Consider the following 115,343-nt stretch of genomic DNA (forward strand, 5'->3'; position numbering starts at 1 on the left):
TGCGAACGTGACCTGTGCGGGATCCAGAACCGCGGTGTTGAACGTGTCGTTGCCAAGCACGTTCAGCAGGTTGGTCGCCCCCTGCCCCGCCGGCAGCGGACCCGCCGTGTCGTCCACCGCCAGCAGCGCACCCACCGGTCCCTGCACCAGCACGGTGATGATCGCCGTCGAGCAGTTGCCCGGCACACCGTTCTCGCACAATTGGTAACTCAACTGCACCTGGCCCGGCTGCACGCCAGGCGCCACCATCAGCTGGCCCTGGTTGTTCATCGTATAGCCCGGCGTGGCGCCGACCAGGGTGGCGGTGACACTGCCCACCGGCGGCGGCGCTGCGCCGTTCCAGGTGTCGTTCTCCAGGACCGAGCGGGCGATGGTGCCACCCACCGACGGATCCACCGGCGTGCTGCTGAAGTCATCGTTGACCGCCAGCACCACATTGCTGGCCACCGTCATGCTGGCCGTCGCCGTGCCGCAGACCGTCCCGTGGGGTGCGGGCAGGCAGACCTGGTACGTGAAGCCAACCGTTCCGGACGTGCCCGGCGGCGGGGTGTAGCTGAAGCTGCCATCGGCGTTGAACAACAGACCGGGCGGTGCGGCACCGACGAGGCTGAAGCTGGAGCCCGGCGGCACATTGTCGTTGTTGCCGACATTGCCGCTGGCGGTCTGCCCTGCGGCGGCAGACACGCTGTCGGCCGCCGGTGCGGGAACCAGCAGCAGCGACACCGTGGCCGAATCACAGTTGCCCGGCGCCGCGGCTTCGCACACCTGATAAGTCAACGTGACCGGACCGGACAAGGTACCGGTCGGGAGGGTGATCGTGCCGTCCGCCGCGATCACATACCCCGCCGGTGCGCCTACCAGGCTCAGCACCACCGCAGCGGATGCCGGCGGGGTGGTCCCGTTGAGGGTGTCGTTGCCCAGTACGCTGGGGGTGCTGCTGCCCGGCGTCAGCGGGGCGCCGGTGAAATCATCAGCCTGTGCGGACAGCGTGCCGGTGTTAAGGTTCAACGTCACCGCCGCGGTACCGCACACGGCGGCATTCGGTGCGGGCAGGCACACCTGGTAGGTGAAGCCGACCTGCCCGGTGGTACCTGCCGGCGGTGTATAGGTGAAGCTGCCGTCGGCGTTGAACACCAGGCCCGGCGGCGTGGCGCCGGGAATCGAATACGTGGCGCCCGGCGGCATGCTGTCGTTGCTGCCGACGTTGCCGCTGACCGGCTGGCCGGCGGGGGTGGATACCACGTCGGGCAGCGGCACCGGCGTCACCACCAGGCGGATGATCGCGCTGGCACAGTTGCCGGACGCAGCCGCCTCACAGACCTGATAGCTCAGGGTGGTGGCACCGGCGAGCGCGGCCACTGGCACGGTCACGGTGCCATCGGGGTTGATCACGAAGCCCGCAGGCGCACCCACCAGGCTCAGCTGCACGCTGGCCGGAGCCGGCGGCGCCACCCCGTTCAACGCGTCGTTGGCCAGCACGCTGGCGGTGACAGCGCCCGGCAGCAGTGGGCTGGCACTGAAGTCATCGTCCGCGGCCAGCAGGGTGCCGGTGTTGACGTTGATCGTCACCGTGGCGATGCCGCAGGTGGCCGCATACGGTGCAGGCAGGCAGACCTGGTAACTGAAGCCGACCGGGCCACTGCTGCCAGCGGGCGGGGTGTAGCTGAAGCTGCCATCGCCATTCAGCACCAGCCCCGGCGGCGTGGCACCCACGATGCTGAAGCTGGAGCCCGGCGGCACGTTGTCATTGCTGCCGACGTTGCCGGTGACCGGCTGGCCGACCAGCGTGGATACCACGTCGGCCACCGGCACCGGGGTGAGCACCAGCACGACGTTGGCGGTCGCGCAGTTTGCCGGTGCGGCGGCTTCGCATACCCGATAGGTCAGCGACACCGCGCCGGACGGCGCGGCGAGCGGCGTGCCGATCATGCCGTCCGCACTGATCACGTAGCCGGCCGGCGCGCCGACCAGGCTCAGCACCACGCTGCTGGCGGGCGGCGGGGTGACACCGTTCAGTGCATCGTTGAGCAGCACGCTGGGCGTGCTGCCGCCAGGCACGAAAGACGCGCTGCTGAAGTCGTCGTTACCGGCAACAAAGGTGCCGACGCCGACCGTGATGGTCACCGTCGCCGTGCCGCAGACACTCCCGTTCGGCGCGGGCAGGCAGACCTGATACGTGAAGCCGACCGGGCCCGTGGTGCCGGCTGGCGGCGTGTAGCTGTAACTGCCGTCGGCGTTGAGTGCCAGGCCGGCCGGCAGCGTGCCGACCACGCTGAACAGCGATCCCGCCGGCACGTTGTCGTTGCTGCCGACGTTGCCGCTGGTGGTCTGGCCTGCGGCCACCGAGACGCTGTCCGCTGCGGGCGCCGGGGTGAGCAGCAGCGACACCGTCGCGGTATCGCAGTTACTCGGCGCAGCCACCTCGCAGACCTGGTAGGTCAAGGTCACCCGCCCGGACACCGTGCCGCTCGGCGTGACCAGGGTGCCGTCCGGATTGATCGCATAACCGGCCGGCGCGCCGACCAGCGACATCGTGACCGTAGCGGCCGCAGGCGGCGAGACGCCGTTCAAGGTGTCGTTGGCCAGCACGCTGGCGGCGGTGGTCGCACCGGGCAGCAGCGGCGTACCGCTGAAGTCATCTGCCTGTGCCGCCAGCGCGCCGTTGTTGACGTTGATCACCAGGATCGCGTTGCCGCAGACGGCCCCGTTGGGCGCCGGCAGGCACACCTGGTAACTGATGCTGACCGGCCCGGTGGTGCCGGCCGGCGGACTGTAGCTGAAGCTGCCGTCGGGGTTGAACACCAGCCCCGCAGGCGCACTGCCGGTGACCGAGAACACCGCACCCACCGGCACGTTGTCGTTGCTGCCGACATTGCTCACCATCGGCTGGCCGGCGGGCGTGGATACCACATCATTGGCCGGATCCGGCGTGACCAGCAGGCTGATCTGCGCACTGTCACAGTTGCCGGGCGCTGCTGCTTCGCACAGCTGATAGGTCAAGGTGACCGGTCCCGACAACGTGCCTGCGGGCACGCCGACGGTGCCATCGGCGTTGATGACATAGCCAGCCGGTGCGCCGACCAGACTCAGCAGCACCGAGGCAGCCGCAGGCGGCGTGACCCCGTTGAGCGTGTCGTTGCCGAGCACGCTGGGTGTACTCCCACCCGGCAGCACGGCCACGGCACTGAAATCATCGGCCAGCGCATCCAACGCGCCGTTGTTGACATTGATGGTGACCGACGCGATACCGCAGGTGGTTGCGTTCGGTGCGGGCAGGCACACCTGGTAGCTGAAGCTGACCGGGCCGGTGATCCCTGCGGGCGGGGTGTAAGTGAAACTGCCATCTGTGTTGAACAGCAACCCCGTAGGCGGCGTGCCGACCACGCTGAACAACGAGCCAGCGGGCGCGTTGTCGTTGTCGCCAACGCTGCCGCTCACGGCCTGGCCAGCCAACGTGGAGACGAGGTCGGCCACCGGCACGGGCGTCAGCAGCAGCGACGCGGTGGCCGTATCGCAGTTGGCCGGCGCCGCGGCTTCGCAGATCTGATAAGTCAGGGTAACGGCGCCGGCCGGCGTACCGCCCTGGGTGGCGATCGTGCCATCCGCATTGATCGCGTAACCGGCCGGTGCACCGACCAGGCTCAGCAGGACATCGCTGGCCAGCGGCGGACTGACACCGTTCAACGCGTCGTTGGCCAGCACGCTGGCCGTGCTGCCGCCAGGCACCAGCGGCGTGCCGCTGAAGTCATCGTTCGCCGCCGCCAGCGTGCCTGTATTGACGTTGATGGTCACCGATGCAGTGCCGCACACCGCGGCATACGGCGCGGGCAGGCAGACCTGATAGGTGAAGCCGACCGGACTGACCACGCCCACCGGCGGTGTGTAGGTGTAGCTGCCATCGGCGTTGAACACCAGCCCGGCCGGCGTGATGCCGGTGACGCTGAACTGAGCGCCCGCCGGCACGTTGTCATTGCTGCCGACATTGCCGCTGGTGGACTGACCAGCAGCCACCGATACCGTATCGGCGGCAGGCGCAGGCGCGAGCACCAGCGTGACCAGGGCGGTGTCGCAGTTGGCCGGCGCGGCGGCTTCGCACAGCTGGTAGGTCAGGTTGACCGCACCGGGTGTCGCGCCAACCGGTGTGCTGATGAAGCCGGCCGCATTGATCGCATAGCCGGCCGGCGCACCCACCAGGCTCAGGATCACCGTACCGGCCGCAGGGGGACTCACCCCGTTCAAGGTGTCATTGACCAGCACGCTGGTGGAGGTGCTGGCACCGGGCAGCAACGCAGTGGCGGTGAAGTCGTCGACGGCGGCGTCCAGGGCCCCGTTGTTGACGTTGATGCTGACCGACGCAGTGCCACACACCGCACCGTTCGGCGCAGGCAGGCACACCCGGTAATCGAACGTGACCGGACTGGCCACGCCGGTCGGCGGATTGAAGAGGAGGCTGCCATCGGCGTTGAACACCAGTCCGGCAGGGGGGGCACCTACCACGCTGAATACCGAGTCGGCGGGCACGTTGTCGTTGCTGCCGACACTGCCGGCCACGGCCTGCCCTGCCGACGTCGACACCACATCGTTGGACGGCACCGGGGTCAGCAGCAGGCTGACATCGGTGCTGTCGCAGTTGGTCGGCGCCGCGGCTTCGCACACCTGGTAGGTCAAAGCCACCGGCCCGGACAGCGCGCCGCTGGGCACGCTGAGAGTGCCATCGGCGTTGATGGCATAGCCCGCCGGTGCGCCGACCAGGCTCAGCACGACCGATGCGGCCGCCGGTGGCGTGACCCCGTTGAGCGTGTCATTGGCCAGCACGCTCGGCGTGCTGCCACCGGGCAGGATCGCTGTGCCGCTGAAGTCGTCCGCCACTGCATCCAGCGCGCCGTTGTTGACATTGATCGTGACCGACGCGGTGCCGCACACGGTGCCGTTCGGCGCGGGCAAGCAGACCTGGTACGTGAAGCTCACCGGGCTGGCAACGCCGAGGGGTGGGGTATAGGTGAAGCTGCCATCGGCGTTGAACAGCAGGCCGTCCGGCGCAGTGCCCGGCACGGTGAACACGGCATTGGCCGGAACGGTGTCGTTGCCGCCGACGTTGCCGGTCACCGCCTGCCCGGCCAGCGTGGACACCACATCGGCCACCGGGGCCGGCACCACCACCACTGCGACGCTGGCGGTCTGGCAATTGCTCGGCGCGGCGGCTTCGCACAGCTCGTAGTCCAGGCTGACGGCACCGGACGGCGCGGCCAGTGTGATCGCTATCGTGCCGTCGGCGTTGATGGCGAAGCCCGCCGGTGCACCGATCAGGCGCAGGGTGACCTCGTTGGCCGGCGCGGGGCTGACGCCGTTCAAGGCATCGTTGGCCAGCACGCTGGCGGCGCTGGTAGCGCCCGGCAGCAACGGGGCGGCACTGAAGTCATCGCTGGCGGCCAGCAGCGCACCGCTGTTGATCGTCAGGGTCACCGTGGACGTGCCGCATACAGCGGAATCCGGTGCCGGCAGGCACACGCGGTAATCGAAGCTCACTACGCCCGACGTGCCGATCGGCGGTGCGTAGCTGAAGCTGCCATCGGCGTTGAACAGCAGACCGGCCGGGGCGGTGCCGACGACGCTGAAGACCGCGCCGGGCGGCACGTTGTCATTGCTGCCCGCGTTGCCCAGCACGGTCTGCCCGGCCAGCACGGTCAGAGCGTCGGGCGTGGGTACCGGGGTCAGCAGCAGGCCGACCTGTGCGGTGTCACAGTTGGTCGGCGCGGCGGCCTCGCACACCTGGTACGTCAGGTTCACCACACCGGATACCGCGCCGGTCGGCGTGCTGATCGTGCCGTTGGCGTTGATCGCGTACCCCGCCGGTGCACCGACCAGGCTCAGCACCACAGCGGCAGCCGCAGGCGGCGTGGCACCGTTCAAGGTGTCGTTGGCCAGCACGCTGGTGGCGGTGCTGTCACCGGGCAGCAGCGGGGTGCCACGGAAGTCGTCTGCCACCGCCGACAGCGCGCCGTTGTTGACATTGATCGTCACCGTGGCCGCGCCGCACACCGTTGCATCCGGCGCGGCCAAGCACACCTGGTAGTCGAAGGTGACCGGGCTCACCACGCCAACCGGCGGGGTGAAGGTGAAGCTGCCATCGGCATTGAACACCAGCCCGGCCGGGGCGGCGCCGACGACGGCGTACGCCGCGCCAGCGGGCACGTTGTCGTTGCTGCCAACGGTGCCGCTGACGGCCTGGCCCACCGGCGTGGACACCACGTCATCCACCGGCTGCGGGGTCAGCAGCAGTGATACCTGGGCGGTATCGCAGTTGGTCGGCGCGGCGGCTTCGCACACCTGGTACGTCAACAGCACGCGGCCGCTGGCCGTACCGGCGGGAATCCCGATCGTGCCGTCGGCATTGATCACATAGCCGGCCGGCGCGCCGACCAGGGACAGCAGCACGTCAGCCGATGCGGGCGGGGTCACCGCGTTGAGCGTGTCATTGGCCAGCACGCTGCCGGTACTGCTGCCCGGCAGCAGCGCGCTGCCGCTGAAGTCGTCGTCCGCTGCGGACAGCGCACCGTCGTTGACGTTGAGGGTGACCGTGGCGCCGGAGCACAGTGCGGCATCCGGTGCCGGCAGGCAGACCTGATAGCCGAACGTGACCGGGCTGACCACGCCGGTCGGCGGGGTGAACACGAAGCTGCCATCCGCGTTGAACACCAGGCCAGCCGGGTTGGCCGTGGTCAGCACGAACTGCGCGTTTGCTGGACTGTTGTCGTTGGCCCCCACGTTGCCGCTGACCGCCTGCCCGACCTGGGTCGATACCGCGTCGGCCACCGCCTGCGGCGACACGACCAAGCGGATGCTGGCGGTATCGCAGTTGGACGGCAACGCCGCTTCGCACAGCTGGTAGGTAACGGTCAGCGCGCCGGCCGGCGTACCGGCCGCCACGGTCAGCACGCCGTCATTACCGATGCTGACACCGGCCGGGGCGGCAGGCAGCGTCACCACCACGCTGGCGGGGTCCGGTGGGCTGACACCGTCCAGGCTGTCGTTGACCAGCACCGAGGCGGTGTTGCCGCCCAGGGTGGGATTGATCGGCGTGGCGCTGAAGTCGTCATCCGCCGCTACCAGCGTGCCTGCATTGATGTTGATGCTGACGTTGGCGCTGGAACACAGCGTGGCGTACGGCGCCGGCAGGCACACTTCGTAACTGAAGGACACCGGGCTGGCCACGCCCACCGGCGGGGCATAGGTGAAGGTGCCATTGCCGTTGAACAGCAGCCCGTCCGGCGCGACGCCGGTCACGCGGAACTGCGAACCCGCCGGCGCGTTGTCATTGTCACCGACGCTTCCATTGAGCAATCGGCCGGCCTGCGTGGACAGCGCATCGTCGCTGGCTTGCGGCGTCACGACCACGGTGATCTGTGCACTGGCGCAGTTGGCCGGCGCAGCCGCTTCGCACAGTTGGTAGGTGAGAACGTTGACGCCGGCGGTGGCCGCTGCCGGCACCTGCAGCAGACCGTCGGTGGTCAGCGCGTAGCCGGCAGGCGCGCCGACCAGTTGCAGCGTCACCGAAGCGGCCGCCGGTGGCGATACGCCGTTCAAGCTGTCATTGGCGAGCACGCTCTGCGCGGTGTTGCCACCGGGCGGCAACGGCGTGGCAGTGAAGTCATCGCCCAGCGCAGCCAGGTTGCCGGCATTGACGCTGATCGTGGCCGACGCCGTGCTGCATCGGGTGCTGTCCGGCGCAGGCAGGCAGACCTGGTAATCGAAGTTCACCGCCCCGGTGAAGTTGACCGGCGGATTGAACAGGAAGCTGCCATCCGGGCTGAACGACAGGCCGGTGGGTTCGATGCCGGTGACGCTGTAGACCGAGCCGACCGGTGCGTTGTCATTGCTGCCGACCGTGCCCGCGAGCAGCTGCCCGACCGGAGTGGAGAACGCATCGGCCAGCGCCTGCGGCGACACCACCAGCGAGATCTGGGCGGTATCGCAGTTGCTGGGCAATGCGGCTTCGCACAGCTGGTAGGTGAGCGTCACGGCACCGGCCACCACACCGGCGGCGACGTTGACGGTGCCATCGGCGGCCAGCGTGTAACCGGCCGGCGCATTGAGCAGCGCAAGCTGCACGGCGCTGGACGCCGGCGGCGTTGCGGTGTCCAGGCTGTCGTTGACCAGCACGCTGGCGGTGCTGCCGCCCAGCGCAGGATCCACCGGTGTCGCGCGGAAGTCATCGTCGTTGGCGACCAGCGTGCCCGCGTTGACGTTCAGGGTGACCGTCGCGGTGGTGCAGACGGTGGTGTTGGGAGCAGGCAGGCAGACCTGGTAGGCGAATGTCACGGCCCCCTGCGTGCCCGGCGGTGGTGTGTAGATGAAGCTGCCATCGGCATTGAACACCAGCCCTGCCGGTGCGGTGCCGCTGACGTCGTAGGCACTGCCGGCGGGAACGTTGTCGTTGGCGGCAACACTGTTGTTCAGCGCTATCCCCGCCTGGGTGCTGAAGTTGTCGTTGTTCGCAACCGGGCTCAACAGCAGCAGCACGTTGGCCGAGCTGCAGTTGGACGGCAGCGCGACTTCGCACACCTGGTACCCGAAGGTGACCTGGCCTGCCGCAGCGCCCCCGGGCACGGTGACGGTGCCGTTGCTGTTCACCACGTATCCGGCCGGCTCGCCCACCAGGGTCAGCTGCACTTCCGACGGATCCGGCGGAATCGCGCCGTTGTGGGTGTCATTGGCCAGCAGGCTGTTGGTTGTACCGCCGGTGTTGGCATCCAGGATCAACGAGCGGAAATCATCGTCGTTGGCCTGCAGCGTGCCGGCATTGACGTTGACGGTCACCGTTGCCGTCGCGCAGACCGTGGACTGCGGTGCCGGCAGGCAGACCTGGTAATCGAACGTGGTCGGGCCGGTGAACAGTGCCGGCGGTGTGTACGTGAAGCTGCCATCGGCCGCGAACACCAGGCCTGCAGGCGCCGGGGCGACCACGTTGAACTGCGAGCCGGCCGGTGCATTGTCGTTGATCGCCACGTTGCCGCTGACGGGACGACCTGCATTGGTCGACAGCACGTCGTCCACTGCATCGGGCGTAATGAGCACCGTGATGGTGGCGGTATCGCAGTTGGTAGTGCCGGGCTCGCACACTTGGTAGGTGAGGTTGACGATGCCCGCTTGGGCGCCCGCCGGCACGCTCAGCTCGCCGGTAGGCTGCAGGGTGAACCCCACCGGTGCAGCACCGGTCAGCGCGAACGCCGCCTGTGCGGGCACCACCGGCGCGGCGTTGATGGTGTCGTTGGTCAGGACGCTGGCGGTCAGTCCGCCTGCCGCCGTCAGCGGCGAGCTCGAGAAGTCGTCATCGTTGGCGGCGATGACGGCAGCCGTCACGACGAAGCTTGCCGTGGCAGTGGCACATATCGCGCTGTTGGGCGCGGGCAGGCACACCTGGTACTGGAAGCTGTCCGTACCGCTGTAGGCCGGCAATGCGGTGTAACTGAAGCTGCCATCGGGGGCCACTGTCGCGGTGCCGTCCGTCGGCCCGGACAGCAGGTTGTATACCGCGCCGGTTGCGGGGTTGTCGTTGCCGCTCAGCACACCGGGGAATGCAACGCCGGCGGTGGCGCTGAAGTTCTCGCCCGCGGCCGACGGCGCCACCACAAGCTGCACGGTGGCCGTATCGCAATTGCTCGGCGTGGCCACTTCGCACAGTCGGTAGGTGAGCGTCTGTGCGCCAGCCGCTGCGTCTGCGGCGACGACGACCTGGCCGGCTGCGTTCACGCTGTAGTCCGCTGGCGCACCCTGCAGGGCCACCGTGACCTGTGCCGGCGCGACCCCCACACCGTTCAGCAGATCGTTGGCCAGCACGCTGGTCGTCGTGCCACCGCTGGCAGCCACCAGGATAGTGATCACGTCGTCCACCGCATCGATGGCATTCGCCGCGACCTGCACGTTGACCGTGGCGGTATCGCACACCAACGCGTTCGGTGCGGGCAGGCAGATCTGGTAAACGAATTGGTCGGGACCGGTGTTGCCATTGCCGGGGGTGTAGGTGAATACACCGAAGGCATCCATCACCACCGTGCCGCGCGTCGGCGGCGTGGTCACCGTAAACGCAGAACCGGCCGCGACGTTGTCGTTGTCCGCCACGTTGCCGCTCACTGGCAGGCCGGCGCCCGGCGTGGCCACGCTGTCATCCACTGCATCCGGACTGATGATCAGGGAGACGTCGGCGGTATCGCAGTTGTTCGGTACGGCGGCTTCGCACAGGCGATACGTCAGCGTGGTGACGCCCGCAGCTGCCGTGGCCGGCACGGTGATTTCGCCGGTCGGCGCGATGCTGAAGCCCGCCGGCGGCGTGGCCAGCGTCAGTACGACCAGCGCCGGTGCAAAGGGGGCCCCGTTGAGCGTGTCGTTGCCCAGTACAGACGGGGTAGTGCCGCCCGCGCCGGCAGCGAACGGCGCGGGGAACGCATCGTCGACGGCAAGCAGCTGGTTGGCATCCACCAGCACGCCGGCACCGGCGAAAGCGCAGACCGCCGCATCGGGTGCAGGCAGGCACACGCGGTATTCGAAGGACACGGGCGACAGGATTCCGCCCGTCGGGGCCAGGGTGAAGCTGCCATCCGCGTTGAACACCAGACCCGCCGGCAGTGCGCTCGTGGCGGTATACACCGCATTCGGCGGGGCATTGTCATTGGTGACCACGGTACCGCTGAACGACGGCGTGCCGGATGCCACGTTGTAGCTGTCGGACAGCGTCGACGGGGCGACCACGAAGGTGGCGCTGGCGGTGGCGCAGTTGCTCGGCGATACCCGTTCGCAGATCTGGTAATCCAGCGACGTGCGGCCGGCAGGCGCGCCACCGGGCACGGTGATCCGGCCGTCGCTGTCGATGCTGAATCCTGTCGGCGCCGCCGGCAGCGTGACGATCAGGTCCGCTGCCACGACCGCCGCCCCTCCCAGGGTGTCGTTGACCAGCACGCTGGAGGTGGTGCCGCCGGTGCTGGCGATCACGCCGGGAAATACGTCGGCGACGGCCACGATCGCGGCCGGCTGCACACTGATCACCGGCGTGGTGGCGCTGTTGTCGCCCGGCGTTGGATCGGTGGTGCCCGGCGGCAGGATCAGCGAGGCGGTGTTCGCCGGCACGGTTGCCGGGGTGGCAGAAGGCGCCGTGCCACTGACCACCAGCGTCACCGCGTCGCCGACGCCGATGTTCACCTGCACGCTGATGCTGTTGCCGGTGCCGCTGGCGAGCGCGCATGACGAGGCCGGCGAGGCCGCCGTGCAGGTCCAGCTGACGTTGGTCAGCAGGACCGGCACCGCATCGACCACGGTCACGCCCAGCGCGCTGGACGGGCCCTGGTTGTTGACCTGGATCTGGTACTGCACCGGCGCGCCCGCGGTCACGCTGGTCGGGCCGAGGATGCTCTTCGACAGGCTCAGCTGCGCCTGCAGAGCAAGCACGTTGCTGTCGGTGGCACTGTTGTTGCCCGGCACCAGATCGCCGATGTCGGCAGGCGGCGCCACGTTGGCGGTGTTGCTGAGCGGGCTCGGGTAGGACTGGGCGAACAACGTGGCCGGCAGCAGCATGGCGAGCAGGCACGCACCCCACCCTTTACGGGCAAGCGGTACGGCGCGTTGCATGCGGTGCTCGACTGCCTTGGACATGCCCTGTTCCTCGCCTGCTGCGGGTCGCATCACGGCGATGCATTCCCGTCGTTCCGTCGTCAGTGCCGGCAACACGCGATGGGCTGCGCGCCGGTCGGGGTAAGGCACCCGCGCGTCAGTACGCGGCGGGGTTGCTGCTGAAGATCACCGGGACGTTGATCGTGGCCTGCCCGCCATCGATCAGATCGACACCGACGCTGATGCTGTTGTCGCCCACTGCCCCGCCACTGGCCACGGCGCAGGCGCTGCCCGCACTGGCGCTGCAGGTCCAGGCGGCGCTCAAGGTCGCTCCGTTGGGCAGGGTGTCGTTGACCACCGCAGCGGTCACTGCGTCGGGGCCGCCGTTGGTCACCACAAGGGTGTACGTCGCGGTGCCACCAGGCGTGTACGTGCCACTGCCGTCGGTCTTGGTGATCGATAGATCCGCTCGGCGCGTGCGGTTGACGATGCGGCATACCAGCGCGACGGGCACGGCGCTCACGGCCGGCGCCTGCAGGGTGAAGCTGTTGCCGGTGCCCGAGCTGACGACCGTGCCGTCCTGGTTGGCGCACTGCCACGTGCTGGCATAGCGCTCCAGGGTGGTGCCCGCCGCTGCGGTTTCCGCCATTGCGTAGGTGCCGCCCGGCACGGTCACCACGGCAGCGGTGGCCCCGTTGTTACCGACGTCGTTCGCCGTGCCTACCGTGCCGCCGTTGTAGGTGATGGCCAAGTTGAAGCGGCCGGTGTCACTGGTGGGCTGCAGTTCCTTCACCAGCTGCAGCGTGGCGGCGCAAGCCTGCGTCACCCCTTCCACGGTGAACACGGCCTGGCCGATGCGGATACCGAGCAGGCCCAGCAGGTTGTCGACCAGTCCACCCAGCAGGGTCGTCAACACCGGCGTGACCAGCGTGTTCACCGCCGTGCGGATCGGCTGCAGCAGGGTGCTGACCAGCGTGCTGACCAGGTCGTTGATCGGCAACGGCAACGGCAGCGCACCCAGTAATGTCACCACCGGGGTGCCGCTGGTGACCTGGATGTTGAGCGAGTTGACCAGGGTGGACACCATCGTTGCCGCGCTGACGGTACCGGCGGCGAGCGTGCGCGTCTGTGGGTAGGGGCCGGTGAAACTCGCCGCCTGCAGGCCGGGCGTGGCCGTGGCGAAGCCGCGGATGCTGACGGCCAGCGGCACCGATACGTCGGCGACGGGAATGTTGAGCAGCGTGGTGATGCGCACGGTGACATTGAGTGAGGTAAGCGTCGCTGGCGTCAGCGCGCTTTCGGTCAGCACGGTCGACCGGTTGAAGAACGTGGCATCGCTGATCTGTCCGACGTACAGGTTCACCAGTCCCGGGCGCGCCTGCAGGGTCACCGCATTGGCCACCAGGTTGACCGCTGAGATGCTGCCCTCGGCGCGGGCGATGTCCGCGTATACCTGCAGGTGCAGCACGCTGGCACTGATGTTGGCGTTGGATACTTTGACCAGGCCCAGCACGTTGAGGTTGTTGAGCAGCCCCGTCAGCGCCGCCGTGTTCAGACCCTGCGCCAGGTCGAGGTCCAGCTTCACCCGGATCGCCGCACTGTGGAACGCGCTGCCCAGTGGCCCGCAGGTATAGACCGGGCGCTCCACCACCTGCAGCCACAGGCGCACGTTGGCCAGGCCGGTGAGCCCCAGCGCCGCGGTGTTCACCGTGATCGGCGTCGGCGTGGTCAACACGTTGCGGAAGTTGTACAGCTGCACGCTGCCGGTGAGCAGGTCGAGCACGTTGAGCCTGACCGTGGTCAGCGAACCGGTGGGGAGTGCGATCTCCAGCAGATCCCCCAGCCGGATCGTGCCGGTGGCACCGGCTACGCCGAGTGGCAACGCGTTGAGGATATTGGCGGCCAGCGCCTGATTGTCGGCCTGCAGCACGGCCACCATCGCGGCGCGCAACGTACCGAGGCTGATCGCGGTGTTCAGCACCTGGCTGGGGTCGCTGACGACCACGCCGCCGTTGAGCTGGGTGATCAGCGCATTGAGGTTGATGTTGGCACCGGCCAGGCTGTTCCAGTCGGCGGCAGTCAGGTTGAGGGTGGTGCCCGGCAGCAGCGCGCCGAACAGCAGGTTGAGGATCGGGCTCTGGGTGGAATCCACCGATGCCAACCGCGGGCCGGCGCTGACGCAGGCACCGGCGGTACAGGCCGTGGTCGCTTGGGCATGGGCGCGGCCCAGGCAACCCAGCACCATCAACACCGTCAGCAACACCAGCGCGGGCAAGCGTAATGACGGTAGTTTCACGGCCTTCACATTAACCATTCCCTTGCCCCCCACATTGCTTCAGGCAGTACCTGATCGCGGCGGCGGAATTACTCCGTCACCTGAACTGATGCACTGCTGTCCGGTTTTTCCCCGGGATTACGTTTAGGCCCGGTTCGGAGTGATTAATGCGGGACGCGGCGAAACCGTCAAATGGGAGGATGTGAAAGTAGAGGGCAGTAACGCTGACCTGCAGTCCAAGGGAAGGTCGGCACGGTTGCTACATAAGCGCCCGACAGCGTTTCTGTACCGCCGAAAAAAGAATCACTTCCCGGTAAGCTGTGCTTACCACGACATGGAGAGGTGGGAATGAAGGAGATGTGCGACAGGATCCGGCGCTCACGACTTACTGCCGGCTTATCCCAATCACAGCTGGCGCAGGAAACCGGCGTCCGCCGGAGCGCCGTTGCGCAGTGGGAACGTGAGGGCGGAACGTGCCCAAGTGTGACCCATTTGGCACAAATTGCAATTGTGACGCAGGTCCATTTTGAGTGGTTGGCAACGGGGCGAGGACCGGGTAGACCACAGGATGGAAACGATCTGCCGATACCGGAGATAACACCCGCCGAGCGCGTTCCTCACGAGGCCGAGATTCTCTGCCTGTTGCGGAAAATGACGCCGCGAAAACGTAAAGTGGCGCGCGCGATAATCGAAATGCTGGAGGACTGATCGACCGCGTGACGACTCACGGTCATCACTCACCTTCATCCGCCAACGGCTGCACTCATCGCGCTGGCCGGTGGCAGCGACCAGTCGATCGGCGCCTGCCCCCGGCGCTGCAGATAGTCGTTGGCGGCGGAAAAATGCCCGCAGCCGATGAAGCCGCGGTGCGCCGACAGCGGCGAGGGATGCGGGGCTTTCAGGACGCGGTGACGGGCGGTGTCGATGACCTTGCCTTTCTGCTGCGCATAGGCGCCCCAGAGCATGAACACCAGACCGTCGCGCTCCCGGTTCAAGGTCTCCACCACATGGTCGGTAAAACCTTCCCAGCCGCGCTTCTGATGCGCACCGGCACTGCCCTCTTCCACCGTCAACACCGCATTGAGCAGCAGCACGCCCTGACGGGCCCACGGCAGCAGGCAGCCATGGTCCGGCCGCGGCAGTTCCAGGTCGCGCTCGATCTCTTTGTAGATGTTGAGCAGCGAGGGCGGCACCGGCACGCCGGGCTGCACCGAGAAGCTCAGGCCATGCGCCTGGCCACGGCCGTGGTACGGGTCCTGGCCGAGGATCACCACCTTGGTCGCATCGAATGGCGTGGCGTCGAAGGCGGCAAAGATCTGCGGGCCCGGCGGAAAGACTGCGGCGCCTGCCGCCTTGCGCTGGCGCAGGAAGGCGGACAGTTCGCGCATCTGCGGCTGCAGCAACCAATCGCCCACGTGCGCTTTCCAGCTCGCTTCCAGCTGGATGGAGGGGAGTACGACGTCGTTCATTACATTACCGATCGGGGGTTCAGTCGGGACAGCCGCAACTGGAACAATACCTTCGTCACCAGCAGGCGTTCTTCGATGGGCTTAAGCACCAGGTCGTTCGCACCAGCCTGCAACAGCACGCTCTGGTTGAGTGGATTGCCATCCCCGGTCATCACCAGCACCGGCAGCCGGCGCTTGCTGTAACCGAAATCCACGCGCACGCGCTCCACCAGGTCGCGGCCACTGAGCTCGCCCTTCAAGGTGACATCGGTCAGCACCAGATCGATCCGGTGCTGGTTGCGGCCGAGGGATTCGGCGGTCAGCAGGGTGACCGCTTCTTCGGCGGTCATCACGTGCAGCACGTTGAGCTGCTGCCTTTCCAGCATGCGCTTGGTGGCCTCGGCCACGACCCGGCTGTCTTCCACGTACAACAGCGTGGCGCCGGGAATGATCGCCGGTTGCACATAGCCGCGGATGAAGGCGGCCAGCGCCTCGTGGCCCAGCGACTTGTCGAAATAATCGGTGATGTAGTCGGTGAAACGGCGCTGCTCCAGGTGTACCTGTGCTTCGCCGGAGACCACGATCACCGGCACGTACGCCTGGCCGGCGGATTCGCGCACCATCTTCGCCAGCGCCAGGCCATCGCCATCGGGCAGCGACAAGGACGTGGTGACCAGGTTGACCGGTCCCTCCAGCAGGGCCCGGCGGGCGTCTTCGATGCCGGCACAGCCCACCACCTGCACGCCGGGCAGGTCGCGCTGCAGCACGTCACCGATCAGCTTGCGGACCAGCCGCGATCCGTCGACCACCATGACCCGGGTGGCATCGTCGTGCAGGTGTTTGAGGGCGTGCTTGAGCATGCCGGTCTCAGGTTTCAGTGGGGCGCGTCTGGCGCAGGAAATGTCCGGTGACCAGCCATGCCCCCAGCCAGCCGACCAGCACGATGGCCAGCAGCACCACCGAGGAATGCAGCAGGTCCAGCCCCTTCAGCGCGAACGGACTGGCATAACTCTGCGACAGCTGGGACAGCGGGCCGGACAGTGCCGCGCCGGCACCGGCGATCAGGCCCAGCGCGACCAGACCCGCCCCCAACCCGTACCAGGCCCCCAGATACAGGAAGGGGCGGCGGATGAAGCCATCGCTGGCGCCGAGCAGCTGCAGCACGCCGATCTCCTCGCGCCGCGCCTGGATATCCAACCGCACCGTGTTGCCGACCACCAGCACCGCACCAAGTCCGAGCACCAGGGACAACACCTGCACCAGCCGCGCGCCGAAGGCCAGCCAGGCATCCAGGCGCGTGCGCCAGAGCGCGTCATGCTGCACCAGGTCGGCCTGCGGCAGCGTGCCCAACGCACGCGCCAGGCGGGCATCGTCCGTCGCCGCTGCCGGCGTCACCACCAGCAGGCTGGGCAAGGGATTGGACTGCAGCGCATCGATCGCTTCGCCGAGCCCGGCGTTCTCGCGCAGTTCTTCCAGCCCCTCGTCAGGGGTACGCAACTGCACCGCCTGCACGTCATCGCGGGCACGCAGTTCCGTGGCCAGCGCCTCGGCCGTCGCACCGTCCAGCTCGGCTTTCAGGAACAGATTGATGTCGCGCGATTGCTGCACGCTGCCGGTGAAGTGCTTGAGGTTGTCCAGGGCGATGGACAGGCCGAGCGGCAGGGCCAGCGCCAGCGCCATCACCATTACGGTGAGCAGCGTCGACCACGGCTTGCGGAAGGCGCGGCCCAGGCTGAAGACGATGCTGTGCATGTGGTGCTGCCACCAGATGCCGACGCGCGAGGGAGCGGCCGCCGGCGCATTGGCCTTGCGCTCGGTCGAGGGGGATGTATCGGTGCTCATTCGGCCAGGTCCTGCGGCGAGATGTCGTCGACCAGCCTGCCGTGGTCCAGGATCAGCACACGCTTGCGCATACGCCGCAGCAGGGCCAGGTCATGGCTGACCACCAGCACACTGGTGCCCCGCGAGGGCAGCTCGGCGAACAGCGCCATGATCTCTGCCGCCAGCGTCGGGTCCAGGTTGCCGGTGGGCTCGTCGGCCACCAACAGGCGCGGCTCACCGACGATGGCACGGGCGATGCCCACGCGCTGCTGTTCGCCTGCCGACAGCTGCGACGGCAGGGCTTTTTCACGATGGCCCAGGCCCATCCGCTCCAGCACCGAGCGCACGCGCTTGCCGATGTCGGCACGGCGCGTACCGCGCAGGATCAGCGGCAGGGCGACATTCTCGGAAATGCTGCGGTCCATCAGCAGCCGGTGGTCCTGGTAGACCGCGCCGACCTCACGACGGTGCCGGGGCACGTCGCCACCGCGCACCTTCAGCAGGTTGCGCTCGTTGAACACCACCGCGCCACGGCTGGGCCGTTCGTCCAGGTGGATCAACTTCAACAGGGTGCTCTTGCCGGCACCGGAATGGCCGGTGACGAACACCATCTCGCCCGGCGCCACGTCGAAGCTGACATCCGTCAGCGCCTCGTGCCCACCGGCGTACTGTTTGCTTACATTGTCAAAACGCAGGACGCTCATCCCCTGATTATGCAGGACAGGCGCCACGGCGTGGAGACATCGCGTCAGGGCCTGTGCCCGCGGCGGGGCAGACCGGAGAGACCGCTGCCCCCTGAGCCTGGGGCAGCGCCGCAGGCCCGGGGGTGTAGGTGCTGTTGAAACACGGCCCGCGATTCGCCCAGCGGACCGCGAGCGCGACAGCGCGAACGCGATGCCGCTTAGGTGCCCGCCAGCATGCGGCGGATCTTGCGGCCGATGCGGGTAAGGAACGAGTCGCTGGGATCGACGCCACGGACCGGCTTGGCCATCACCTGCACCGGCGATACCGGCGTGGTCGACGTACTGCTCTCGGTGCCGGCCTCGGCGCCTTCGACCGGACGGCCGTTGCGACGACGACGACGCTTGCGCGGCTTGCGCTCGCCATCGGCCAGGGCGGGATCCTGCGCGGCATCTTCGGCCTGCGGCGGGCGCGGGGCCTGCACGCTGTCCAGCGCAGCCGGCGCAACGGCGCCTTCCACAGCACTGGCGGCGACGGCGGTTTCTGCACCGGCCACGACCTCACCTTCCACCCGCGGCTTGCGCGGCGGACGCGGACGGCGCTCACCGCTGCGTTCGCCAGTGCGTTCGCCACGACCCGCCGACGGCTTGCCGCCACGGCCGCCACCACGACGCTCCTCTTCGGCAGCACGTGCTTCGCGTGCTTCACGGAAGATCTGGCTGACGCTCTCGTTCTCGTCGCCTTCTTCGCCCGGCGCAGCCGGTGCGCGTTCCGGACGCGGCAACGAGGTCAGCAGCTCGGCGGTCACTGCTTCAACCGGGATCTTCTGATCAATGTAGGCCTCGATATCCGGAAGGCCCATCGCATAGCGTTCGCAGGCGAAGCTGATCGCATCGCCTTCCTCGCCCAGGCGGGCGGTGCGGCCGATACGATGCACGTAATCTTCGGCGTCGAACGGCAGGTCGTAGTTGTAGACGTACTTGATGCCGTCGATGTGCAGGCCACGGGCAGCCACGTCGGTGACCACCAGGATCTCCAGCTGGCCCTTCTGGAAGCGGTTGAGCAGGCTCTCGCGCTTCTTCTGCGGCACGTCGCCGGACAGCACGCCGACACGGTAGCCGGCACGTTCCAGCGAACGCGCCACGCGCTCGACGAACACCTTGGTGTTGACGAACACCATCGTGCGCGCGCCTTCGCTGCGTGACAGCAGGCCCAGCAGCAGCGGGATCTTCTCTTCGTCGGCCGGGAAGTACATGCGCTGGCGCACGCGTGCGGCGGTGATGGATTCGCTCTCCACCACCATCTTCTGCGGCTCGTTCATGTGGTCATACGCCAGCTCCAGCACGCGATGGCTGAGCGTGGCGCTGAACAGCAGGGTCTGCCGCGTGGTGCGCTCGGGCATGCGGCGCAGCAGGAAGCGGATGTCCTTGATGAAGCCGAGATCGAACATGCGATCGGCTTCGTCCAGCACGCAGATCTCGCAGGCATGCAGCGACACCACTTTGTGCTGCTTGACGTAGTCGATCAGGCGGCCCGGGGTGGCGATGATCACGTCCACGCCCTGCTGCAGCAGTTCACGCTGCTTGTCGTAGTCCACCCCGCCATAGACCAGCGCGAAGCGCAGGCCCAGGTCCGAACCCAGCTTCACCGCGTCCTTGTGGATCTGGATGGCAAGCTCGCGGGTCGGTGCGAGGATCAGCGCGCGCGGGTCTTCCGGCTTGCGGTCAGCCAACGCCGGGCGGGTAAGCAGGCGATTCACCACGGCCACCAGGAAGGCCAGCGTCTTGCCGGTGCCGGTCTGTGCCTGGCCTGCGACATCGCCACCGGCGAGTGCGACTGGCAGCGTCAGCGCCTGGATCGGGGTGCAGCGGGTGAATCCGGCTCCTTCAAGACCGGCGTGCAACGCCGGATGCAGATCGAAGGAGGAAAAGGTCAAATCGGTCAGCGGTTTGTCGCTCATGTGTCCGTCTTGGTCTGGCCGCCACCTGCAATCGGGCGGCTCGGCATCATCTGGGGGCTCCGTCGCAAACTGCGGCCCCTGCGGCGGGTCGGCGGGCGCTGGACCTGTCGGGTCCCTTGCCGCTCAACGGTGAAGTTTAGCGTACTCGAGGCGCCAAACCGGGCCCAAGCGTCTCATAGCTATTAGAGACGACTCGTTTCGCCGTCTTCATCTGCCGCTCCACGGCCTGAATCCAGCCCCTTCTGCCTCTTGTGGCACTTGGCTCGCGCCCCTAGGTGATAGGTAGTGACAGTGGAATCCGGCACATTTCCCGGATGCCTTCGATCACGATACGCTGGGTTCCAGCCGGCCTCTGTCCCCTCGCGCGGATAGGCGTAAACTGCCGGCCGTGAGCGTCCAGGCATCCGCCCAACGCACCGTGGGCACGCTCCACGAGGCAACGACACGGTTCGCGCCACACTGGCGTGGCCCAGTTCACCCACCTCCGGCCACCGCCGGGTGCATCACCAGACGAGAGACCAAGATGAGCGACAAGGTTGTACACGTCAGCACCGCTGACTTCGAAAGCACTGTGTTGGGTTCCAAGGAACCGGTGCTGGTCGATTTCTGGGCCGAATGGTGTGGCCCGTGCAAGATGATCGCCCCCGCCCTCGATGAGCTGGCCGATGCCTTCCAGGGACGCGCGAAGATCGTCAAGGTCAATGTCGACCAGGAACGCGATCTGGCCGTGAAGTATCACGTGCGCTCGATTCCGTACCTGGTCGTCTTCAAGGATGGCGAAAAGGTAGCGGAGCAGATCGGTGCGGTGGGCAAGGCCCAGCTGGCCGGCCTGCTGGACAAGGCCCTCGCCTGACCCTGCAGGTACTGGCAGCCGGTGATCCCGGCTGCCGCAGGGCCTGCTCTGCATGAACGTCTGCCACAAGCGGCCCTTGCAAGCCGCTGCACGCCGGTGATAGTGTCGGCACATCCGGCCCGCGTTCGCGTGCCGCACCCTCTGGACGCAGTTCACTCCAGACCCCTTTCCCTTCGTTCGCCGCCCCAGCCGGGCGCTCGCACCTTCAAGCGAGGAATAACGCTCTTGTCCGATACCACTTCCGAAACCGGCAGCGCTGATGCGCCCGCCGAAAAGCGTGTGCGCAAGCCCCGCGTCAGCAAGGCCGTTGCACCGTCCGGTGCCGAGACCAGCGCACCGGCGGCCCATCAGCCGGCGTTGCCGTTGACGCAAGCACCGCAACCGTCGTCGGCACCCGCCGCGGCTACGCCTCCCTCTTCTCCTGCAGCGCCGAGCGCGCCGGCTTCCGAATCGTCCGCTTCCAGCGGCGGTGACGGTGGCGAAGGCCGCGAATCCGGCCAGCCGCGCCAGCAGAACAACGCCGGTGGCCAGAACCAGGGCCCTTACCAGGGCAACAATGCGCAGGGCAACGCGCAGGGCAACCAGCAGGGCCAGGGCAACCGCCGCGATCGCTTCCGCAATCGCCGTGACCGTCCTGCCCGTGGTGGCCGCGACGATGGCCTGCCGCAGGACAACAACGAACAGCAGCAGCCGTTCGTGCGTACCCAGCAGCCCAACGTGCCGGAGGGTTTCCCGGTCTATTCGCTGAGCGATCTCAAGCGCATGCCGGCGCAGAAGCTGCTGGAAATCGCCGAGCAGCTGCAGATTTCCGAAGGCGTGGCCCGTGCCCGCAAGCAGGACGTGATCTTCGCCCTGCTGAAGGTGCTGACCCGCCATGGCGACGGCGTTGCAGCCGACGGCGTGCTGGAAATCCTGCCGGACGGCTTCGGCTTCCTGCGCGCTGCAGAAGCCAGCTACCTGGCCGGTCCGGACGATACGTACATCTCGCCCAGCCAGATCCGCCGCTTCAACCTGCGCACCGGCGACCACCTGTCTGGTCGCATCCGCTTCCCGAAGGATGGCGAGCGCTACTTCGCGCTGTCCATCGTGGACACCATCAACGGTGAGCCGCTGGAAGCGTCCAAGAACAAGGTGCTGTTCGAGAACCTGACCGCCCTGTTCCCGCGCAAGCGCTTCACCCTGGAACGCGGCAACGGCTCGTCCGAAGACATCACCGGCCGCATCCTCGATCTGATGGCACCGCAGGGCAAGGGTCAGCGTTCGCTGATCGTGTCCCAGCCCAAGGCCGGCAAGACGATGATGATGCAGCAGGTGGCCACGGCCATCACCACCAATCATCCTGACGTGCACCTGATCGTGCTGCTGATCGATGAGCGTCCGGAAGAAGTGACCGAAATGCAGCGCACTGTGCGCGGCGAGGTCATCAGCTCGACGTTCGATGAGCCGGCCGCGCGCCACGTGCAGGTCGCGGAAATGGTGATCGAGCGGGCCAAGCGCCTGGTCGAGCACAAGAAGGACGTGGTGATCCTGCTCGACTCGATCACCCGCCTGGCCCGTGCCTACAACAACGTGGTGCCGAGCTCGGGCAAGGTGCTGACCGGTGGTGTGGATGCCAACGCGCTGCACCGTCCGAAGCGCTTCTTCGGTGCGGCCCGCAACGTGGAAGAAGGCGGCAGCCTGACCATCATCGCCACCGCGCTGGTCGACACCGGCAGCAAGATGGACGAGGTGATCTACGAAGAGTTCAAGGGCACCGGCAACAGCGAAGTGCACCTGAGCCGCCGTATCTCCGAAAAGCGTGTGTTCCCGGCGATCGACATCAACCGCTCGGGCACCCGTCGCGAAGACCTGTTGATCGAGCCGGAACTGCTGCAGAAGATCTGGATCCTGCGCAAGCTGCTGCATCCGATGGATGAAATGGCCGCGATGGAGTTCCTGCTCGACAAGATGAAGAACACCAAGTCCAACGACGAGTTCTTCGGTTCCATGAAGCGCTGATTTTCCGGCGCTGATGGAAGTACGACGAGGCCCCGCACTGCGGGGCCTTTGTCGTTTACGGGGTGCGAACATCCGCCAGGGGCTCCCTCCACCAGACGGGCCACTGTCATCGGTAGCGCCGACCCATGGTCGGCGAGCCCAGCGGCGCCGGGATCCGCAGGCACCGGCAACAGGCATCCACCGGCCGTCCGTGCTGCGCCGCACCGTGGCAATATCAGGCCGACGTAGCACCATCGCCGGGCGCGCCTCGCGCGCCGCTGCCCCACGGAGGAAGGTCTGCACCATGGCTGGACGAATCGAGGATGTCGCTGCGGCGGCCGGGGTGTCGATCAAGACCGTGTCGCGGGTGCTCAACAACGAGCCCAATGTGCGCCAGCAAACCCAGCAGCGCGTGCGCGATGCCGTGGCGAAGCTCGGTTACAAGCCCAACCCGTCGGCACGCAGCCTGGCCGGCCAGCGTTCGTATGCGCTGGCACTGGCCTACAACAATCCATCACGCAACTACCTGATGGAAATACAGAGCGGCATGCTCGATGCGTGCCACGGCAACCACTACAACCTGCTTCTGGGTCCGGTGGGCATCGGGCAGCACGCGCTGCCTGACCTGCGTGCCCTGTTTGAGAACTCACGGCCGGATGGCGTGGTGCTGATCCCGCCCCTCACCGATGATCCGGTGGTGCTGTCTTACCTCCACACGCACGGCATTCCGTTTGCCAGCATTGCCCCGCGCGACCCGTCGACGGGTATCGGCGTGCGCATGGATGAAACCACGGCGGTGGTCGAGCTGATGCGGCACCTCCTTGCGCTTGGCCATCGGCGCATCGGGCATATCAAGGGACCTCGCACCCACGGTGCCTGCCAGTGGCGCCATGCCGGCTACCGCGCGGCCTTGCGCGAGGCGGGGATCGCCTACGACCCGTCGCTGGTGGTGAGCGGGCAGTTTTCTTTCGAGTCCGGCCTCCCCGCCGCGCATCGGCTGCTGGACCTCGCCGACCCGCCCACGGCCATCTTCGCAGCCAACGACGACATGGCGGCCGCGGTGTACCGCGTCGCCGGCGGCCGCGGCCTGCGCATACCGCACGACCTGTCCGTCTGCGGCTTTGATGACACCCCGCTCGCCAGCCACATCTTCCCGGCGCTGACTACCGTGCGGCAGCCGACCGCTGACATGGGCCGGCTGGCCAGCCAACAGTTGATCGACCGCATCCGCGCCCCTGCCGCCGGCGCCATGATCACCCTGGAGCACACCGTGCTGGTGCGCGAGTCGACCGCCGCACCGGGGCGGCGCGCCGGCGCGTAGCGCAGAGCCACGCTCGGCGGGATCCTCCCGCCCACGGCCCGCTGCGCTCGCCGACCATGGGTCGGCGCTACCTATCTCGGACGGAATCATCCCGCGGCCCGTTGCACATGCTCTGGTAGCGCCGAGCCACGCTCGGCGGAATCCTGCCGCCTACGGCCCGCTGCGCTCGCCGACCATGGGTCGGCGCTACCTATCTCGGACGGAATCATCCGCGGCCCGTTGCACATGCTCTGGTAACGCCGAGCCACGCTCGGCGGAATCCTGCCGCTCACGGCCCGCTGCGCTCGCCGACCATGGGTCGGCGCTACCTATCTCGGACGGAATCATCCGCGGCCCGTTGCACATGCTCTGGTAGCGCCGAGCCACGCTCGGCGGAATCCTGCCGCTCACGGCCCGCTGCGCTCGCCGACCATGGGTCGGCGCTACCTATCTCGGACGCTCGGCGGAATCCTGCCGCCTACGGACCGCTGCGCTCGCCGACCATGGGTCAGCGCTACCGACGGCGCGCCAGGCTTGCTTGGCCGGGAGGTGAAGCGCTTGCGGGCGAATTGTCGAGCGCTGTCAGTCGGCGGTGATTTATCTGCGCAGAACTGTTGCGCAACGCAGCACGCCGCTGAGCAGGGCACGTGCGCTTCCACCGATGCGTCCTGCGCGCGTGGACACAGGCAGGACAACACTTTGCCGTATGTGGCCTCCCATCGTCATGCCATTCAGCTGGCAGCAGGCCGCGCTGCCTGCGGGGGCGGTCCATGTCAGTTTGTTGACAACGCTGTCAACGCAACCCCAAATCGCTCCCGTCAAGCAGTTGCCGCGTTTCAGCCGAACTTAAACCCGCTGTTTCCGCACTCCCTGGGGAGGGATCGCAATGAGGATGTACAAGGCCGTACCCCGCAAGACGATGCTCGCTTCCGCCCTGATGCTTGCCGTGGCTGCGCCCGGCTGGGCACAGGCACCCGTTGATCGCCCGTCCGCTACTACGCCGTCGCCGGATGTGGATCCTTCCACGTTGGACACCGTGCAGGTCACCGGTATCCGCGGCAGTCTGACATCGTCGATGAACCTCAAACGCGACAGTCAGGGCGTGGTGGATGGCATCGTCGCCGAGGACATCGGCAAGTTCCCCGATACCAACCTCGCCGAGTCACTGCAGCGCATCAGCGGCGTCTCGATCGACCGCACCTCCAGCGGCGAAGGCTCCAAGGTCACCGTGCGCGGCATCGGCCCGGACTACAACCTGGTGCTGCTGAACGGCCGTCAGATGCCGGCCTCCAACCTGGGCAACGGCGGCGGTGGACTGTCCGGTTCGCGCTCGTTCGATTTCGCCAACATCGCCTCCGAGTCGATCTCCGCAGTGGAGGTCTACAAGACCACCCGCGCCGACAACCCGACCGGTGGCATCGGTGCGACGATCAACATCAAGACGCTGCGCCCGCTCGAAGCCGCACCGGTGGTCAGCCTGGGCATGAAGGCGGTGCACGACACCTCCAACGACAACGTGCCGCGCACGCTGCAGGGATCCAATGTCACCGGCGAACTGTCCGGCATCTTCAGCCAGGTCTACGCCGATGGACGCTTCGGCGTGGCGCTGAGTGCCAGCCACCAGGAACGTGACTCGGGCTTCAACCAGGCCACCGTGGCGGAAGGCTGGGCAACACTGCGCGGCGACGATACCAGCGACTGGCGCGCACTGCCGCAGCCGGGCACCGGCTATTCGGACCGCATCACCAACCGTCCCGGTGCGGAGGACATCTACGGCCGCCCGCAGAACACCGCGTACAACGTCAACGCCGTGCAGCGCCAGCGCACCAACGGCCAGGCCACGCTGCAGTGGAAGCCGCTGGACAACGTCACCACCACGCTGGACTACACTTATGTCGAGAACAAGGTGCAGCAGCAGCGCAGCGAACTGTCGGTGTGGTTCAACTACGGCCCCGGTGACAGCACCTGGACCGATGGTCCGATCGCCGCACCCATCGTGTACAGCGAGGACGTGGTCAACGGAGACGTGGCCATGGGCGGCATGAAGCTCGCCACGAAAAACAGCATGGAATCGCTGGGGTTCAACGTCGAGTGGGAAGTCAACGACGCGCTCGACATGTCGTTCGATTACCACCGTGCCAGCGCCGAATCGCAGCCGGATGGCCCCTATGGATCGGCCGGCGTGCTCGGCGTGGCGGCCTATGTGCGCGGCACGACCACCGTGGATTACAGCGGCGACCTGCCGATCATCAACATCGCACTGCCGCCGGGCGGCGTGCAGGCCGCCGATGCACTGGTCACCGGTTCGGTGTTCCAGAACAGTTACAACAAATCCGAAGTGGAGCAGTTGCAGGCCAAGGGCGTGTTCCGTTTCGCCGACTACTCGGCGCTCGATTTCGGCGTGGGCCACACCCAGGTGGACAACCGGTCCGCAGCGGCGATCCAGCAACGTGACAGCTGGGGCGGCGTCGGCACGCCGGCCGACTACGATGACAGTATCTGGTACGCCGATGACATGGGCAAATACTTCAAGGCGTTCTCCGGCCATGACGATCCGCGCCTGACGGGTCAGTTCCTAGTGTTCGATTTCGATCGCCTGCGTGACCGTGCGGCGCAGGTGGCCAACGGCGCCGAGCCCGCGTGCCCGACGTGCTATCTCGCCCCGACCGAGTACTCCGAAGACATCCGTACCAGCGAAAAATCCAAGAGCGCCTACCTGCAGTACCGCACCACCTTTGACTGGAACATGCCACTGCACATCGCAGCCGGCGTGCGCTATGAACAGACCGAAGTGGAATCGTTGGCGCTGGTCCGGGTGCCCACCTCGATCAGCTGGAACTCACTCAACGAGTTCAACATCACCTATGCCGACGACGGCGCGTTCATCGGCGGCCAGGGCAAGTACGATTACGTGCTGCCCAACGTCGACCTCAAGCTGGACATCAACGAGTCGCTGGCGCTGCGCGGCAGCTACAGCCGCAGCCTGGGCCGTCCAGGCTGGACGCAGATCGAAAGCGGGCAGCGCCTGGACAACATCGTGCGCACGCAGGGGGGCACCGGTTCGCGCGGCAACCCGGCGCTGGAGCCGCTGCTGTCGGACAACTTCGACCTTTCGCTGGAGTGGTACTACGGCGACGCCAGCTACGCCTCGGTCGGGTTCTTCCGCAAGAACATCAAGAACTTCATCAGCAACACCATCGCCCGCGAAGATGCCGGCAGCCTGCACACGCCGGTCGGCGGGGCGTACTGGAACGAAGCGCTGGCGTCGGGCTGCGTCACCACCGACACGGTGTGCATCCGTAATTACATCTTCACCAACCACGCCGGTGACCCGGGCGTTGTGTCTACCGGCGTCAACTCGGCCGGCCAGCAGACCGGCAGCATCGTCGGCCAGCCGGGTGACCCGATCGCAGGGTTCGACATCACCCTGCCAGCCAACCAGCGTTCGGATCATCTGCAAGGCTGGGAGGTGGCGGTGCAGCACCTGTTCGGCGAGTCCGGCTTCGGCGTGGCGGCGAACTACACCAAGGTGAAATCCGGACTGACGTTCGACAACCTGAGCCTGGGCGATCAGTATCCGATGGTCGGCCTGAGCGATTCGGCCAATGCGGTACTGTTCTATGACAAGCACGCCTGGCAGATCCGCGCGGCCTACAACTGGCGCGACAAGTTCCTCAACGGCATCGGTGGCCAAGGGCCAAACCCGAACTACACCGAAGCGTATGGCCAGCTCGATCTGAACATCAGCTACGCGGTGACCGAGCAGCTGACGCTGAGCGTGGAAGCGATCAACCTGACCGACGAAACGATGCGCACCTACGCCCGCCACAGCAACATGCTGCGCTATGCCACCCAGACCGGCCCTCGCTACATGTTCGGCGTGCGCTACAAGTTCTGAGCGGCGATGAACCTGCCCCCGCCCCGCCCGATCGAAGAAGTCCCGCTCGCGGATCCTGCGGCACTGCCTGCCGCACTACTGAGCTGGACCACACCGAAGGTGGTGCGGGGGCTTGCCGGCGCGTGGCCGCTGGTCCAGGCGGGGCAGCGCTCCGACGCGGCGGCGGCGGACTACCTCAAGCGCTTCGACCACGGTGGCATGCCGGTCACCGCCACCACCGCGGCGCCCAGCGCGAAGGGCCGGGTGTTCTACAACGAAGACCTGAGTGGTTTCAATTTCCGCCGTGAACAGGTGCCGCTGCGCGTGGTGCTGGACACCCTGCTCAAGTACCGCAGCGATCCGGACGCACCGACCATCTATGTGGCATCCACTACGCTGGATACCTACCTGCCCGGACTGCGGGAGGAGAATCCACTGGCGCTGGGACAGGCCGATGCACTGGCCAGCATCTGGATCGGCAACCGCTCGCGGATCGCGGCGCACTACGACGCACCGGACAACCTGGCCTGCGTGGCGGCCGGGCGTCGACGCGTCACGCTGTTCCCACCGGAGCAGGTAGGTAACCTCTACGTGGGTCCGCTCGACTTCACCCCCGCCGGTCAGGCGATCAGCCTGGTCGACTTCGCCGCACCGGACCTGCAGCGTTTTCCGCGATTTGCCGAGGCGATGGCGCATGCGCAGGTGGCTGAGCTGGAGCCTGGCGATGCGGTGTTCATTCCCTCGCTGTGGTGGCACCACATGGAAGGGCTGGCCCCCTTCAATGTGCTGGTGAACTACTGGTGGCGCCCGGTGCCGGCATGGGCCGATTCGCCGATGAACGCCATGATGCTGTCTCTGCTGGCGATACGCGAACTGCCGGCAACCCAGCGCGCAGCGTGGAAGGCGATGTTCGATCACTACGTGTTCGAGGCCGGCGACCACACCGCCGCCCACATCCCGGCACCCGTACGGGGGGTGCTGGGGGCGTTGGATGAAACATCGGCCGCCACCCTGCGCACCACCCTGCGGCAGCGGCTGGACCGCTGACGCGGTGCCCTGTGCGGCGGACCATCGCCGCCCGCAGTGCGCCCACCTGTAGCGCCGAGCCATGCTCGGCGGAGTGTGCCCGGCACCGCCACGCCTGACCTGCGCCGCGCACCCCGCTCGCCGTAGCGCCGAGCCATGCTCGGCGGAATGTGTCCGGCACCGCCACGCCTGACACAGGCCGCGCTGCGCGCTCGCCGAGCATGGCTCGGCGCTACCCCCATCGCCTTGTCGCTTTCGGCGATAATGGCACCGCCATCCCCATCGAACCGTGCGCAGCCTGATGCGTGCGGGCGTTGTCCCTCGCTGTCGCTCAACCCGTTCCCATCGGTTGGCCCAGCATCAGACAGGCCCGACCTGCCCGCATGCGCATCATGTCAAAACGCCTGAACCTGGGCTCGCTCATTCTTGCCCTGGCCCTGCTCAGCGCAGTGGTCGCGCTGGCCAATACCCTGATGGCCAGCTACCGCGTGCAGCGTGACCAGCTGATCAGCAATACCTTGGAAGCCAACCGGGTATACGCCAACAAACTGGCCGAGACCACGCAGAATTTCATCCTCTCCTCGCAGCAGCAGCTGGCGTATACGGCCATGCTGCTCGGCCGGGCCGACATGGAGGCCCACCGTGCACAGGATGAGGCCAGTCGCCTGCAGCTGCAGACCAACAGCTTCAACTCGGTACTGATCGTCAACGAAACCGGACTGGTGCTGGCAACCTCACCGCAGACGCTGCACCTGAAGGGCGACACCCTGCACAGCGTGGGCAACCAGATAGCCCTGGAGCGGCGCCAGCCGATGGTCAGTGATCCTTACGACTCCACCACCGGAAAGCTGCTGGTGGCGATGTCGCATCCGGTGTTCGATGCGCGGGGCACGTACAAAGGCTATGTCAGCGGCACGATCTACCTGCGCCAGCGCAGCATCCTGCAGAGCCTGCTGGGCACTCATTACTACCGTGACGGCTCCTACCTCTACGTGGTCGACCGTACCGGCCGCCTGCTGTATCACATCGACCCCGAACGCGTCGGCACTTACGCCCCCGGCAATCCGGTCATCGAAGCGGTATCGCGCGGGCAACGCGGTGCGGCGCAGATCCGCAACAGCCGGGGCGTGTCGATGCTGGCCGGCTATGCGCCGGTACCCGCCACCGGTTGGGGCGTGGTCGCGCAGCGTCCAACGGCAGCGACGTTGCAGCCGCTGTCACAGCTGATGTCGGCAGTGATCTGGCGCGCCATCCCGCTGGGAGTACTTTCGCTGCTGGTGACCTGGTGGTTCGCGCGGCGCATCTCGCTGCCCCTGTGGCAACTGGCGCGCAATGTGCAGGAAGGCGATACGCGCCTTGCCATCAGCGACGTCGGCAGCATCCGCGCGTGGTACTTCGAAGTGGCTCAGTTGAAGCAGGCCGTGCTGTACAGCATCAACACGCTGCAGGACCGCATCGGCACGCTGAACCGCGCAAGCCGGACCGATCCATTGACGGGCCTGTTGAACCGTCGCGGACTACAGCAGTCGCTGGAAAGCTGGAAGGTGCAAGGGCAGTCATTCGCGATCCTTGCCCTCGACATCGATCGGTTCAAGGCCATCAACGACAAGCACGGGCATGCCGTCGGCGACCAGGTCATCGGCCACATCGCCGAACAGATGCGACGCTACTCACGCGATGGCGACGTGCTGTGCCGCAACGGCGGCGAAGAGTTCCTGATGCTGCTGCCCACGACCGACGCCGAGCACGCCCTGGCGATCGCCGAGCGGCTGCGCCAGCAGATCGCTGCGACCGCGGTGGACCCCGTCGGCCACGTCAGCGTGTCGGTCGGCGTCGCGCATTACCCGACCTTTGACGCTGATGCCGAGCAGGCCCTGCGCATGGCAGACAAGGCGCTGTACATGGCCAAGGAACAGGGTCGCAACCGCAGCGTGGTCTACCCGTACCGCTGACCTCTGGTAGCGCCGAGCCGTGCTCGGCGAGCGACATGCGCGGCCTGCATCGATCAGCGTGTTGCCTCGACGGCAAGCCGCCGAGCGTGGCGCGAGGACGTCCTGATCCGGCAACCTCATCGCCTGCTAGGCAAGCTCTCTGATGCGTTCCCGCTCGGTATCACGGGAGACGCCCGAGGGACTGAGCGCCGAGCCAGTTCGCCATGCCGCGGATACTTGATAGGCATCGCGAATCAGCTGCGCATACTGGTCAAGAGAGAGCTGAGGAGCCACAGCAGCCCGTTCTCCGGCGGGACGTATGATGTCGGCGCCAACGCGTGATCGTGGCCGCGCGGGCTGCGCCATGTCCGGCATCAAGCCATTGCCGATCCTTCTTATCTGTGGCCCGCGGTCGAGAACGAAGGGGGCACCAGGCAGAATGGGTTGAGGGTACTGCGCAGTGATTGAAGCAGGGGAGCCGATGCGGCACATATCGCAAAGCCCAGCAGGGAGTCCAGACGCACACGATACTGGCGCGGCATCATCCTGGCCTTCAGTTTTGCGCCAGACCGTCAGAACCTGATTGGTTCAGGCCTGCCGGTACTTACGCGAACAAGCCTGCCGGCGACGGGGACTGACGGCCAGCGGCCGTCACTACCCGAACCGTGCTCAGCCCAGCGGGGTCAACAAGCGGGGGCCTTTGTCTTCCCCACCCACCTTGTACACGCCACCGGCGACGAGCGTATCGGTCGCATCCTTCTCACCTTCGCCTTCGGACAGCCACGGTGCCCGCGATTTCGGACCCGGTATGAAGGCCTGCCACTGACCGTAACGCGCGGACGATCCCTCGATGGAATACTGCACCGGAACGCGCACGGTCCAGTGATCCTCCTCTACGTCGCTACCCGTGGTCGGTGGGCGGAACGTCCACTTGCGCGCCGCCAGCAGGGCGTTGCGTTCCATCAGCGCGCGCAGGCTCTTCAACTGCCGCTCCGATCCCACCACGTGCATGTTCACCTGCTCTGCCACCACATCGGCGACCGTGCCATCGCGTGCCACACGCAGCAGCAGATTCACCACGCCGGCGCCCCGCGCATCGAAAAGCGCCTGCGGATAGGCCGGCGGGTTCATGCGCAGAAACGTCACCGTGTCAGTCGCCTTAGGGTCGTACTCTTCGAAGCTGGCGCTTTTCAGCACCACATTCATGCTCTGCTCGTCGGCACGCTCTGCCGCCAAGCGCAGGCTGACCGGGCTCTTGGCGCGAACCGCTTTGCCATCGCGCAGCACCGGCTCGAAACGCCACTGAGCGACCGTGCGTTTGACCAGATCCCTTATGTCCGCATCGACCTTGTCTTCATGGTCCAGCGTGAAGCCATCTACCGAGCCGTCGGTCGCGATGCCGACGGTGCCGGTGAGGACCATGCTGCCTTCGATCTGCGCGCGCGCCGCGCGGGCGGATTGCGCCGGCGCCGTGTCGGGTACCAGCATGCCGCCGGTGCCGAGGGCCAAGGCTATTCCAAGCAAAAGATTCGTACGCATCCTGACTGCTCCGTGTCGATGAGCGCCAAGCCTAGCAATCTCCACCGGCTCATGCCAGCCGGTGCTCGCGCGCGTAGGGGGGCGTGTCAGGCAGCACACCGTCAGCAAACTGCTGCTGCAGGTCACGCCACCACGCCGGATCGAACAGGTGCCCGTAGTGCTCGCGCACCGCGGTCAACTCCAGGGCCGGCAGCCCCATGAAGGGCCCGAAACGCTGTGGAAACACATCCCGCGGTCCCACATGAAACCACGGCTCGTCGGACATCGCGTCTTCCTCGTTGCGCGGCGTCGGCCAGTCGCGGAAAACGCAGTCGCTCACCAGGCACAGTTCGTCATAGTCGTAGAACACGGCACGACCGTGCCGTGATACGCCGAAGTTCTTCGGCAGCATGTCGCCGGGGAAGATATTGTTGCGCGCCATGTCGGTGATCGCCTGGGCATAGTCCAGCGCCGCCGCCCGGACACCGGTCGGCCCCTGTTCGCGCAGGTACAGGTTCAGCGGACGGAATCGCCGCTGCACGTAGCACAGCGCGATCTCCACCGTTTCATCATTCACCTGCACGCTCAATGCGCACTGTTCGCGCAGCTCCTTCAGCAGTGCCGGGGCGAAGCGCCTCGTCGGAAAGCGCTGGTGCCGATACGGCTGTGCGTCCAGCAGCCGCCCTACCCGGTCCAGGTTGAACACGAGTGCATATTTGTCTTCCACCTGCTGCCGCGACATGGCCTTCGGCCAGGCGAACCGGTCGCGGATCAGTTTGAACACCAATGGATAGCTGGGCAGGGTGAACACGGCCATGACCATGCCAGGCGTGCCCTCGGCATGTACCAGCTGTTCATTGGCCTGCTCCTGGAAATGACGGAAGAAGGTGCGGTAGCGCTCGGTCTTGCCCTGCTTGGCGCGTCCCAGCACCGTGTAGATCTCATCGATGGGCTTGCCAGGCAGCAGGCTGCGCAGGAACACCACCGCATCGCCCACGTTGGAAAGGTTGGCATGGAAGTAGCTGCGCGATACCCCGAACAGATGGGCCACGTCGGCACGCCGGGTCAGTACGGCGTCTGCGCGCAGGCCTTGGCCATCGTTCACCAGCGCGATGATGCACGGGGAGAAACGGTGCTCGCCGAAGACGCGGCCAACCAGATAGGCACGTCGTTCGCGGTAGAACACCGTATCCAGCAGTTCGATCCCGCGCACGGGATGCGTCCCCCAATGTGCCAGGTCGTCCTGCAGCCTTATCGATACAGCAGCAGCGCAGCGTAGCTGGTGGACATACGGCACACCGAAACGATAGTCGCCCAGCACGCGCATCACGGCATCGGCCGGGCGATGTGCCGACACGGCATAGACGTGCCGCGCGACCGGATGGGTGATCGCATCGGAAGGTTCGACGTCGAGCGCGAGGAACTCCACCTGCCCATCCACGCCACGTGTTGCGAACAGCCGGCGTGCGAGGGTGTTGTAGAAGGTTTTATACAGCTCGGCGTCGATCAGGGTGCTCAGCAACGACGTGTATCGCGCGTGCACCTGCAGCCACAGCGCGCGCTCGCCGATGGCATCGCCTGCCAGCAGACGCAGGGTCTCCATGCATGATGCGATGCAGCGGTCATACAGCCCGATGCGCTCAACCGCGTCCTGCTGCGCGACTTCCCACTGCCGCTGTTCGAAACGTCCTTTCGCGCGCGCCGTGATCGCAGCGAAGCCTGCGTGGTAGTCCTCGAAGCCATCACGGATGGCCGATGCCATGCGCTGGGCCAGCTCGGCGTCGATGTCGATCGGGGACATGGCAGGCTCGGTACCGGAGACGTGCCCACCTTACCCGGTCGCCGCTACCGGTGCCCGGATGCAGAAAGGCCCGCGCACTGCGCGGGCCTTTCCTTGCTACAACCGGGGGACGATCAGCCCTGCAGCTGTTCCAGCGCGGTGTTCAGCGTGGCACTGGGGCGCATGGCGGCGGCAACCTTCGCCAGGTCCGGGCGGTAGTAACCGCCGATGTCCACGGCCTTGCCCTGCACCGCGGCCAGCTCCTCGACGATCTTTGCCTCGTTCTCGGTGAGTGCCTTGGCCAGCGGAGCAAACTTCGCTTTCAGCGAGACATCTTCATCCTGCGCGGCCAGTGCCTGCGCCCAGTACAGGGTGAGGTAGAAGTGGCTGCCACGGTTGTCGATGCCACCCAGCTTGCGCGAGGGCGACTTGTCGTTGTCCAGGAACTGGCCGTTGGCTTCGTCCAGCGCCTTGGCCAGCACGCGTGCCGCTGCGTTGTCGTAGCGGTTGCCGAGGTGTTCCAGCGAAGCGGCAAGCGCCAGGAACTCACCCAGCGAATCCCAACGCAGGTAATCCTCTTCGACGAACTGCTGCACGTGCTTGGGGGCCGAACCACCGGCACCGGTCTCGAACAGGCCGCCGCCGGCCATCAGCGGGACGATGGACAGCATCTTCGCGCTGGTGCCCAGCTCCATGATCGGGAACAGATCGGTGAGGTAATCGCGCAGCACGTTGCCGGTCACCGAGATGGTGTCCTCGCCCTTGCGGATGCGGTCCAGCGAGAACGCCGTCGCTTCCACCGGCGTCAGGATGCGGATGTCCAGGCCCGTGGTGTCGTGGTCCTTGAGGTACGTCTCCACCTTGGCGATGACTTGGGCGTCGTGCGCGCGCGACGCGTCCAGCCAGAACACGGCGGGCGTGCCGCTCAGGCGCGCGCGCTCCACGGCCAGCTTCACCCAATCCTGGATCGGCGCGTCCTTGGTCTGGCACATGCGCCAGATGTCACCGGCCTGCACAGGGTGCTCGAACACCACCTTGCCCGCTTCGTCGGTGACCTTGACCACGCCGTCGGCGGCGATCTGGAAGGTCTTGTCATGCGAACCGTACTCTTCGGCCTTCTGTGCCATCAGGCCCACGTTCGGCACCGAGCCCATCTTCGCCGGATCGAACGCACCGTGGGTGCGGCAGTCATCGATCACCGCCTGGTAGACGCCCGCGTAGCAGCGGTCCGGAATGACCGCCTTGGTGTCCTGCAGCTTGCCCTCGGCATTCCACATCTTGCCGGAGTCGCGGATCATCGCCGGCATCGATGCATCGACGATGACATCGCTCGGCACGTGCAGGTTGGTGATGCCCTTGTCCGAGTTGACCATCGCCACGGCGGGGCGATGCGCGTACTCGGCTTTCAGATCGGCCTCGATGGCGGCGCGGGTGGCTTCCGGCAGCGACGGCAGACGTGCAGCCAGGTCACCAATACCATTGTTGGCATCGAAGCCCGCCTGCTTCAGCACGTCGCCATGCTTGGCCAGCACGTCCTTGTAGAACTCGTTGACCGCCACGCCGAACATGATCGGGTCGGAGACCTTCATCATGGTCGCCTTGAGGTGCAGCGAGAACAACACGCCCTGTGCCTTGGCGTCTTCGATCTGCTCACCGATGAAGGCGGCCAGCGCCTTGCGGCTCATCACCGCTGCGTCGACGATCTCACCGGCCTTCACCGCCGTCTTTTCCTTCAGCACGGTCTCGCTGCCATCGGTAGCATGCAGGGTGATCTTCAGGCTGACTGCGTCAGCCAGGGTGGCCGACTGCTCGCTGCCGTAGAAATCGCCCGACTCCATGTGCGCGACGTGCGACTTGGACTCGCTCGACCACGCGCCCATGCGGTGCGGATGCTTGCGCGCATAGTTCTTTACCGACAGCGGGGCGCGGCGGTCCGAGTTGCCTTCGCGCAGCACTGGATTGACCGCGCTGCCCTTGACCTTGTCGTAGCGCGCCTTGATCTCGCGCTGCGCATCGTCAGCCGGGCTTTCCGGGTAATCCGGCAATGCAAAGCCCTGCTGCTGCAGCTCGCTGATGGCCGCCTTCAGCTGAGGCACCGAAGCGGAGATGTTCGGCAGCTTGATGATGTTCGCTTCCGGCGTGGTGGCCAGCTTGCCCAGTTCGGCCAGGTCGTCGTTGACCTTCTGGTCGTCTTTCAGCCGCTCCGGGAACAGCGACAGGATGCGGCCGGACAGCGAAATGTCGCGCGTTTCCACCGCGATACCGGCGGTGGCAGTGAATGCACTGACGACCGGCAACAGCGACTGGGTCGCTAGGAACGGGGCTTCATCGGTCAGCGTATAGAGGATCTTGGGCGTATTCGACATGGGGGATCAGGACTCTTTGCGGATCTCAGGGGAAGGCCGGCGCCAGCGCCGGACCACGTGCAACCGTGTCGTGCACAGGGCGGACGCGCCCTGCACTTCCTCCGCCTCTGCTGCGAACAACGCGGGGCGGGGTAACCCCTGCATTGTCTCCATTTCCGCCGTGCGGAGCAAAGCTGCACCATACGCGCAGGTACTGCAGCGACCTGGTCGGCACATAAAAAAAGACGCAGCCTCGCGGCTGCGTCCATCGTGAGTCCACTACCGGGAGAGAGTCGGTAATGCGTGGACTTACTTGACCTCGAACTCCTGCGGGGTACCTGCCGCCTTGCCGTCCACCATGACTTCCGCACGGTACTTGCCGGCCGGCCAACCATTGGCATTCTTGAAGCTGATGTTGGTGGTCTCGGCGCCGCTGGTGTTCAGCGTTGCGCTCTGCTCACCGGCCACCTGGCCATCTTGGAAGGTCAGCTTGGCGCCCACGTTGGCATTGTTCGCGGTTCCGTCGGTACGAACCGAGACGATGATCTCGTCTTTGGGTGCGAACATCGCTGCAGTCGCAACGGATTTATCCGCCGCAGCCGTCTTGCCAACAGTTACCGAAGCAACATTCACCGAAGCCGCTTCGGCCATCGGCGGCGGTGCGCCGGTCATCGGGGCCGGTGCGGTAGCGGGTGCGGTTTCCGCCGCCGGGGTGGCCGTGGTATCGACTGCAGGCTCGTTCTTCTTGCAGCCAACCAAAGCGACGCTGCCAAGCAGTGCGACAAGCAGGCCATTACGAAGCGTGTGGGTACAGGTCATAGGGTTTCCTCCAAGGGGTACGGCGATAACGCGGAATGTCGTTTTACTTCGGCGGCAACTTCAGCACCTGGCCCGGCTTGATCTTGTCCGGATCATCAAGCTGGTCACGGTTTGCTTCATAGATCTTGTTCCAGGCATTCGCGCTGCCCAGATGCTCTTTCGCGATCTTCGACAGCGTGTCACCCGCCGCGACGGTGTAGGTACCACCCACGACCTCGGCGGTACTGTCGACAGAGGACGAAACGCCGGAAAAGTCGGCCTTCGGGACCTGGTCTGCCGTGCTGTCCACCTTGGCGCTGACACCGGAGAAATCGGCTTTCTTCTCGGTACTCATCAACACACTCCCGTCTGCATGACTACGTGGCAAGCACGTTCGCACACAGGTTGTTAAATAGGGATGGTTTTCGCGTGAAGCCTGTGCCGCCCGGGGGCATGCGCCGTTACTGGCGCTGCTCCCGGTAGGTCGTTGCCGGCATCGCGATGCCGTGGCTGGCCCGCCACGGATTGATGTCCAGGCCGCCGCGGCGGGTGTAGCGTGCTTCCACTTCCAGCCACTGCGGGTCGCAGCGCTGGCTGACCTCGCTGAAGATCCGCTCCACGCACTGTTCGTGGAATTCGGCATGCTCGCGGTAGCTGACCAGATAGCGGAGCAGGCCGCTGCGGTCGATCTTCGGCCCGTGATAGCGCACGCTCACCGTCGCCCAGTCGGGCTGGCCGGTGACGGGGCAGTTGGACTTCAGCAGTGCCGACACCAGGGTTTCCTCGACCACCTGTGACGCATCGGCCAGCAGATAATCCGCACGGGGCGGTCCATAGCAGTCGATATCCACGTCCAGCGCATCAATGCTGTCGCCCAGTGGCACCTCGCGCAGCGGCGGCAGGCCGAAGCGGACGTCTACCGGTGCACCGGCGCAGGCAGACAGGTCGGTTGCGATACACGCACGCAGGTCCTCTGGGGTATCGAAGCGGGCACTGTTGAGTGAGTTGAGATAGAGCTTGAACGACTTCGATTCCACCAGGCTGGGCGAGGTGCACGGCACCTGCACCGTCGCGACGGCGACGCAGGGTTTGCCCCGGCCATCCAGCCAGCCAAGTTCAAAGGCGTGCCAGCGGTCATGGCCGACGAACGGCAGCGCCGCCGCGTCGAGGCCGATCTCGGCGCGTGCCGCCGCGCGGGGGATGGGGAACAGCAGGCCGGGGTCGTACTGCGATGGGTAACTGACCTCGCGACCGAGGCTGGAATCCTGGGGGGTATTCATGGCGCCCATTGTAAATGAGCGGGTCGAACGGGTGAGACCCCCTCGCGGTGGGCTGCTGCGAAAAGCGGATTACGTGCTTGGGGCCGGGCGGTGGGGCGGGACGGGGGACGGCAAGAGCCGCATCCATGCGGGCCTCGTTTCGTGCCATCCATGGCACTCAACGCCCCCGCCCCGCCCCACCGCCCGGCCCCCTGACAGGTTCCGTGGCCGCCCGCCGCGTAATAAAAAAGAGAAAAGCGGTAGCGCCGACCCATGGTCGGCGAGCGCAGCGGGCTCTTGGCGGGGACCCTCCGCCGACCATGGGTCGGCGCTACCGCAGGCCCCGTTGACCCGTCGGGTGGAGGGAGCCCCTGAGTCAGGGGCGGCCGCGAAGCGGCGGGGTGTGGGTGCTGGTGAGACGGGGCCCGCGATTTGCGAAGCAAAGCGTGGGGGCGGCAGCGCGAATGCGATGACGTGGACCCCCGGCGAACCCACTCAGGCCTCGGCTGGCGCACCGTTCAGGTAATCCAGGCTCACCTGCAGCAACGCGCGCAACCCTACGTCCAAGGCCTTTTCATCCAGCAGGAACTTGGGCGAATGGTTGGCCGGCGCCTTGGCCGGGTCGATCCCTTCGCTGGTGGAACCGACGAAGAAGAACATCGCCGGTACTTCCTTGGCGAACAGCGAGAAGTCCTCCGCGCCCATCTGCAGCGGCGGCTCGTACACGTTGTCCGCGCCCACCACCGCCTGCAGGCTTGGCAGCATGCGGGCGGTCAGCGCCGGGTCGTTCACCGTCGCCGGGTTGCCTTCCGCTTCGTAGATTTCGGTCACTGCCGTGGCGCCATGCGCGGCCGTGGTGTGCTCGGCGACGTTGCGCAGGTCGGCGAAGATCTGCTGGCGCATGCCCTCGTCGAAGGTGCGGATGGTACCCACCATCTCCACTTCGTCCGGGATGATGTTGTAACGGATGCCGCCGTTGATCGCACCGAAGGTGACCACCGCCGGCTGCTGCGCCAGGTTCGTACGGCGGCTGACGATGGTCTGCGCGGTGCCGATCAGATCAGCCGTGGCCACGATCGGGTCTACCCCGTTCCACGGCGCCGAGCCGTGGGTCTGGCGGCCGATCACCTTGATGCCGAAGCGATCGGAGGCCGCCATCAGCGGGCCACCGCGTACGGCGATCTTGCCCGCCTGCACGCTGGAGAACACGTGCAGGCCGAAGATTGCTTCGGGCTTGAAATCAGCGAACACGCCTTCTTTCAGCATCAGGGCCGCACCGCCCTCTTCCGGCGGCGGGGCGCCCTCTTCCGAGGGCTGGAAGATCAGCATCACCTGGCCCGGCAGGTCCTTGCGCATCGCCACCAGGGCCTCCGCCACGCCCAGCAGGGTCGCGGTATGCGCGTCGTGGCCACAGGCATGCATCACCCCGACGGTCTGCCCGCGGTACGTGCTGGTCGCCTTGGACGCGAACGGCAGCCCGGTCTGCTCGGTGACCGGCAGCGCATCCATGTCGGCACGCAGGGCGATTTTCGGGCCCGGCTTGCCGCCTTCGATGATCGCCACCACGCCGTGGTGGGCAATGCCGATCTTCGGCTTCAGGCCCATCGCGCGCAGCCGCTTGGCGACCTCTGCCGAGGTCCGCTCTTCGCGGTTGGACAGCTCCGGATGCGCGTGGAAATCACGCCGCCACTCCACCACCTGGGCCTGCAGTTTCTGCGCAGCAGCGGCGACTTCGGGGCGCTCGGCGGACTGCGCATGGACGAGCACCGGCAGGGCCAGCAACAGGGCGGATGACAGCAGCGCGCGACGGGGCATCGGGATCTCCACGGTAGGGTTGCGGTTGAATGTAGGCCAAGCGGTCGCTTTCGGGAACCTTTGGCTCCTGGCAGGGTCGGAGCATCCGGCCCTTTTGGCATGCAGGCACTGACACGGCCCACAGGTATGCTTGGCACCTTGCCAGCTGGGCGTTCGCCCGGCCCAGCCCCCAGGAGTGATTGGAATGTCGCGTTTGTGGAAGATCGTGCTGCTGGTGGCGGCAGTGTTGGTGGTCGTGTTCGTCGGCCTGCGCTTCATGGGCGGCGGCAAGGATGCGCCTGCCGGCGATGCCGCTGCGGCGGGTGAGCGCGGCGAGCGGGGCGGCCCCCCGGCCGACACCGGCCCGGTGCCGGTGACCGTGGTGGAAGCCCAGCGCCAGGACGTGCCGGTGTACGCCAATGCCCTCGGTACGGTGAGCGCGATGAACACCGTCACTGTCAGCCCGCAGATCGGCGGCCAACTGATGAGCCTAAATTTCCGCGAAGGCGAGGAAGTGAAGAAGGGCGACGTGCTGGCGGTGATCGATCCGCGCACCGCGCAGGCCAGCTATGACGAAGCCGCGGCCGCCAAACGCCAGAACCAGGCCCAGCTGGCGACCGCACGCTCCAATTTCCAGCGCTCCAGTGCGCCGGAATACCAGCAGTACGTGGCGAAGACCGACCTGGATACGCAGCGCAACCAGGTGGCCCAGTTCGAAAGCACCGTGGCGGCCAACGAGGCCAGCATGCGCGCCGCCCAGGTCCAGCTGCAGTACACCAAGGTCACCGCGCCGATCACCGGCGTGGCCGGCATCCGCGCCGTCGACGCCGGCAACGTGGTCAGTGCCGGTACGGCGCTGGTCACCCTGACCCAGGTCCATCCGATCCACGTGGTGTTCAACCTGCCCGAGCGCCAGCTCGGTGACGTGCGTACCGCGCAGAAGGCGGGTGCCGTGCAGATCGCCGCGCTCGATCGCACCGATGCCCATGTGATCAGCGGCGACGGCACCCTGGATGTGGTCGACAACCTGATCAGCAGCGACAGCGGCACGTTCCGCGCGCGTGCCCTGTTCGCCAACCAGGACAACATCCTGTGGCCGGGCCAGTTCGTCAACGTCCGTCTGCAGCTGCGCACCATCGGTGGCGGCATCGTCATTCCCACCCAGGCAGTGATGCGCGGACCTGATGGCGAGTACGTCTATGTGGTGCAGCCCGACAACACGGTGAAGATGCAGACCGTGCGCAGCGGCGTGGAAGTGGGCGACAGCCATGTGCAGGTCACCGAAGGCCTGAAGGGCGGTGAGCGGGTGGTCAGCGAAGGCCAGTTCCGGCTCAAGCCCGGTGCCAAGGTGAACGCACTCAAGCCAGGCGAAACCCCGGCAGCGCCGACCGAAGCCGAACTCAAGGCCGCACAGCAGCAGAACGGCGGTCGCCGTCCAGGTGGCGGCCCGCGCTGATCGCGGCCCCGCCTGATTCATCGGTGCCGGCACCTCTGCCGGCATCGTCATGACGTCCCAGCAAGGATCTGCCCGTGGGCTTTTCGACCCTCTTCATCCGTCGCCCGATCGCCACCTCATTGCTGATGGCGGGGCTGCTGCTGCTCGGCATCCTCGGTTACCGCCAGCTGCCCGTGTCGGCACTGCCGGAGATCGACGCACCCAGCCTGGTGGTGACCACCCAGTACCCGGGCGCCAACGCCACGACCATGGCGTCGCTGGTCACCACGCCGCTGGAGCGCCAGTTCGGGCAGATATCCGGGCTGGAACTGATGACGTCCGATTCGTCGGCGGGGCTGTCCACGATCATCCTGCAGTTCTCGATGGAACGGGACATCGACATCGCCGCGCAGGACGTGCAGGCCGCCATCCGCCAGGCCACCCTGCCCTCCTCACTGCCCTACCAGCCGGTCTACAACCGGGTGAATCCGGCCGACGCGGCCATCGTCACGCTGAAGCTGACCTCCGACACGCGCCCGCTGCGTGAGGTCAACAACTACGCTGACTCGATCCTCGCCCAGCGCCTGTCGCAGGTGCAGGGCGTCGGCCTGGTGTCGATCGCCGGCAACGTGCGCCCGGCCGTGCGCATCCAGGTCAACCCGGCGCAGCTGTCCAACATGGGACTGACCCTGGAGAACCTGCGCAGTGCGCTGACCCAGGCCAACGTCAGCGCACCGAAGGGGTCGCTCAATGGCAAGACCCAGTCCTACAGCATCGGCACCAACGACCAGCTGACCAGTGCCGCCGAGTACCGCGACACCATCATCAGCTACCGCAATGGCGCGCCGGTGCGCCTGTCCGACGTCGCCAACGTGGTCGATGGCGTAGAGAACGACCAGCTGGCGGCCTGGGCCGACGGCAAGCCAGCGGTGCTGCTGGAAGTGAGGCGCCAACCCGGCGCGAACATCGTGCAGACCGTCGAACGCGTGCGTGCGCTGCTGCCGCAGCTGCAGGGCGTGCTGCCCGCCGATGTACACCTGGAGATCTTCTCCGACCGCACTGAAACCATCCGTGCGTCGGTGCATGAGGTGCAGTTCACCCTGATCCTGACCATCGGCCTGGTGGTCGCGGTGATCTTCCTGTTCCTGCGCCGCCTGTGGGCCACGATCATTCCCTCGGTCGCGGTGCCGCTGTCGCTTGCCGGCACCTTCGCGGTGATGGCCTTCGCCGGCATGTCGCTGGACAACCTTTCGCTGATGGCTCTCGTAGTGGCCACCGGCTTCGTCGTGGACGATGCGATCGTGATGATCGAGAACATCGTCCGCTACATCGAGCAGGGCAAGAGTGGCAAGGAAGCCGCAGAGATCGGCGCGCGCCAGATCGGCTTCACCGTGCTGTCGCTGACCGTGTCGCTGGTCGCGGTGTTCCTGCCGCTGCTGCTGATGCCCGGCGTCACCGGCCGGTTGTTCCATGAGTTCGCCTGGGTGCTGAGCATCGCGGTCACGCTGTCGATGCTGATCTCGCTGACCCTGACCCCGATGATGTGCGCCTACCTGCTCAAGCCGGACGAACTGCCGGAAGGCGAAGACGCGCACGAACGCGCGGCCGCGGCCGGCAAGCGGAACGTATGGTCCCGCACCGTGGGCCTGTACGAGCGCAGCCTGGACTGGGTGCTGGCCCACCAGCCGATCACCCTGGCAGTGGCCGGCGCGGCACTGGTGTTGACGGTGGTGCTGTACATCCTGATCCCGAAGGGCCTGCTGCCCGACCAGGACACCGGCATGATCACCGCCGTGGTGCAGGCCGACCAGAACGTCGCCTTCCCGCAGATGGAACAGCGCACCAAGGCCGTGGCCGAGGCGCTGCGCCAGGATCCGGACGTGACCGGTGTATCGGCCTTCATCGGCGCCGGCTCGATGAACCCCACGCTCAACCAGGGCCAGCTGTCGATCGTGCTGAAGGAACGGGGTGAGCGCGATGGCATGGCGGTGATCCTGCCGCGCCTGCAGGACGCGGTGAAGAACATTCCCGGCATCGCGCTGTACCTGAAGCCCGTGCAGGACGTGACCCTGGATACCCGCGTCGCGGCCACCGATTACCAGTTCGTGCTGTCGGACGTACAGGCCGACGAAGTGGCGACTCATGCGCTGCGCATGACCGAAGCGCTGCGCAAACGACCCGAGCTGGCCGACGTGGACAACAACCTGTCCAACCAGGGGCGCGCGCTGGAGCTGACCATCGACCGCGACAAGGCCAGCGTGCTCGGCGTGCCGATGCAGACCATCGACGACACGCTCTACGATGCGTTCGGCCAGCGCCAGATCTCCACCATCTTCACCGAGCTCAACCAGTACCGCGTGGTGCTGGAAGTCGCGCCGGAGTTCCGTACCAGCACCGCCCTGATGGAACAGCTGGCCGTTGCGTCCAATGGCACCGGTGCACTGACCGGCACCAACGCCACCAGTTTCGGCCAGGTCACCTCGTCCAATTCGTCCACGGCCACCGGCATCGGCAACCAGAACACCGGCATCACCGTGGGCGGCGGCGGCATCATTCCGCTGTCCGCGCTGGCCGACAGCAAGGTCACCAGTGCCCCGTTGCTGGTCAGCCACCAGCAGCAGCTGCCGGCGGTCACCATCTCGTTCAACGTGGCCAGCGGGTACTCGCTGTCCGCCGCAGTGAAGGCCATCGAAGAGACCCAGGCCGAACTGAAGTTGCCCTCGCAGGTGCATGCACAGTTCATCGGCAAGGCCGCGGAGTTCACCGGCAGCCAGACCGACGTGGTGTGGTTGCTGCTGGCGTCGCTGGTTGTGATCTACATCGTGCTGGGCGTGCTGTATGAAAGCTACATCCACCCCATCACCATCATCTCCACCCTGCCCCCGGCGGGCGTGGGCGCGCTGCTTGCCCTGATGCTGAGCGGCCTCAGCCTGTCGGTGGACGGCATCGTCGGCATCGTGCTGCTGATCGGCATCGTCAAGAAGAACGGCATCATGATGGTCGACTTCGCCATCGAGGCGCGTCGAACCGGCGCCAACGCGCATGAGGCGATCCGTCGGGCGTGCCTGCTGCGCTTCCGCCCGATCATGATGACCACCGCTGCCGCCATGCTCGGCGCCTTGCCCCTCGCGCTGGGTACCGGCATCGGTTCGGAGCTGCGTCGTCCGCTGGGTATCGCCATCGTCGGCGGCCTGCTGCTGTCGCAGCTGGTGACCCTGTACACCACACCGGTGATCTACCTCTACATGGAACGGTTCTCCGACTGGACCGCACGGCGTCGCGAGCAGCGCGCGCTGCGTCGTGGCGATCGCCATCCCCCGGCGCAGGAGCCGCAGGCGTGAGTGCAACGACGCGCACGGCGGGAGCCGCACGTTGAACATCTCCGGCCCCTTCATCCGGCGCCCGATCGGCACGGCCCTGCTGGCGATCGGCTTGTTCATCATCGGCCTGATCTGCTACCTGAAGCTGGGTGTGTCGGCGCTGCCGAACATCCAGATCCCGGTGATTTTCGTGCACGCCAACCAGGCCGGCGCCGATGCATCGACCATGGCCTCCACGGTCACCGCGCCACTGGAACGCCACCTGGGCCAGCTACCGGGCATCGACCGCATGCGCTCGTCGAGCTCGGAAGGCAGCTCACTGGTGTTCATGATCTTCCAGAGCGACGTCGACATCGATTCGGCCGCGCTGGATGTGCAGACCGCCATCAATTCAGCGCAGGCCGACCTGCCGTCCGGGCTGGGTTCGCCGATGTTCTCCAAGGCCAACCCGAACGACGATCCGGTCATCGCCATTGCGTTGACCTCTGAAACCCAGTCCGCCGACGATCTCTACAACGTGGCCGACTCGCTGCTGGCGCAACGCATCCGGCAGATCACCGGCGTGTCGTCGGTGGATATCGCCGGTGCCTCCACGCCTGCGGTGCGCGTAGACGTCAACCTTCGCCAGATGAACGCCCTCGGGCTGACGGCCGATGATCTGCGCAACGCCGTGCGCGCTGCCAATGTCACCTCGCCCACCGGCTTCCTGAGCGACGGCAACACCACCACCGCGATCATCGCCAACGATTCGGTGGCACGCGCCGCCGACTTCGCCAATCTGATCATCAAGACCGGCGAAGACGGCCGGGTGATCCGCCTGCAGGATGTCGCCAATGTGTACGACGGCCAGCAGGATGCGTACCAGGCCGCGTGGTTCAACCACAAACCCGCCGTGGTGATGTATGTGTTCACCCGTGCAGGGGCGAACATCGTGGAGACCGTGGACCGGGTAAAGGAGCAGATCCCCACGCTGCGCGATTACCTGCAGCCGGGCACCACGCTCACCCCATACTTCGACCGCACGCCGACCATCCGCGGGTCGCTGCATGAAGTGCAGATCACCCTGCTGATCGCACTGGCGATGGTGGTGTTGACGATGGCGCTGTTCCTGCGCCGGCTGGCCCCGACCCTGATCGCCGCTGTCACCGTGCCGTTGTCACTGGCCGGTGCGGCGTTGGTGATGTACGCCCTCGGCTTCACCTTGAACAACCTGAGCCTGCTGGCGCTGGTGATCGCCATCGGCTTCGTGGTCGATGATGCGATCGTGGTGATCGAGAACATCATGCGCCACCTGGACGAGGGCATGCCGCGCATGCAGGCCGCCTTCACCGGTGCACGCGAGATCGGCTTCACCATCGTCTCGATCACCGCCTCGCTGGTGGCGGTGTTCATTCCCCTGCTGTTCGCCAAGGGCATGATGGGCGCGTTCTTCCGCGAGTTCACCGTCACCCTGGTGGCGGCCATCGTGGTGTCGATGATCATCTCCCTCACCCTGACGCCCGCCCTGTGCAGCCGCTTCCTCGACCCGCACGCGGATGCGGGCACGCCGAGCCGCTTCGGCCGCTGGCTGGATGCCGGGCACGACCGCATGCTGCGGATCTACACCCGCATGCTGGACTTCTCGCTGCGCCACGCCCTGCTGCTGTCGCTCACCCCCCTGCTGTTGATCGCCGCCACGGTGTTCCTGTTCGGTGCGGTGAAGAAGGGCGCATTCCCGGCGCAGGACACCGGCTTGATCTGGGGCCGCGCGAACTCCAGCGCGACGGTGTCGTTCGAAGACATGGTCAACCGTCAGCGCCGCATCACCGACATGCTGATGGCCGACCCGGCGGTGAAGACCGTCGGCGTGCGCCTGGGCAGTGGCCGGCAGGGCTCAAGCGCGCAGTTCAACATCGAGCTGAAGGCCCGCAAGGACGGACGCCGCGAGACCACCGCGCAGGCGTTGGCACGGCTCAGCGCCAAGGCCGACCGCTACCCGGACCTGCAACTGCGCCTGCGTGCGATCCAGGATCTGCCCAGCGGCGACGGCGGTGGTTCAAGCCAGGGCGCGCAGTACCGCGTGTCGCTGCAGGGCAACGATCTGGCGCAACTGCAGGAATGGCTGCCCAAGCTGCAGGCCGTGCTGAAGAAGAACCCCAAGCTGGCCGACGTCGGCACCGACGTGGACGAGGCGGGACTGCGCCAGAACATCGTGATCGACCGCGCCAAGGCGGCACGCCTGGGCATTTCGGTGGGCGACATCGACGGCGCGCTGTACGGCGCGTTCGGCCAGCGCCAGATCTCCACGATCTACTCGGACATCAACCAATACAGCGTGGTGGTCAACGCCCTGCCGGAACAGACGGCAACGCCGGGTGCACTGGACCAGGTCTACGTGCGCGCAGGCAATGGCCAGATGGTGCCGATCACCGCCGTAGCCGAGCAGGTACCGGGGCTGGCGCCTTCGCAGATCACCCATGAAAACCAGTACACCACGATGGAGCTGAGCTACAACCTGGCGCCCGGTACCAGCATGGGCGAGGCGAAGGCAATCATCGACAGCACTGTTGCGGGCATGCGCATGCCCGGTGACATCCGGTTGGCCGAGGGCGGCGGTTTCAGCTTTGATTCGGACCCGATGGAAATGCTGGTGCTGGTGATCGCCGCCATCCTGACGGTGTACCTGGTGCTGGGCATGCTGTACGAAAGCCTGATCCACCCGGTGACGATCCTGTCCACCCTGCCCGCTGCGGGGGTGGGCGCATTGCTGGCGTTGTATGGCACCAACACCGAACTGTCGGTGATCTCGATGATCGCGCTGGTGTTGCTGATCGGTATCGTCAAGAAGAACGCGATCATGATGATCGACTTCGCCGTCGTCGCGCAGCGCGAGCACGGCAAAAGTGCGCTGGAAGCTGCCCGCGAAGCCAGCATCGTGCGCTTCCGCCCGATCATGATGACCAGCATGGTGGCGATCCTGGCCGCGGTACCGCTGGCGATCGGCATCGGCGAAGGCTCCGAACTGCGTCGCCCCCTGGGCATCGCCATGATCGGCGGCCTGCTGTTCTCGCAGAGCCTGACCCTGCTCAGCACCCCGGCGCTGTACGTGATCTTCTCGTGCCTGGCCCAACGCTGGCGCAGCTGGCGCACCCGCCGCCACGAGAAGAAGCAGCTCAAACGCGCCGCCCGCGCCTGAAAAAAGGGGACGGAGGGGATTAAGTCGCATTCGACCATAGGCGGCCGAATGCGACTTAATCCCCTCCGTCCCCTTTTTTCACGATAATGGAGGCTGCTTCTGTTGCTGGGTCCGCATGCCTGCCCGAGAATCCCGTCTGAGCCGCCTGTGGGCGCACGAGAAGGCCAGTTATGGCCTGCGGGTGTTCATCGCCCTGACCGCGGCGATGGCGGTGTGCTGGCATTTCGATGCGCTCACGGCGTTGCCCGGGGTGTTCCTGGGCATCATCGCCAGTGCGATCGCGGAGACGGATGACAACGCGTGGGGCCGCACCAAGGCCGTCGTGCTGTCACTGCTGTGCTTCTGCCTGGCCGCCGCGGCGGTGGTCTGGTTGTTCCCGGTACCGTGGCTGTTCATCAGTGCGCTGGCCCTGTCCACCTTCGGGCTGACCCTGCTGGGTGGCCTGGGTGAGCGCTATGCGTCGATCGCGCAAGCGACCGTGACGCTGGCCATCTACACGATGATCGGGCTCGAGCACCACGGTGCGCAGGACTGGCGCACGTCACTGGAGGCCGTCAGCCATCTGCTCGCAGGCGCCACGTGGTACGGCCTGCTGTCGATCCTGTGGACGGCATTGTTCGCCAACCGTCCGGTGCGCGAGCGCGTGGCCCGCTTGTATGTGGAACTGGGTCGTTACCTGCAGTTGAAGGCCACGCTGTTTGAGCCGGTACGCGAAGCCGACCTGCAACGGCGTCAGCTGGCGCTGGCCGAGCAGAACCGCCGTGTGGTGGATGCATTGAACGTCGCCAAGACCGCGATCCTGGCCCGCTTCGGACGCTCCGGCAGGCCGGCGGTGAACTCCGGCCTGTACCTGCGGCTGTACTACACCGCGCAGGATTTCCACGAGCGCGCCAGTTCATCGCACTACCCATACGGCGCGCTGGTGGATGCGTTTTTCCACAGTGATGTGCTGTACCGCTGCCAGCGCCTGCTGGACCTGCAGGGGCAAGCCTGCGCGCGACTGGGCGAAGCGATCCGCGTTCGCCGGCCCTTCGTGTACGGCGACAGCAACCAACAGGCAGCGCGCGATCTGGTGGATTCGCTGGCGTTCCTGCGTGGTCAGGATCGCCCGCAGTGGCGCCGCCTGCTGGCCTCGCTGGACCTGCTGGTGAACAACCTGCAGAGCATCGGCCGCCGCCTGCTGGATGCCGAAAACTCCGACGCCACCCTGGATAACGTCGACACCCGCCTGCGCGACAACAACCCCCACACGCTGCGCGAAATGGGCACGCGGCTGCGTCAGCAGCTGACACCCGGCTCGGTGCTGTTCCGCCATGGTCTGCGCATGGCGATCGCCCTGATCGTCGGCTTCGCTGCAATTTCCCTGTTCAACTTCCAGAACGGATCGTGGGTGCTGCTGACCATCGTGTTCGTCTGTCGGCCGAACTTCGGCGCCACCCGGCAGCGGCTGGCGCAACGCATCGCCGGCACGTTGGTCGGCCTGGTGCTGACGTGGGCCCTGCTGCAGCTGTTCCAGGACCTGCACAGCCAACTGCTGATTGCGCTGCTGTCCGCCCTGTTGTTCTTCTTCACCCGTACCGACCGCTACCTGATGGCCTCCGGTGCGATCACGGTGATGGCCCTGACCTGCTTCAACCTGATCGGTGACGGCTTCCTGCTGATCGTGCCGCGCATGGTCGATACGGTGCTGGGCTGCGCCATTGCCGCAGCCGCCGCGTTCCTGATCCTCCCCGACTGGCAGGGGCGCCAGCTCAACAAGGTGCTGGCGCGCGTCCTGGACAGTGCTGCGCGCTATCTGGAGGCCGTGCTGGGCCAGTACCGCAGCGGCATGCGCGATGACCTGGCCTACCGCATCGCACGCCGCGACATGCACAACGCGGATGCGGCCCTGTCCACGGCGCTGTCCAACATGCTGCGCGAGCCCGGCCATGTCCGCCGTAATCTGGATGCCAGTTTCCGGTTCCTTGCCCTGTCCAACACGCTGCTCGGGCATCTCTCGGCCTTGGGCGCACATCGCGATCAGGTGGACAGCTTCGCCCAGGACCCGCTGGCGTTGTCCGCCGGTGAGCGGGTCCAACAGGGGTTGCAGCAGCTGGCGCGTGCACTGGCCGAGCGCGAGCAGATCGGCGATGCGGACAATGAAAACGACCGCGCCATTGCCGAGCAGCTGGAGCAGTTCGACGATGCGATGCCGCCGAAGCTGCAGTTGATCCGCACGCAGGTAGCGTTGGCGTTGCGATTGCTGCCGAAGCTGCGGGCGGCAGCGAACGAGGCGGTGCGGGTGCCGGTGCGGTCGTGATCGGCGAACGGGTCGGGCCCCCCTCGCGGCTGTCGCAGATACAAGCTGGTGGCCGGGCGGTGGGACTGGGCGGGGGACGGCAAGGGCCGCATCCATGCGGGGTCCATGGGGGCCGCGAAACCTGTCGTGGCATGCGGATCGGTAGCGCCGAGCCGTGCTCGGCGGAATGTTTCCGCCAACGGCGCGCTGCGCTCGCCGACCATGGGTCGGCGCTACCGATGTAAACCCAGAGCCGCCATGAACCTGTCGAGGGTGGGGCGGGATGGGTTGGCGGGGGCGTTGAGTGCCATGGATGGCACGAAACGAGGCCCGCATGGATGCGGCCCTTGCCGTCCCCCGTCAACCCACCCCGCCCCGCCGGCACGCAGCCCTGTCGCCGCTGACGTTGACGTTGCACTTGCCTTCGTCCAGCCCGCCGCAGGCAAGCATCCGTTACGCGCCGGATGCTAGGCTTCCGCCGGTCCGAAGGGAGTTTCCATGTCAGGCCACAGCCAGTTCAACCTGCTCCGTCAGCGCCGCTTCCTGCCATTCTTCATCGTGCAGTCGCTCGGCGCATTCAATGACAACGTGTACCGCCAGGCCATCATCGGCCTGTTGTTCTATCTCGGCGTATCCGCCGACGAACGCTCGCTGTACACCACGCTGGCACCGGCCATCTTCATCCTGCCGTACTTCCTGTTCTCTGCGCTGGCCGGGCAGATCGCGGACAAGCTGGAGAAATCCCGCCTGATCGTGATCACCACCACCATGGAGATCCTGATCATGACGCTGGCCGCGGCCGGCTTCCTGACCCAGAGCATGCCGGTGCTGCTGGTGGCGCTGTTCTGCACGGGCCTGCAATCCACGCTGTTCGGTCCGGTCAAATATTCGGTACTGCCGTCGGTGTTGAAGCCGGAAGAGCTGACCGGTGGCAACGGGCTGGTTGAAATGGGCACCTCGATGTCGATCCTGACCGGCATGATCGTCGGGGGGTTGATCTTCACCCTTGCCGGCAGCCACGGCCCGGTGGTCGCCGCAACCGCAGTGATCGCCCTCGCCGTCTGCGGCAACCTGTGCGCGCGGATGATTCCCAAGGTGGATGCGGGCGATCCCACGCTGAAGATCAACTGGAATCCCCTTCCGGAGTCGTTGGCCGTGCTGCGCATGGCGAAGAAGCAGAAGGCCGTGCGCAACGCCATCCTCGGCGTGTCGTGGTTCTGGTTCGTCGGCACGGTGCTGACATCGCAGTTGCCGACCTATGCGGTCACCAACCTCGGTGGCGAGCCCACCCTGTACATCTTCGCCCTCGCGTTGTTCTCCGTCGGCACCGGTGTCGGTTCGCTGCTCTGCGAGAAGCTGTCCGGGCGACGGGTGGAGATCGGACTCGTTCCGCTGGGTGCCTTCGGCATGACCGCCTTCCTGCTCGACCTGTACTTCGCGCGGGCCGGTGAGGCCACGGCGGAAGGTCTGTCCGTCATCCAGTTCGTCCAGCAGGCCGGCAGTACCCGCATCATCATCGACCTGCTCGGCATCGGCCTGTTCACCGGCTTCTTCGTGGTGCCCTTGTTCGCACTGATCCAGAGCCGCACGCCGAAGTCGGAGATGTCGCGTGTATTCGCTGCCCTGAACATCCAGAACTCGGGTTTCATTGTCGCCGCGGCGGGCGTTGGGCTGGCGGCACATGCCGCGGGCATCACGATCCCGCAGCTGTTCCTGGCACTGGGCGTCGCCAATGCGCTGGTGGCGATCTACATCTTCACGATCGTGCCCGAGTTCCTGATGCGCTTCCTCAGCTGGTTGATGGTGCGCGTGCTGTATCGTCTGCGTCCGCACGGCATCGAGGCGAGCGTGCCGGACGAGGGCCCGGCGCTGATCGTCTGCAACCATGTCAGCTATCTGGATGCGCTCATTCTTTCGGCCAGCATCCCGCGGCCGGTGCGCTTCGTCATGTACTACCGCATTTTCAACATCCCGGTGATGAGCTGGATCTTCCGCACCGCCAAGACCATCCCGATTGCCGGTGCGAAGGAGGACCCTGCCCTGATGCAGCGCGCGTTCGACGAGATCGATGCGGCGCTCGCCGAAGGCGAACTGGTGTGCATCTTTCCGGAGGGTGCGCTGACCCGGGATGGCAACATGACGGCCTTCAAAAGTGGCGTGGAGAAGATCCTCAAGCGCCGTCCCGTACCGGTGGTGCCGATGGCGCTGCGCGGCATGTGGAGTAGCATGTGGAGCCGGCGCGACAGCCGCCTTGGCCGCATGCGCGTACCACGGCGGTTCCGCGCGACGATCGACGTCGCGGCCGCGTCTGCCGTGGATGGCGCAACGACCAACGCCGACCTGCTGGAAGCGCAGGTGCGGGCGCTCCGCGGGGACAACGCCTGAGCCATCGACGTGACGCCCCACCCTCGTGGTGGGTCTGTCCGCGACGGGATCGATGTAATCGGTTCCAGAAAACAGACCGAAGACGCATACACCTGTCGTTCATTGCTGTAGATTACCCAGCCACAGGGGGGCGCACCGGCACGCCGTTGATCCTGCCGGCCACCATGGAACGGAGTCTCGCTCTTGAATCACCCACCACCGCTGGGCACCTCGTCAGTCTTCGTCCCGAACCATCTGGTCTGGGCGATCCTGTCGACGCTTTTCTGCTGCCTGCCGTTGGGCGTGGTGTCGATCGTCTATGCCGCCCAGGTCGATGGTCGCCGCGCTGCGGGCGACCTCGTGGGCGCACACGACGCATCGCGCAGGGCGGGATGGTGGGCAGTAGCCTCGGCTGCTGCGCTGCCGGTCCTGTTGCTGTTGTGGTTCGGACTGTTCGGCGGCATCGCTGCGCTGGGCGCCCTCTCCGGTAACTGAGTCACCACCCACCATCCCAAGGAGCTTATGCAATGAATGCAGTCAACCCGCAGATCCCGAACCACCTCGTCTGGGCGATCCTGACCACCCTCTTCTGCTGCATGCCGCTGGGCATCGTGTCGATCGTCTTTGCCGCGCAGGTCAACGGCAAGATTGCTGCCGGCGACATCGTCGGTGCACGCGAAGCCTCGGACAAGGCGAAGAAGTTCGCGATGTGGGCTGCCATCGCCGGCGTCGTCGTGCTGGTGCTGTACGCGATCTTCGTGGTTGCCCTCGGCGGCATGGGCGCGCTGAGCAACAGCGGCTACTAAGCGGATCGACGGGGTCCGGCACATGCCGGATCCCGTTCCCTGCACGAGCGATGCCGTTGCCTGTCCTACCACCGTCTCTGCAACGCTGGCTGCCGCTGGGCACGGCCGTTGCGCTGGCGGCTGGCGCTGCCGTCGTGTTGCACCACGTCAACCCCTATGCCGATGGCAATCCTCTGCCCTCGTGCCCGCTCTACGCGCTGACCGGCCTGTACTGCCCCGGCTGCGGTAGCACGCGCTGCCTCTACTCGCTGGTCCACGGCGACCTCGCCGGCGCGATGGCCATGAATCCGCTGTTGGTGATCAGTCTGCCGTTCCTGCTGCTGATGCTGCTCAATGGGGCCGGCGTGCGCATGCGCGTGCTTGATCCGCTGATACGGATGCTGGCCAATCCGATGATGTGGCTTGTGCTGCTGCTGGGGTATGCGGTGCTGCGCAACCTGCCGTCGGCACCGTTCATGGCGCTTGCGCCCGGGTGAGCCGGATGCACCGGTCCCCCGGTAGAGCCGACTTCAGTCGGCTGATTGGACAGCCACAGCAGGATTCCCTGGTAGAGCCGACTTCAGTCGGCTGATTGGACAGCCAGCCGACTGAAGTCGGCTCTACCCTTGTTTGTCAGGTTATCCAGCCGGCGATCACCAGCAGCGCCAGCACGGCCAGCCACAGCAGCAGCATCCGCCAGACCAGGCTCATGGCGTCGCGTAGTTCGGGCAGACGCTGCCAGACGGGCAGCAGGCCCATATCGGTGTAATCGTGGGCCTCTTCGCGCAGCTCGGCACTGACACTGGCGCGCGCCACGGCGCCGAGGAACCCCACATCGCGCCGCCAGCGCTCGCCATGTGCCTGACGCCATGCGGTCCACGCCGTGTCGAAGTTGCCCACCAACGCCATCGACAGCGACATCACCTGTGCGACCGGCCATTCAAGCCAGCCCAGGACGCGCTGCGCCACGTCCAAGGTGTCCGGCGGCACCCGTGCGCGCATCGGGCTGATGGCCATCAGCGCCAACAGGCGATACCCCAACGCACCGGCCGGGCCCAGCAACAGGAACCAGAACAGCACCGCGAACCAGCGACGCAGGGCGTTGTACACCGTGGCGTCCACCAGCGAAGGCACATCGTCGCGCAGGCTGCCGCCCGCCGACTGCAGGTTCTGCAAGGCGGCGTGACGCACGGCGGCCTCATCGGCATCGATGATCGTCTCGACATCACGATCCAGATCACGCGGCCCCCAGCACCAGCACAGCACCGCGATGCCCAGCAGCAGCGCGGGCAGTCCATACAGCCGGTCATGCAGCCACCAGGCCAGAAGGGCCAGCAGCAGCACGGGCGGCACGACGGCCAATGCCACGCCGGCCGGGCCGGGCCATGCCGGTCCCGCATGCGCACCCAGCCATGTCAGCCAGTGGCGGAAGCCTTCAAAGCGCCGCAGCCGTGACGCAAACGCGGGGACCACATGGCCCAGGGCCAACGCGACCAGTACGGCAACCAGCGTGGTGAACATGCGACGCTCCTAGGGCTGCTGGCGGTACCAGTGCTCGATCAGGCTGCGCGAGATCGAGATCGGGGGTGACAGGCGGATGCCGTCACCGTCATCGTGCACGTCGCGGGCGATCGCGGCACCGACCTCTTCCTTGCTGAACCAACGTGCGTCTTCCAGCTCACCGTCCACTTCCGGCGCGTCATCCTCGGCCTGTGCGCTGAAGCCCACCATCAGCGCACCCGGGAACGGCCACGGCTGGGTGCCGAGATACTGGCACGCCGATACCCTGACCTTGCTCTCTTCGAAGACTTCGCGCACCACGGTCTGTTCCAGCGATTCGCCCGGCTCGACGAAACCGGCCAGTACCGAATAGCGCCGCGGCGCCCAGCTCGCCTGGCGACCCAGCAGCAGGCGGCCGCGGTTCTGCACGGCGACGATCACTGCCGGGTCCACGCGCGGGTAATGCTCCACCGCGCATTGCTGGCAGCGGCCGACGAAGCCCCCCCGTTCGAAACGCACTTCGCCACCACAGACACCGCAGAAGCGATTGCGCGAATGCCAGTACGACATGCCGCGCGCGTAACTGAAGGCGGTCGCATCCCCCATCGACCACGACAGCGCAGCCTGGCGCAGGTCCATGCGCCCCGGTGCGGTCACATCCAGCGCCGCCGCTTCTACCGAAAACCACGCCTGCGCACCACGCAGGCCAAGGAAGATGGCCGTCCCGGGACCACCGCCCAGATCGGCACCGGTCAGCGGCAACGGCTGGTCGTCAGCGCCGGTGAACGCCGTGCCGTCGCGGTCCAGGATCAGGATGCGTGCATCGGGCCAAAGACGCGCAAGGGCATCGGCATCGGCACGCAGGGCATCAGCGCGCTCCAGCGGCTCATCGACAAAGGAAAAACCGGACAGCGGCGAGAGATGGGTAGGCATCTGCCAAGCCTGAACGCATGGGCTGCGGCTGGCAAGTCGCGGCAGCGCATTTACGCGCCGCCCCGTGCCCTTACATGCTGAAACTACTACCGCAGCCGCAGGTGGTCTTCGCATTCGGATTGCGGATCACGAACTGCGCGCCGGTCAGGCTCTCGGTGTAATCAACCTCGGCGCCCATCAGGTACTGCAGGCTCAGCGGATCCACCAGCAGGGTGACGCCGCTGGTCTGCACGGCCAGGTCATCCTCGGCGCGGTTCTCATCGAACTCGAACCCGTACTGGAAACCGGAGCAGCCACCGCCCTGGATATAGACGCGCAGCGCCAGATCGGCATTGCCTTCGTCCTGGACGAGCTCGCGCACTTTCGCCGCAGCGGACTCGGTGAAGTTCAACGGGCGGTCGAGGGACTGATAGCCCGGCGCTGCAGCGGCAGTGCCGGGTAGGGAGATCAACGTGCTCATGGCTTCAGCATGGGGCCGCGGGGGTCGGCTTTCAAGCCATGGCCTCGGCCAGCTTGCGGCGGGCAGCGGTGTCGCCCTTGCCGGATGCGGCCTCATCCTTGCCGGTTTCCGGCGGCGGCAGCGCGGCCATCGGGGCGCTGGAATGGATCAGCCGACCGTTCAGCTGGGCACCCGCCGCCATTTCCACGACCTGATAGTGCACATTGCCGTTCACCCGCGCGCTCGGGGTCAGCTCGACGCGCTCGGTCGCATGCACGTCACCGTCCATCCGGCCGCTGATCACCACCACCTGGGCACGGATCTCGCCTTCGACGACCCCGTTCTCGGCCAGCGTGAGATTGGCGGCGCTGGCGCCTTCCTGTGCGATCACCTTGCCGTGGATACGCCCTTCCACATACAGGCCACCACTGAATTCCACATCACCGCGGATCACCACCTGGCTGCCGATCAATGCATCGACGACCAACTGCCCATCACGGCTGGATTTGCTGCTTCCAAACATTGTCCTACTCCCCGTTCGTGGCCGGTGCACCGGCCTGTTTCCAGTCGAATACCTGCGTGGAACCCCCCGTTCCACTACCCAGTGTGACCTTCACCCGTTGCGGGGTGAAGTCCGACGGCAGGATGACGCTGCCGCTCAACTGCTGGAAGTACCGGAAGGAATACTCCTGTCCGGGCACTTTGCTGCGCTGGTGCAGGTCATCCCAGCTGACCGTGGCCAGACGTCCATTCTTGACGCCTTCCACGGTAAAACGCATCTGACCCTGGCTGATAGCGCCCCGGTTGAGGTTCTGGGTCAGCACCACCGTGTACTGATACGTACCGGCCGCTTCGGAGCGGAACTCGATGGAATGCGTATTGAGTCCCTTGCGCTGGCTGGTGGCCCCCACCAGGCGCTCGTAGAAGGCCACATCGGCGCGCAGGCCCGCGATTTCCTCGTCGCGCTCGGCCAGCGATGCCTGCACTTCGTTGTTGGCGGCACGGCTGATCCGATCGGAGGCTTCCAGCGTGGCTTGGCGCTGGCGCAGTTCCACCAACTCCTGCTGCAAGGCATCGGCACGTTTCTGCGTCCCTTGCAGGGTGTCACCGACCTCACCACCGGGGCGGCCCAGCCAGAAACCCAGCAGGCCGACGAGCAGCAGCACGGCAACGCCGACCGCCACGAGCAGCCACGGACGGCGGGGACCCGGGGCGGCATGGCCCGGCAGGCGGATCTGGACGCGCGAAGGCGGTCGATGGTTCATGGCAGGTCTCCGGGGCTGCGCGCTGCGCAGGGCAGGCACGGCGTCAGGCAGTCAGTCGCGCCTATTGTAGTTCAGGACGCAGGCAGCGCTCCGCCCGTGCCGACTGCCCGCCTGTGGCATTCAGCGACGCCTTCGCTGATAGTGCAGCCTTCCGGCGAGCGGCCCCTTCGGGGTGGCCAGCCGCCGCTCTGACCGAGCTTTCCTTTGGAGCCTGTGCCATGACCGACGCCCACTTGTTCGTGATCGGGATCCTGCTGGCCTGGCTGGCTGGCATCCGCGTCTACCTGACCGTATTCGGCGTTGGCCTGGCCGGGCTGCTGGGCTGGGTCGACCTGCCGCCGGCGCTGCAGGCCACCGAATCGTACTGGGTGCTCGGCACGTCCGCCGTCCTGGCCGTCGCCGAATTCTTCGCCGACAAGATTCCCGGCGTGGATTCGGCCTGGGACCTGCTGCAGACGCTGGCGCGGGTGCCTGCTGGCGCATTCCTCGCCGCAGCCACCTTGTCGCCGGATGGCGACCTCGGTAACGGCACCCTGCTTGCGGGCGCAGCGGTGGCGTTGACCAGCCATGGCCTCAAAGCCGGCACCCGCGCCTTGTTGAACACCTCGCCGGAGCCCGCCAGCAACTGGGTCGCTTCGGCGGCCGAAGACACCCTTGTCGTCGGCGGTCTGGCACTGGCCTTGGCCCATCCCTGGCTGGCATTGATCGTGGTGCTGGCCTGCAGCCTGGCCGGTGCCCTGGCGGTGTGGCTGGTCTGGCGCGCCTTGTGGAAGGGTGTACGTTGGTTGACGGGCGGGCATCGCGATATCTCGCGCACAGGCCCTGCCGCATAATCCCCCTACCTTCGACGCTGCCGACTTCGTGAACGATCCCAATTCCCCACGCAACGCACGTGCTGAAACCCCACCGGCCGATCATTGGCAGCGCTGGGCGTCGGCGCCGGTCGAGCCGACCGCCCTCGCCGACAACGTGGTCGCGCTTCCTGCAGCCACCCCGCCGCCGTTGCCCGCCGCCATGGATGCCCAGGCCGGCGTGCCGTCCGATCTGCTGCCCAGTGACGCGCCTTACCGTGTGCTGGTCGTCGAAGATGACCGCGCGCAGGCGCTGTTCGCGCAAAGCGTGCTTCATGGCGCAGGCATGGAAGCGGTGGTCGTCGGCGATGCGGAAAGCGTGCAGCCCGCGATCCACGAGCATGCACCGGACCTGATCCTGATGGACCTGCACCTGCCTGGCCTGGACGGCATGCGCCTGACGGCGATGATCCGCCAGATGCCGGGCATGCAGATGCTGCCCATCGTGTTCCTGAGCGGTGACCCGGACCCGGAGCGCCAGTTCGAAGTGCTCGACAGCGGCGCAGACGACTACCTGAGCAAGCCGATCCGTCCACGTCACCTGATTGCGGCGGTGTCCAACCGCATCCGCCGCGCGCGCGCGCAGGCGGCCAGCGCATCGGGCGAGCGTGGCGGACCGCTGCTGAACAATCCGGAGACCGGCCTGCCGACGCGCCACCACCTGCTGCAGCAGTTGGCCGCCGCACTGTCCCACCGTGATCACGGCGGCGTGTTCTTCATCGAGATCGCCAGCGCGCTGGGCCTGCGCGAACGCTATGGCTACGCCGCATTCGAGCGCCTGATGGTGCAGGCAGGGCAACGCTTGGCAGAAGCCGCGCAGCCGTACCTGCTGGCCCGGCTGAACGACAACAGTTTCCTGGCCCTGGCGCGCGGCATCGACGAAGAGCAGCTGGACGCCACCGCGAAGACTCTGCGCGAACAGCTTTCCGCGCGCGCCTTCGTGATACGCGATGAAGAATCGGTGCACCTGCGCGGGGTGATCGGCTTTGCGCCGTTGTCGCCGGGCTTTGCCGATGTCGGCAGCGCGCTGGAAGCCATCGAGCGCACCACCTTGCAGGCCCGCCTGCTCACGGCCGGCGTTGCCGGTCACGTGCCGCATGTCGAGGCCAGCAGTGATGAGCATCTGGCCATGCTGGACGGGCAGCTGGAGTTGGCCTACCAGCCGATCGTCGCCGTCGCCGGCGGCGGCAACGCGCAGTACCAGGTGCTGCTGCGGCTGCGCCAGGCCGATGGCAGCGTGCTGACCGCCGGCCAGGTGATCCCGGCTGCCGAAGCCGCCGGGCGCATCGCCGATCTGGACCAGCAGGTCATGGACCACGCGCTGGGCCTGCTGGACCACTATCGCCACGCATCACCGCCGCTGCACTTGTTCGTGTCGCAGTCGCTGCGCACGCTCGCCCGCGATGCCTTCGCCGACTGGCTGCTGGAATCGCTGCAGCAGCGCCGCCTGGAAGGCAGTGCGCTGGTGATCGACGTGCGCCTGCCCGATGCCCTGATCCACACCGTGACACTGCAGCAGTTCTGCGCGCGGGTAGCCACGCTGGGCGTGCGCTTCTGCCTCAGCCAGTTCGAACCCAGCGCGGAGGCCAATGCCCTGCTGACCCAGTTGCCGCTGGCCTTCGTACGCATGGCGGCACGCTTCTCCAGCAGCCATGCCAATCCGCAGACCCGCGACGAGATGCGCAGTGCCATCGAAGCGGCGCACCGGGCCAACCTGCAGATCATCGGCCAGCAGATCGAAGATCCGCAGGCGGCCGCCGCCATGTGGGTAGGCGGTGTCGACTTCATCCAGGGCAACATGGTGCAGTCCGCTGGCAGCGACCTGGATTTCGACTTCCTCAACGCGGTGCTGTAACCGATGGCCCAGGGGCGGGGCACATCAAGCTGGTGGCCGGCCATGGGGGTCGCACTGGCGACCGTGGCACTGGCGATAGCGGCCGCGCTGGAGCTCGCCGGGCCGTGGCCCTGGCTGGCCGCGCTTTCCGCAGCGGCGGCGGTGACCCTGTTCTTCCTGCATGGGCAGCGGCTCGCCGCGCGCCACGAACGCGCACGCGAGCGCGACCTTCGACTGACCGATCTGCAACAGCAGCGTGACCACCTGCAGCGGCTGCATGACCAGCAGGGACAGCTGGAACAACAACTGCTGCTGGCCAAGCAGGCTGCCGAAGCCGCCGCGTTGGCGAAGGGCGAGTTCCTTGCCACGATGAGCCATGAAATCCGCACGCCGTTGAACGGCATCATCCCGATGCTCGACCTGATCGGGCGCGGGCAGCTGGAGGCCGAACAACGGCAGATGCTGGCGACGGCGGCGTTCAGTTCGCAGCAGCTGCTACGCATCGTCGATGACATCCTGGACCACTCCCGCCTGGAGGCCAACGCGCTGGAACTGGAGGACACCACCTTCAACCTGCGTGACCTGCTCGAGGGCGTGGTGCAGCTGATGCAACGCGCTGCCGAGGCCAAAGGCCTGCGGATCGAGCTGGAGATCGACCCTTCGGTGCGTTTGTCCGTGCGCGGCGATCCGGTCCGCCTGCGGCAGGTGCTGGGCAACCTGCTGGGCAATGCCATCAAGTTCACCGCGCGCGGCAAGATAAGCGTCAAGGTGCGACGGCTGGGCGAGACCGTGCGGCGCCATGCGCTGCGCTTCGAAGTAGTGGACACCGGCATCGGTATCGCCCCGGAGCAGCAACCGCGGCTGTTCCAGTCCTTCAGCCAAGCCGATGCGTCCACCACCCGCATGTACGGTGGCACAGGGCTGGGCCTTGCAATCTGCCGACGCATCATCGAACTGATGCAAGGGACGATCGGCGTGCAATCGCAGCCCGGCCAGGGCGCCACGTTCTGGTTTGAAATACCCCTGTCAAAAGCGGCCGGCGACACGGGCAACGGGTACGGTCCGGAGCTGGGCCACCTGCTGCTGTTGAGTCAGGACCCCGCATTGCAGCAGCGCGTACACCGCGTGGGGGCGCAGCATGGATTGCAGGTGCAGACGGTCACTACCCTGGCCGAAGCGCTTGAGCCGCTGCGCGCCGCGACGCGGCCGCTGGCATGGCTGGTGGTGGATGGGCGCCTGCTGCGCAACGGCGACGCCTCCCTGCAGCGGGCCTTGGCGGAGCGCGGCGACGACGCGCCGCAGGTGCTATGGCTGCAGCTCGGCAACGCCGCGTCACGCAACGGCCAGCACTGGCTGGATGAACTGGTCAGCGACAGCACCCTGCATGCCCTGTTGGTGCCGGTACGCGCCTCGGCACGGCCTGCGCCGCTGCTGGGCGAGGCGTCGCTGCGCCCACTGACGAAAGCCCCGACAACGCCGCTTGGCCTGCGCCTGCTGCTGGTTGAGGACAACGGCGTCAACCTGCTGGTCGCTCAACGCGTGCTGGAGGTCCTGGGGTGCACGGTGCGCACGGCAGTGGACGGGGAGCTGGCACTGCAGGAACTGCATGCCGGCGGCGTGGACGTCGTGCTGATGGACTGCCAGATGCCGGTGTTGGACGGCTATGCGGCAACCCAACGCTGGCGGGCACACGAAGCCGCCCATCACCTGCCCCGGCTGCCCATCATCGCGATGACCGCCAATGCCATGGCCGGTGATCGCGAACGCTGCCTGCAGGCTGGCATGGACGACTACGTGTCCAAGCCCGTGGAAATGCGGCTGTTGCGCGGCATGCTGGAACGCTGGGGCCACCCGGAGACCGGTGCCGTCGCAGCAGACCCGAGGGCCGATGCATTGGCCGAGACACTGTCAGCCAGTGACGCGGACACCGCGCAGCCCGCGCTGGACCCCTCGGTACTGGATGAGCTGCATGAGGTGATTGGTGACAGCACGCAGGCGATCATCACCGCGTTCCTGGATGACACGCCAGCGCTGGTGCAGCACCTGCAGGACGCCGCCCAGGCCAGCGATACCGAGCGCCTGCGCGGACTTGCCCACAGCCTGAAGTCATCCAGCGCGAATGTCGGCGCACTGGCGTTGTCGACCGCCGCACGTCGCATTGAACTGGAAGCCCGCGCAGAGAGCCTCGAGAAGCCGACCATTGCGGCGGCGCGGGTAGTGGCCGAGTTTGCCCGCGCGCGGATCGCGCTGGCGGGTTGGCGTCCAGCGCGCTGACACAGATGCCGCCGAGCGTGGCTCGGCGCTACGGCGCGCGCGGACGCATGCATCTGCTTCTGTAGCGCCGAGCCATGCTCGGCGAGCGCCCCGCGCGGCGCACCGTTTCGCTCAGTCTTCCAGCTTGCTGAGCAGATACTTCGGCTCGCCGATGCGGGCAATCAGATCCAGCTGCGTTTCCAGCCAGTCGATGTGCTCTTCCTCGGAATCCAGAATCTTGGTGAACAGCTGGCGGCTGACATAATCGCCGACGGCATCTGCATGCGCGACGGCCTCGCGCAACACCACGACGCCCTCGCTTTCCAGCGCCAGGTCGCACTGGAGGATCTCGGTCGGGTTCTCGCCGATGCGCAGCTTGCCCAGTGCCTGGAAATTCGGCAGTCCTTCAAGGAACAGGATGCGATCGGACAGCATGTCGGCACGCTTCATCTCGTCGATCGATTCCTTGTACTCGTGCTCTGCAAGCTCCTTGATGCCCCAGTTCTTCAGCATCTTTGCATGCAGGAAGTACTGGTTGATCGCGGTCAACTCGTTGTACAGCACCTTGTTGAGGTACTGGATGACGGTGGCGTCGCCTTTCATGGGGGGTGCTCCTGCACGCTGAAAACGCAGGCACTGTAGCGGCTTTGGCGCGGCGATGAAGGAACGCGAATCGTGCTCAATCACGCACGCACGCTCAAGTCACTGTCAGGCAGCCTGCAGACCCAGTACGGGCAACGGCAGATCATGTGTGCCCATCGCCTTGGCCAGCAGGTCACCGGCCATGTCCAGGCAGGAACCGCAGGTGGCACCGCAGCCGGTGCGCATGGTCAGCTCGGCCACCGTCGTGCAGCCATCACTCGCGGCAGCGCGGATCTGGTGATCGGTTACTCCGTTGCAGATGCAGACGTACACAGTGGGCTTTGACGCTGGCAGGCCGGACTGGCCTGCCGTCATTCCACTTCAAACGCGAATGGTTGTCAATTAACTACCTGAATCATTCTCGCTATGGTTCAGGCCACAACCATCGGGCGGGCCTTACGTCGGGTCGCCCTGCACTTTTTTCGGCCAGTACCCTTTCGTGGTCGCCCGCTTTCTCGGACGATCATGCCCCGCAGCGTGGCCTGGCATCCAGGCCTCCTGCGCGCCTGTCGGCATCTGCGATACATCCGCACCGTCGACACCGCGGGCCATGGGCGCAAGATGCCGCAGCGCACGTGCATAAACGCCACGCTTGAACATCACCACGTGTTCCACCGGGTACCAGAAATCCACCCAACGCCAATTGTCGAACTCCGGGCTGTCGGTCAGATCCAGCTGTACGTGCGACTCGTCACCAGTCAGGCGTAGCAGGAACCAGACCTGCTTCTGGCCAATGCACACCTGTCGCTCATTGCGACGGATCGCCCGCGCGGGGAGCTTGTAGCGCAACCACCCAGGCGTTGCTCCCAGCACTTCAACGTGCTCAGGCAACAGGCCCGTTTCTTCCTGCAACTCTCGATACATGGCCTCGACGGGCGTCTCATCCGTGTTCATGCCGCCCTGTGGGAACTGCCAGCCATCCCGGCGCACACGACGTGCCCAGAACACCTGACCATCCTGGCGCATCAACACGATGCCGACGTTCGGTCGATAGCCGTCCGGATCGATCACGATGCGGACTCCTAGAAATCTACTGACAGGGACTATCCCATGCCGCCTGTCGGCCCACAAGCGGAACACAAAAGTATTGACATGCTTCGTACACATGCCCAGAATACGCGGCTCACCAAGGCTATGTAGCTCAGCCGGTTAGAGCACAGCACTCATAATGCTGGGGTCGGTGGTTCGAGTCCACCCATAGCCACCATGTCGGAGTTGGTTTTCGACCTGGAAAGTGAGAGAATTGATTTACCTATTTTGCCCCGTCGCCAAGCGGTAAGGCACCTGACTCTGACTCAGGCATTCGGTGGTTCGAATCCATCCGGGGCAGCCAAATACTAAAAAAGGCCTGATCGTTGATCAGGCCTTTTTTAGTATTTGGGCGCGTCTTCCACCTTATCCCCGCACCGTTGGCTCGCTCTCTTTAACAACAAGGGGGTCTACTCCATCGAGGATGATGCAGGCGGGTAGATAAGGTCCTGATCGACGATGTGACCGTTCTTTAAAACAACAAAAACCCGGCCGAAGCCGGGTTTTTGTTTTCCTCCCAGCAGAGCCCCGAAGGGCCCCACGCCAGGCGCGGTGGATCAGCGCTTGGAGAACTGGGTGGCGCGACGTGCCTTGTGCAGACCGACCTTCTTACGCTCGACTTCACGGGCGTCACGGGTGATGAAGCCCGCCTTGCGCAGTTCGGACTTCAAGGTTTCGTCATACTCGACCAGCGCGCGGGCGATGCCCAGGCGGATCGCACCGGCCTGACCGGTGGTGCCGCCGCCAGCGGCGGTGACCAGGATGTCGAAGCTTTCGGTGTTCTTGGTCAGCTCGAGTGGCTGGCGCACGATCATGCGCGCGGTCTCACGACCAAAGAACTCGTCCAGCGGACGGCCGTTGACGGTGATCTTGCCCGAACCCTTACGCAGGAACACGCGGGCGGTGGAGGACTTGCGGCGGCCAGTGCCGTAGTTTTGAGTGATAGCCATGATTAGATATCCAGAACCTGCGGCTGCTGTGCGGCGTGCGGATGCTCAGTGCCTGCATAGACCTTGAGCTTGCGGTACATCTGGCGACCCAGCGGACCCTTCGGCAGCATGCCCTTCACGGCGGTCTCGATCACGCGCTCCGGGTGGCGCTCAAGCGCCTGAGCCAGGGATTCGGTCTTCAGGTTGCCGATGTAACCGGTGAAACGGTGATACATCTTGTCCTGCAGCTTCTTGCCGGTGACGACAATCTTTTCTGCATTGATGACGACCAGGTAGTCGCCGGTATCAACGTGCGGGGTGTAGACCGGCTTGTGCTTGCCACGCAGACGGCGGGCCAGCTCGGTGCAGAGACGGCCCAGGGTCTTGCCCTCGGCGTCAACGAGGTACCAGTCGCGCTGGACGGTCTCGTTCTTAGCGGTGAAAGTGCTCATGAAGAACTCTATATAGGTCGTCGGGCTCATTGCGGCCAGGAGGGCCGGAACTCTGCCACGCGTTGTGAAGGTGAAACGCAAGGGCGGGATTTTATCCACCTTTTGCCTGCGGTGCAAGTTGCCCTGCTCAGCAAGACTTGGCAGCAGCGGCCCTGGCGGCGAGAATCGGAGGCACCCCGACGTCATTGGCCCCACCATGAGCGCGCTTCGCCAGACCACCCCGCTGGACCACCTGCTGACCGAGGCGCAGCGCGCACTGGACACCGTGTTCGGCAATCCGCCGGCCCTGCGCCCCTACCCTGCCGCCAAGGCTGACGAGCCGGGCATGGACCGCAGTGAACGACGCCACGCGGCCGGCCTGATGCGCATCAACCACGTAGGCGAGGTTTGCGCGCAAGGCTTGTACTTCGGCCAGGCCGCGGTAGCCCACGACCCCGCGACCCGTGCCCACCTGCTGGAGGCCGCGCAGGAGGAAACCGATCACCTCGCTTGGTGCGCCATTCGACTGGGCGAACTGGACAGCCGCCCCAGCCTGTTCAATCCCGTCTGGTATGCCGGCAGCTACGCGATCGGCACATTGGCAGGACTGCGCGGCGACGGTTGGAACCTGGGGTTCGTCGTAGAGACCGAGCGCCAGGTGGAAGCGCATCTGGACGAGCACCTGACCACCCTGCCCGCAGGCGATCTGCGCAGCCGGGAAGTGATCAAGGTGATGAAGGAAGACGAGGCACGGCATGCAGAGCACGCCGAACAGGCCGGCGCACGCCGCTTACCCTTCCCGATCCCCGGCGCAATGGCGCTCGCGTCGAAGGTCATGAAGACGATCGCCTACCGCCTTTGATGGGCCAGCGGTGGGTGGCTGGTGGCGTGCGGATGGCGGCTGACAGATGGCGGCTGGTGGCTTGCATCTGACGGATGGCGGCGCGTGGCTTGCGGCTTGCGGCTCGTGGCTCGTGGTTGGTGGTTTGCGGTTTGCGGTTTGCGGTTTGCGGTTTGCGGTAGAGCCGACTTCAGTCGACTGCTTCCTTCCGCAACGCCAGCCGACTGAAGTCGGCTCTACCCTCAACGGGTAGATCGCGTGGCGCGTCCGGCAATCCGCCGAGCACGGCTCGGCGCTACAGAATCCGTGCGGTGACGGCAGATGGCGGCTCGCGGGTGGTGGCTTGCGGTTTGCGGTTTGCGGTTTGCGGTTTGCGGTTTGCGGTTTGCGGTAGAGCCGACTTCAGTCGGCTGCTTCCTTCCGCAACGCCAGCCGACTGACGTCGGCTCCACCCTCACTGGGTAGATCGCTTGGCGCGTCCGGCATTCCGCCGAGCACGGCTCGGCGCTACAGAGACCGTGCGGTGATGGCGGATGGCGGACAGATCGCGTTGCGTTACGGGGTTGAAACCAGCTTCAGGCCGATCACGCCGGCCACGATCAGTGCCACGCAACCCAGCCGGGCCGGCGACGCGCTGTCGTTGAACAGGAAAATACCCAACACGGCCACGCCCAGCGCGCCGATACCGGTCCAGATAGCGTAGGCAGTGCCGACCGGAATGGTTTTCATGGCCTGACTCATCAGATACAGGCTGATCAGCGCAGCCACCACCGTCGCGACGGTCGGCAACGGCTTGGTGAAACCATTGGAGTACTTCATTCCGATGGCGAAGCCGATTTCAAAGATGCCGGCCAACAAGAGATAGATCCAGGGCATGGGGATGCTCCTCAACTTTTATAACGGAAACAAAACGGCCCAGTGCTTTCACACCGGGCCGTGGGTCGGTCTTCTGCCGTGGAACACCAATCTGCGCAGATCGCTGTTTCACGGGACGGGGCGTCCCGCCTGCATAACGGTCCGGCGCAGTGCGCCAGACCGGCTTCTTACTCGGCCAGGTTGCGGCCGTGGAACAGCTCTTCGATCTCGCGACGCAGCAGCGCCTCGATCTTCATGCGTTCCTTGAAGGAAAGGTTCTTCGCCTTCTCTTCAAACAGGTACTGATCCAGGTCGAAGTCCTTCAGGTGCATCTTCGTGTGGAAGATATTTTCCTGATAGACGTTGACGTCGAACATCTCATAGCGCGACTTGATGTTCTTCGCCAGGAAGTTCTGGATGGAGTTGATCTTGTGATCGATGTAGTGCTTCTTGCCCTTTACGTCACGGGTGAAGCCACGCACGCGGTAATCCATGATCACGATGTCCGATTCCAGACTCTCGATCAGGTAGTTCAGCGCTTTCAACGGCGAAATGACGCCGCAGGTTGCCACGTCGATATCGGCGCGGAAGGTCGCAATGCCTTCCTGCGGGTGCGTTTCCGGATAGGTGTGCACCGTGATGTGCGACTTGTCCATGTGCGCAACCACGGCATCGGAGATCAGCTCCTTGCCGGCAAGCTTCTTGTCGATCACCGGTTCTTCGGAGATCAGGATCGTCACCGAAGCACCCTGCGGATCGTAATCCTGGCGCGCAATGTTGAGGATGTTCGCGCCGATGATCTCGGCAACGTCCGTGAGAATCTGAGTCAGCCTGTCGGCGTTGTACTCTTCATCGATGTAATCAATGTAACGCTGACGCTCCTCTTCGGTGCGGGCGTAACAGACGTCATAGATGTTGAAGCTCAGCGCCTTGGTGAGGTTGTTGAAACCTTGCAACCTCAGGCGAGGCAACGGCTTGACCACGGCGGTCGATCCTGTAAGAGCGGGGAAAGGAACAATTATGAGGCAATTGTGCCGCCGGGGGGAGCCTGAACGAACGAACGGTTCCTGCAATCTGTTTGCTCTTAACATTTCCGCTCCGCTAAGCTGCTCCCACACCCCGTGAATCCGTTCATGCGCAGAGGGAGCGCCACCATCGTGTCAACCGTGCGCCTTGCTACCAGTCCGTTGGCTTTGGACATTGCTACCATCGACCGCTTCCTGGCTCACAGCCATCGGCGCCGTTACCCTGCCCGCACTGACGTGTTCCGCCCCGGAGACCCGGCTGGCACGCTGTATTACGTAATCAGTGGATCCGTTTCAATAATTGCTGAAGAGGACGAAGAGCGTGAATTGGTGCTCGGTTACTTCGGCACCGGTGAGTTCGTCGGCGAAATGGGCCTCTTCGTGGAGTCGGACCGCCGTGAGGTGATCCTGCGGACGCGGACCGCCTGTGAGCTGGCCGAAATCAGCTACGAGCGCCTGCACCAGCTGTTCCTGGGCCCGCTGTCCACTGATGCCCCGCGCCTGCTGTATGCCTTGGGCCAGCAGATATCCAAGCGCTTGCTGGATACCAGCCGCAAGGCCAGTCGCCTGGCTTTCCTGGACGTGACGGACCGCATCGTGCGCACCCTGCACGACCTGGCCGAGGAGCCGGAGGCCATGACCCACCCGCAGGGCAGTCAGCTGCGCGTGTCCCGGCAGGAGCTGGCCCGTCTGGTCGGCTGCTCCCGCGAAATGGCCGGACGCGTGCTGAAGAAGCTGCAGGTCGACGGCCTGCTGCATGCCCGCGGCAAGACCGTGGTGCTGTACGGGACGCGCTGACGCGTCCACGTACTGCGGGCCGCGCGGTTGCCCCGACGTCGGTCGGCCGCCTTCCGCAACGCCCGGTAGAGCCGACTTCAGTCGGCTGTCTTCCGCCCAGAGCAGCCGACTGAAGTCGGCTCTACCGCGCCCATGCCCACCATCACCGCGTGCAGTGGCGGGCAGTGGCTTGACCGATATTCCTCCACACCGCAGGCTGCGCGCATGGAGCTGAGCAGCGAATTCTGGTGGTTCATCCTTATCGGCCTGGGCGCACAGCTGGTCGACGGCGCATTGGGCATGGCCTTCGGTCTGGTGTCGTCTTCGGTGATGTTGAGCATGGGCCTGCCACCGGCGCAGGTCAGCGCCAGCGTGCATACGGCGGAGGTATTCACTACCGGCGCATCCGGCGTTTCGCATCTGGTGGCCGGCAACGTGGACCGGAAATTGTTCGTGCGCTTGGCCATCCCTGGCGCAATCGGCGGAGCCGTCGGCGCATATGGCCTCACCCAGCTGCCCGGAGACGTCATCCGGCCATTGATTTATCTGTATTTGCTGGTGCTTGCGATCGTCATTCTGCTGCGCGCGGCAGGCCGGTTGATGCCCAAGGGCGACATCAAGCGCGTCCCTCTGTTGGGTGCGGTCGCCGGCTTCCTCGACGCCACCGGCGGTGGCGGATGGGGTCCGGTTGCCACCTCTACCCTGCTGGCACGCGGCGGCCAAGCCCGTACGACCATTGGCACCGTCAATGCAGCAGAGTTCGTGGTGACGCTGACGGTGTCCGCAACATTCCTGCTGACGATGGGCCTGCATCACCTACAGATCGTGGCGGGACTATTGATAGGCGGGATGATGGCCGCGCCGTTGGCCGCCGTGTTGGTGAAGCGGGTCAAGGAGCGCTGGGTGCTTGTCGCCGTTGGCGTCTTGGTGCTGGCGATCAGTCTGTACCAGATCGGCCACACGGCCATCGGCCTGCTGGGCCGGTAACACCGCGCACGCCTGTCGGTAGAGCCGGCTTCAGCCGGCTGGCTTCCAGCACAGGGCCGAGGGTAGAGCCGGCTTCAGCCGGCTGTTTTCGCGCACAGGGCAGCCGACTGAAGTCGGCTCTACCCCCTCGGCGGGCAGGCCGGTCGGCCGTTCGGTATTCCGCCGAGCACGGCTCGGCGCTACGGGTGTGAGGCGATGCGGCGCTGTCGGTGGAGCCGGCTTCAGCCGGCTGCTTTCGCGTGCAGGGCCAGCCGACTGAAGTCTGCTCTACCCCCTCGGCGGGCAGGTGGGTGGGCGCATCCGGCATGCCGCCGAGCACGGCTCGGCGCTACGGGTATGAGGCGATGCGGCGCTGTCGGTAGAGCCGGCTTCAGCCGGCTGTTTACACGCGCAGGGCAGCCGACTGAAGTCGGCTCTACCCCTCGGCGGGCAGGTGAGTCGGCGCATCCGGCATGCCGCCGAGCACGGCTCGGCGCTACGGGTATGAGGCGATGCGGCGCTGTCGGTGGAGCCGGCTTCAGCCGGCTGCTTTCGCGTGCAGGGCCAGCCGACTGAAGTCGGCTCTACCCCCTCGGCGGGCAGGTGGGTAAGCGCATCCGGCATGCCGCCGGGCACGGCTCGGCGCTACAGGTGCGAGGCGATGCGGCGCTGTCGGTAGAGCCGGCTTCAGCCGGCTGTTTACACGCGCAGGGCAGCCGACTGAAGTCGGCTCTACCCTCGTCTGGGCGCATCCGGCAGGCCGGCTACGACCGCCGTCGATCAGACCTTTTCACCACCGCGGTCCGCGCAGCCCCAGTTGAGGATGCGGGTGCCTTCCGGCAGCACGCGACGGAAGAAGTCCACGCTGCCATGCTTCGGATTGACCACCACTGGCGCTTTCGCCGCAACCAGCAGCGGAAGATCCGCCGTACTGTCGGAGTAGGCCACGTCGATGTTGCCGTAGCCACGCTCGCGCAGCATCCGCATCTTTTCTTCGTTGTGGCAGTGACGGGTGGCGCCAACGGCACCGAAACGCGGCCCGACTTCACTGCCGATCACCGGCACGTCCACATGGGCGACGAAGCCCAGGATGGCCTTGGCCAGCTCAGGCGGCGCACCCGTCGCCACGACCACCCGGTCGCCTTTAGCCCGGTGCGCAGCGAAGACTTCCAGCGCCTGGGGCAACAGTTTGGCCCGTAGGCTGGGCTCGTTCTTCAGCACATACGCGTCGATCACCTGGTTGAACTCGCGCGCCCGATGCATGCCGAAGGTCGCGATCCACACGTAGATCGAGATGCCGGCACGGCGCGTGGGCAGCATCGCCACCAAGGGGCCGGCCACCGGCGTGACCAGCAGCGCAGCAAGCAACCGCAGCGGGTTGCGCTTGATCAGCGTCGCGAACAGATGGCTGCCGGAATCACCGTCGTACAGGGTGTGGTCGAAATCGAACACCACCAGCGGCGCGCTGTCCTGCGGGGTTGGATAGATCGTGCTCATGCAGCGAAGAATAGCTGACGCAGGCCCTCACCGGGCTCCTCCACGCGCATGAAGGCCTCACCGACCAGGAACGCGTTGACCCCGGCATCGCGCATCAGGGCCACGTCCTGCGGTGCCAGGATGCCACTCTCGGTCACCAACAGACGGTCCTTCGGCACGGCGGTGCGCATGTCCAGCGTGGCCTGCAGCGAAACCTCGAACGTGCGCAGGTTGCGGTTGTTGATGCCGATCATCTGCACCGGCACCTGCAGGGCGCGCTCCAGTTCATCGATATCGTGGACTTCCACCAGCACATCCATGCCCAGCTCCATCGCCAGGCTGGACAGCTCCGCCAGCTGGCGGTCGTCCAATGCCGCAACGATCAGCAGGATGCAGTCAGCCCCGAGCACGCGTGCTTCGACCACCTGGTAGGCGTCGATCACGAAGTCCTTGCGCAGCACCGGCAGCGTGCAGGCCTCGCGAGCCTCCTGCAGATACGCATCGCTGCCCTGGAAAAAATCCACGTCGGTGAGCACCGACAGGCAGCTTGCACCGCCGAATTCATAACTCACCGCGATGTCAGCCGGATGGAAATCGGGCCGTATCACGCCCTTGGACGGGCTGGCCTTCTTGACCTCGGCGATCACCGCCGGGTCACCGCTGGCGATCGCCGCCTGCAGCGCGCGCACGAAACCACGCACCGGCGGAGCTGCCGCCACGCGCGCCTGCAGCTGTTCCAGCGGCACGGCAGCGCGGCGCTGGGCCACTTCTTCGGCCTTGCGGGCCAGGATCGTCTGCAGGATGTCGCTCATGATGCTCACAGAAAAAAGGGGACGGAGGGGATTACGTCGTTTCCGGCTTTCCAGCCTAGCCCGCCAGTACGCGGGTGATGTCGACGTACTGTTGCAGACGGTCGCGGGCACTGCCATCGGCAATCACCGCGCGTGCCCGCGCCAGCCCATCGCCGATGTCGTCAGCGACGCCGGCCACATAGAGGGCCGCGCCTGCATTCAACGCCACGATGTCCAGTGCCGGGCCCGCTTCGTTGTCCAGCACGGCCCGCAACATGGCGATGGACTGCTCGGGTCCATCTACGCGCAGATTGCGGCTGGCCGACATCGCGATGCCGAAATCTTCCGGATGGATCTCGTACTCGCGCACCTTTCCATCCCGCAACTCGCCGACCAGCGTGCCGGCGCCGAGCGAGATCTCATCCATGTTGTCGCGGCCCCAGACCACCATCGCCCGCTCGGTACCCAGCTCACGCAGCACGCGCGCCTGGATGCCCACCAGGTCCGAATGGAAAACGCCCATCAATACCGATGGCGCACTGGCCGGATTGGTCAGCGGCCCGAGGATGTTGAAGATCGTCCGCACCCCCATTTCGCGCCGCACCGGTGCGACCACCTTCATCGATGGGTGATGGATCGGCGCGAACATGAAGCCGATGCCGGTCTGCTCGATCGCGCGCGCTACCTGCTCCGGCCGCAGTTCAATCACCGCGCCGAGCGCCTCCACGGCATCGGCACTGCCGGACTTCGACGAGACACTGCGATTGCCATGCTTGGCCACGCGTGCGCCTGCGGCGGCAGCGACGAACATCGAGCAGGTCGAGATATTGAACGTATGCGAGCCATCGCCGCCGGTGCCGACGATGTCGACCAGGTGGCGCGTGTCGGCGACGTGCACCGGGAGCGCGAATTCGCGCATCACCGTCGCAGCCGCCGCGATCTCGTCGACCGTTTCCTTTTTGACGCGCAGGCCGGTCAGGATCGCTGCGGTCATCATGGGCGATACCTCATCGCGCATGATCTGCCGCATCAGATCGACCATCTCGTCGAAGAAGATCTCGCGATGCTCGATCGTGCGCTGCAGGGCTTCCTGGGGGGAGAAGTGCATCAGTGGATTCCTTGGAGTCAGCCTGCAGATCAACGCTGCAGGAAGTTGCGCAGCAGCGCGTGACCGTGTTCGGTCAGGATGGATTCGGGGTGGAACTGCACACCTTCCACCGGGTGCTCGCGATGCCGAAGGCCCATGATTTCTTCGACCGACCCGTCGTCGTTCTCGGTCCAGGCAGTGACTTCCAGGCATGCAGGCAGACGCGTCTTGTCCACCACCAGTGAGTGGTAGCGCGTGGCCTGGTAGCGATCGGGCAGCCCGGCGAACACGCCCTTGCCTTCGTGTCGGATGGCCGACGTCTTGCCGTGCATGATGTTGCCTGCACGGATCACCGTGCCACCGTACACCTGGCCGATGCCCTGGTGGCCCAGGCAGACGCCGAGGATCGGCGTGGTCGGGCCCAGCCGCTGGATCAGTTCCAGCGACACACCCGCTTCGTTGGGTGTACACGGCCCGGGCGAAATCACGATGCGCTCCGGTCTCTGCGCGGCGATCTCATCGACCGTCATGGCATCGTTGCGCACCACCTTGACCTCGGCACCCAGCGTCTGCAGGTACTGCACGAGGTTGTAGGTGAAGCTGTCGTAGTTGTCGATCATCCACAACATGGATCAGGTTCCGTCGCTTATCAGAAAAATGGCGTACACATTCTCGGTGTACGTGATGGGTCCGGCTTCAATCGATTCGCGCGTGTAGGGCGCTTGCGGAGCTGGCGGCGCGGGCGGAGTGACCAGATCCGTCGGTCGCGTCTCGGCGATAACGGACGCGCCATCGGTGGGCCATTGCCCCGCCTGCACGCCGTAGGCAAAGCTCGGGGCCACGTCGGAGATGCTGTACAGGCCGCGGATGCGTGCACCATAGGCGGTTGCCAAGGCCCTGGCCGAGTGCCGGGTCTGTGCAGCGGCCTCACCTTTCAGTTCACGGCGCAGCGCGACAACATCGGAGTAGCCCGGCGCCAGGCTGCTGACCTGCAGCGTGTCACTGGCATTGAGTGCGCCAAGGAATCCCTGCATCGCCTGCGGGCTGGCAAAGCTGCCCTTCAAGCGGCGACTGACGCGGGTGCCGATGAAGACCGGTCCGGCCTGCTCGTAGCGATGTGCCGGCCCGATGTCGAGGTTATCCGCGCGCACGCTGCCCGCCACCGCGCCATGCTTCTTGAACAATGCCAGCACGCGCGCTGCATCCTCCTGCACCTTGGCCCGCGCCGTGTCGGCATCCATGTCGACCTGGGCAAGCGTCAACTGCAGGGTGAAGCGGTCGGGCATCACCTCACGGCGCGCTTCGCCCTTCACCAGCAGGTGCGGCTGGTCCGGGATCGTGTTGGCCTGCGCCAACGCCTCAGGTGCCAGCATGGCCAGCATGGCCAGCAGCGACGACCACAGCAGAATGCTCGACAGCTTCATGCGGTATTCCTTGTCATGGGAGGGAAAAAGCACAAAACGCGCCCGGCGCAGTGACCCGGCGCATGCGAGGATTACAGGCCTTTCGCCGCCTGGGCCACCGCACGGAACAACGCGCGGCCTTTGTTCATCGTTTCGTCCCACTCTTTCTGCGGATCGGAGTCGTAGACGATGCCGGCGCCGGCCTGCACGTGCAGGCGTCCGTCCTTGATCACCGCGGTGCGGATCGCAATGGCCGTGTCTGCATCACCGTGCCAGCCGATGTAGCCGATGCTGCCGGCATACACGTTGCGTTTGATCGGTTCCAGTTCGCGGATCACTTCCAGCGCGCGGATCTTCGGCGCGCCACTGACCGTCCCGGCCGGGAAGGTCGCGCGCAGCACATCGGCATAACTCAGACCCGGCTGCAGCGTGCCGGTCACTTCGCTGACGATGTGCATCACATGGCTGTAGCGTTCAATCACGAACTGCTCGCCGACCTCCACCGTACCGGCCGTGGATACCCGGCCGGCGTCGTTGCGGCCCAGGTCGATCAGCATCAGGTGCTCGGCACGCTCCTTCGGATCGGCCAGCAGCTCCACTTCCAGCGCATTGTCTTCTTCCACGGTGGCGCCGCGCGGACGCGTGCCGGCGATGGGGCGCACGGTCACTTCGCCGACACCGTTGGCGTCGTGCTGCAGGCGCACCAGGATCTCCGGCGATGAGCCCACGACCTGCATGTCACCGACATCCAGGAAGTACATGTAGGGCGATGGATTGAGCGCACGCAGCGCACGGTAGACATCCACCGGTCGCGCCTTGAAGGGCACGCTCAGGCGCTGGCTCAGCACCACCTGGAAAATGTCGCCGGAGCGGATGTAATCCTTGCTGCGCTCCACCGCGTCGATGAACCCGTCGCGGGTGAAGCCTGAAATGAAGTCACTTTCGTCCAGCACGTCGCTGTGCAACGGTGCCGGATAGCCCGCACCCGGCGCGCGCAGTTTCGCCACCAAGCCGTCCAGTCGCGTCTGTGCCTCGTCCCACGCACCCGGTTGGCGCGGATCGGCGTGCACGATCAGGTACAGCCGTCCCTTGAGGTTGTCGAACACCGCCAGCTCTTCGGAGTGCATGAGCAGGATGTCCGGCGTGCCCAGCTCATCGCGGCCCGCAGGCGGTGCCAGGCGCGGCTCGATGTAGCCGATGCACTCGAAGCCGAACCAGCCGACCAGGCCGCCGGTGAAGCCCGGCAGACCGTCCAGCTTGGGCACCGAATGCGCGCTGCGCAGCGCCTCTACTTCGGCGAACGGATCGGCGACCTCGCGGCGTTCGACCTCCACGCCGTTTTCGGCGATGGACAACGTATGCCCACGGAAGGTGTACACGCGGCGCGCCGGCAGACCGATGATGGAATAGCGACCGAAGCGCTCACCGCCCTCGACCGATTCAAACAGATAGGTGTGCGGGCCGTCGGCGAGCTTCAGATAGACCGAAAGCGGCGTGTCCAGGTCGGACAGCACTTCACGGACGACGGGGATGCGGGTGTGGCCTTCAGCGGCCTGCTGCTGGAACTGAGCGGGGGTATTCAACACGACTTTCCTTCCGGGATGCGGCGGTGGCGGGACGGACGACGGCTACAGGCCACCATCGCCACCAACGGCGAGCGGAAGAAAGACTATGCGGGGTCGTCAGAATGGACACCGGGCCACTGTACCGCATGGGTGGGGCCGGGCGGAAGCCGGGCGAGCCCACCAGCGGCCCGCTCACCGTGCCCCGATCCGCGCCCGCTAGGCCATGCGCAGGGCGGCGCGCTGCTGCTCCTGGGCGTGATCCTGCTGATCCTGCTGCTCGGCGGCGATGCCTGCCGTCAGCGTCGGCGTGATGGCCGGTGCCTGCCGCTGGCGGTCAACCTCCGCCGCCTGCTCGGTGCTGACGCTCAACGGCTGCTGCAGGCCGGAGGCGACATCCACATACGCATAGCGCTTGGTGAAGGACGCGGCATCGGCCGTGTCCACCGCGAAGGCGCGCGCCCGATCATCGCTCAGCATCACCCGCTCGATGGTTTGCAGGCCATCCTGCTTTGCCTTGGCGGCAAGCGCGCCGGCCAGCTGATCGCTCTGCAGGTCAGGCACGCGGTTGTAGCTGGCGTCGATACGGTGGACCCCGCTCTGCGCCCCCTGGAACAACCGGAAATCAGCATGGTCCGGATCGTTGATCGACACTGGGCGGGCCGCGGGTGACGGCGCCTGCTGCTGCACTTCAAGCAACGTCCGGGCGGCGGCTTCCTGCTTCTGGATTTCCGCATCCAGGCTGGGAATCACCGTGTCGGCCATGCCGTGGCGCGCCGTCGCTTCACCGAACGCTGCACTGATGTTGCTTGTGAACGCGGCGGTGCTGGCCAGGTTCCGTTCGTTCTGCGGCATCGTCAGTGCGGGCGTGTGGGTGGCCAGCGCCGCACCCAGCGCCGTGGTCGCCCCGCCAACGGAAGAGAGCACGACGGGCGCATACGAGGTAACACCGGCCACCTGCCGCCCGCTCCAGTCCGCGGCCTGGTTCAGGGTGGCACCGTATTGGGCATAGCCGTTGCGCAGGCCATCGGAGGACCACTGCGTCCCGGCCTGGATCTGCGCACCGATGTGCTCACCGCCCGCCCGGATCCGGGCGGCGTCGCCTGCCGCCTGCTGCGTGGCCTGTTCGGCCTTCAGCCCGTGGTCGGCCTGCGACTGTGTGCCGCGCTGGCGCAACTGCTCGGCCGTCTCGTCAGCGCCGACCCAGCCCGCCACGGTGGCGCCCCAACCGCTCAAGGTGCGGTCGCGATAGCCTTCCACGCGGTGCTTGATCGCCTCGACCTGGCCGGCGAGTTCGCGTCCCTGCGCGATCACCGTGGCCCCGCCCTGCACGCCCACGCGCAGGCTGGTCCCGCCGAAATCCACCACGCTGCCGATCGCCTTGCCCTGCATCGTCGCGCCCTGCTGGATGACATCACCGGCCACGTCCAGCCCTTTGCCGCCCAGTGCGCCCATGCGCTCGATCTGCTCGCCGGCCAGCCGCCCGCCCCGCATGCCCTGTGCCCCCGCCACCAGCACGGTCGACAACGGGCCGGCCAGCTCGGCCACCTGGCTGGGAGCCGCTACCTGCGCCCGGTCGATCAGGTTGCCCTGCGCGTCGCGCGTCTTGGGGTCCAGCAGGATCTCCATCCTGCCGGCAGCAACCGGCACGCTGCGCAGCGCCTGCGCACCGGGCTCAGTGGCCAGCCGCTCGATCAGCTGGGCGGCGGCCTCTTGCGCGTGCTCGGGCAGCGCTGCCTGCAGCTTGCCGGTGACCAGTCCCTGCATCATCGGCTGGCGCAGCAGTATCGTGGTTTCATTGGCCAGCAGGCCGAAGTCCTGCCGCTGGCGATCGCTCAGCCGCTGCAGCCCGTTCTGCACGTCGTTGAGGACTTCGCCGCTGGTTTCATAGGTGTGGACCGTATCGCGGGTGTTGAAAGTGGGCAGCCCGTTGTCTTCCCCGTAGCGTGCTGCGGTCTGCGGGTGCAGGCCGGCGGAGTTGAACGTGGTCGCGCGGGCGCCCGTCACTGCCGATGCCGCCGACGCCATGCCGCCACCGAGCGAGTGACCGGCGATTTCGAAGCTCTCGCCCACCTGCTGTTGGACGCGCACCGCAAGTGCCATGGCGCGATCGTAATAATCGCTGCGCATGCCAACTCCCTGCTGGCCATTATTGAGGAAGTCCTCGCTCGCGGATTCACGCCGACCGCCCAAGGCGGACGGGTCAATGATCTCGCCCGTTGACCCCTTGAAGACGATGACAGGCTTCGCATCCTCTCCGAACACGCGCTTGTCCGGAATATAGATTTCCGCGCGAAAACCGGACTGCCGCGGATGCAGAAGGTCAGAGAGCTGCGCATCCGACAGGTCGATTCCCACAGCACGTACTGCGCCGGGATCAGCGCTACCCCGTACCCAGCCGGTCGGTGCTTCACCTTCGTGCTTGGCCGAAAGATAGACGTCAGCGGCCAGCCCCGACATTTCACGCGCGTGGTGGGTTTCCTGAAGCCTGCTCGCCTGCTCGTCATTGCCGCTGTCGCGCAATTGCCGGACGAGAAGGCTTTGCTCGTGGATGGCGCGTACACGCGCCTCGATCTCGGGATCACTCATGGCAAGCTCCATTGCACAGTAAAAAGCACGCGACTTTCCTCAGTCGCGGCGATCATCGAATAACAGAAAGTTCTGCTAATGTCACCCGCCAAGGGCTTTCTATCAGGTAGATCATGCGGACCAGCCTTCACATCTCTTCGGCAAAAGCACTCTCATACGTGGCGCTTCTGCTGCTGGTTGCCACCAGTGGCTGCGCCGCCCCGTCCAGCCATGGCGCTGCACAGTATTTTCAAGGCGATGCACTCAAGCTGGCGATTGCCAGTGAAAATGGGGATGTGGACGCAATTCGGCAGCTTACAAGGCAGAAAGGCGTCAATCCGGACAAAGAGTTCTCCAGCCGCGAGGGCATTCCCCTGCTTGCCTGGCCGCTGCGCGCGAAGAACCTGCAGGGATTGGAGGCAATGCTGGAAAGCGGCGCCGATCCCGATGCCCGGCTGGTCAAAAAAATGAACGGCGAATTGATCCGCTTCAACAATGCGATGGTCTACGCAGCAAAGATGGACGATCCACGATTTCTCGACGCGCTGCTGAGGCATCGCGGTGATCCAGACACCCGGAATTCAAACAACGAAACGCTGCTGTTCCAAGCATTCATCAGCGGCAACCAATGGAAGAACGTCCAGTTGCTGGTGGAGAACGGGGCGGATATCAATGCGCCGAGCATCGGGCCTTCCGACACGGTCATCAGCTGGTACAGCGGCCGAGGCGCCTTCGAGCACGTCTATTGGCTGCTCGAACACGGCGCCGACCCGACGGTGATGCTGACGTCATCGATCGGAAAGCCCGACCGCATGTTCATCGCTGAAGATATCTATTGGGGCATCACCACGCCCGATCTGCTTCCCTGGCAGAAAAAGTGCCAGCAATGGCTGATCGCGCGCAACATCCCTCGACCGCCGATGCCAGATGGCATACGGGCCAAGCGCAAGGCCTTTGGATTTCCCACCAAGGAAGAGGATATTCCGCTGCTGTGACGCGTTGACGGCTGCAACAGCGTCCAGCGCGGCGCTCAGCCTCAGCGCTTGCTGACCGACAGCAACGCACAGTCCGCGGGCAAATGCATCCGCACGCGGCGCGGCACACATTCGATGCGGAAGTGACGCGCCTCCACCGGTTCACCGTCCAGATTCAGGGTCAGCGGCTTTTCCGCAAGGATCTCTACCCGGTTCAGGCGCGCGCGCGTGGCTACGCTTTCCAGCGCAGCCTCTTTGCCGCCGGTGACCAGTTGCCCCAACATTGCCCCGACTTCACCCGTCAGTTCGGGGATCACCGTGACATCCAGCTGTCCGTCATCGATGAGTGCTTGCGGGCACAGCGCCTGGCCACCGCCGGCCTGGCGACCGTTGCCGATGCCGAGCGCGATGAAGCCGCCTTCCCACTCGAAGCCAGGGCCATGCAGGCGCGCCAGGATCGGCTCGATGCGGCCCAGCTTGGAGATACCGGTCAAAACGTAAGCCAAGCCACCCAGCACCTTCTTCAGGCCTTCGTCGGTTTCCACGGTGACCTGGGTTCCGAAGCCGCCACTGGCGACGTTGGCGCACCACCAGACTTTGCCGTCGGCATCGATCCGCAGCAGGTCGATGGCGCGCGGCGCCTGTGCGGTGATCAGGGCCAGCACCTCGGCCGGGGTTTCAGGAAACCCGGCAGCCGTGGCGAAATCGTTCGCCGTGCCCAACGGCAACAGCGCCAAGGAGGGCAGCGCATCGGCGGGCTCATCGCGGTGCGCCAGCGTTTCCGCGACGGCGCTCAGGGTGCCGTCGCCGCCACCGGCGATGATGACGTCCACGCCGTTGTCGATGGCCTCGGCCACGTAGCGTTCGGCGTCGCCGCCTTCCCAGGTAACGCGGACTTCCAGATCGATACCGCGCTCCCGCCACACCTTGACCGCATCACGTACGTCGACGTCCCCGGCGGATTTTCCGTTGAGGATCAAACGCCAGCGGGAAAGGCTCATGGGGGCTTCACGGAAGGGGGGTGGCACAGGCTAGCAGTGCCGCGTTTGGTAGCAGTGAATGTCATCGGCCTGTCACCGTTCGCCCGGATCATGGGAGGCCATAGCAGGGAAGACGGATGGAGGCAGGATCAGCCTCCGATTATTTCAGCAGGGCCACGCCGGCAGCGGCGGGGCCTTTTTTTTTTGGGTGCCAGCCCTGCTTCCGGGGAGCATTCCGGCACTGGCCCGCGCTCTGGTTTTGGCGGGTGCCTTGGTACTGCCGGGTGCTCTGGGATCTGGGGGCGCTCGCGCTCTGGTAGAGCCGGCTTCAGCCGGCTGCCCTCTGCGATCTTGCGTGACATAGCCGGCTGACGCCGGCTCTACCGAGGGCGTTACCGGGCGAAATCGTGCAGCGCTTCGCCTTCCAGGCGGTACACGGTCCATTCGTCCTGCGGCTTGGCGCCGGCGGCGAGGTAGAAATCGACCGCAGGTTGGTTCCAGTCCAGCACCGACCATTCAAAGCGGCCGCAGCCGGCATCCACGGCCAGCCGGGCGATGTGCTTCAGCAGCGCCTTGCCGGCACCCGATCCGCGCCGTTGCGGGCGGATGTACAGGTCTTCCAGATAGATGCCCTTGCGGCCCAGCCACGTGGAGTAATTGTAGAAATACACCGCATAGCCGATCGCTTCGCCGTCTGCCTCGCAGACCAGCGCCTGCGCGCTCGCATCGGGGCCGAACAGACTGGCAGCGATGCCGGCCTCGTCGGTCTGCACCGACGACTCAGCCTTCTCATAGACCGCCAGTTCGCGGATGAAACGCAGGATCAGACCTGCATCAGCAACAGTGGCCGGACGAATGTTCATGGGCAGAAAAGGGGACGGAGGGAGTTAAACGAGTTTAATTCCCTCCGTCCCCTTTTTTCTCAGCGGGCAGCGGCGACGTTGGCGCGCATCGCGCTGATCACCTGTTGGTAATCCGGTGCGTTGAAGATGGCCGAGCCCGCCACGAACGCATCGGCGCCGGCGGCCGCGATCGCGCCGATGTTGTCGGCCTTTACCCCGCCGTCGATCTCCAGGCGGATGTCCTTGCCGCTGGCATCGATCTTCTGGCGGACGACCTTCAGCTTGTCCAGCGCCGAGGGGATGAACGCTTGGCCGCCAAAGCCCGGGTTGACCGACATCAGCAGCACCAGGTCCAGGTCGTCCAGCACCCAGTCCAGGATGTCCACCGGGGTGCCCGGATTGAGCACCAGGCCCGGCTTGCAGCCCAGCGAGCGGATCAGTTGGATCGTGCGATGCGGATGACGGCTGGCCTCGGGATGGAAGCTGATATAGGTGGCACCGGCCTCGGCGAAGTCCGGGATGATGCGGTCCACCGGCTCCACCATCAGGTGTACGTCGATCGGCGCGGTCACGCCATGCTTGCGCAGCGCCTGGCAGACCAGCGGCCCGATGGTCAGGTTCGGTACGTAATGGTTGTCCATCACATCGAAATGGACCCAGTCCGCGCCGGCGGCGAGTACGTTGTCGACCTCCTCGCCAAGGCGGGCGAAGTCTGCGGACAGGATGGACGGGGCAATGATGCAGTTGGACATGGCCGGGGCCTTCGGAACAGAGGGGAAAGGGAAAAACTCAGCGCTTGCGCAGGGTCTTGATGCGGTCGTAGGCCGCATTCACGCGGCGGCTCTTCGCCTCGGCCTGCTTGAGCAGTTCCGGGGCGGCGCCGATCAGCTTGTCGGGGTGGTACTGCGACATCAGCCGGCGGTAGGCCAGGTCGATTTCCGACTCGGTAGCCGACGAGGTCAGGCCCAGTTCGCGGTACGGGTTCTCCTTGTTCAGACGGAACCAGTCCGCATCGAAGGCGTGCCCGATCAGCAGCCCCAGTACCGCGCCGAACAGCGGATTGGGCCGGAACAGCAGGGCCCCGGCGATGAAACCCAGCAGTTTTCCGTACCAGCGCATGGCGCTCCGGGGAGATTTGGCCAATTGGGCTTTCATTTTACGTCACAGCCGCCCCGGACGGCTTTACACTAGGCCGCCCGCTGGCCGGCGGGCCCTCCGGGTCCCTGGGCAGCCGTATCGACGAAGCCTCCAGGAGTGCCCGTGCCGACCACGTTGTTGCAATCCGATCTTCCCGGCCTGCCCTTGCGCCATCGCGGCAAGGTGCGTGACGTTTTCGATATTCCGCGCGAGCGCCTGCCGGTTGGCACGCCCCCGGGGGACTACCTGCTGATGGTCGCCACCGACCGTCTGTCGGCCTTCGATGTGGTGCTGCCCGATCCGATTCCCGGCAAGGGCGAAATGCTCTGCCAGGTGTCGAATTTCTGGTTCGCCAAGACCGCCCACCTGATGCCCAACCACCTGACCGACATCGACGTGGCCAGCGTGCTGCCCGACGGTGTGGATGCGGCGCTGTATGCCAAGCGCGCCGTGGTCACCAAAAAGCTGAAGCCGGTACCGGTGGAAGCCATCGCCCGTGGCTACCTGATCGGCAGCGGCTGGAAGGATTACCAGCGCACCGGCAAGGTCAGCGGCATTGAACTGCCCAACGGCCTGCGCCAGGCCGAGAAGCTGCCCGAGCCGATCTTCACTCCCTCGACCAAGGCCGCGGTCGGCGACCATGACGAAAACATCGACTTCGACGCGATGGTGAAGACGGTGGGTGCCGACCTGGCTGAGCGCGTCCGCGATGCCACCCTGCGCATCTACGCCTTCGCCGCCGATTACGCGCGCAAGCGCGGCATCATCCTGGCCGACACCAAGTTCGAATTCGGCACCGATGAAGACGGTCGCCTGTACATCATGGACGAGATGCTGACGCCGGATTCGTCGCGTTACTGGCCGGCCGACGAGTACGAAGTGGGCACCAGCCCGCCGAGCTATGACAAGCAGTTCGTCCGCGATTACCTGGAGACGCTCGATTGGGGCAAGACCGCCCCCGGCCCGAGCATCCCCGCCGAGGTGATCGAGCGCACCCGCGCCAAGTACGCCGAAGCCCTGCAGCGCCTGGCGGGCATCAGCGTCGATTGAGGTAGTGGCGGGTCCAGCCCGCCCCACCCATCAGGAAAGGTTGCCGGCCCGCGGCCGGCTCGACCGGAGGCACCATGTCCAGCACCTCGCTTGCCCGCCCCGTGGACCGCTACTTCGCCAGCTATTCCGACGACCACCGCAATGTGCTGAACCAGCGGATCCATGTGGTCGCGGTGCCGGCCATCCTGTGGTCGGTCGTCGCCCTGCTCTGGTGCCTGCCGCCGCTGATCACCTGGTTCCAGAACGGCATCTGGGCCGGCCTGGCGATGTTCGGCGCGTGGTGTTTCTACAACCGGCTGTCGCGGCCGCTGGGACTGGGCATGCTGGCGGTGCTGTTCGTGATCGGTTGCACCTGCCGCCTGCTGGAAGCACGGATCGGCCTGGGCAACCTCGCCCGATTGGCCGCCGTGGTGTTCGTGCTTGCCTGGATCGCGCAATTCATCGGCCACAAGGCCGAGGGCCGCAAGCCGAGCTTCCTCACCGACCTGACCTACCTGCTGATCGGGCCGGCCTGGGTGCTGGCCAAGGTCTACCGCAAGTTCGATTGGCGCTATTGACCCGCTCTTGCTGAACGAGGTCGACGCGTATTCAGCACGCGGAACGTGGACGGTGTGCGACCGCGCTGGCTCCCCGAGCGGTATCCGATCGGCCGACTGACGGTTTCAACCATCCCTTTGCAGCCCCTGCCGTACGGGGGATGCGGCGCTGCACGCGCCATTCGCGACACGTGCGGCACAGTGTCCAGCGCGCTCCCGCAGCGCCGCTGTCCCGACACCGGCAAAGGTTAAAAAAATGAATAAGCACACGATCCGTGCAATTGGTGACCTGTTCGTGGGTATCGGCAGCAAATGGCAGCCTGTTAGACTGCATGACCTGCTCGTGAATCGCGTATTCCCTGCATGATCCCAAGCCTTATCCTGCTGCTCGCCCTGCCCTTCCTGTTGGCCGTGGCGGTCGCCGCATTACCCCGAAGTTCGCGCAGCACGGCCGCCTGGTTGGCCGCGGCCGCGCCGTTGGCTGGTCTCGCCCTGCTTGCCACGCTGACGCCGGCCGTCCTGGATGGCGAGGTGCTGCGCAGCAGTGGCCAGTGGCTGCCGCAGATCGGGCTGGATTTCACCCTGCGCCTGGACGGCCTGGCCTGGATGTTCGCCGGGATGGTGCTCGGCATCGGAGCCCTGGTGGTGCTGTATGCCCACTATTACCTGAGCCCGCAGGACAACGCGCACCGCTTCTTCTGCTATCTGCTGCTGTTCATGGGCGCGATGCTGGGCATGGTGCTGTCCGGCAACCTGTTGCTGTTGATGATCTTCTGGGAACTGACCAGCATCAGCTCGTTCCTGCTGATCGGCTTCTGGTCGCACCGTCAGGACGCACGTGAAGGCGCGCGCATGGCGTTGGTCATCACCGGCGGCGGTGGCTTGGCGCTGCTGGGTGGCGTGCTGTTGATCGGCCGCATCGTCGGCAGCTTCGATCTGGACGTGGTACTGGCTGCAGGTCAGCAGATCCGCGACAGCGCGCTGTACCCGTACGTGCTGTTCCTCGTGCTCGCCGGCATCTTCACCAAAAGCGCGCAGTTCCCGTTCCACTTCTGGCTGCCGCAGGCCATGGCCGCGCCCACCCCGGTGTCCGCCTACCTGCATTCGGCGACCATGGTGAAGGCCGGGGTGTTCCTGCTGGCGCGCCTGCACCCGGCGCTGGCCGGCACCGATCTGTTCTTCTATACGGTCAGTGGCATCGGCGCACTGACCCTGCTGATCGGCGCGTGGAATGCCATTTTCCAGCACGATCTGAAGGGTCTGCTGGCCTATTCCACGATCTCCCACCTGGGCCTGATCACGATGCTGTTCGGGCTGTCCACGCCGATGTCGGTGGTCGCCGGTGTGTTCCATATCCTCAACCACGCCACGTTCAAAGCATCGCTGTTCATGGCGGCCGGCATCATCGACCACGAAACCGGCACCCGCGACATGCGCAAGCTGGGTGGGCTGAGGAAGCTGATGCCCTTCACCAGCGCGCTGGCGATCATCGCCTCGCTGGCAATGGCCGGCATTCCTCTGCTCAACGGCTTCCTGTCGAAGGAAATGCTGTTCGCCGAAGCCTTGGATGCGGGGGGCCCGGAGCCGATGCGGCTGGCCATGTCCATTGCCGCGCTGCTGGCCGGCGTACTCGGCGTGGCCTACAGCCTGCGCTTCGTGCACGACACGTTCTTCGGCAAGGGCCCGCACGATCTGGATCGCGTGCCGCACGAGCCACCGCGCTGGATGAAAGTGCCGGTGGAAATCCTGGTGGTGATCTGCGTGGCGGTGGGTATTGCGCCCGCACTGACCATCGCGCCGGTCCTGCATGCCGGTGCAGCGGCCATCCTGGGCGACCGGATGCCCGAGTACAGCCTGTCCATCTGGCATGGCTTCAACCTGCCGCTGGCGATGAGCGCGGCCGGCGTACTCGGCGGCATCGCGCTGTATTTCGGGCTGCGCAGGCTGATCAACCTGTATGCCGTGCGCAACACCACGCCCGGGCGTGACGCTTTCCATCACCAACTGGACCTGCTCTCCGCGCTGGCCCAGCGGCTGACCGGCGCCATCGCCAACGGCAGCCTGCAGCGCATGCTGCTGGGCCTGGTGGTGGTCGCGGTGATCGTCGGTGCAGCGCCGTGGCTGGCCGCGCCCGCTTGGCCGAACTGGCCCTCGCCACAGCCGATGCCGTTGCTGGGCTGGGCGCTGTGGGCGGTGATGATGGCCTGCGCCATGGCCACCCTGCGCATGTACAAGCAGCGCCTGCTGGCGGTGCTGCTGGTGGGCGGGGTCGGCCTGATGGTGGCCATGACCTTCGTCTTCCTGTCCGCACCGGACCTGGCATTGACCCAGTTGCTGGTGGAGATGGTCACCCTGGTGCTGATGCTGCTGGGCATGAACTACCTGCCGGCGCAGTCGGTGACCGAGCGCTCCAAGCTGCGCAAGTACCGCGATGCCGGCATTGCGCTGGTGGCCGGCCTCGGGCTGGCCGCGCTGGCCTACACGGCCATGACCCTGCCGCCGAACACCATGGCCGGTGAGATGCTCGCCCGCGCCCTGCCTGAAGCGTATGGCAGCAACGTGGTCAATGTGATCCTGGTCGACTTCCGCGGCTTCGATACCTTCGGCGAGATCACCGTGTTCGGCATTGCCGCCCTGGTGGTGCATGCCATGCTGCGGCGGTCGCGGATGGCGCCGGAACAGATCATGCCCGGCCCGCCGATCAAGCTGCCGGTGCCGGCCGACCTGGCACAGATCATGTTCCCGCTGACGCTGACGGTGTCGATCTTCATGTTCCTGCGCGGCCACAACTCGCCCGGCGGCGGCTTCATCGCCGGCCTGATCCTGGCCGTGCCACTGCTGATCCAGTACGTCATCCAGGGCACCGCCTCGGTGGAGTCGCGCTTTGGTTTCGACTACATCCGCTGCATCGGCATCGGCCTGCTTATTGCGGTCGTGAGTGGTTGTGCGTCGATGCTGTTCGGCGTGCCGTTCCTGACCAGCGGCCACCTGGACCTGCACCTGCCGATCATCGGCGACGTGCCGCTGGCCAGTGCCATCGGCTTTGATACCGGCGTGTACCTGGTGGTGTTCGGGGGCGCGATGCTCATGCTTTCCATGATGGGCACCATCAAGCCGTCGCGCACCCGTACCGCGCGCCGCGGCGAGATCGATCCGCAGAAACGTTCCGCACTGACCGGGGAGATGCGCTGATGGAACTGGCCATTGCAAGTGCCATCGGCGTGCTGACGATGCTCGGCGTGTATCTGCTGCTGCGTGCGCGCAGCTTCGATGTGATCCTGGGCATGACCTTCCTGTCCTATGCCACCAACCTGCTCATCTTCGCCGGGGGCCGCTTGGTCGCCGGCAGGCCGCCGGTATTGAAGGAGGGGCTGGACGCCAACCTGGGCAACTACACCGACCCCCTGCCGCAGGCGCTGGTGCTGACCGCCATCGTGATCGCCTTTGCGATGACGGCGGTGACGATCGTGCTGGCGATCCGCAGCCGCAGCGACAACCACAGTGACCATGTGGATGCGCACGAGCCGGACGACGATGCACCGCCGCGCCGCGACGAGGACCACGCATGAACCATCTGGTGATCCTGCCGATCCTCATCCCACTGCTCGGCGCATCGCTGTCGTTGTTCGTGGAACACCGCCGCTTCGGCCCGCGCATCCAGCGTGCCGTGGCATGGGCATCACTCACCGCATTGCTCGCCGCAGTGCTGCTGTTGTTCGCGCGCACGGCCGACGGTGTCGCCCTGGTCTACCTGCTCGGCGACTGGCCGGCACGATTGGGCATCGCCCTGGTGGCCGACCGGCTGTCGGCCTGGATGGTGCTGACCACCGCCCTGCTCGCCATCGGCTGCCTGATGCATGCCTGCTCCGGCTGGGACCGCCGCGCACCGCACTTCCATGCCTTGTTCCAGTTCCAGCTGGTTGGCTTGAACGGCGCGTTCCTGACCGGCGACATCTTCAACCTGTTCGTGTTCTTCGAAGTGATGCTGATTGCTTCGTATGGCCTGCTGCTCAGCGGTGGCCGTGGCCTGCGCATGCGCATCGGCCTGCATTACGTGGTGTTCAACGTCACCGCGTCCACCCTGTTCCTGATCGCGCTCGGCCTGCTGTACGCCACGCTGGGTTCACTGAACATGGCCGAGATCGCGCAGCGCATTGCCGAGGTACCCGCCTCGCACCTGGTGCTGCTGAAGGCCACCATGGGCTTGCTGCTGCTGGTGTTCTGCGCGAAGGCGGCACTGATGCCGCTGTACCTGTGGCTGCCCGAATCGTATGCGCGCGCGCCGGCGGCCGTTGCCGCCCTGTTCGCCATCATGACCAAGGTCGGCCTGTACGCCGTGCTGCGCATCCAGAGCCTGTGGTTCGGTGACGAAGCCGGTGCGATGGCCGGGTACGGCCGCGACTGGCTGCTATGGGCCGGCGTGGTGACGCTGGTGCTGGGGGGCTTGGGCGTACTGGCCGCTGTGCGCCTGCGCGTGCTGATCTCGTATCTGGTGGTGGTGTCGGCCGCCACGCTGTTCATCGCTTTCTCGGTGGGCAACCAGCAGGTGCTCGCCGCCGGCCTGTATTACCTGCCGCACAGTACGTTCGTCGCGGCGGCGCTGTTCCTGATCGCCGATCTCATCCGCCGCCGTCGCGGCGGTGCCAGCGACCGCAAGGAAGTGATCGCGCCGATGCCGGGCAAGGAAACGCCCGCCGTGCTGTTCCTGATCGCGGCCATTTCCATCGCAGGCCTGCCGCCGCTGTCTGGCTTCCTGGCCAAGGCCGCGCTGCTGCAGGGCATGCCGCCCTACCTGACCGCACCGGTCTGGGCAGCGGTACTGGGCAGCAGCCTGCTGGTCATCATGGGCCTGGCCCGGGGTGGCATCCGGCTGTTCTGGCGTGTCCCCCACGCCGAGCCTGACGCGCCCAAGCCGCGCAAGGCACCGACGCGCCGGATAGAACTCCTGGCGGCGTGCCTGCTGCTGCTGTACGGCGTCGGCATGACCGTCTTTGCTGCGCCGCTGATGCGACACGCCGATGCGATCGCCAGTGACCTGCTGCAGCCCTCGGGCTATGTTGACCAGGTCCGCGCCACCCAGCCAGAGGTCCGCAATCCATGACCCAGAAACGTCCCCTGCTGCGCCGGATCTTTCCCTCGCTGCCGCTCACGATCATGGTCATCGTGTTCTGGCTGCTGATGTCGGACAGCTTCAGCGTGGGCCTGCTTGCGCTGGGCCTGCTGCTCGGGCTGGTCGTACCCTTGTTCGCCGCACGCCTTGACCGCGAGTTCGCCCGCATCGGGACCCTGCGGCCCGTGCCCAAACTGCTGGCGGTCACCCTGTGGGACATCCTGGTGTCCAATATCGAGGTGGCCGGCCAGGTGCTGGGGAAGGAGAGCAAGATTCACCCGGGCTTCGTCTGGATTCCGCTGGACATCGCCAACGTCCATGGCATTGCGGCACTGACCAGCATGATCACGCTGACCCCGGGTACGGTGTCGGCCGCACTGAGCGACGACCGCAAATACCTGCTGGTGCATGTGCTGAACCTGGACGATGAGCAGCACCTGATCACCGAGATCAAACGCCGTTACGAGGCCCCGCTGATGGAGATCTTCCCATGACCGGATTCGATGTCATCCAGAACACCCTGGTGGTATGCATGCACGTGGTGGGGTTGGCGATGCTGCTGGCCACCTGGCGCCTGCTGCGTGGCCCCACCGTTCCCGACCGCATCCTCGCGCTGGACACCCTGTCAGTGACCGCCATAGCCCAGCTGATGCTGTTCGGCATGTACCTCAATTCGGCCATCTACTTCGAGGCCGCGCTGATCCTCGCCATGCTCGGCTTCGGCAGCACGGTGGTGCTGAGCAAATTCGTGCTGCGCCGGGACATCGTCGAATGATCACCGCCATCCAGATCGTGCTGTCGGTGGTGCTCCTGTTCGGCTGCTTCTTCATCCTGGTCGGCGCGCTGGGACTGGTGAAGCTGTCCACCTTCTTCAAGCGCCTGCATGCGCCGACCAAGGCCAGCACGCTGGGCGTGGGCTGTGTGCTGGTGTCATCGGTGGCGTACCACATCTTCCTGGGCCAGGATCCGCAGCCGCGCGAACTGCTGATCACCATTTTCCTGTTCATCACCACGCCGATCAGCGCCCATCTGATGGCCAAGGCGGCGCTGTCGCTGCTGATGGAAACCCGCCCTACCCTGCCGGGTAACGAGCGCGCGAAAGAAGAGCAGTTGCCGCCACCGGAACCGGTGCGCGAGAAGGTCGTGGAAGAAACCAACGACACCTATACGTCGAATGAAAGCAAGACCGACGAATACGAGGGCTGACCGCGGGGTCAGCTTGCCAGCAGCGCCAGTTCCAGGCCTACCCAGGCAACGAAGGCAGCGAGCAGTACCCCGCCCTCAACGCGGCTCATGCGCAGGTCGCCGCGCAGCATCGGATACAGCACCAGAGCGAACGCCAGCACGGCGGGCAGTTCCAGACGCACGAAGGAAGCGGGCAGCGCGAGCGGCTGGATCACCGCCATCGCGCCGATCACCAGCAACAGGTTGACCACGCTCGAGCCCAGTACATGGCCCAGCACCATGTCGCCCTGGCCACGGCGCGCGGCCATCACCGCCGCCGCCACTTCCGGCAGCGCGGTGCCGATCGCCACCGGCAGCAGGCCGACCAGCAGCGGCGTCCAGCCCAGCGCTGTGCCGAAGTCCGCCGCAGCGCCGACCACCAGCCGGGCACCCCAGTACAGCGTCAGGGCGGCAAGCGCGAGGCGGATGACATTCAACAACAGGTTCGTGCGTGAGGCAGCGGAGTCGGCGATCGACGCCTGCACCTCCGGCGCCTCGCGCCGCCCCGCATGCAGCAGCCAGCCGAACGCCAGCCCGAAGGCTGCCAGCAGGATCGCGCCTTCCCAGCGTTGCAGCCCGCCGTCCAAGCCGAACACCAGCAGCAGCACCGCACCCAGCAGCAGGCACGTCCACGAACTGCGCAGCGCGCGTGCCCGCAGCAGCAACGGCATCGCCAGCGCCGCCACCGCGAGCGTCAGGCCCAGGTTGGCCAGCGTGCTGCCGACCGCATTGCCCAGCGCGAGCTCAGGCTGCCCCACCGTCAGCGCACGGGCGTTGACGGCGAGCTCCGGCACCGACGTCGCCAGCCCCAACAGCACCAGGCCGGCGGTGAAGGGCGACGCGCCGAAGCGCTGTGCCAGCCCGGATGCCGCCTTGACGACGGAATCGCCACCCAGCGCAAGCAGCAACAGGCCGAGCAGGAACCACGCAAGAGCGGCGGCAATCATGGGGCGATCCTTCGGCAGGCGATGACCGCGATTCTACGTCGGCATCAGGCCTTGTGGTGGCTACGCCGGCTGCGCCTTGAGAGAGATCAGCCGCAGCCTTCCACATAGTCGACCTGTGGCGACTTGCCCACGCGCCAAGCGCCCACCTTGCCATCCGCGGCCACCGTGAAGTCCATGATCGCCTGCCCTTCCTGTGCGGGCCGCACGCGCAGGTGCTGTGCCTGCGCGTCGTACTTGTCCGGGCCCACGTCGGCACGCTCGGGGTACAGCTGCTGCAGCTCACCCAGGGTCATGCCCACCCGGCCACCGCCCGGTGCCACGACGCCCGGGCCGCGCACGTCGTAGCGCACCAGCTTCTTGCTCTCGAACATCAGCCACGGGCCTTCCGCCGATTCCTTTTCCGGACGCAGGTAATGGCAATCGTCATCGGGCACCTCACCCTGCAGTGGCGCGCCGAAACGGCCGCGCACTTCGTCTACCGTGGCGCCAAGGGCGATGGCGCCGTAGCCATCCAGGCGTGCCGGGCTGTCACTGCGCAGATCGACCGGCGACTTTGTCGCCATGTCCGCGTCGCTGGCCAGGTTGGCGTCGGTGCCGGACGAAGCCGCGGCTCCGGCAGTGGACGGCGCACCGGCCTGCGCGGTTTCCGGGGCCTTGCTGCAGGCGGAAAGTGACAGGGCCAGCAGGCCGGCGAGGGGCAGCATCTTCATGACGGTATCTCCGGGAAGGTAGTGGGCAGACGCTAACGCGGGCGATGTGCACACGCCGCATTGTCATCAGCGCTTAACCGCGACGGTTCAGGCTCGGCCTGCACCGCACTGACCGCCCGCCATGCTCCCGCGCAAGACAGACCAAGCCCGCACTGCATTACAGGCCCATCGGGCCCCGCTGGACATGCGCCAGAGGCGCCTGCTCATCCTCTGCGATGGCCAGCGCGACCTGGCCGCGCTGACCGCGTTGATCGGGCCAGAGACGCCAGCGATGGTGATCCAGCTGGTGCAGGCGGGCTATCTGCTCACCACGCCGGAGGCGACGCCGTCGGCAACAGGGCCGGCCACCGCCGCGGACGCGGGCGTGCCGATCAGCATCCCGCCGGCCAGTCCCGAGCGACGGCGGTCACTGGCCGCTGCGCGCATCTATCTGTTGGGCATCCTGGAGATGCAGCGTCATCCCCAGGCCGCCACGCTGCTCCGCGGTCTGCAGCTATCCCGCAGCGATGGTGACGTGGTTCTGGCCATGCAGTCGGCCCTGCTCGCGCTGCCCACGCTGACGTCAGTGGGTTATGCCGAACGCGTGCGCGAGCGCCTGCTGGAAGTCATGCCCACCGAGCACGGCAACCCGTTCGGTGCCGTGGCCGCTTAGCGGGGACGGCTTCAGCGGGTGCGGAAGTGGTTCCGCAGGCCGTTCCAGCACTGCTGGTAGTCGCCCTGCCGGTGGCCCGCAGCCACTGCCTGCTGGGTCGGCCGGATCACGCCGCGCGTCTCGAACATGAAAGCCATCGTGTCCTTGATCACGTCCGGCTTGGACAGATCCGCCACGGAGGCCTTGTCGAAGGTCGGCGCATCCGGTCCGTGGCCGCTCATGCAGTTGTGCAGCGACGCACCGCCCGGTACGAACCCTTCTGCCTTTGCATCGTAGGCGCCGTGCACCAGCCCCATGAACTCGCTGGCGACGTTGCGATGGAACCACGGCGGGCGGAACGTATGCTGCGCCACCAGCCAACGCGGCGGGAAGATCGCGAAATCCATGTTGCTGGTGCCGGGCGTATCGCTGGGCGAATGCAGCACCAGGAAGATCGAGGGATCCGGATGATCGAAGCTGATCGAACCGATGGTATTGAAACGCCGCAGGTCGTAGCGGTAGGGCGCGTAGTTGCCGTGCCAGGCCACCACATCCAACGGTGAATGATCGATCGGCGCACGCCACAGCTGACCATCGAATTTCGCCACCAGTTCGAAGTCACCGTCGATGTCCTCGAACGCCGCGTGCGGCGTCTCGAAGTCACGCGGATTGGCCAGTCCATTGGAGCCGATCGGCCCCAGGTCCGGCAGCTTCAGCAGCGCACCGAAGTTCTCGCACACATAGCCGCGCGCCTGCCCATCGGGCAGCTCCACGCGGAAGCGGATGCCGCGAGGAACCACCGCGATCTGCTGCGGTTCGACCTCCACCACGCCCAGCTCGGTCAGCAGGCGCAGGCGACCGAGCTGCGGCACGATCAGCAGCTCGCCGTCGGCGTTGTAGAAGTAACGACCCTGCATGTCGCGGTTGGCGGCATACAGGTGGATCGCCACGCCCGCGTGTGCGTCCGGCCCGCCGTTGCCGCCCATCGTGTACAGCCCTTCGATGAAATCGGTCGGCGTTTCAGGCATCGGCAGCGGGCTCCAGCGCAGCTGGCCCGGCGCAGCGGCCAGTCCGTGGAAGCTGCCCTGCACCTGCGGCTGCGCGAACGCGGTGAACTCACCGTGGGTGACGGCAGGACGGATCCGATACAACCAACTGCGCCGATTGGCGCCACGCGGCGCAGTGAACGCCGTGCCGGACAACTGCTCCGCGTACAGACCGTGGGCGACGGTCTGCGGCGCATTCTGTCCAACCGGCAGCGCGCCTTCCAAGGCCTCACTGGCGAACTCGTTGCCGAATCCCGTCTGGTAGCCGCGTGCCTGCATCGTGTTGGTCATCTGGAGCGTCCTGTTGTGTACCGGCCAGTGGCCGGCACGTACCCTTGCCGGAACCGACCTTACAGTACGCCGCGGCGCATCTGGTCGCGCTCGATGCTTTCGAACAGTGCCGTGAAGTTGCCTTCGCCGAACCCTTCATTGCCCTTGCGCTGGATGATCTCGAAGAAGATCGGCCCGATGCTGTTCAAGGTGAAGATCTGCAGCAGCTTGCGCTGGTGGGTTTCCGGGTCGGCATCGATCAGGATCTTGTTCTTCGCCAACCGGGCAACGTCCTCGCCGTGGCCGGGGACACGCTGGTCGATCACGTCGAAGTAGGTGTCCGGCGTATCCAGGAACTGCACACCCTGTTCGCGCATCGCTTCCACGGTTGCGTAGATGTCGTCGGTGAAACAGGCGATATGCTGGATGCCCTCGCCCTTGTAGGCGTCGAGGTATTCGTTGATCTGGCTCTTCGGATCGGACGATTCATTCAGCGGAATACGCACGATGCCATCGGGCGCGGTCATCGCCTTGGACACCAGGCCGGTCTTCAGGCCCTTGATGTCGAAGTAGCGGATCTCGCGGAAGTTGAACAGCCGCTCGTAGTAGTCCGACCACTGCTGCATGTTGCCGAAATACAGGTTGTGGGTCAGGTGGTCGATGAAGGTCAGGCCGAAGCCAACGGGCGCCGGATCGGCGCCTTCCACCGGCGCGTAATCGTCACCGTAAATACTGCCGGACGTGCCATAGCGGTCCACCAGATACAGCATGCAATCGCCGATGCCCTTGATCACCGGCGCGTCCACCGCCTTGGACTCCGGCTTGAACGCGATCGCTTCGGCACCGTTGCCCAATGCGGTCTGGAAGACTTCGTCACCCGGCTTCTGGAAGCGGATGGCGAAACCGCAGGCGCACGGGCCGTGCTTGTCGGCGAAATCGGCGGCGAACGAATCCGGGTCTTCGTTGACCAGGAAGTTCACCCCGCCCTGGCGATAGACCGTGATCGGACGCGCCTTGTGCTTCAGCACGGCGGTGAAGCCCATGCTGCGGAAGTAGGCGTGCAGCTCCTCGCCACGGCCAGCAGGGGCGGCGAATTCGACGAACTCGAAGCCATCGATGCCCATCGGATTTTCGAACGTGGTCACCTGCATGCCGAGATTGGGGTGCGAGGCGGTCTGGACGGTGGTATTCATGGCATAAGCTCCGAAACTTTTCCGCAACAAACCAGGTGCGGTCGACAGAGGGACCCGCGACAATGCGGGGTCAGCATTCCCTTTATAGTTACACCTGAAACCACCAGCAAGGTGCACCGCAACATGAGTCCAGTCGATACCGCCTCTACCAGCGTGCGCGCCTCGCACGTCCTGCTCGATCTGGAGCAGTTCCTGCCGTACCGGCTGAGCGTGCTCTCCAACCGGGTCAGCGGCAACATCGCCAAGCTCTACGGCGACCGTTACGGCCTGGCGATCCCGGAATGGCGGGTGATCACCATCCTGGCCCTGTACCCGGGCTCATCGGCGAGCGAAGTGTCCGAGCGCACGGCGATGGACAAGGTCGCGGTGAGCCGCGCCGTGGCACGTCTGTTGGAGCGCGGCTTCATCAAGCGCGAAACCCACGGCGACGACCGCCGCCGCTCCGTGTTGGCGCTGTCGGCGGCCGGCTTCGAGGTGTACGAAACCATCGCGCCGCTGGTGATTGAAACCACCCGCAAGCTGATGTCCGTGCTCAGCGAAGACGAAGAGCAGCTGTTGGAAACGCTGATCCTGCGCCTGGCCGGCGAAGGCCTGCAGCGCATGGGCGAATAGCAGGAAAACGCGCGCACCCCGATCCTGCCGCAGCTGACGCACCCCGCCGCCGAGCACGGCTCGGCGCTACCGGTGGGCCCACGCGCTTCGGTAGAGCCGGCTTCAGCCGGCTGCGGTGAGCCAAGGCAGCCGACTGAAGTCGGCTCTACCCCTCGACTCTACCCCTCGGCTCTCAGCTCAGATGCTTGCGGCGGGCGTAGACCCACGGTGCGGCCAGGGCGCCGATGGCCCCGGCGGCGAAGCCGAGCGATGCCGCCACGGTGGCCGCTTCAATGGCGCCCGGCAGCGCCAGCGCGGCGGTCACCAGCAGTACCGACGGCAGGCCGACAAACGCCGCCAGGAAGAAGCGCCAGCGCGGCATCCACGTACCCAACTGCAGCAGGCTGACCGGCTGCCATGCTTCGCCGCTCGCGTCTTCCGCCATCCTGCGTGCCAGTTTGGGCAGGTCCACTTCCGGCGCGATGCGGCCCTGCCCGGCCAACGCCAACGCACCGGCCACTTCGTCCGCCGCCGGGTAGCTGGCCGGCCACGGCACCGGCGCCGACACGCCATAGGCGGTCAGCAGCGGCACGCTGAGCCACGGCGCCGGCAGCGCGCGCAGGCGACGACGGCCGTGCACGCACCACAGCTGCGGCTGGCCATGGGCGGTGGCGGAATACAGCGACAGCTCCTCGGCCGGAGGGTAATCCAACATGCTCGTGCGCGCGGCCAGCGTCTCCACGCCCATCGCACGCAGGAAGCCCGGGCGGCTGCGTCCTTCCTGCATCCAGCCCAGCCCCAGTGCGCCAACCAGATAGGCCTCGGCGTGATCCTTGCTACCGGCCATCGCGCGTTCGTCGCTGGCCAGGAACCACGCCAGCGACTGTGGCTCGGCCACGTCCGCTTTGCTCCAGCGCCCACTGTCACCCAGCACGTGGCGCAGCGGCAGGCGGACGGGCGCGGTCTGGCCGCGCTCGGCCGTGCGCAGGAACGGCAATACGCTCTGCACGAAGCTGCCGATATCCAGCGCACGCGCACCCGGACCCATCCACTCCGCCGGCAACAGGCCGGCCAGCTTCGGATCGCGTGCCAGCAGGTCCAGCTGTGCTTTCTGTTCCACCAGCCTCTGCACCGCCGCAGCCAGCACGGTGTTGTCCGGCAGCCCGATGATCGGCAGCGTGTGCACGGCCGTCGCGGCGGCAGACACCGCCGCGTCGCCCACGCTGTCATCCATCAGCACCGCCACCGGCGGCAAGCCCACGGTGTCGGCGGGGGGATGGTCAAGAAGGTCGCTGTGCATCGGCCGCTCCGGTCGCGCGCCACGATCAGCGTGGCGTCGGTACCTTGCCGTTAGCGGCGGCCGCGAGGTGAAGTTGAGTCCGGCACCCGCGCGATCAGCGCGGCGCCCATTCCTTCATGAAGGCGAGGAACTTCGCCCGGTCGTAGCTCTTGCCCTGCTCCAGCTCGCCGGTGAACTGCGAATGCAGCAGGCCGCCTTCGGCATCCAGCACGAACAGATGCGGGTAACCCTTCACTTCCGGGTACTGCGACAGGAAGACCTTGTTCTCGTTGTCTTCGCTGTAATTGACCTTCATCCAGATGTAGTTCGCATCGCGCAGGCGGCGCACTTCCGCATCGCCTTCGACGAACCTGTCGAGGATGTGGCACCACGGGCACCATTCACCGCCCACGTCCAGGATGATGCGCTTGTTGCCGCGCTGTGCTTCGACCTTGGCCATTTCCAGGTCGGTGGCCGGGTCACGGGCCGGATCGAATGCGGCATTCAGCGCCGCGATGGCGGCGATATCCGCCGCCGCCGGGCTGTTGCCCGAGGACACCGGCACGCTGGGATCAGCGGCCGGTGTCCCGGTGGGGCGCGTATCAAGCGGTTGCGCGGGCGCCTGGCTGGCCTCCGGAGTGGGCTGCGAGCACGCGGCCAATGCAGCGGCCAGCAGCCCCATGGATATCCAACCTGTTGTCCTGCGCATGCGCTTTCCTCTTACTTGACGCCGTGCATCAGCTTCTGGATCAGCGGTGCCACCAGGAACAGCAGCACGCCCGAGCCCACCAACGCGTAGAAACCAAAGGTATACCCGGCATGCGCGGATTGCACGGTCATGCCACCTTCGCCGCTGACCCGCCCGGCGAAGATGCCCGCCAGGTTGTTGCCGATGGCGATGGACAGGAACCAGCAACCCATCGCCATGCCGCCCAGGCGTGCCGGGGCAAGCTTGGTGGTCATCGACAGGCCGATCGGCGACAGGCACAGCTCACCCACGGACTGGATGACATACACCATGAACAGCGTCCAGAACGGGATCTTGCCCGCGCCGTCGACCATGCTCGACAGGGCCACCATCAGCAGCAGGAAGGCCAGGCCGTTGAACACCAGGCCCAGGCCGAACTTGCGCGGGATGGACGGATTGGCGCGGCCCATCTTCACCCACATCCACGCCAGCAGCGGGGCCAGGGTGATGATGGCGATGGAGTTGACCGACTGGAACCACTCCAACGGGAAGGTCCAGTCACCAAACTGACGGTCGACGATGCGATCAGCCAGGAAGGTGAACGAGCTGCCGGCCTGTTCGAAGAACATCCAGAACAGGACGTTGAACATGAAGATCACCAGCATCGCGATGACCTTGTCGCGCGCCACGGTGCCTGTGCGCACGCCTTCCACCAGCAGCATCACGGCCGGCACGACGAACAGCGCCATCAGCAGCATCTGCAGCGCCTGCGCGTCGATGGTCAGCAGGAAGTAGAACAGCGGCACGCCGATGATGGCGCCGACGATGGCGACCAGGCCGACGCGGCCATTGCTTTCCTGGCCCGGTGCCGGCGCGCCGATGCCCTTCAGCTGGCTGCGGCCCAGCCAGAACCACACCAGGCTCACCAGCATGCCCACGCCTGCGCAGATGAAGACGATCTGGTAATGCGGCATCGCGTCGGTGCCGAAGATCTCACGCGCCAGCCAGCCGGTGATCACCGGGGCGATCATCGCGCCCAGGTTGATGCCCATGTAGAAGATGGTGAAACCGGAGTCACGGCGGGCATCGCCCTGCAGGTAGAGCTTGCCGACCAGCGTGGAGATGATCGGCTTGAACAGACCATTGCCGACGATGATGGTGGCCAGGCCCAGCTTGAACAGCAGCTCGGTCGGCGAGGCCAGCATGAACAGGCCGACGGCCATGAACAAAGCGCCCAACAGGATGGAGCGCTGGAACCCGATCAACTTGTCGGCGACATAGCCACCGAAGATCGCGCCGGCGTAGACCAGGGCCAGGTAGGCACCGTAGAGCTCGCTGGCGGGCCGTTCACCGGTGGCATCGCCGCCGTGGAACTGGGCCACGATGTACAACACCATCGCCCAACGGATGCCGTAGAACGCAAAGCGCTCCCAGAACTCGGCCATGAACAGCATCCACAACGGACGCGGGTGGCCTAGCAGTGTCTTGAACTCCGGCACAGCCGGTTCGGGGGTATTCGCAGTGGCGTTCAGGCTCATGCGGGATTCCTGGTTCGGTGGATGACAGACACGTCCCTGTGCCGGCGTAACGCGCGAGCATCACCGACTTCTGGCGTTCACGTCAAATACACGCTTATCGCAACAACAGGCCGCGTGCTCGCTGAACTTGCAAATGCAACGAGTTCAGCTTCCTGGCAAGGAAGCTGAACCGGCAGCAGACGGATTCGTCCTGATTGCTGGCCACTACACACGACACGTCTATGTCGGTTATCGCTCATCGATCACCACGCGTTCTTACCCACTGACTTCCGCACATTGGCTCAAAGACACCCCGGCAGGGTCCACGTAGGGTCAGGAACGACGCTGATTGCTGCGTGCGGCTCAGGGTCACCTCATCCTACTTTCTGGACTTTCCATGAAGCGATTGACCCCGTTACTGGTCATGGCGCCCCTTCTGATGGGAGCCTCCGCGTCCGCCGCTGCCTTGGAGTGGACTTCCTGCCCGGACGATATTTCAAGCAGCTTCCCCCTTCTTGGCGATCGACTGCAGTGTTCACAAACCCAGGTCCCACTGGATCATGCGGGATCGGTTCCCGGCACGCTGATGATCGATCTGCTCCGCGTGCGCGCAGCCCATCCGGCCGAGCGACGCGGCGTGCTGATGGTGAACCCCGGAGGGCCAGGACTGGGCGCCATGTTCTTCACCGCCAGCTTGCCCGCCAACTGGGAGGCTGAGGCAGCTTGGGCGAGCGACAAACACCGGATCTCCGAGCGCCACGACCTTATCGCGGTACAGCCCCGCGGGCTGGGCTCAGGGAGCGAACTGCGCTGTAGATCCTCGGCCGTGCTGAAGCCCTACGGCCGGATTACGGATGACCGTTCAAGCGAAAATCTGATCGCCATCAATGAGAATGCCGCCGTCATCGCCGCTGGATGCAGCGCTCACCCTTGGTCGCGATTCATTACCACCGAGCAGACCGCACGTGACATGGATCTGGTGCGGACTCAGCTGGGTGAGGAAAAAATCAACTACTGGGGCGTGTCCTACGGCACCGAGCTGGGTGCATGGTATGGCCTCCTGTTCGCCGACCACGTTGATCGGATGATTCTGGATTCCAACGTCGACTGGACCAAGGGCATCCAGTACACCGCCATTCCCAAATCAGACAGCCGCCAGGTGATCTACCAGCGTTTTCTGGTCGAGCGCGCTATTGCCCAGCCCGCGGTGTATGGACTGGGCACGGATGCGCAGGCAATCGATGACCTGTTTGCCGATCTGGAGCCGGTTTTCCGCGACACCGTCAGGTACAGCCTTGGCAGCGTCGAGTCATTGATGGCCGCGCGCATGCTTCAATCCTGGCTGCGCGAATCGCCAGACATGGACGCAAAGGCGCTGGATGAACGCATCGCGGGCCATCACTTCAGCGATGATCCCGATGTCGACGCAGCTGCTCGACGTTCCGCGCAGTATGCGGCGGTCGACTGGTTCAGTGCTCCGGAATCGCCGGGCCCACTCAACCTGGATCCCACCTATTCCGTCCAATACACCGTTCTGTGCAACAGCGCGGAAGGCATTCAGCCACCATCGTTCTGGGACGATATGGGGGATCGTCAAGCGCGCGAAAACCCGGTCGGCGGCAGCACGGAAAGCCATCAAACCTGTGCGTACTGGCCGGTTTCAGTACCCGCAAGACCCGACATGGCAGCTTTGGATGCAGTACGGAACCTGATGGTGCTGCAGATGGAGTTCGATGCATTCACCCCGCGCGCAACCGCATTCAATGCGTTCACGTCCATTCCCTCCGCATCCATCGTCTACGCCGCTGGACTGAAAGGCCACGGCATGATCTACAACGGCGTTTCATCGTGCGTTGATCGGGTGACCTCCGCGTTCATGGCCGACGGCATCCGACCCGGACGCCTGCACGTCTGCGAGCATGCGCCCGCGGCCGTGCAGTCGACCACGGACAAACTGCGCCAGATCGAAGCCCGCGCGCATCAAGTGCGGGGGGAACGGCGCATGCCTGCGGACAGCTGACACCGCATCCAGACACCGCGCTGGAGCTCACCCCTCCAGCGTGGTCCGCACCTGGAACAGCTCCGGGAAGAACGTGAGCTCCAGCGCCTTGGCCAGGAACCCGACGCCGGACGACCCCCCGGTGCCGCGCTTGAACCCGATCACCCGCATCACCGTGCGCATATGGCGGAAGCGCCACAGCTGGAAGGCGGTCTCCAGATCCACCAGGTCCTCGCACAGCGCGTACTCGCGCCAGTACCGATCGGTGTTCTGGTAGATGCGCTCGAATACCGGGTGCAGTGCATCGTCGGCCACGTGCGGTTGGCTCCAGTCACGCTGCAGGTACTGCGCCGGGATGTCATGACCGAAGCGGGACAGATACTGCAGGAATTCCTCATACAGGCTGGGGGCCTCCAGCGTCTCGCGCAGGCGCTGCTGGCCGGCCACGTCATGCTCGAACACCTTCAGCATCTGCGCGTTCTTGTTGCCCAGCAGGAACTCGATGTAGCGGTACTGCAATGACTGGAAGCCCGAAGACGGCCCCAGCACGTCGCGGAACCCCATGTACTCGGAGGGTGTCAGCGTTTCCAGCACCGACCACTGCTCGGTCAGCTGGCGCAGCACCAGCTTGCTGCGCGCGAGCACCTTCTGGCACTGCCAGACCTGGTCGCGCTGCAGGAAGCTGATCGCCGCACGCAATTCGTGCGCCAGCAGCTTCAGCCACAGCTCCGAGGTCTGGTGCTGGATGATGAACAGCATCTCGTCGTGATGCGGCGGGCTGGACAGCGGCTGCTGCGCCGCCAGCAGCTGGTCCAGCCGAAGGTAGCCGCCGTAGGTCAGCCGATCCTGCAGATCCGTATGGATACCGGCTTCGAGATCGCGTTGGTTGTTATCGACGGACATGGGGGCAGGACCGGTCAAAGGCCGCAAAGCGTAGCAGGGCGCGGGCAAGGGACGAGCAACACCAGCGCACCCGATCCATTCCCAGGTGATCGCCCCCGTTGCGTGGAACGTGAAATACAGCGCACTGGCGCGTGGAACCGATTCCTACCTGTGCCACTGACCGCGCCGGAGGGGTATTGTGGTGCTGTGCAGCATCGGCTGAATACGTTGCTGTTGCTGGCGTTCTGCGCACGGACACGCGCACTGAACGGGCAAACTCTTGCTGCGCCGCAGGACAGCTTTTTCCTATGCCGTCCTTAACATGGCAATTCATATCATTTGTAACTTCCTGTCGAAGGTGTCGTCCGCAATGACAGTTGCTGCTGAGTTCAAGATCGAATATCTCCAATACCTGGACGCGGACGGGAAGCTCGTCCGTGATGACCTGCCCGCCTCCCTGCGGGATCCCAAGGTGCTGGTCCCGCTGTTCAAGCAGATGCTCTATGTACGCGTCTTCGACAGCAAGTCCATCGCCCTGCAGCGCACCGGCAAGCTGGGCACCTACGCTGCCTGCCTGGGCCACGAAGCGGCGCATGTGGGTATCGGCGCGGCCATGGCGGTGGGCGATGTGTTCGCGCCCAGTTACCGCGAATACGGCGCGATGTTCATGCGCGGCGTGCGCCCGTATGACGTGCTGATGTACTGGGGCGGCGACGAGCGTGGCAACGACTACGGTGGCAACGCGGCCAAGGACTTCCCGTTCTGCGTGCCGATCTCCACCCAGTGCCTGCATGCGGCTGGTGCTGCGTTGAAGTTCAAGCTCAACGACGAAAAGCAGGTCGCCGTGGCCGTCTGTGGCGACGGTGGCAGCTCCAAGACCGACTTCTATGCCGCACTGAATTCCGCCGGTGCCTACAAGCTCCCGCTGATCCTGTGCATCGTCAACAACGGCTGGGCCATCTCCGTTCCGCGCTCGGCGCAGACCGGTGCCGAAACGCTGGCGCAGAAGGGCCTGGCCGGTGGCCTGCACTGCCTGCAGGTGGACGGCAACGACCTGATCGCCGTGCTGGCCGCCATGGAGCAGGCGCGCGAACGCGGCCTGTCCGGCAATGGCGGCACCGTGCTGGAATTGATGACCTATCGCCTGTCCGACCACACCACCGCCGACGACGCACGCCGCTACCGCGACGATGCCGAAGTGAAGGATGCCTGGTTGCTGGAGCCGATGCTGCGCCTGCGCAAGTACCTGACCGCGCAGGGCGTCTGGAGCGAAGCCGAAGAAAAGGCGTGGATCGAGGAGTGCGGGACGCGCGTGGACGAGGACGTGAACCAGTACCTCAACACGCCGGTGCAGCCGGTCGAGGCGATGTTCGACTTCCTGTACGCCGATCCGCCGCCGGACCTGCTGGCCCAGCGCGCTGCTGCCATCGCCCTGGAGCAGCGTCATGGATGAGATCAAGCACGGCGCTCCTGCGTCCCGCACCAATGCCGCCGACAGCGCTGCTGTCGCCGGTGGAGACACGGTCATGACCACTACGCCCATCACCCTGATCGAAGCCATCACCCAGGCATTGGCCTGGGAGCTGGAGCACGACAAATCGGTGCTGGTGCTGGGTGAGGACGTCGGCGTCAACGGCGGCGTGTTCCGCGCCACCGCCGGCCTGCAGCAGCGCTTCGGCGCCAACCGCATCCTTGATACCCCGCTGGATGAAACCACCATCGCCGGCCTGACCATCGGCCTGGCCGCACAAGGCATGAAGCCGGTGGCCGAAGCGCAGTTCGACGGCTTCATGTACCCGATGGTCGACCACATCATCTGCCATGCCGCGCGCCTGCGTACTCGTACGCGTGGCCGCCTGCACTGCCCGATGGTGCTGCGCGTGCCGTGGGGCGGTGGCATCCGTGCACCGGAACACCACAGCGAAGCCAACGAATCCATCTTCACCAACGTGCCGGGGCTGCGCGTGGTGCTGCCGTCCTCGCCGCAGCGTGCCTATGGCCTGCTGCTGGCCGCGATCCGCGAGCCGGATCCGGTGATCTACATGGAGCCCAAGCGCATCTACCGCCAGTACAAGGAAGTGGTGGTCAACGATGGCGAGGCGCTACCGCTGGATGTGTGCTTTGTGCTGCGCGACGGTACCGACGTGACCCTGGTGACCTGGGGCGCGCAGGTGAAGGAAGCCCTGGAAGCGGCTGACAAGCTGGCCGGTGAGGGCATCAGTGCCGAAGTCATCGACGTCGCCACGCTGCGTCCGCTGGACTTCGCCACCATCGCCGAATCGGTCGCCAAGACCGGTCGCTGCGTGATCGTGCAGGAGGCGCCGAAGACGGCGGGCTTCGGTGCGGAGATCGCCGCGCGCCTGGCCGAGGAATCGCTGTACGACCTGCTGGCCCCGGTGGAGCGCGTGACCGGCTATGACACGCACATTCCGTTGTTCCGCCTGGAAATGAAGTACCTGCCCAGCGTGGAGCGGATCGTCACGGCCGCCAAGCGCGCCATTGCGGCAGGCTGATATGTGGGCCCGCCTGCTTGGCCCGTATCGCAGCCAGTACCCCAACCCGCTCCGGTTCCACACCGGCCAGATCGTCGAAGTCGGTGTACGTGACGAAGAATGGCCGGCCTTTGCCTGGGTGCGCACCACGGATGGGCGCGCCGGCTGGGCACCGGTCGCGTGGTTGCAGCGGCTTGATGAGGGTCGCGCGGAAGCCCTGCGCGACTACGATGCGCGCGAGCTGGATGTGGAAAACGGCGAGATGGTACGGCTACATCACGAACATGGGGGCTGGTGGTGGTCCGAGCGCGCAAACGGCGCGACGGGCTGGCTGCCGGCCCGCGAACTGGAACTGCTGGAAGAGAACTGCACATGAGCCAGACCAAGAATTTCAACCTGCCCGACCTGGGCGAAGGCCTGCCGGACGCGACCATCGTGGAATGGTTCGTCAAGGAAGGCGACACGATCAAGCTGGACGAGCCGCTGGTATCGATGGAAACCGCCAAGGCCGTGGTCGAGGTGCCCTCGCCCGTCTCCGGCAAGATCCTGAAGCTGTCCGGTGCGGCGGGCGACATCATCCCGACCGGTGCCGTGCTGGCCAGTTTCGAGATCGACCCGAACATGCCGCAGCGTGCCGATGGCCAGGACACCGGCCACAGCCATGGCCATGCCGCACCCGCAGCACCGTCGCCCACGCCGAGCACCGGCCAGCCCGCACCGGCACAGCCGGACAAGGTGGTGGCCTCTGACGAGGGGGGTGAGATCAAGGAAGGTGGCGAGCGCGATGACGCCGGCACCGTGGTGGGCGCGATGCAGAGCTCCAACACCGTGCACGCCGAACAGGCGGTGGCCGTAGGCGGGGTCAAGGCCGTACCCGCGGTGCGGGCCATGGCGCGCAAGCTGGGTGTCGACCTGTCGCGCGTGCGTGCCAGTGGCACCGACAACGCAGTGACGATGGCGGACGTGAAGCAGGCGGCCGCCGATGGCAGTGCCAAAGTCGGATCGGCACCTGCGCCGGCTGCCATGCAGGCGATGGCCGCACCGGCCCCGGCCCGCGTGGAAAGCCAGCGCGCGCCGATGTCCGCCGCCGGCAAGCCGATGCGCACCCAGCCGCCGGGCGTGGTCGCCAAGGGCCAGCCGGAGCAGCTGAAGGGCGTGCGTCGGAACATGGCCCGTGTCATGGCCGACGCGCACAGCAAGGTCGTGCCGACCACGCTGAACGACGACGCCGACATCCATGCCTGGCAGCCGGGCACCGACATGACCGGCCGCCTGGTGCGGGCGATCGTGGTGGCCTGCCAGAAGGTGCCGGCGCTCAACGCCTGGTTCGATGGCGAGGCGCTGACCCGCACCCTGCATGCGCACGTGGACGTGGGCATCGCGGTGGACACCGATGACGGCCTGTTCGTGCCGGCCCTGCGCAACGCGGACATGCTGGACGCACGTGGCATCCGCGAGGGCGTCAACCGCCTGCGCGAGCAGGTGGAAGGGCGCTTGATCGCCGCCTCCGAACTGAGCGGCTACACGATCTCGCTGTCCAACTTCGGCATGTTCGCCGGTCGCTACGCCACCCCTGTGGTCGTGCCGCCGTGCGTGGCGATCGTGGCCGCCGGTCGCGCCCGCCACCAGATGACCCCGGTGATGGGCGGCGTGGAAGCGCACAAGGTGATCCCGCTGTCGGTGACCTTCGACCACCGCGCCGCCACCGGCGGTGAGGCGGCACGCTTCCTGCGCACCATGATGGACGATCTGGCACTGGCCAACTGATCCGGTAGGGACGGCCGAGGGCCGTCAGCGAAACCCGGAAGGCGTAGCGGGCAGGTTCCTTTGCAGGGCAAGGGAACCTGCCCCAACCAAGCCCCCCGCTTGTCCGGTAGTGACGGCCGCTGGCCGTCAGCGAAACACTCGTGGGCTCAGCCCGCGAGGTCCCGCGCAGCCACCACCTGTTCGCCCGGCCGCGGCACCAACGCCGCTTCCACCAGCGTCGCTGCGATCTTCTCCGCCGGATTGATCCGCCAACCGCGCGGCAGCACCGGACCCAGCAGGCCCAGCACCTTCGATGCCAGATGTTCCCCTGTGCGCTTCTGCGCGCGCTCGCCGCCGATCAGCCCCGGCCGCACCAGGGTCAGCGAATCAAAGCCCAGCTCACGCAGATCCTGCTCCAGATCGCCCTTGACCCGGTTGTAGAAGAACCGCGAGCCCGCATCCGCGCCCGCCGCCGAATTGAGCACGAACGTGGCAGCGCCATGCGCATGCGCCTGGCCGGCAAAGGTGAGCGGGTAGTCATGGTCGATGCGCCGGAAGGCCTCGCGGCTGCCGGCCTGGGCCAGCGTGCTGCCCAGCGCGCAGACCACCGCATCCACCGCCCACCACGGCGCGGTACCGGGCAGTTGCTCGAAATCCAGCACCGGGTTGTCCAGCTTTGCCGCGCTCATTGGCAGCGGGCGTCGCGTGGGCGCGATCAGCGCCGTGCAGCGCGTATCCTCCAGCAGAATCTGCAGCGCCTGGCCACCCACCAGACCCGTTGCTCCCAGCAGCATCACCCGCATCGTCCTCTCCCATGGCGCGTTGCTGCCATCGTGAGGGCTGGACAGGTATAAAGCCAACGTCGACCGCGCCGATATGCTGTCACCAGCCCCCACCTCCCTACGGATCACCGCATGACGGACCGCCCTGTACCACGCCCTGCCGCCGGCACCCAGCTCGGGCCGCTGGCGCATGTGCGTGCCGCACCGGCAACGTCCGATGCGGGCCCGCGCCGCGTTGATGGGCGGACGCTGCAGCAGATCTTCATCGGCGCAGAGCAGCCAGAGACGCTGCTGGCGGCGTTCGCCGACGGCATGGCGACCCTTCCCGGCGAGCTGGGCGACATGGGCGACCGCCTGCAATCGGCGCAGGCCGGCGCGGACTGGCCCCGCTATGGCCGGGCGATGCGGCAGCTGATCGACAAATACATCCGCACCATCGAACAGCATTCCCCGGCCGGCCAGCCCGACAGCGAGCGCCTGCGCGAGCAGCTGCGCCACGTGCTGGGCATCACCGTGGCCAGCCTGCTGCAGCACGACCCGCAATTGCGCGAGCAGGCCATCACCCAGGCCGCCGCATGGAAGCAGTGGCAGCCTGGGCAACCGCTGGATGGACTGGAAAACAACCTGCGCGAGCTGGGCCACCAGATCGGCGTACGCAGCGAGGCGTGGCACGAACGCGACGAACTGCTGTTGGGCCTGTTCGACCTGCTGCTGGAAAACATCAGCGAGCTGCTGGACGACGGCGCGTGGCTGCACGGACAGATCGATGCGGTGCGCCAGCTGCTGGCCGGGCCCTTGGATACGTCGGCCGTCGAACGCACCCGCGCCGAGCTGCGCCAGGTGATCTACAAACAGGGCCTGCTCAAGCAGGGCATCACCGATTCCAAGGCGGCCATGCGCGGGCTGATGGGCGATTTCGTGCAGCAGCTTGATGGCATGGCCAACAGCACCGGCGAATATCACGATCGCATCAGCAGCTACGCGTTGGCCCTGCGCGAGGCACGCAGCATCGCCGATCTCAACCAACTGCTGCAGGGCGTGCTGCACGACACCGGCCGCGTGCAGCAGCAGGCCGCGCAGGCCCGTGATCATCTGGCCAATGCGCGGCTGGAAGTGGAAGTGGCCGAACAGCGCATCGCCCAGCTGGAGAATGACCTGCGGGAAGTGACCGACCTGGTCCGCACCGATCCCCTGACCGGCGCACTCAACCGGCGCGGCCTGGACGACCTGCTGCAATCCGAACTCGCCCGCTCATCGCGGGGCGGCAGCGCGCTGTCGGTGGCGGTGATCGACCTGGACGAGTTCGGCCAGACCAATTCCCAGTACGGTCACGCAGGCGGTGACGCGGTGCTTCGCCATTTCGTCAGTGTCTGCCAGTTGCTGCTGCGGGCCAGTGACAGCGTGGCGCGGCTGGGCGGCGACGAGTTCGTGTTGGTGATGCCCGATACCCCCGGGGCCGACAGCATGTCCACCCTGCAGCGCCTGCAGCGTTCGCTGGCGCAGCGCGTGCTGCACGTGCAGGACCACCGCGTGCCGGTGCACTTCAGCGCCGGCCTGACGCAGTGGCAGCCGACCGACAGCGCCGAAACCCTGCTGCGACGCGCCGACGAGGCCCTGTACGCGGCCAAGCGCGAGGGCCGCAACCGCGTACAGGCCGGTTGACCCGGTAGTGACGGCCAACGGACGTCGGGCCGTCCGGCTTTCAGTGTGCGGGCTTGCCGCGCAGCTTCTGCACCAGCATCACCGCTCCCAGCACCAGCGCACCGACCACCAGGCCCACGCCCACGTTCACCAGTGCATTGATCAGCCAGGCCCACTGGCCTTCGCCGCCATGCTCCAGCACCCAGTGGTGCAGCGGCGGCACGTTGTGCACCAGGATGCCTCCGCCGACCAGGAACATCGCGGCCGTACCGGCGATGGACAGGAACTTCATCAGCCAGGGGGCACCGGCCACCATGCCGCGTCCGAACGCGGCCACCGCACCGCCCTTCTTCGCCAGGTAGAGACCCGCGTCGTCGATCTTGACGATGCCGCCGACCAGTCCGTAGACGAACACCGTCATCGCCACGGCCACCACGCTCAAGGTCAGCACCTGCTGCATGAACGCCGCGCCGGAAGACACCACCACGCCCAGGGTCAGCACGATCACCTCGGCCGACAGGATGAAATCGGTGCGGATGGCGCCCTTCACCTTGTCCTTCTCGAAGGCCACCATGTCCACCGTGTCGTCGGCCAGCGCCTGCCGACGCTCTGCCTGCTTCGCTTCGTCTTCCTCGGCCGGGTGCAGGAAGCGGTGTGCCAGCTTCTCCACGCCCTCGTAGCAGAGGAAGGCACCGCCCAGCATCATCAACGGCACGATCAGGGGCACGTTGTACCCGCGGGATTTCAACCACGCCTCCAAGGCGCTGATCGCCAAGGCGGCCGGCACCAGGATCAGCTTGTTGACGAACGAGCCCTTGGCCACCGCCCAGATCACCGGCAGTTCGCGGTTCGCGCTCATGCCCGTGACCTGCTGTGCATTGAGCGCCAGATCGTCTCCCAGCACACCGGCGGTCTTCTTCGCGGCGACTTTGGTCAGGACCGCCACATCGTCCAGCAGCGTGGCGATGTCATCGAGCAGGGTGAACAGGCTGGCACCGGCCATGGAGGGTCCATCATCAAAGGGGGAGGAAGAAGGCGGATTCTGACCTAAAAGGCGTGAATCCCAAACTACATCCGGGATTCACCACTCCACCACCTTCCCCCCGCCACACTGGGCCTCCTGCACCATCGCGGAGTCCTGCTTGAACAACCCGCCTGCCGCGTCTGCCAACCCGCCGCTGATCACCGGCATGAACCGCCGCAGCCAGATCCTGCGGCTGTTGATGCGCTACCGCAATTCCGGCGTGTTCTCCGGCATGAACCTGGACGCTGCAGGCGCACCCGACGTGCCGCCGGACGGCAATCCGGAGCAGTTCGTCACCGACCTGGAATCCCTCGGCCCGACCTTCGTCAAGCTGGGGCAGATGCTGTCCACCCGGCCGGACATGGTGCCGGTGGAGTTCGCCACGGCGCTGGAGCGGATGCAGGAAAGCGTTGCGCCGATCCCGGTGGAGCGGATTCACGCCATCATCGAGAAGGAACTGGGCGCCACCGTCTCCACGTTGTTCGCCAGTTTCGATCCAGTTCCGCTGGGCTGCGCCTCCATTGCCCAGGTGCACCGTGCCACGCTGCGCGATGGCCGCGAAGTCGCTGTCAAAGTGCAGAAGCCCGAGGTCGCCGCGCAGCTGCGATCAGATCTGGAAGCGCTGCGCAGTTTTGTGCTGGCCGCCGACCACCTGACCCAGGTGGGGCGCCGTGTGCGCCTGCGCGACTGGTTGAACGAGTTCGCCAAGACCCTGATGCAGGAGCTGGATTACCAGGCAGAAGCAGAAAACCTGCAGCGCTTCGGCCAACACCTGCGACCGTTCAAGCCGCTGTGGGTCCCGCAGCCCATCTGGGACTACTGCAGCAACCGCGTGCTGACGATGCAGCTCGCCGACGGCGTGCGCGTGGACATGATTCCGGATATCCGGCGCACCGAACACTCCATGGACCCGCTGGCGGCTGCGCTGATCCGCGGCTACCTGGACCAGATTTTCGTGCACGGCGAAATCCACGCCGACCCGCATCCCGGCAACCTGCGCGTGACCCACGACGGCCGCTTGGCCATCTTCGACCTGGGCATGGTCGCGCATATGCCGCCGCGCCTGCGCGAGCGTCTGTTGAAGGTATTGTTCGCTGCGGTGGATGGCCGTGGCGAGGAAGTGGCCGATGAGATCATCGCGATCAGCACACGGCTGGAGTCGTTCGAAGAAGAACGCTACCTGCGCGAGACCGGCCAGATGATTGCACGGTACGCCGCCAGCAATCACTACTCCGAAGGCCGCGTGGTGCTGGACATGGTGCGTATCGCCACCGCCAGCGGCCTGCGCACGCCGCCGGAACTGAGCCTGATCGGCAAGGCCCTGTTGAACCTGGAATCGGTGTGCCGCCTGCTGTCACCGACACTGGATACGCGACGCATCGTCGAGAAGCAGCTGCAGCACGTGATGCGCGCGCGGCTGAAGAAATCATTGTCGGCGGCCAACCTGGCCAGCGAAGCGATGGAAGTGCAGGAACTGCTGCGCGTCGGCCCCCGCAAGATGACCGACATCCTCGCATTACTGGCTGAAAACCGGCTGCAGATGAAGGTGACGGGGCTGGAAGAATCGCGCCTGATGGAAAACCTGCAGAAGATCGCCAACCGCGTGTCGGCCGGCATCGTCACCGCCGCGCTGATCCTGGCGTCGGCGCTGATGATGAAAGTGGACAACGGCGTGCATCTGTTCGGCTACCCCGCGATCGCGATGATACTGATGTTGATCGGCGTATTCCTCGGCCTGGGCATCATCACCAGCGCACTACTGTTCGACCGCCGCGCCCGCGCCCGCGAAGAACGCGGCCACCGGTAGAGCCAAAAAGGTAGAGCCGACTTCAGTCGGCTGCTGGCGCATTACGGTTGAAGCCAGCCGACTGAAGTCGGCTCTACCCATGCGTATCACCCCGCGCGCCATCGCGCGATTCACACCAACGCCACAAAGCTGACGATTTATCCAGTTTTGTCGCTTTCGACGAACATTTCAGTCAGGTTCGTGCAGGCATGATCGGGTCATCGGTCTGTCATGTTGTTGTGGTTGGCAGTCCGGTCGAGATGGACACGCGTCGGTACGACGTCCATCACCACCTCCGTCACTGCCGAATATGCCCATGCTCTGGATTTTGTTGCTTACGCTGTTCGTGCTTGCCTGGCTGTTGCTGGTTTCCAGTAAATGGTTGTGGTGGAAGGCCGGCCTGCTTTCGGTACTGCTGATCGCCCTGAGCACCTGGTGGCTGGTGGACCAGCTGTCCGGCGACGGATTGAATGCGGCCACGTTGTACCACTTGGGCGCCGATATGGAAGGCGCCGGTGTCTCCGATTTCAAGCAGGTCATCGCGGGCTACATCGCCCTGCTGCTGGTGTCCCTGCTGCCGTTCGCCCTTGTACGCATCAAGCGCTGGCAACGACCCGGCCGCGGCAAGACACTGTTCGCCAGCTTCGCGGGACTATGGTTGCTGGCCGTGTGTGTCAGCCCGCTGTTCGCCGACGGCCAGCGTCTTTACTACCAGCTGCGCCCGGTCGATTTCGCTGAGATCGCCCCGGAATACCAGGTGCCGACGCAGCCGCTGCAGCGCCCGCGCAACATCGTCTGGATCTACGGCGAAAGCCTGGAACGCACCTATCTCGACGAGAGCGTATTCCCCGGCCTGATGCCGAATCTCAACCGCTTGGCGGCGCGCTCGCTGGATGTGCGCGGTCTGGATTCGCCGGAGGGCAGCGGCTGGACCATCGCCGGACTGGTCGCATCGATGTGTGGCGTACCACTGACCACCGCACAGGGCGATGAGAACAGCATGGACCGCATGGGCAGCTTCCTGCCCAAGGCGGTCTGCCTGGGCGACTACCTCAAGCAGCAGGGCTACACCAACCACTACCTGGGTGGCGCCAACGGTCAGTTCGCCGGCAAGGGGCAGTTCCTCGCCAGCCATGGCTTTGACGAAGTGCACGACCTTGCCTGGTTCAAACAGCAGAAGAAGGTCGGTCGCATTCACTACTCCGCGTGGGGCGTGCATGACGACGTGCTGCTGGATACCGCCTATCGCCGCTTCGAGCAGCTGTCACGTGCCGGCGAACCCTTCATGCTCACCACGCTGACCATGGACACCCATCACCCGGCCGGCCACCTGCCGGTGTCGTGCAAGAACGAACGCTACGAAAGCCCGCACGGCAACATCGGCCTGCTCAACGCGCTGAAGTGCACGGATCGCCTGATCTCGCAACTGGTGGAGCGTATCCAGGCCAGCCCGCATGGCAAGGACACGTTGATCGTCGTGTCATCCGATCACCTGGCCATGCCGAACGACCTCAGCCACGTGCTGGCCAAGCAGGAGCGCGAGAACCTGCTGCTGTTCGTCGGCAAGGACATTGAGCCGCGCCAGCTGCAGGTGGACGATGCGACCACGCTGGACAGCGGGGCGACCCTGCTCAGCCTGCTGGATCCTGCCATCCAGCGCATCGGCTTCGGCCGCTCGTTGATCGATCCGCAGCGGCCGGCCAGTGCCAGCGTCGCCGCCCGCAAGGACAACGGACGCGACTATCCCAAGTACCTCGCCTTTGCCCGTTCGTTGTGGCTGGGCGAGCCAACGCGCGAACTGCGCATCGACGACAGCAACCAAGTGATCGTCGGCGTGCAACATGTGCAGCCGCCAGTGCTGCTGGAGTACGACAAGGACTGGGCACTGAAGACGGTCTACCTGGAAAACACCTCGCGCCAATTCGATGAAGCCGACAAGGACAGCACGCTGGCGTATGTAGACCGCTGCACCGCCTTTGAGGATGGCTCGGCCGACGGTGACTGGTGCGCGTTGCTGGTCAACCGCGAAAACGGGATCAAGCTGTATCGCGATGATGACCTGCGCGGTGGTGTGCAGGTGGATGCAGCGCTGGATGCCTTCGATGGTCCGCGTCCGAGCGTTCGCCAGGCCCACATGATCACCGACAAGGGCCGTCGTACCCGTGCTGGCCAGTACATGCTGGAACTGGTGGCCAGCACACAGCCGCAGCGGGGCTTCTGGATCGAAGCAGTCTCGTCGCAGCGGCAGGTGGTGCTGGCCCAGCAGTGGGTGCAGCCCGATGCGAGCGGCCGCATCAACCTGAGCTTTGGGTTGGATCATGAAGTGGATGATCTGGAGATCCGCGCATGGTTGAACCATGCCGAGAAGCTCGCCGTGGATACCTTTGCGCTGGTGCCATCGCGGCGTCCACGCGGATAGTGGGTCGAACGGCTGAGCCCCTCGCGAGTGGGGGGGCTGTATCTGGTGCTGGGCCGGGCAGTGGGGCTGGGCGGGGGACGGCAATAGCCGCATCCATGCGTGCCTCGTTTCGCGCCATCCATGGCGCTCAACGCCCCCGCCCAGCCCCACCACCCGGCCCTCTGACAGGTTTCGGTGCCCGCCACCCGCGCAGAAAAAATGAAGAAAGAGCGGTAGCGCCGAGCCGCGCTCGGCGGAGTGTTTCCGCCAACGGCCCGCTGCGCTCGCCGACCGTGGGTCGGCGCTACCAACTTCGGCCGCAGCAGCGGCCACGGATCAATTAAGGCGGTAGCGCCGAGCCGTGCTCGGCGGAATGTTTCCGCCAACGGCCCGCTGCGCTCGCCGACCATGGGTCGGCGCTACCAACTTCGGCCGCAGCAGCGGCCACGGATCAATTGAGGCAGTAGCGCCGAGCCGTGCTCGGCGGAATGTTTCCGCCAACGGCCCGCTGCGCTCGCCGACCATGGGTCGGCGCTACCGATGTCCGCATGTCCGCATGTCCGACAACTTCCATGGCCGCCATGGACCTGTCGAAGGTGGGGCGGGGTGGGTTGGCGGGGGCGTTGAGCGCCATGGATGGCGCGAAACGAGGCCCGCATGGATGCGGCCCTTGCCGTCCCCCGCCAACCCACCCCGCCCCACCAGCACACAGCCCTGCAGCTGTTGCCGTTGCTGTTGCTGTTGCCGTTGCTGTTGCCTTTGCTTGCTGCACTTGCTCCAACCCGGGCCGCAGACTCAACCTACGGCGTC

At 65.9% G+C, this 115,343-nt stretch carries 87 protein-coding genes and 2 tRNA genes (2 of these 89 running past the window's edge); 41 read left to right on the forward strand and 48 right to left on the reverse strand.

Features of this window, described 5'->3' with window-relative positions:
- The 7 genes from ICJ04_RS16300 to rhlB form a co-directional block, all read right to left on the reverse strand.
- Positions 1–11,643, reverse strand: the 5' portion of a protein-coding gene (locus ICJ04_RS16300; protein WP_188325215.1) for an Ig-like domain-containing protein. 1,806 nt of this gene lie to the left of the window's left edge; only the first 11,643 of its 13,449 coding nucleotides appear in the window; the start codon lies at positions 11,641–11,643; its stop codon lies beyond the left edge, outside the window.
- A gap of 115 nt (positions 11,644–11,758) precedes the next feature.
- Positions 11,759–13,897, reverse strand: coding sequence for a DUF11 domain-containing protein (locus ICJ04_RS16305; protein ID WP_188325216.1), 2,139 nt, complete (start codon positions 13,895–13,897; stop codon positions 11,759–11,761).
- Positions 13,898–14,619: 722 nt separating this feature from the next.
- Positions 14,620–15,345, reverse strand: coding sequence for a uracil-DNA glycosylase (gene ung, locus ICJ04_RS16315; RefSeq protein WP_188325218.1), 726 nt, complete (start codon positions 15,343–15,345; stop codon positions 14,620–14,622).
- Positions 15,345–16,184, reverse strand: a complete 840-nt coding sequence (locus ICJ04_RS16320; RefSeq protein WP_188325219.1) for a response regulator — start codon at positions 16,182–16,184, stop codon at positions 15,345–15,347. Before ICJ04_RS16320 ends, ung begins: the two co-directional genes overlap by 1 nt.
- A gap of 7 nt (positions 16,185–16,191) precedes the next feature.
- Positions 16,192–17,166, reverse strand: a complete 975-nt coding sequence (gene ftsX, locus ICJ04_RS16325; protein WP_188325220.1) for a permease-like cell division protein FtsX — start codon at positions 17,164–17,166, stop codon at positions 16,192–16,194.
- Positions 17,163–17,849 carry a cell division ATP-binding protein FtsE gene (ftsE, locus tag ICJ04_RS16330; RefSeq protein WP_188325221.1) on the reverse strand — a complete coding sequence of 229 codons (687 nt, stop codon included), beginning with the start codon at positions 17,847–17,849 and terminating at the stop codon, positions 17,163–17,165. The genes ftsX and ftsE overlap by 4 nt, the downstream gene beginning before the upstream one ends.
- A 197-nt stretch (positions 17,850–18,046) precedes the next feature.
- Entirely contained in the window at positions 18,047–19,786 is a 1,740-nt protein-coding gene (gene rhlB / locus ICJ04_RS16335; protein ID WP_188325222.1) for an ATP-dependent RNA helicase RhlB, read from the reverse strand.
- Between the two features lie 523 nt (positions 19,787–20,309).
- Between rhlB and trxA the strand changes: the two genes are divergently transcribed.
- The 6 genes from trxA (at position 20,310) to ICJ04_RS16365 (ending at position 30,771) form a co-directional block, all read left to right on the forward strand.
- On the forward strand, positions 20,310–20,639 hold the full coding sequence (gene trxA / locus ICJ04_RS16340; protein WP_188325223.1) for a thioredoxin: 330 nt from the start codon (positions 20,310–20,312) through the stop codon (positions 20,637–20,639).
- Between the two features lie 225 nt (positions 20,640–20,864).
- On the forward strand, positions 20,865–22,637 hold the full coding sequence (gene rho, locus ICJ04_RS16345; RefSeq protein WP_188325224.1) for a transcription termination factor Rho: 1,773 nt from the start codon (positions 20,865–20,867) through the stop codon (positions 22,635–22,637).
- Positions 22,638–22,920: 283 nt separating this feature from the next.
- Complete coding sequence (locus ICJ04_RS16350) at positions 22,921–23,937, forward strand: LacI family DNA-binding transcriptional regulator (protein ID WP_188325225.1); 1,017 nt, start codon at positions 22,921–22,923, stop codon at positions 23,935–23,937.
- Between the two features lie 865 nt (positions 23,938–24,802).
- Positions 24,803–27,814, forward strand: coding sequence for a TonB-dependent receptor (locus tag ICJ04_RS16355; protein ID WP_188325226.1), 3,012 nt, complete (start codon positions 24,803–24,805; stop codon positions 27,812–27,814).
- A 6-nt stretch (positions 27,815–27,820) separates the two neighbouring features.
- Positions 27,821–28,840, forward strand: coding sequence for a cupin-like domain-containing protein (locus ICJ04_RS16360; protein ID WP_188325227.1), 1,020 nt, complete (start codon positions 27,821–27,823; stop codon positions 28,838–28,840).
- 362 nt (positions 28,841–29,202) lie between these two features.
- Positions 29,203–30,771, forward strand: a complete 1,569-nt coding sequence (locus tag ICJ04_RS16365) for a sensor domain-containing diguanylate cyclase (RefSeq protein ID WP_188325228.1) — start codon at positions 29,203–29,205, stop codon at positions 30,769–30,771.
- 648 nt (positions 30,772–31,419) lie between these two features.
- Here ICJ04_RS16365 and ICJ04_RS16370 read toward each other — a convergent pair.
- From ICJ04_RS16370 to ICJ04_RS16400, 7 genes are all read right to left on the reverse strand, one after another.
- Positions 31,420–32,289, reverse strand: coding sequence for an energy transducer TonB (locus tag ICJ04_RS16370; protein WP_223202922.1), 870 nt, complete (start codon positions 32,287–32,289; stop codon positions 31,420–31,422).
- A 49-nt stretch (positions 32,290–32,338) separates the two neighbouring features.
- Positions 32,339–34,069, reverse strand: a complete 1,731-nt coding sequence (gene aceK, locus ICJ04_RS16375) for a bifunctional isocitrate dehydrogenase kinase/phosphatase (protein WP_188325229.1) — start codon at positions 34,067–34,069, stop codon at positions 32,339–32,341.
- Positions 34,070–34,182: 113 nt separating this feature from the next.
- Complete coding sequence (locus ICJ04_RS16380) at positions 34,183–36,414, reverse strand: NADP-dependent isocitrate dehydrogenase (protein WP_188325230.1); 2,232 nt, start codon at positions 36,412–36,414, stop codon at positions 34,183–34,185.
- Between the two features lie 288 nt (positions 36,415–36,702).
- Positions 36,703–37,212, reverse strand: a complete 510-nt coding sequence (locus ICJ04_RS16385) for a hypothetical protein (RefSeq protein WP_188325231.1) — start codon at positions 37,210–37,212, stop codon at positions 36,703–36,705.
- A 43-nt stretch (positions 37,213–37,255) separates the two neighbouring features.
- A complete protein-coding gene (locus tag ICJ04_RS16390) occupies positions 37,256–37,546 on the reverse strand; it encodes a LysM peptidoglycan-binding domain-containing protein (RefSeq protein ID WP_188325232.1) in 291 nt (96 codons plus the stop codon).
- A 106-nt stretch (positions 37,547–37,652) separates the two neighbouring features.
- The gene (queF, locus tag ICJ04_RS16395; RefSeq protein WP_188325233.1) at positions 37,653–38,471 is read right to left on the reverse strand and encodes an NADPH-dependent 7-cyano-7-deazaguanine reductase QueF; all 819 of its coding nucleotides are present in this window, start codon (positions 38,469–38,471) and stop codon (positions 37,653–37,655) included.
- Positions 38,472–38,945: 474 nt separating this feature from the next.
- Positions 38,946–40,265: an amidohydrolase gene (locus tag ICJ04_RS16400; RefSeq protein ID WP_188325234.1), complete on the reverse strand. Its 1,320-nt coding sequence runs from the start codon at positions 40,263–40,265 to the stop codon at positions 38,946–38,948.
- Between the two features lie 184 nt (positions 40,266–40,449).
- Between ICJ04_RS16400 and ICJ04_RS16405 the strand changes: the two genes are divergently transcribed.
- From ICJ04_RS16405 to ICJ04_RS16440, 8 genes are all read left to right on the forward strand, one after another.
- Positions 40,450–41,700 carry an efflux RND transporter periplasmic adaptor subunit gene (locus ICJ04_RS16405; protein WP_188325235.1) on the forward strand — a complete coding sequence of 417 codons (1,251 nt, stop codon included), beginning with the start codon at positions 40,450–40,452 and terminating at the stop codon, positions 41,698–41,700.
- Between the two features lie 74 nt (positions 41,701–41,774).
- Complete coding sequence (locus tag ICJ04_RS16410; RefSeq protein WP_188325236.1) at positions 41,775–45,020, forward strand: efflux RND transporter permease subunit; 3,246 nt, start codon at positions 41,775–41,777, stop codon at positions 45,018–45,020.
- A 31-nt stretch (positions 45,021–45,051) separates the two neighbouring features.
- Entirely contained in the window at positions 45,052–48,174 is a 3,123-nt protein-coding gene (locus ICJ04_RS16415; RefSeq protein WP_188325237.1) for an efflux RND transporter permease subunit, read from the forward strand.
- A 115-nt stretch (positions 48,175–48,289) separates the two neighbouring features.
- On the forward strand, positions 48,290–50,473 hold the full coding sequence (gene yccS / locus ICJ04_RS16420; protein ID WP_188325238.1) for a YccS family putative transporter: 2,184 nt from the start codon (positions 48,290–48,292) through the stop codon (positions 50,471–50,473).
- 477 nt (positions 50,474–50,950) lie between these two features.
- Positions 50,951–52,837 (forward strand): MFS transporter, encoded by a 1,887-nt coding sequence (locus ICJ04_RS16425; protein ID WP_188325239.1) that lies wholly within the window; start codon positions 50,951–50,953, stop codon positions 52,835–52,837.
- Positions 52,838–53,020: 183 nt separating this feature from the next.
- On the forward strand, positions 53,021–53,311 hold the full coding sequence (locus tag ICJ04_RS16430; protein WP_188325240.1) for a CD225/dispanin family protein: 291 nt from the start codon (positions 53,021–53,023) through the stop codon (positions 53,309–53,311).
- Between the two features lie 32 nt (positions 53,312–53,343).
- A complete protein-coding gene (locus ICJ04_RS16435) occupies positions 53,344–53,622 on the forward strand; it encodes a CD225/dispanin family protein (RefSeq protein WP_188325241.1) in 279 nt (92 codons plus the stop codon).
- Positions 53,623–53,672: 50 nt separating this feature from the next.
- Positions 53,673–54,098: a DUF2752 domain-containing protein gene (locus ICJ04_RS16440; RefSeq protein WP_188325242.1), complete on the forward strand. Its 426-nt coding sequence runs from the start codon at positions 53,673–53,675 to the stop codon at positions 54,096–54,098.
- Between the two features lie 136 nt (positions 54,099–54,234).
- Here the strand turns inward: ICJ04_RS16440 and ampE are convergent, their stop codons facing one another.
- From ampE to ICJ04_RS16465, 5 genes are all read right to left on the reverse strand, one after another.
- Positions 54,235–55,122: a regulatory signaling modulator protein AmpE gene (ampE, locus tag ICJ04_RS16445; RefSeq protein ID WP_188325243.1), complete on the reverse strand. Its 888-nt coding sequence runs from the start codon at positions 55,120–55,122 to the stop codon at positions 54,235–54,237.
- Between the two features lie 9 nt (positions 55,123–55,131).
- A complete protein-coding gene (gene nudC / locus ICJ04_RS16450; RefSeq protein ID WP_188325244.1) occupies positions 55,132–56,034 on the reverse strand; it encodes an NAD(+) diphosphatase in 903 nt (300 codons plus the stop codon).
- A 70-nt stretch (positions 56,035–56,104) separates the two neighbouring features.
- On the reverse strand, positions 56,105–56,494 hold the full coding sequence (gene erpA / locus ICJ04_RS16455) for an iron-sulfur cluster insertion protein ErpA (protein ID WP_188325245.1): 390 nt from the start codon (positions 56,492–56,494) through the stop codon (positions 56,105–56,107).
- Positions 56,495–56,525: 31 nt separating this feature from the next.
- A complete protein-coding gene (locus tag ICJ04_RS16460; protein ID WP_188325246.1) occupies positions 56,526–56,996 on the reverse strand; it encodes a polymer-forming cytoskeletal protein in 471 nt (156 codons plus the stop codon).
- A 4-nt stretch (positions 56,997–57,000) separates the two neighbouring features.
- Positions 57,001–57,738 (reverse strand): DUF6776 family protein, encoded by a 738-nt coding sequence (locus tag ICJ04_RS16465; RefSeq protein ID WP_188325247.1) that lies wholly within the window; start codon positions 57,736–57,738, stop codon positions 57,001–57,003.
- A gap of 218 nt (positions 57,739–57,956) precedes the next feature.
- Between ICJ04_RS16465 and ICJ04_RS16470 the strand changes: the two genes are divergently transcribed.
- From ICJ04_RS16470 to ICJ04_RS16480, 3 genes are read left to right on the forward strand one after another with little or no spacing between them, the layout of a single operon-like run.
- A complete protein-coding gene (locus ICJ04_RS16470; protein ID WP_188325248.1) occupies positions 57,957–58,571 on the forward strand; it encodes a DUF4126 domain-containing protein in 615 nt (204 codons plus the stop codon).
- Between the two features lie 28 nt (positions 58,572–58,599).
- The gene (locus tag ICJ04_RS16475; RefSeq protein WP_188325249.1) at positions 58,600–60,444 is read left to right on the forward strand and encodes an EAL domain-containing protein; all 1,845 of its coding nucleotides are present in this window, start codon (positions 58,600–58,602) and stop codon (positions 60,442–60,444) included.
- A 42-nt stretch (positions 60,445–60,486) separates the two neighbouring features.
- Positions 60,487–62,697 (forward strand): hybrid sensor histidine kinase/response regulator, encoded by a 2,211-nt coding sequence (locus ICJ04_RS16480; RefSeq protein WP_188325250.1) that lies wholly within the window; start codon positions 60,487–60,489, stop codon positions 62,695–62,697.
- A 111-nt stretch (positions 62,698–62,808) separates the two neighbouring features.
- Here the strand turns inward: ICJ04_RS16480 and bfr are convergent, their stop codons facing one another.
- The 3 genes from bfr to ICJ04_RS16495 all read right to left on the reverse strand — a co-directional run bounded on the left by bfr (position 62,809) and on the right by ICJ04_RS16495 (position 64,329).
- Positions 62,809–63,279, reverse strand: a complete 471-nt coding sequence (gene bfr, locus ICJ04_RS16485; protein WP_188325251.1) for a bacterioferritin — start codon at positions 63,277–63,279, stop codon at positions 62,809–62,811.
- A 105-nt stretch (positions 63,280–63,384) separates the two neighbouring features.
- The gene (locus ICJ04_RS16490) at positions 63,385–63,591 is read right to left on the reverse strand and encodes a (2Fe-2S)-binding protein (RefSeq protein WP_188327370.1); all 207 of its coding nucleotides are present in this window, start codon (positions 63,589–63,591) and stop codon (positions 63,385–63,387) included.
- A gap of 123 nt (positions 63,592–63,714) precedes the next feature.
- Positions 63,715–64,329 carry an RNA pyrophosphohydrolase gene (locus tag ICJ04_RS16495; RefSeq protein WP_188325252.1) on the reverse strand — a complete coding sequence of 205 codons (615 nt, stop codon included), beginning with the start codon at positions 64,327–64,329 and terminating at the stop codon, positions 63,715–63,717.
- Positions 64,330–64,448: 119 nt separating this feature from the next.
- Here ICJ04_RS16495 and ICJ04_RS16500 point away from each other — a divergent pair.
- A tRNA-Met gene (locus tag ICJ04_RS16500) sits at positions 64,449–64,525 on the forward strand.
- Between the two features lie 51 nt (positions 64,526–64,576).
- A tRNA-Gln gene (locus ICJ04_RS16505) sits at positions 64,577–64,651 on the forward strand.
- Positions 64,652–64,904: 253 nt separating this feature from the next.
- On the opposite strand, the gene rpsI is transcribed toward ICJ04_RS16505, so the two are convergent.
- Positions 64,905–65,297 (reverse strand): 30S ribosomal protein S9, encoded by a 393-nt coding sequence (gene rpsI / locus ICJ04_RS16510; RefSeq protein ID WP_188325253.1) that lies wholly within the window; start codon positions 65,295–65,297, stop codon positions 64,905–64,907.
- Between the two features lie 2 nt (positions 65,298–65,299).
- Complete coding sequence (rplM, locus tag ICJ04_RS16515; RefSeq protein ID WP_006398837.1) at positions 65,300–65,728, reverse strand: 50S ribosomal protein L13; 429 nt, start codon at positions 65,726–65,728, stop codon at positions 65,300–65,302.
- Between the two features lie 196 nt (positions 65,729–65,924).
- Between rplM and coq7 the strand changes: the two genes are divergently transcribed.
- Positions 65,925–66,569: a 2-polyprenyl-3-methyl-6-methoxy-1,4-benzoquinone monooxygenase gene (coq7, locus tag ICJ04_RS16520; RefSeq protein WP_188325254.1), complete on the forward strand. Its 645-nt coding sequence runs from the start codon at positions 65,925–65,927 to the stop codon at positions 66,567–66,569.
- Positions 66,570–67,103: 534 nt separating this feature from the next.
- Here coq7 and sugE read toward each other — a convergent pair.
- On the reverse strand, positions 67,104–67,424 hold the full coding sequence (gene sugE / locus ICJ04_RS16525; protein WP_188325255.1) for a quaternary ammonium compound efflux SMR transporter SugE: 321 nt from the start codon (positions 67,422–67,424) through the stop codon (positions 67,104–67,106).
- A 167-nt stretch (positions 67,425–67,591) separates the two neighbouring features.
- Entirely contained in the window at positions 67,592–68,386 is a 795-nt protein-coding gene (speD, locus tag ICJ04_RS16530) for an adenosylmethionine decarboxylase (RefSeq protein ID WP_188325256.1), read from the reverse strand.
- Between the two features lie 150 nt (positions 68,387–68,536).
- Here speD and crp point away from each other — a divergent pair, with 150 nt between their 5' ends.
- Both crp and ICJ04_RS16540 read left to right on the forward strand, forming a co-directional pair.
- Positions 68,537–69,226 carry a cAMP-activated global transcriptional regulator CRP gene (crp, locus tag ICJ04_RS16535; protein WP_188325257.1) on the forward strand — a complete coding sequence of 230 codons (690 nt, stop codon included), beginning with the start codon at positions 68,537–68,539 and terminating at the stop codon, positions 69,224–69,226.
- A gap of 204 nt (positions 69,227–69,430) precedes the next feature.
- A complete protein-coding gene (locus ICJ04_RS16540) occupies positions 69,431–70,192 on the forward strand; it encodes a sulfite exporter TauE/SafE family protein (RefSeq protein ID WP_188327371.1) in 762 nt (253 codons plus the stop codon).
- A gap of 759 nt (positions 70,193–70,951) precedes the next feature.
- Here ICJ04_RS16540 and ICJ04_RS16545 read toward each other — a convergent pair.
- The 7 genes from ICJ04_RS16545 to ICJ04_RS16575 all read right to left on the reverse strand — a co-directional run bounded on the left by ICJ04_RS16545 (position 70,952) and on the right by ICJ04_RS16575 (position 79,079).
- A complete protein-coding gene (locus ICJ04_RS16545) occupies positions 70,952–71,668 on the reverse strand; it encodes a haloacid dehalogenase-like hydrolase (RefSeq protein ID WP_188325258.1) in 717 nt (238 codons plus the stop codon).
- Complete coding sequence (gene trpC / locus ICJ04_RS16550; protein ID WP_188325259.1) at positions 71,665–72,459, reverse strand: indole-3-glycerol phosphate synthase TrpC; 795 nt, start codon at positions 72,457–72,459, stop codon at positions 71,665–71,667. Before trpC ends, ICJ04_RS16545 begins: the two co-directional genes overlap by 4 nt.
- A 55-nt stretch (positions 72,460–72,514) precedes the next feature.
- Entirely contained in the window at positions 72,515–73,546 is a 1,032-nt protein-coding gene (gene trpD / locus ICJ04_RS16555; RefSeq protein WP_188325260.1) for an anthranilate phosphoribosyltransferase, read from the reverse strand.
- Positions 73,547–73,575: 29 nt separating this feature from the next.
- A complete protein-coding gene (locus ICJ04_RS16560) occupies positions 73,576–74,154 on the reverse strand; it encodes an aminodeoxychorismate/anthranilate synthase component II (RefSeq protein ID WP_188325261.1) in 579 nt (192 codons plus the stop codon).
- A gap of 3 nt (positions 74,155–74,157) precedes the next feature.
- The gene (locus tag ICJ04_RS16565; RefSeq protein ID WP_188325262.1) at positions 74,158–74,949 is read right to left on the reverse strand and encodes an SIMPL domain-containing protein; all 792 of its coding nucleotides are present in this window, start codon (positions 74,947–74,949) and stop codon (positions 74,158–74,160) included.
- A 71-nt stretch (positions 74,950–75,020) separates the two neighbouring features.
- Positions 75,021–76,511 carry an anthranilate synthase component I gene (trpE, locus tag ICJ04_RS16570; RefSeq protein ID WP_188325263.1) on the reverse strand — a complete coding sequence of 497 codons (1,491 nt, stop codon included), beginning with the start codon at positions 76,509–76,511 and terminating at the stop codon, positions 75,021–75,023.
- 198 nt (positions 76,512–76,709) lie between these two features.
- On the reverse strand, positions 76,710–79,079 hold the full coding sequence (locus tag ICJ04_RS16575) for an XVIPCD domain-containing protein (protein ID WP_188325264.1): 2,370 nt from the start codon (positions 79,077–79,079) through the stop codon (positions 76,710–76,712).
- Between the two features lie 113 nt (positions 79,080–79,192).
- Here ICJ04_RS16575 and ICJ04_RS16580 point away from each other — a divergent pair, with 113 nt between their 5' ends.
- Entirely contained in the window at positions 79,193–80,053 is an 861-nt protein-coding gene (locus ICJ04_RS16580) for an ankyrin repeat domain-containing protein (protein ID WP_188325265.1), read from the forward strand.
- Between the two features lie 41 nt (positions 80,054–80,094).
- Here ICJ04_RS16580 and yegS read toward each other — a convergent pair whose 3' ends face one another.
- The 4 genes from yegS to ICJ04_RS16600 all read right to left on the reverse strand — a co-directional run bounded on the left by yegS (position 80,095) and on the right by ICJ04_RS16600 (position 82,973).
- Entirely contained in the window at positions 80,095–81,033 is a 939-nt protein-coding gene (yegS, locus tag ICJ04_RS16585; RefSeq protein WP_188325266.1) for a lipid kinase YegS, read from the reverse strand.
- A 371-nt stretch (positions 81,034–81,404) separates the two neighbouring features.
- Positions 81,405–81,875, reverse strand: coding sequence for a GNAT family N-acetyltransferase (locus tag ICJ04_RS16590; RefSeq protein WP_188325267.1), 471 nt, complete (start codon positions 81,873–81,875; stop codon positions 81,405–81,407).
- 59 nt (positions 81,876–81,934) lie between these two features.
- Positions 81,935–82,606, reverse strand: a complete 672-nt coding sequence (rpe, locus tag ICJ04_RS16595) for a ribulose-phosphate 3-epimerase (RefSeq protein WP_057509104.1) — start codon at positions 82,604–82,606, stop codon at positions 81,935–81,937.
- 37 nt (positions 82,607–82,643) lie between these two features.
- Positions 82,644–82,973: a DnaJ domain-containing protein gene (locus ICJ04_RS16600; RefSeq protein ID WP_188325268.1), complete on the reverse strand. Its 330-nt coding sequence runs from the start codon at positions 82,971–82,973 to the stop codon at positions 82,644–82,646.
- Positions 82,974–83,114: 141 nt separating this feature from the next.
- On the opposite strand from ICJ04_RS16600, the gene ICJ04_RS16605 reads away from it, so the two are divergent.
- The 8 genes from ICJ04_RS16605 to ICJ04_RS16640 all read left to right on the forward strand — a co-directional run bounded on the left by ICJ04_RS16605 (position 83,115) and on the right by ICJ04_RS16640 (position 90,893).
- Complete coding sequence (locus ICJ04_RS16605) at positions 83,115–84,041, forward strand: phosphoribosylaminoimidazolesuccinocarboxamide synthase (RefSeq protein WP_188325269.1); 927 nt, start codon at positions 83,115–83,117, stop codon at positions 84,039–84,041.
- A 74-nt stretch (positions 84,042–84,115) separates the two neighbouring features.
- On the forward strand, positions 84,116–84,598 hold the full coding sequence (locus ICJ04_RS16610) for an Mpo1-like protein (RefSeq protein WP_188325270.1): 483 nt from the start codon (positions 84,116–84,118) through the stop codon (positions 84,596–84,598).
- A 342-nt stretch (positions 84,599–84,940) separates the two neighbouring features.
- Positions 84,941–87,769 carry a monovalent cation/H+ antiporter subunit A gene (locus ICJ04_RS16615; RefSeq protein ID WP_188325271.1) on the forward strand — a complete coding sequence of 943 codons (2,829 nt, stop codon included), beginning with the start codon at positions 84,941–84,943 and terminating at the stop codon, positions 87,767–87,769.
- Complete coding sequence (locus ICJ04_RS16620; RefSeq protein ID WP_042614269.1) at positions 87,769–88,146, forward strand: Na+/H+ antiporter subunit C; 378 nt, start codon at positions 87,769–87,771, stop codon at positions 88,144–88,146. Before ICJ04_RS16615 ends, ICJ04_RS16620 begins: the two co-directional genes overlap by 1 nt.
- Positions 88,143–89,678 (forward strand): monovalent cation/H+ antiporter subunit D, encoded by a 1,536-nt coding sequence (locus ICJ04_RS16625; RefSeq protein WP_188325272.1) that lies wholly within the window; start codon positions 88,143–88,145, stop codon positions 89,676–89,678. The genes ICJ04_RS16620 and ICJ04_RS16625 overlap by 4 nt, the downstream gene beginning before the upstream one ends.
- Positions 89,675–90,181: a Na+/H+ antiporter subunit E gene (locus ICJ04_RS16630; RefSeq protein ID WP_188325273.1), complete on the forward strand. Its 507-nt coding sequence runs from the start codon at positions 89,675–89,677 to the stop codon at positions 90,179–90,181. The genes ICJ04_RS16625 and ICJ04_RS16630 overlap by 4 nt, the downstream gene beginning before the upstream one ends.
- The gene (locus tag ICJ04_RS16635; RefSeq protein WP_188325274.1) at positions 90,178–90,462 is read left to right on the forward strand and encodes a K+/H+ antiporter subunit F; all 285 of its coding nucleotides are present in this window, start codon (positions 90,178–90,180) and stop codon (positions 90,460–90,462) included. Before ICJ04_RS16630 ends, ICJ04_RS16635 begins: the two co-directional genes overlap by 4 nt.
- The gene (locus ICJ04_RS16640) at positions 90,459–90,893 is read left to right on the forward strand and encodes a Na+/H+ antiporter subunit G (protein WP_188325275.1); all 435 of its coding nucleotides are present in this window, start codon (positions 90,459–90,461) and stop codon (positions 90,891–90,893) included. Before ICJ04_RS16635 ends, ICJ04_RS16640 begins: the two co-directional genes overlap by 4 nt.
- A gap of 8 nt (positions 90,894–90,901) precedes the next feature.
- Here ICJ04_RS16640 and ICJ04_RS16645 read toward each other — a convergent pair whose 3' ends face one another.
- Both ICJ04_RS16645 and ICJ04_RS16650 read right to left on the reverse strand, forming a co-directional pair.
- Positions 90,902–91,858 carry a sodium:calcium antiporter gene (locus ICJ04_RS16645; RefSeq protein ID WP_188325276.1) on the reverse strand — a complete coding sequence of 319 codons (957 nt, stop codon included), beginning with the start codon at positions 91,856–91,858 and terminating at the stop codon, positions 90,902–90,904.
- A gap of 86 nt (positions 91,859–91,944) precedes the next feature.
- The gene (locus tag ICJ04_RS16650) at positions 91,945–92,568 is read right to left on the reverse strand and encodes a hypothetical protein (RefSeq protein ID WP_188325277.1); all 624 of its coding nucleotides are present in this window, start codon (positions 92,566–92,568) and stop codon (positions 91,945–91,947) included.
- Positions 92,569–92,689: 121 nt separating this feature from the next.
- On the opposite strand from ICJ04_RS16650, the gene ICJ04_RS16655 reads away from it, so the two are divergent.
- Complete coding sequence (locus ICJ04_RS16655; protein ID WP_188325278.1) at positions 92,690–93,220, forward strand: hypothetical protein; 531 nt, start codon at positions 92,690–92,692, stop codon at positions 93,218–93,220.
- A gap of 11 nt (positions 93,221–93,231) precedes the next feature.
- On the opposite strand, the gene hmgA is transcribed toward ICJ04_RS16655, so the two are convergent.
- Both hmgA and hppD read right to left on the reverse strand, forming a co-directional pair.
- A complete protein-coding gene (gene hmgA / locus ICJ04_RS16660; RefSeq protein WP_188325279.1) occupies positions 93,232–94,536 on the reverse strand; it encodes a homogentisate 1,2-dioxygenase in 1,305 nt (434 codons plus the stop codon).
- A gap of 59 nt (positions 94,537–94,595) precedes the next feature.
- Positions 94,596–95,708 carry a 4-hydroxyphenylpyruvate dioxygenase gene (gene hppD, locus ICJ04_RS16665; RefSeq protein ID WP_188325280.1) on the reverse strand — a complete coding sequence of 371 codons (1,113 nt, stop codon included), beginning with the start codon at positions 95,706–95,708 and terminating at the stop codon, positions 94,596–94,598.
- 123 nt (positions 95,709–95,831) lie between these two features.
- Between hppD and ICJ04_RS16670 the strand changes: the two genes are divergently transcribed.
- Complete coding sequence (locus ICJ04_RS16670) at positions 95,832–96,320, forward strand: MarR family winged helix-turn-helix transcriptional regulator (protein WP_188325281.1); 489 nt, start codon at positions 95,832–95,834, stop codon at positions 96,318–96,320.
- A gap of 172 nt (positions 96,321–96,492) precedes the next feature.
- Here ICJ04_RS16670 and ICJ04_RS16675 read toward each other — a convergent pair whose 3' ends face one another.
- From ICJ04_RS16675 to ICJ04_RS16685, 3 genes are all read right to left on the reverse strand, one after another.
- On the reverse strand, positions 96,493–97,599 hold the full coding sequence (locus ICJ04_RS16675; protein ID WP_223202923.1) for a hypothetical protein: 1,107 nt from the start codon (positions 97,597–97,599) through the stop codon (positions 96,493–96,495).
- Positions 97,600–97,693: 94 nt separating this feature from the next.
- The gene (locus tag ICJ04_RS16680) at positions 97,694–98,287 is read right to left on the reverse strand and encodes a thioredoxin family protein (protein ID WP_188325282.1); all 594 of its coding nucleotides are present in this window, start codon (positions 98,285–98,287) and stop codon (positions 97,694–97,696) included.
- A gap of 11 nt (positions 98,288–98,298) precedes the next feature.
- Entirely contained in the window at positions 98,299–99,804 is a 1,506-nt protein-coding gene (locus tag ICJ04_RS16685; RefSeq protein WP_188325283.1) for an oligopeptide:H+ symporter, read from the reverse strand.
- 376 nt (positions 99,805–100,180) lie between these two features.
- Here ICJ04_RS16685 and ICJ04_RS16690 point away from each other — a divergent pair, with 376 nt between their 5' ends.
- The gene (locus ICJ04_RS16690) at positions 100,181–101,803 is read left to right on the forward strand and encodes an alpha/beta hydrolase (RefSeq protein WP_188325284.1); all 1,623 of its coding nucleotides are present in this window, start codon (positions 100,181–100,183) and stop codon (positions 101,801–101,803) included.
- A gap of 27 nt (positions 101,804–101,830) precedes the next feature.
- Here ICJ04_RS16690 and ICJ04_RS16695 read toward each other — a convergent pair whose 3' ends face one another.
- Positions 101,831–102,685: a tryptophan 2,3-dioxygenase family protein gene (locus ICJ04_RS16695; protein WP_188325285.1), complete on the reverse strand. Its 855-nt coding sequence runs from the start codon at positions 102,683–102,685 to the stop codon at positions 101,831–101,833.
- 349 nt (positions 102,686–103,034) lie between these two features.
- Here ICJ04_RS16695 and pdhA point away from each other — a divergent pair, with 349 nt between their 5' ends.
- Genes pdhA through ICJ04_RS16715 form a run of 4 tightly spaced genes read left to right on the forward strand, consistent with a single transcriptional unit; the run spans position 103,035 to position 106,923 of the window.
- Positions 103,035–104,117, forward strand: coding sequence for a pyruvate dehydrogenase (acetyl-transferring) E1 component subunit alpha (pdhA, locus tag ICJ04_RS16700; protein WP_188325286.1), 1,083 nt, complete (start codon positions 103,035–103,037; stop codon positions 104,115–104,117).
- A complete protein-coding gene (locus ICJ04_RS16705) occupies positions 104,110–105,177 on the forward strand; it encodes an alpha-ketoacid dehydrogenase subunit beta (RefSeq protein ID WP_188325287.1) in 1,068 nt (355 codons plus the stop codon). Before pdhA ends, ICJ04_RS16705 begins: the two co-directional genes overlap by 8 nt.
- 1 nt (position 105,178) lies before the next feature.
- Positions 105,179–105,532 carry an SH3 domain-containing protein gene (locus ICJ04_RS16710; protein WP_188325288.1) on the forward strand — a complete coding sequence of 118 codons (354 nt, stop codon included), beginning with the start codon at positions 105,179–105,181 and terminating at the stop codon, positions 105,530–105,532.
- A complete protein-coding gene (locus ICJ04_RS16715) occupies positions 105,529–106,923 on the forward strand; it encodes a dihydrolipoamide acetyltransferase family protein (protein WP_188325289.1) in 1,395 nt (464 codons plus the stop codon). Before ICJ04_RS16710 ends, ICJ04_RS16715 begins: the two co-directional genes overlap by 4 nt.
- Before the next feature lie 146 nt (positions 106,924–107,069).
- Here the strand turns inward: ICJ04_RS16715 and ICJ04_RS16720 are convergent, their stop codons facing one another.
- Positions 107,070–107,705 (reverse strand): NAD-dependent dehydratase, encoded by a 636-nt coding sequence (locus ICJ04_RS16720; RefSeq protein WP_188325290.1) that lies wholly within the window; start codon positions 107,703–107,705, stop codon positions 107,070–107,072.
- 111 nt (positions 107,706–107,816) lie between these two features.
- Between ICJ04_RS16720 and ICJ04_RS16725 the strand changes: the two genes are divergently transcribed.
- Positions 107,817–109,346 (forward strand): GGDEF domain-containing protein, encoded by a 1,530-nt coding sequence (locus ICJ04_RS16725; protein WP_188325291.1) that lies wholly within the window; start codon positions 107,817–107,819, stop codon positions 109,344–109,346.
- A 40-nt stretch (positions 109,347–109,386) separates the two neighbouring features.
- Here ICJ04_RS16725 and ICJ04_RS16730 read toward each other — a convergent pair whose 3' ends face one another.
- Entirely contained in the window at positions 109,387–110,328 is a 942-nt protein-coding gene (locus ICJ04_RS16730; protein WP_188325292.1) for a DUF808 domain-containing protein, read from the reverse strand.
- Positions 110,329–110,515: 187 nt separating this feature from the next.
- On the opposite strand from ICJ04_RS16730, the gene ICJ04_RS16735 reads away from it, so the two are divergent.
- Together ICJ04_RS16735 and ICJ04_RS16740 are read left to right on the forward strand one after the other, a co-directional pair.
- The gene (locus ICJ04_RS16735) at positions 110,516–112,156 is read left to right on the forward strand and encodes an AarF/UbiB family protein (RefSeq protein ID WP_342589199.1); all 1,641 of its coding nucleotides are present in this window, start codon (positions 110,516–110,518) and stop codon (positions 112,154–112,156) included.
- Positions 112,157–112,451: 295 nt separating this feature from the next.
- Positions 112,452–114,554, forward strand: coding sequence for a phosphoglycerol transferase I (locus tag ICJ04_RS16740; RefSeq protein WP_188325294.1), 2,103 nt, complete (start codon positions 112,452–112,454; stop codon positions 114,552–114,554).
- Positions 114,555–115,328: 774 nt separating this feature from the next.
- On the opposite strand, the gene ICJ04_RS16745 is transcribed toward ICJ04_RS16740, so the two are convergent.
- Positions 115,329–115,343: the final stretch of a DUF3772 domain-containing protein gene (locus tag ICJ04_RS16745; protein ID WP_188327372.1), read on the reverse strand. 2,358 nt of this gene lie beyond the right edge of the window; 15 of the gene's 2,373 nt are visible here — the last part of the coding sequence; the start codon falls outside the window, past its right edge — the gene reads right to left on this strand; it ends in the stop codon at positions 115,329–115,331.

This window comes from Stenotrophomonas sp. 169 (assembly GCF_014621775.1).
GTDB lineage: Bacteria > Pseudomonadota > Gammaproteobacteria > Xanthomonadales > Xanthomonadaceae > Stenotrophomonas.

Bases quoted from the DNA above. Each gene is read 5' to 3' on its own strand.
- ICJ04_RS16680 (WP_188325282.1), bottom strand. From the start codon at position 98,287: ATGCGCAGGACAACAGGTTGGATATCCATGGGGCTGCTGGCCGCTGCA.
- ICJ04_RS16715 (WP_188325289.1), top strand. From the start codon at position 105,529: ATGAGCCAGACCAAGAATTTCAACCTGCCCGACCTGGGCGAAGGCCTG.
- rpe (WP_057509104.1), bottom strand. From the start codon at position 82,606: ATGTCCAACTGCATCATTGCCCCGTCCATCCTGTCCGCAGACTTCGCC.
- ICJ04_RS16540 (WP_188327371.1), top strand. From the start codon at position 69,431: ATGGAGCTGAGCAGCGAATTCTGGTGGTTCATCCTTATCGGCCTGGGC.
- hmgA (WP_188325279.1), bottom strand. From the start codon at position 94,536: ATGACCAACACGATGCAGGCACGCGGCTACCAGACGGGATTCGGCAAC.
- ICJ04_RS16650 (WP_188325277.1), bottom strand. From the start codon at position 92,568: ATGAAGATGCTGCCCCTCGCCGGCCTGCTGGCCCTGTCACTTTCCGCC.
- ICJ04_RS16575 (WP_188325264.1), bottom strand. From the start codon at position 79,079: ATGAGTGATCCCGAGATCGAGGCGCGTGTACGCGCCATCCACGAGCAA.
- ICJ04_RS16580 (WP_188325265.1), top strand. From the start codon at position 79,193: ATGCGGACCAGCCTTCACATCTCTTCGGCAAAAGCACTCTCATACGTG.
- ICJ04_RS16380 (WP_188325230.1), bottom strand. From the start codon at position 36,414: ATGTCGAATACGCCCAAGATCCTCTATACGCTGACCGATGAAGCCCCG.
- ICJ04_RS16730 (WP_188325292.1), bottom strand. From the start codon at position 110,328: ATGGCCGGTGCCAGCCTGTTCACCCTGCTCGATGACATCGCCACGCTG.
- yccS (WP_188325238.1), top strand. From the start codon at position 48,290: ATGCCTGCCCGAGAATCCCGTCTGAGCCGCCTGTGGGCGCACGAGAAG.
- ICJ04_RS16620 (WP_042614269.1), top strand. From the start codon at position 87,769: ATGGAACTGGCCATTGCAAGTGCCATCGGCGTGCTGACGATGCTCGGC.
- ICJ04_RS16735 (WP_342589199.1), top strand. From the start codon at position 110,516: ATGAACCGCCGCAGCCAGATCCTGCGGCTGTTGATGCGCTACCGCAAT.
- ICJ04_RS16565 (WP_188325262.1), bottom strand. From the start codon at position 74,949: ATGAAGCTGTCGAGCATTCTGCTGTGGTCGTCGCTGCTGGCCATGCTG.
- ICJ04_RS16465 (WP_188325247.1), bottom strand. From the start codon at position 57,738: ATGAACCATCGACCGCCTTCGCGCGTCCAGATCCGCCTGCCGGGCCAT.
- ICJ04_RS16615 (WP_188325271.1), top strand. From the start codon at position 84,941: ATGATCCCAAGCCTTATCCTGCTGCTCGCCCTGCCCTTCCTGTTGGCC.
- ICJ04_RS16610 (WP_188325270.1), top strand. From the start codon at position 84,116: ATGTCCAGCACCTCGCTTGCCCGCCCCGTGGACCGCTACTTCGCCAGC.
- aceK (WP_188325229.1), bottom strand. From the start codon at position 34,069: ATGTCCCCGATCGACATCGACGCCGAGCTGGCCCAGCGCATGGCATCG.
- ICJ04_RS16370 (WP_223202922.1), bottom strand. From the start codon at position 32,289: ATGCGTACGAATCTTTTGCTTGGAATAGCCTTGGCCCTCGGCACCGGC.
- hppD (WP_188325280.1), bottom strand. From the start codon at position 95,708: ATGAATACCACCGTCCAGACCGCCTCGCACCCCAATCTCGGCATGCAG.
- ICJ04_RS16560 (WP_188325261.1), bottom strand. From the start codon at position 74,154: ATGTTGTGGATGATCGACAACTACGACAGCTTCACCTACAACCTCGTG.
- ICJ04_RS16400 (WP_188325234.1), bottom strand. From the start codon at position 40,265: ATGCCCCGTCGCGCGCTGCTGTCATCCGCCCTGTTGCTGGCCCTGCCG.
- trpC (WP_188325259.1), bottom strand. From the start codon at position 72,459: ATGAGCGACATCCTGCAGACGATCCTGGCCCGCAAGGCCGAAGAAGTG.
- rpsI (WP_188325253.1), bottom strand. From the start codon at position 65,297: ATGGCTATCACTCAAAACTACGGCACTGGCCGCCGCAAGTCCTCCACC.
- ICJ04_RS16645 (WP_188325276.1), bottom strand. From the start codon at position 91,858: ATGATTGCCGCCGCTCTTGCGTGGTTCCTGCTCGGCCTGTTGCTGCTT.
- ICJ04_RS16635 (WP_188325274.1), top strand. From the start codon at position 90,178: ATGACCGGATTCGATGTCATCCAGAACACCCTGGTGGTATGCATGCAC.
- ICJ04_RS16630 (WP_188325273.1), top strand. From the start codon at position 89,675: ATGACCCAGAAACGTCCCCTGCTGCGCCGGATCTTTCCCTCGCTGCCG.
- ICJ04_RS16440 (WP_188325242.1), top strand. From the start codon at position 53,673: ATGCCGTTGCCTGTCCTACCACCGTCTCTGCAACGCTGGCTGCCGCTG.
- ICJ04_RS16655 (WP_188325278.1), top strand. From the start codon at position 92,690: ATGCTCCCGCGCAAGACAGACCAAGCCCGCACTGCATTACAGGCCCAT.
- coq7 (WP_188325254.1), top strand. From the start codon at position 65,925: ATGAGCGCGCTTCGCCAGACCACCCCGCTGGACCACCTGCTGACCGAG.
- rplM (WP_006398837.1), bottom strand. From the start codon at position 65,728: ATGAGCACTTTCACCGCTAAGAACGAGACCGTCCAGCGCGACTGGTAC.
- ICJ04_RS16675 (WP_223202923.1), bottom strand. From the start codon at position 97,599: ATGCACAGCGACCTTCTTGACCATCCCCCCGCCGACACCGTGGGCTTG.
- ICJ04_RS16695 (WP_188325285.1), bottom strand. From the start codon at position 102,685: ATGTCCGTCGATAACAACCAACGCGATCTCGAAGCCGGTATCCATACG.
- ICJ04_RS16685 (WP_188325283.1), bottom strand. From the start codon at position 99,804: ATGAGCCTGAACGCCACTGCGAATACCCCCGAACCGGCTGTGCCGGAG.
- ICJ04_RS16725 (WP_188325291.1), top strand. From the start codon at position 107,817: ATGACGGACCGCCCTGTACCACGCCCTGCCGCCGGCACCCAGCTCGGG.
- ICJ04_RS16405 (WP_188325235.1), top strand. From the start codon at position 40,450: ATGTCGCGTTTGTGGAAGATCGTGCTGCTGGTGGCGGCAGTGTTGGTG.
- crp (WP_188325257.1), top strand. From the start codon at position 68,537: ATGCGCAGAGGGAGCGCCACCATCGTGTCAACCGTGCGCCTTGCTACC.
- queF (WP_188325233.1), bottom strand. From the start codon at position 38,471: ATGAATACCCCCCAGGATTCCAGCCTCGGTCGCGAGGTCAGTTACCCA.
- ftsE (WP_188325221.1), bottom strand. From the start codon at position 17,849: ATGAGCGTCCTGCGTTTTGACAATGTAAGCAAACAGTACGCCGGTGGG.
- rhlB (WP_188325222.1), bottom strand. From the start codon at position 19,786: ATGAGCGACAAACCGCTGACCGATTTGACCTTTTCCTCCTTCGATCTG.
- ICJ04_RS16590 (WP_188325267.1), bottom strand. From the start codon at position 81,875: ATGAACATTCGTCCGGCCACTGTTGCTGATGCAGGTCTGATCCTGCGT.
- yegS (WP_188325266.1), bottom strand. From the start codon at position 81,033: ATGAGCCTTTCCCGCTGGCGTTTGATCCTCAACGGAAAATCCGCCGGG.
- ICJ04_RS16690 (WP_188325284.1), top strand. From the start codon at position 100,181: ATGAAGCGATTGACCCCGTTACTGGTCATGGCGCCCCTTCTGATGGGA.
- ampE (WP_188325243.1), bottom strand. From the start codon at position 55,122: ATGTTCACCACGCTGGTTGCCGTACTGGTCGCGTTGGCCCTGGGCCAT.
- ICJ04_RS16320 (WP_188325219.1), bottom strand. From the start codon at position 16,184: ATGCTCAAGCACGCCCTCAAACACCTGCACGACGATGCCACCCGGGTC.
- pdhA (WP_188325286.1), top strand. From the start codon at position 103,035: ATGACAGTTGCTGCTGAGTTCAAGATCGAATATCTCCAATACCTGGAC.
- ung (WP_188325218.1), bottom strand. From the start codon at position 15,345: ATGAACGACGTCGTACTCCCCTCCATCCAGCTGGAAGCGAGCTGGAAA.
- trxA (WP_188325223.1), top strand. From the start codon at position 20,310: ATGAGCGACAAGGTTGTACACGTCAGCACCGCTGACTTCGAAAGCACT.
- ICJ04_RS16355 (WP_188325226.1), top strand. From the start codon at position 24,803: ATGAGGATGTACAAGGCCGTACCCCGCAAGACGATGCTCGCTTCCGCC.
- ICJ04_RS16435 (WP_188325241.1), top strand. From the start codon at position 53,344: ATGAATGCAGTCAACCCGCAGATCCCGAACCACCTCGTCTGGGCGATC.
- ICJ04_RS16460 (WP_188325246.1), bottom strand. From the start codon at position 56,996: ATGTTTGGAAGCAGCAAATCCAGCCGTGATGGGCAGTTGGTCGTCGAT.
- sugE (WP_188325255.1), bottom strand. From the start codon at position 67,424: ATGCCCTGGATCTATCTCTTGTTGGCCGGCATCTTTGAAATCGGCTTC.
- trpD (WP_188325260.1), bottom strand. From the start codon at position 73,546: ATGCACTTCTCCCCCCAGGAAGCCCTGCAGCGCACGATCGAGCATCGC.
- ICJ04_RS16545 (WP_188325258.1), bottom strand. From the start codon at position 71,668: ATGAGCACGATCTATCCAACCCCGCAGGACAGCGCGCCGCTGGTGGTG.
- ICJ04_RS16740 (WP_188325294.1), top strand. From the start codon at position 112,452: ATGCTCTGGATTTTGTTGCTTACGCTGTTCGTGCTTGCCTGGCTGTTG.
- erpA (WP_188325245.1), bottom strand. From the start codon at position 56,494: ATGAGCACGTTGATCTCCCTACCCGGCACTGCCGCTGCAGCGCCGGGC.
- ftsX (WP_188325220.1), bottom strand. From the start codon at position 17,166: ATGAGCACCGATACATCCCCCTCGACCGAGCGCAAGGCCAATGCGCCG.
- ICJ04_RS16705 (WP_188325287.1), top strand. From the start codon at position 104,110: ATGGATGAGATCAAGCACGGCGCTCCTGCGTCCCGCACCAATGCCGCC.
- ICJ04_RS16385 (WP_188325231.1), bottom strand. From the start codon at position 37,212: ATGACCTGTACCCACACGCTTCGTAATGGCCTGCTTGTCGCACTGCTT.
- ICJ04_RS16670 (WP_188325281.1), top strand. From the start codon at position 95,832: ATGAGTCCAGTCGATACCGCCTCTACCAGCGTGCGCGCCTCGCACGTC.
- ICJ04_RS16360 (WP_188325227.1), top strand. From the start codon at position 27,821: ATGAACCTGCCCCCGCCCCGCCCGATCGAAGAAGTCCCGCTCGCGGAT.
- ICJ04_RS16480 (WP_188325250.1), top strand. From the start codon at position 60,487: ATGGGGGTCGCACTGGCGACCGTGGCACTGGCGATAGCGGCCGCGCTG.
- ICJ04_RS16600 (WP_188325268.1), bottom strand. From the start codon at position 82,973: ATGCGCTGGTACGGAAAACTGCTGGGTTTCATCGCCGGGGCCCTGCTG.
- ICJ04_RS16640 (WP_188325275.1), top strand. From the start codon at position 90,459: ATGATCACCGCCATCCAGATCGTGCTGTCGGTGGTGCTCCTGTTCGGC.
- ICJ04_RS16365 (WP_188325228.1), top strand. From the start codon at position 29,203: ATGCGCATCATGTCAAAACGCCTGAACCTGGGCTCGCTCATTCTTGCC.
- ICJ04_RS16710 (WP_188325288.1), top strand. From the start codon at position 105,179: ATGTGGGCCCGCCTGCTTGGCCCGTATCGCAGCCAGTACCCCAACCCG.
- ICJ04_RS16390 (WP_188325232.1), bottom strand. From the start codon at position 37,546: ATGAGTACCGAGAAGAAAGCCGATTTCTCCGGTGTCAGCGCCAAGGTG.
- ICJ04_RS16625 (WP_188325272.1), top strand. From the start codon at position 88,143: ATGAACCATCTGGTGATCCTGCCGATCCTCATCCCACTGCTCGGCGCA.
- bfr (WP_188325251.1), bottom strand. From the start codon at position 63,279: ATGAAAGGCGACGCCACCGTCATCCAGTACCTCAACAAGGTGCTGTAC.
- nudC (WP_188325244.1), bottom strand. From the start codon at position 56,034: ATGCCTACCCATCTCTCGCCGCTGTCCGGTTTTTCCTTTGTCGATGAG.
- ICJ04_RS16350 (WP_188325225.1), top strand. From the start codon at position 22,921: ATGGCTGGACGAATCGAGGATGTCGCTGCGGCGGCCGGGGTGTCGATC.
- ICJ04_RS16425 (WP_188325239.1), top strand. From the start codon at position 50,951: ATGTCAGGCCACAGCCAGTTCAACCTGCTCCGTCAGCGCCGCTTCCTG.
- ICJ04_RS16720 (WP_188325290.1), bottom strand. From the start codon at position 107,705: ATGCGGGTGATGCTGCTGGGAGCAACGGGTCTGGTGGGTGGCCAGGCG.
- ICJ04_RS16470 (WP_188325248.1), top strand. From the start codon at position 57,957: ATGACCGACGCCCACTTGTTCGTGATCGGGATCCTGCTGGCCTGGCTG.